A 113101-nucleotide genomic window follows, 5' to 3' on the forward strand; every position below is an offset into this window, starting at 1 on the left:
GCCTCCGGGAGTCCCAGGAAGAGTTCCAGGGCCGCCTGTTGAGTCAGCGCCATGAGCTCGGTCCGCCGGTCGCCGGTCCGCGCCGCGAGCCCGGCGGCGCGGACGGCATGGCCGTGGGCTCGTGGCGCGGAGCCGCCCACCATCCACTCGCGCCAGCTCATCCGGTAGTGCAACTGGGCCAGCAGTCCGGGATCGCCGGCGGCGTCGCGTACCGCCTCCGGGAAGACGTCCGCGATCTCGGCCATCGCCTGCCCGCACGAGTCGATGACCACGTTCCAGGCGCGTACCCGGTCGGCCGGCCGGTCGGCGTCGCCCAGTGCCTCGTGCGCCAACTGCCTGGCGAAGCCGAGGTCTCCGGCCTCGATGCCGTCCTCCGCGGCGGTGAGCCTGCGGTCGATGTCGGCGTGTTCCTGTCCGGCGGGGGTGTACTCGGCGGCCAGGCGACCGAGTCTCGCCGCGGTTCCGGGAGCGCCTCGGCGGCGGGCCGCGGAGGCGGCGGCGGAGAGCCGGGCCGCCACGACCGGATCGGGGCCCGCCGTGAGCCACGCGATGTGGTGGGCGCGCTCGACCGCGTCGTCGGACGCGTCCGCCAGTGCGCGGTGCGCGTCCACCAGACGTTCGTACGGGGTCTCGGCCTGGAGCACCATCGGCGTCAGCGGATCCTGGAACCTGATGGCTCCGTGGTCCGACGCCGACAGGATGCGGATGATGCCGCCCCGTACGCAGGCGTCCAGGTCGGCCGCGACGTGGTGGCGGCCCGCGCGCCGCATCAGTTCCACCGTGGGGCGTACGGCGGCGCCCGCCAGGACCAGCGTCTGCCGGGCACGGGCGGGGAGGGTGTCGAGCCGGTCGAGGACGGGCCGGCGCAGGGTGTCGGGGACGGGGAGCGGTTCGGCGGAGCCGGGCAGGTCCGCGCCCTCCACCCGGACGCGCTCGTCGAGCGTGGAGCTGAGCTCCAGTGCCGTGCGGGGGTTGCCGCCGCTTGCCCGGTGCAGCCGAGCGACGAGCGGGCGGGGCCAGGAGGGGTGGTCGTGCCGTTCCAGAAGCTCGGCGACCTCATGGGCTGTCATGGGCGGGACACACACCCGGCGGACCGGCTGCCCGCACAGCTCCCGTACGGAGCCGTCGGACGAGGGGCCGGACCCGTCCCCCGTGCGCAGTGTGGCGAGCACCGAGAGACCGGGATCGGCGCGGCGCGCAAGGTATTTGAGGATCTCCGCGGTCGGGTGGTCGAGCCACTGTGCGTCGTCGACGACCAGCAGCAGCGGACCGGCGTCGCCGAGCAGGGCGAGGACCCTGCGGACGGCGATCCGCAGGACGAGCGCGTCGCGCCCGGCGACCGGTCCGGTCGCCCCGCTGCGCAACAGAGCTGCTTCGAGTACGGCTCTTTCGTGGGCGGCCAGTGCGGCGAGGGTGTCGTCGCGGACGCCGGTCAGTAGGTCGATGAGTCCGAGGTAGGGGCTGTCCTGTTCGTCCGGGGAGGGCGAACAGCGCAGTACTTGGTGGCCGTGGGCGCCCAGTTCCGCGGTCAGTTGAGCCACCACTGTGGACCTGCCGATGCCCTGGGGGCCGGTGAGGAGAACACCGCCTCCGCGCGCCAGGTGAGCCCGTACGGTGTCGCAGAGGGCGTTGCGTTCGACACCGGGCGGCAGGGTGGTCGGCTCGGTCATCGCCAGCCCTTCCGGACACAGCCTCGTTCATGCCTCAGTCATCGATCATGAACCTGCCATTCATCGTGCCGCGCCGAATGTAGGACTGCCCTCGGTGAAAGGTCAAGACCAATTGAAGATCTGGCCGGGCCGGCCGCCCACATGCGGACCGGGCCGCCGGTCAGAAGACCAACGGCCCGGCCGCGCAAGGGAGTTGATGCCCTCCAGTATGTGGACTCAGCAGGCGCCCGCGTCCTTCCAGACGGCCCAGGAGCCGGGCGCGCCCGGCTCGGCGCCGGTCGAGTACCACTGCGAGGACCACTTGTGACCGTTGTGCGAGACCTGGTCGCCCGGCACGTAGCTGCTGGACGCGCTCCAGGCCGGGATGTTGCCGCAGCCCCCCGGCGGGTTGCCGCCGGTGATGGTCCAGGTGAAGGAGGCCGTGCCGGTGGCGTTGTCGGTGTTCTTCGCCGCGACGGTCACGGACGAGGTGCCGGCGGTGGTCGGAGTTCCCGTGATGAGGCCGGTGGAGGAGTTGATCGAAAGGCCCGCGGGCAGGCCGGTCGCACTGTAGGTGAGCGTCTCGCCACCGGGGTCGCTCGCCTGGATCTGCAAGGAGACGGCAGTGCCGACGGTGCCGTTCTGGTTGCCCGGGTTGGTCACCGACGGCGACCCCGGCTGACCGTTGCAACTGCCGGGTACGGGGTCGGCACCGGTGACGCTGACGGCAGCCCAGGCGGCGTCGACCGTGTTGTACTCGGTGCAGTGCGTGCCGTAGAGGTCGGCGGCGGCACGCAGCGAGTCGATGCGAGCCTGGTGGTAGTTCTCGCCGCTGTTGGCGTAGGAGGCAAGGGCCTTGTACCAGATCTTGGCGGCCTTGTCGTTGCCGAGTCCGGTGACCGTGGAGTTGTTGCAGGTGGGGCTGTTGCCGTAGCCGTGGTCGCCGCTGCCGACGGCCGCGAGGAAGAACCAGTGGTTCAGCGGGCCCATCGAGTAGTGCGGGTCCAGGCTGCCGTTGTTGCTGTCCCAGCAGTTGGGCGAGCGGCCGTCGAGGGACGGGTTGTACATGTAACGCAGCGGCCGGCCGTCGCCGTTGATGTTGATGAGTTCACCCATGGTGTAGTCGGGTGTGTCGACCGGGTTGTTGGCGTAGAACTCGACCATCGTGCCGAAGATGTCGCTGGTGCCCTCGTTCATGCCGCCGGTCTCGCCGGTCTCGTCCCAGCCGGTGAGGGCGCCGCTCACGCCGTGGCTCATCTCGTGCCCCGCGACGTCGAGTTCGACCAGCGGCCGCGCGTTGCTCTGGCCGTCGCCGTAGGTCATCTGGGTGCCGTCCCAGAAGGCGTTCACGTACGCGTTGCCGTAGTGCGTCCGTGACGGTACGCCGCGGCCGTCGCCGAAGATGCCATTGCGGCCCTGGACGTTCTTGTAGTAGTCGAATGTCTCCGCCGCGCCGTAGTGGGCGTCGGCGCCGGCGGACGCGGGGTCGCTGGTGGCGCCGTTGCCGAAGGTGCCGTTGGAGCTGGTGAAGACCGAACCGGTGCCGCTGGTGGCGTGGTTGAGGTTGGTCGTGTAGCCGTTGCCGTGCGACGGGTCCGTCATCGAGTAGCCGCTGCCGCTCTGGGTGACGTCGAGGGCGACCCTGCCGCTGTAGATCGACTGCCCGGTCCCGGCGACCGTCGGTGCGGCGGCCCGAGCCGCCGCACCGACCTTCGAGGCGGTGGCGTGCGCGGCCCCCTCGGCCGCGAACGTGCTCACCTCGTCATTGGTCCGTACGACCTTGCCGGTACGGGCGTCCACCAGAACGTGCAGGCGGCTGGGAGTCCGGTCCGGGCGGGTGCCGCTGACGACGGTTTCCCAGACCAGGGTCGCGCCGGTGCCCGCCAACTGCACCGCCAGGTGCGAAGCGGAGACCGAGTCGACGTGCCCCCTGAATGCGGCTGTCGACACCTGCGCGGCGCGGGAGGCGGCCAGTCGGGGCTCGGTGGAGACCGCCCCGGAGGCCCCCGAACCGGTGGCCAGCGATGCGTACGTGCCGTCCTTCTTCAGGTGCACGATGACGTCGCCGCCGTACGCGGGCAGCCCTTTGTACGTGCGGTCGAAGCGGACGGCGGCGGAGCCGTCCCTGTCGACCACCAGGTTCCGGACCGAGAAGGCGTCTCCGTCGGCCTTGTGGGCGGCGCCCGGGTGGCTCGCGAGCGCCTTCTGCGCGGCGTCAACTACGCGGCTGCGCACGGCGGGTGCCGGATCGGCCGTGTAGGGGGCCGGGGCGAAGGCGCCGGGGCCGGCCGGAGAGGGGGGTGGCGTCGGCGTCGCCGTGGCGGCGGGCAGGGCGATGGCGGACGCGGACACGCAGGCCAGCGCGACCGTCAAGAGCCTCGCGGCTCTTCGTATCTCCATGGGAGTGGGGGTTCCTTTCGCTTCGGGCACGGGAGCGTCCGCCGCTGGTACGCAGGGCCGTTGGGGAGGCGGTGGACACATGCGGGTGTGCTGACGGCGCCGCCCGTGGCTGGAGCCGCGCTGACGCACGAGTGTCCGCAACGGGGGTGGCGGCGGCCAGGCACTGCGGCGAGTGAGAGGGGTTTCCCTATCCGGGGAGAGCGGGGTCTTGCCGCGACGGCACTGATCGGGTGGCCCTCGGAGCGTCCCCAGATCTGGACGAGCTCATCGAGGGACGCGAGCCGGCGGGAGCCCCTGCCGCGCCTGGACGGGCCAAGGATCAGCCTCGGCGGCGGGCGCGAGGACCCTTTCTTCAGCGATGCCGAACGGGCCGCCCTTGCCCTGGCGGAGGCCTCTGCCCGCCAGGCCGACAGCACCGACGCCGTCCCGGACGCGATCTGGGACGACGTCGCCGATCACTACGACGAGAGGGAACTCGCCGGGGTCATCACGATGATCGGTCTCACGAAGCTGTCCAACACCCTCAACGCACCACTCGCCAAGTCGCCGGTTCCGCTTGGTAGTTGGGAGCTCGCGGCGAGACGCGGGCCTGGGCCTACCTGGACGCGAAGCCGCTGCGCCCGGCGGCGCGCGTCGTCATCGTGGGCGACAGCATCAGGCGCTGTCCCGGCACCTCAACGCCCTCAACGCCCTCAACGGCTGAGCTGACGGGGGCTGGGGGTGCGTACCCCGCATGGCGTTGCGGGCCGGTGCGTCACAGGAGGCCGCCGAGCGGCAGGACGCGTTCGGTGAGCCGGCCGCGGAGTCTTCCCTCGGTGGTGTCGGCTTCGGTCAGCCAGTCGGCGGCGACCAGGAGTTCGGCGTGCTCGGCGACCTGGGCGGGGAGCAGGCCGCAGAACGCGGCGACCTGGTCCAGGTCGAGTCCCCCGTCTTCAAGGCGTCCGAGCTGTCCGTCGGGACGGGTGTGGGCTGCGGTGTACAGGGCGAGGAGCCGGGTGGTGGCACCCAGCTTCTTCTTGCGGATCTTCCGGTCGCCCACCGCTTTCTGCGCCCAGCCGGAGATCCTTGAGCGAGTGGTCTTGCCGAAGGCGAACGGGCGTGGCCGATCGGGCAGCAGGGAGGGGACGGTGATGGCGGTGGGCTCCTCGGGCTGGGAGGCCAGCGCCTCGGTGACAGTTCCGGGCAGGCGCAACCAGTCGGCCGCGACGAGTTGGTCCAGTACGTGCTCCGCATCGCCTTGCAGCCAGCCGGTGACGTCCTGGCCGGTGACGTTCCCGGTGCCGGCGCGCGCGGCCCGCAGGGTGAGCATGAGCACCGCGAGGCGTACCTCGGCCTCTGGGTGCGGGGCGTGGGTTTGGACGTACTCCAGCACACAGCGGGCGTGTACGGCCTGATTCTGCGTCAGCAACCGCTCCACTGCCGGCCCGTCGCCGCTCCCCGTTCCGCCGACGATCCGGCCGGTGCGGTTGATGTGCGTCTCGCGGGTGGTCTGCGCGGCCTTCTCGGCGCGCTCCGCCTCGCTGCGCAGGGAGCCGTCGCCACTGACGTCGGCCCAGAGCGCGAACGCCCGGGCCTTGCGCTCGTGGAGCTCGGCGAGGAGGACGGCGTCGGGTTCGGTGCGCTGCTGATAGGCGCGGAACGCGTCGCCCAGCTCGATGAGTTCGATGCGCAGGACGTCGGGCTGAAGGTCATGCGGCACGGTGCGCTGCGCGATCTTCCCCCACTGCTTCCCTCTTCGGGGCGCCGTCACCTGTGAGGCGGCGCGGGCCCGGGGGACCGACGCCGCATCGGTGGCCGGGGAGGGCGGCGGGCCGTCGGTGGGGGAGGGGCGTTGGTCGGAGAACATTGCCGCCACACCGCCTCCCGCCGTGCTGTCGGCGGGCTCCCGCTCCACGGCCGGCTTACCCGCCGACTGGCCCGCCCCGGTGGGTGGTGGCGCGGTGTCCAGGGCGCGGCAGTCGGGGGTGGCGGCCGCGCAGCGCGCGCACATCTCCGCGATCCGCCACAGCCGCCCGGTACGGTCCACATACACCGTCAGGACCACCGGGCCCCCGCACCGCACCGACCCCGCGACCGGCCGCACCCCGCTCCTGCGCCCGGCGTCGGGATCGGGGGTGTGCCATGCGCAGTCGGCGGCCCGGCAGGCGCACCACGCCTCCGCGCGCGGCCCGCCGCCCGCGCGGATATGGGCCAGATGCATGTTGATGTGGCCGACCGCGGCCTTGCGTCCCGCGGCGGCGCCGTCGGGGAATCGCTGTTCGGCGCAGGCCGGGCGGGAGCAGGAAAGCTTCACCGTGCCGGCGGAAGGGCGGCCGTAGGGATCCAGGCGCACCGTCCACACTCGCCCCGCGACGCGCTCCTCCTGCCGTGCGTCGGCCGCCTCCACCGCCATGTGCGTACTCCCAGCGTTGCTCGATGCGTTGCCCCAGGTGGTCCCCATCATCGGGGATGGAGCCGAGCAACTCAGGGCGAAAGGGAGTTTCAGACCCGGCGTGTCTGCTCATGCCCGAACACCCGGCACCACCCTGCGAACCGTCTGGAGTCAGTGCCGCTGGGGCCCAGGAGGGTGGGGGCGTCGAGCAGTCCGGGGAACGCCATGTTCATGTCGGCGCTGGGCCGCACTTCACCCGTACGGGTGTGACGTCGTTCGAGGTCTCAGGATGCCCAGGTCCACAACCGGGCGTCGTGCGTCGTGCACCGAACATGGGGTTTCCGTATGGGTGATGCCGGCGGGATCACCGATGCGAGATGTTCCGGAGAGCGAGAGCCGCTCCACCTGCCGCCTCAGTACTCTGACTTCGCATGACCGAGATCGAGATCAGCGCAGACCTGGTCCGCGACCTGCTGCAGGAGCAGCATCCAGACCTTGCGGGGCTGGCCGTCCGCGAGGTGGCGGGCGGCTGGGGCAACCAAATGTGGCGCCTCGGAGACGAGTTGGCCGTGCGCATGCAGCGCATGGACCCCACCCCGGAGCTCCAGCTCAAGGAGCGGCGGTGGCTACCTGTGCTGGCCCCGCGCCTGCCGCTGCTGGTGCCGACCCCGGTGCGGTTCGGCGAACCGTCCGAGCGCTTCCCCAAGCACTGGACCGTGATGACGTGGGTCCCCGGCGAGCCGCTGGACCACGGCTCGATCAGCCGCGGCGACCACGCGGCCGACACGCTGGCGGGCTTCCTCCGGGCGCTCCACGTGGAGGCGCCCGCCGAGGCGCCGATCAGCTCGGACTTCGGCGCTCACCCCAAGAAGTGCACAGACGGCTTCGACCACTTCTTCCACGCCGTCGTCCCCGACGACCTCGCCGACGACGTCCGGGCCGTCTGGGACGACGCCGTCGCGGCGCCCGAATGGGAGGGCCCGCCGCTCTGGGTGCACGGCGACCTCCATCCCGCGAACGTCGTCGTCTCGGACGGAACGCTCTCGGGCATAGTCGACTTCGGTGCCCTGTTCGCAGGCGATCCGGCGTGGGACCTCGCCGCCGCATGGGTGCTGCTGCCCGCGGGCACGGCCTCACGGTTCTTCGACGTGTACGCGCATGCGGACCAGGCGGCGATCCGGCGCGCCCGTGGGCTGGCCGCGATGAAGAGCCTCTTCCTGATGCTCATGGGGCAGAACGGAGATCGGGGCCTTCCCGGTGGCAAGCCGAACTGGGGACCTGCGGGCCGGGCGGCACTTGATCGTGTTCTGAAGGGTGTTTGATGCGGGAATGGCGGCCCCACACGTGAACCCCCGGCCTCCCGGGCGGGGCCTTCCGTCGCTACCCCGAGCCCAGCCTTGGGGACCCGTGCCCGCGGTCGTACGTCCCCTGCGTCCCGCGGGGTCCTCGTTGGGGACACGGATGACCCCGCGGGCGTTGGCGTGTGTGTCGCTGTGGCGTTACGACACCGGCGTCGGCCGCTCCGGTGCCAGCGAGTTGCCCGCCGGGATGTGTCCGCAGTCGGACGGGGCCGGCCTGCCGGCGAACCGGTCCGAGAGCCAGCCGATCGCTCCGGGTGCCCAGGCCGCGGCCACGGGGACGTGGCTGAGCAGGTTGTACTGGTGGAAGGCGATCGAGTCGTTGCCTGTGGCGCAGTACTGCCGGGCGAGGGCGCGGACGTCCCCCGCGACCATGACCCCGTCACCCCTTCCGATGCCCGGCGGGTTGCCGAAGGTCCCCTCGACGACGCCTCCGTTGCCCTGCGCGATGAATCCGGGAACGGTCGGGGTGGCGGCCGAACCCAGGTTGATCTTGTTGACCGCTTCGACGAACGCGGTCACCGAGTTCGGGTCGGCGTACTGCGGCTTCGCCAGCTTCTTCCAGGTCAACCCGGGGTAGTGGCCCAGTGCGTCGAGGAGCGAGCCGTGCTCCAGGTCGCCGTACACCTGTTGCCCGTAACTGTTCAGATACTGCTTCAGGTCGATGCCGTACGACCGGGCGACCCCGATGATCGCCATGGGGATGACGCCGGACCACACGACGGAGCCGTCCACGTACTTGAGGTTGTGCGCCGGATCCACGAGCAGGCCGCCCTCGGCGAAGCCCACCAGCCTCTTGTTGACGTCGGGCGCGTACGCCGGTGCGAGCGCCGCCGCCCAGTTGGTCGCGATGGCGCCGCCCGAGTAGCCCATCAAGCCGACCCTGGTGTCGGCGTTCATGCCGGTCCCGGCCTCGGGGTCGGTCGCGGCCCGGATCGAGTCCAGCGTGTTGGTCGCGTACTCCGGGCCGGCCGCGAAGTCGGCGGTCTGCCCTTCGGTGTCCGGGATGACGACGTTGTAGCCCTGCGCCAGCAGGGGCGCCAGGAAGAGGTTCTCGGCGTTCGCGATGACTCCGCCCAGGGTGACGTCACCGGCGATGGCGCGGGAGGGGCCGTCCTTGGGGTTGAGGGAGTCGTAGAACGACTGGTAGGACACCGCTTTGCTGCTGTCGCCCTTGACGCTGCGCACCACTGTCGTCACGTTCGCGGCCGGGTGGCCCTGAGCGTCGCGGGTGCGGTAGAGCAGCTGGACCGCCTTGACCGGAGTGGGTAACCCCACGATGTGGTACTGCAGCGTCCGCTTCTTCAGCACGGTGCCGGGTGCGTACGAGGACAACGGTGTGCTGCTGTCGTAGGTGTAGAACGGGTCGCTCTTCCCGGCCGTGGACGGCGTGGCGGCGGCGGCCGTGGCCGCCGGAACGGCGGTGGCGGCCAGCGCCGTGGCGATTGCCGTCGCCAGCACCCGTGTGGCGTGTCTGAACATGGTTCCCCCGTGGATCGTGAAGTGAGTGGCAGGAGTGACCCCAGGAAAGTTACCTATAGGTAACTGCACTGTATAGAGCCGCGACGAGGACTTTTTTCGCTGCGGGCCAGGTACCTGCCGGACCCACACCCTGCCCTCGTCCATGCCACTGCTGATCCTCGCGCCGAGCACACCCCCAGGCGCTCGCGCAGCCGTGTCCGGCGGCCGGTTCGCCCAGCCTGCCCAGTCGTTCGGGGGCCGGGGTCAGGCGGGTTGGGCAGTCCGCATGAGGTGCTGGAAGGCTGTCATGCAGGGCAGGCAATGGTGGTCGGTCTGCGCGTTCTCGTCGGCTTCGAGGGGCTGGCCGCACAACGTGGTTCGCTGGTGTTGGACGACGACGTGCCACACCGGTCGATTGCCGTTGACGGCCGTGCCGACGTGCATTTCGTACATGGCAGTCCTCCTTACCGTGGACAGCACTCCACCCCACCATGGCTCCGGGGCCGGCGCCCTCCTATGTGGCGTTCGGGTGAATCCGGCGACATGACACCACCGACGCGACCCGGCCCGGCGCCTGCCGCGCCTCCGCCTGGAGCGGCCCCTGGCGAGGGCGACGACCTCACCGGGTACCGCCCCCGACCGCAGTGGGCCGATCAGGTGGAGACGGCGGCGTTCCGCCCCGTTGCCGCCGTGGTGGGGCAGACGTCGTACGGGGGTGGCGGATCGTCCGCGTGCCTGGAAAATGACGGGAGATGTGTGTCCGTGGCGGATGTCGAGGCGATCGGTGGGCGCCAGGGGGGTTCTGCCGCCGATTTCTGGTTCGTGCTGGGGGCAGGTCTGGAAGGGCGGGAATTGACCAGCCGCCTCGCGGAGGCATTCCGCTCGGAGTTCGGTGACCGCTGTGCCGTGGTGCGCAGCAAGGATCTTCTGATGGCTGTGCGGGGCGGCCGGCCGGCGCTGTCCGACCTGGACGGGTGCGAACTGGCCGCGCCGAAGGTCGCGTATGCGCGGGTGTGGACGCCCGCGGTGCGCACGGACCGGGAGATCACGCTGCTGCGGCACCTGGAGGCGATGGGAACCCTCCTGCTGAACCCGGTGGATGCGGTGCTGGCGTGTCTGAACAAGTTCTGGCACCTGCAACAGCTCGCAGTGGCCGGCCTTCCGGTGCCCGACACCTGGACGTACGCCGATGCGCCGCTGGCGGACGCGATCCGTGCGGGGGCGCCGCAGCCGTGCGTCGTGAAGGCCGTGCGCGGCCATCGCGGCGAGCAGGTGTTCCTCGCTCCCCACAGGGCGATGCTCCAAGGCATCCAGGGCAGTCTCAGCCAGGACGGCCCCTACCTGTTCCAGGAGTACCTGGAGTACTCGTACGGGCGCGACCTGCGGGTGATCGTGGTCGACGGCCGTGCGGTGGCGGCGCAGGTCCGTACCGCGCCGGACGGCGAGTTCCGGTCCAATCTGGCGCTGGGCGGGACCGCGCGTGTGTGTACGGGCCGCTACCCGCAGGGCGAGGCGCTTGCCGCGCGGGCCGCGGAGGTCCTGGGCCTGCGCGTGGCCGGGGTCGATCTGCTCTTCGCGCCGGGTGGTGGCTTCACCCTGTGCGAGGTCAACGCCAATGTCGGCTGGCGCGCCGCGATGCCGGGTGTCACCCCCGCGATCGTGGCGGCCTGCCGGAGCCGCCTGGGCGCGGCGGCCCAGGAGGTGCCCGCCGCCTGGTGAACACCGATGCTGCGCCGGCCAGGAGACGGACCCTGCCCCTGCGGTCCCGCACGTCGCGGCGCTGGCCCCTCCTGAAGAGTCCCAACTTCCGGCTCTTCGCCCTCGGCCAGACGGCCTCCAATACCGGGACGTGGCTGCAGAAGGTGGCCCAGGACTGGTTGGCCCTGGAGTTGTCACACGGCGACGGGACCGTGCTCGGCATCACCACGGCCCTGCAGTTTCTGCCCCTGCTGATCCTGGGTCCGTATGGCGGCGCCGTCGTGGACCGGCATTCAAGGCGGCGGACCTTGGCGGTCACCCAGGCGGTGATGGGAGTCGTCGCGCTGGCTCCCGCCGCCCTGGTGATGACGGGCACGGTCAGCCTGGGCGCCCTCTACGTCCTGGCCCTGACGTTCGGGCTGACCATGGTCGTCGAGAAGCCGGCCCTGCAGGCCTTCATCGCGGAATCCGTCGCCCCGGGCCAGCTGGTCAGCGCCCTGGCCTTCAACAGTGCGGTCCTCAACCTCGCGCGCATGGCGGGCCCCGCGCTGGCCGGCCCCCTCATCGTGCTGTTCGGCCCGGCACCCGCCTTCGTCGCCAACGCCCTCTCGTACCTGGTGGTGATCGTCTGCCTGGTCCGCATGGACCCCCGGTCCCTGAACCCGGCCCCGCCCGCGGCACGTGCGGCCCGTCAGGTGCGGGCAGGGCTGCGTTACGTGAGCGACCACCCCGATCTCGCGCGGACGCTGGGTCTCGTCGCGGTCGTCGCCGCGTTCGGCATGAACTTCCAGATCACCACCGCCCTCATGGCCACGCACGTCTACCGGGCCCCGGCCGCCGCCTTCGGACTCGGCAACGCGGCACTCGCCGCGGGTTCCGTGCTCGGCTCCCTGCTCGCCGTCCGCTACCAGCGGCCCAGCGGTGACCACATGGCGGGCGCGGCAGCCGTCTTCGGTGTCCTCGAAGTGGCGAGCAGCCTGATGCCAGGTCACCTGGCCTTCCTGATGATGCTCATCCCGACCGGCACCGCTCTGCTCGTGTTCCTGACCGCCGCCAAGGCCCGGCTCCAGCTCGGCGTCAGCGACGACATACGAGGCCGGGTGATGGGTCTCTACATGCTGGCCTCCCTCGGCACCACACCCCTGGTCGCTCCGTGCATCGGATGGCTCGCCCACGTGGCTGGTCCCCGGGCCGCACTGGTTCTGGGCGGAGCCGTCTCCGCTGCCGCGGCCGTCACCGTCAGCCTGCTCCAGCGGCGGCCATCGGCCCTCGCCGGCGGCCGGCCCGCCGTCACCGCACCTGGACGGTGACCGTGCCGGTGACGCACCGCCACTCGGCATGACGGGGACGCGGGGGAGCGCTCGTTCATCGCGCCCGGCCTGGTTGTCCCGATGGGGGGGCGGGATGGTGCGGGGAGGCGGCATGATGGGACGTCAGTGACCGTTCGGTGCAAGGGAGTTGACGTGATTCACGCGGACTGTTCCAACCCGTTGAACCGTCGTGGACTGCTCGCCGCGGCAGGGGCGGTGGCCGCAGGAGGCGCGGCGGCGAGCCTGGTCGGCCCGCCGGCTTCGGCGGCTGCCGCGGATACCGGCGCGGCGACGGGGGAGTGGACACGGTTCGGGCCGGTGACGGTCCGCCAGGGCGACACCCGGTACGAAAGCCTGCTGCGCGGCAACAACTTCCGCTTCGTGGGGCAGCCGGACGAGATCCGTGTCGTCGGCTCGACCGAGCAGGTGGTGCGCGCCGTAGCCAATGCCGTACGGGCCGGGCGCAGGGTGGCGGTGCGCAGCGGCGGACACTGCTTCGAGAACTTCACCGCCGACCCGGGCGTGCGGATGCTCCTCGACCTCTCTCCCATGGACGCCGTCGGCTACGACGCGGCGCGGGGCGCGTTCGCGGTGCAGCCGGGTGCCACGCTCGGGCACGTCTACCGGACGCTGTTCAAGGGCTGGGGCGTGACCGTCCCCGCCGGCGGCTGCCCGGAGGTGGGAGCGGGCGGGCACTTCGCCGGTGGCGGATACGGGCCGCTGTCACGCCGGTACGGATCCGTGGTGGACCACCTCTACGGTGTGGAGGTGGTGGTGGTCGACCAGGAGGGCACCGCCCGCGCCGTGGTCGCGACGCGGGAGCCCGACGACCCGCACCGCGATCTGTTCTGGGCGCACACCGGTGGAGGCGGAGGGAACTTCGGGGTGGTCACCCGGTACTGGCTGCGCTCCCCCGGCGCACGCGGGAGCGACCCGTCCCGGCTCCTGCCCGCCGCACCGCGCGAGCAGTTGGCGTACCTGGTCACCTGGGCCTGGGACGACCGGATGACCCAACAGGCCTTCACCAGGCTGCTGCACAACTTCGGAACCTGGCACGAACGCAACAGCGCGCCCGGTTCGCCGTACGCCGGCCTGTACGCGATCCTCATCCCGAAGCACCGCGACGCGGGCGGCTTCCTGATGACCGTGCAGATCGACGCGGACATCCCGGGCGCCCGCGACCTCGTGGCCGAGTTCGTGAAAGCGGTGACCGCGGACACCGGACTCGCGGGCCACGAGACCTGGCTGTCGATGCCGTGGCTGCACCCGACCACCTGGCCGGGCACCGGCGAGCCCGGCAACGTCGGCACCCGCCGCTACAAGATCAAGGCGGCCTACCTGCGCCGCTCGCTCTCCGACACGCAACTCGGGGCCGTCTACCGGAACTTGAACAACAGCTCGGGCACGGCGGGCGGTGGGATGCTGCTCATCGGGTACGGGGGCCAGGTCCGCGCCGTACCGGACGACGCCACAGCTGTCGCCCAGCGCGATGTGATCATGAAGGCGGTCTACCAGACGATCTGGTCCGACGAGCGCGACGACGCCACCAACCTCGCCTGGGTCCGCGACTTCTACCGGGACGTGTACGCGGACACCGGTGGCGTCCCGGTGCCCGGCGCGGTCAGCGACGGCTCGTACATCAACTACCCGGACACCGACCTGGCCGACCCCGAGTGGAACACCTCCGGCGTTCCGTGGCACACCCTCTACTACAAGGACAACTACCCGCGCCTGCAACAGGTCAAGGCCCGTTGGGACCCGCGCGACGTCTTCCACCACGCGCTGTCGATCCGACCGTCCACCTGACGGACGACACCGTCGGTGCGGGGCGTTGCCCGGCCTGCTGGGGAGGGCCCGACCCGAGTGTGTCGCGGGGGTTTTGGGGATGGCCACATCCGCGGCAGGTACCGGTGGTGTTGGGGCGCCAGTCGTCGGGATAGAAGCCCCGGCAGGCGCAGGTGCTGTCCTCGCTGCCGCAGTGGCCCTCCAGATGGACCGTCCACAAGTGGCCACACCGGCACCTGGCCACACGATCGTCGCTCATGTCCTGGCCGACCGCTTCAGCCGCCGTTGGTGTCGGCCGTGCGCATGCTGCTGACCGCCTCACTGATGCTGTCGCGGTACAGCCCCAGCTTGGGGTGTTGCACTACGGTGGCTCCCTCGTTCATCGGGAAGTTGTGCGTGTCGGCGTTCGGGAAGCGCTTGTCCGCAAGGACGTTGATCTCGTCGAAGCCCCCGTTGCTGCCCTTGGCCCCGTTGGGATCGGTGTCGAGTACCGCATAGACGGTGCGTCCCGCGTGGACGGGCACGGCGGGGGCGCCACCCAGCCCGCCGGGCACCTGCGGGTGGATGTCATGGGAGCGGTCCGCGGCGTTCTTCGAGCCCAGGTCGACCACGGGGTAGTACGAGGAGAGGCCACAGGCGGCCTTGCCGTGATTGGCCACGGCGATGACGTACTGGTCCGGATTCGAGTCGAGCTCCTTCACGCTGATGGCGAGCTGCCCGGCTGTGCACAGGTGCTTGTAGGCGTATGAGTCGCTGGTGGCGTCCTTGCCGCTCGTCCCTGTGCCGGCGGTCCCACCGGAGTTGCTCGCGGCGGACGATCCGCTTCCGCCGCTGCCCTTGGCGGCGCCGGAGCCACCGGATCCGGGCGTGGCCGTGGCGGTGCCAGGGCTCGCGGCGGCGCTGGAAGGGCTGGTGGCTCCGCTGTCCGAGCCGCCCCCGCAGCCGGTCAGGGCCAGCGTCGCACCGGCGGCGACGAGAACGAGCGGGATCGTACGACGAACAGTCATGCTGGCTTCTCCGTTTCGGTCTGTATGTGATCCACCGGACATCGGCACACCTGGCCAGACTCCGTGCGGTGCGCGGTTATCCCCGCACACCTCTGTACATGGGACGCAGGGAATGGGGGTTGCCCCACGCGATGTCACAACTGCCAAGACAGGTCGGTGACTTGAACCGCACACTCCGGATACCGCGGACACCGCAGGTACCACTCCGCGCCATCGAGGGCAGCGGCTCCCCGTGGCGATCCGCCGTGTCCGCCCTGTTCCTCCTCGCCGCCGGGACGGCACTGACATCAAGGAGGCATGCCCCCGAGGGAGCGGCGTTCCGCCCGTGATGCGAGGACGGGGGAGCCGCTGTTCGATGCCGCTCGCCGGGCGGGTAGCGTCGGACGCATGGATTCGCCGCTCATGGGGCTCGTGGTGCTCACCGTGTTCACGCTCGCCGCGTTCGTCACCGGGCGGGGCGCGGTGCGGGTGATGCGCCGTGCGCGGCGGTGCTGGTACGTAGCGGTGCCTCCGCTCGTCACCGCCGCCTCCGGATACGGCGTGGCCTGGCTGCTGTGGCCCTCCTACTTCGTCGGGCCCGTCGTGCTCCTGTGGTGGTCCTGCGCGTTCTTCGGAAACATCGCGGGATGGTTCTGCCCGGCGCGCGGGCAGCACGCCTGAACCTCGCCCTCCTCGCAGATGAGGAGAGCGTGGTGGACGCCGGGACGGTCGCGGTCACGGAGGCGCACGAGTGTGCCGTCGCTACGATCGAAGCGGACCCGCGCAACAAGACGCTGGTCCTGGCCGAGGGCGCCGATCCGGAGCCCGGTGCGGTGGACGTCGTGCACCCCACGCGCCGAATGGCCAAGATCCGTAACAGAACCCCCGTGGTCTCGCCCGCGCAGTCACTCCAGGCAGAGGTAAGTCCATGTCACACCTTCGCGGCCGTGCGGGTCTTCCCGCTCTGCGTGATGGACGGCCTTGAGCCCGTGCTCGCCGGCCAGGGCGATGGTCTCCGCCGCGGAGACCGCGAACATGCGTCGTCCCGTGGGGACAGGGCCGTGGCGGAGCGAGAGGAGCATCCGGCCGCCGTCGTCGAGCAGCCGGACCAGGCCCGCCATGGCCGATGGCCGCTCCTGTTCGTCCAGGTGCATCCAGACGGCGGTGAGCATGATCAGGCCGAACCGGCGGCCCTGCCTGCTCAGCCCCGCCAGAGCGGGCAGTGCGTCATCGGTCCACTCGATCTTCTTGCCGGCGTGGATGTCCTGGCCCAGCGTACGGAGTTCGGCGGTCGGCTCGGCTGCGACGACATGGTGACCCAGGGCCGCGAGCGCCGCCGCGTCGCGGCCGCTGCCGGCGCCGACGTCCAGGACGGCGACGGGCCGGGTGGGCAGCAGGTGCAGAACTTCTCGGTGCACCTCGTTGAACGTCACGCTCTCGTACTGCTTGACGAGCGATGCGGCCGCCTCGCCGTATCCGGCGGTGCTGGTCATGGCGTGCAGCCGTCGGCTGGACATGTCATCGGTCATGAGACGGCACTCTAGAGCCCCGGGCGCCGACGCCTGGCGGGCGAGAGGGCCGAAGGGGCGTCGGGAGTACGTGCCGGACGGGGACGTGGCTCGTATCAAGGGGAGAGCCGCCCGGATTTGGCGCGCGACCCTGGTGTCAGGGTCGGCCCGTGTTGGCATCATGCGTCGATATGCCGGAGTCGCGCCCGGGCCACGACAGGGGGAACGCATGGTTGAGGTGACGGTCTTCAGGACCGACGGCCTTCCGGAGCCGGACCGCTTCGACGCCTGGTGTGCCATGGTCGCCCGGGCTCTGGTGGTGACCCGGCTCGCCACCGACCACAGCCGAGCCTTCCACGGGGTGGCTCACCATGTGAGCCTCGGGCACGTCCGTGTCTCGGTCCTGGAGTATTCCGGCATCCGCAGCCGTCGCTCGCCGGCGCTGGTCCGCGCCTGCGACCCCGAACTGCTTCAACTCGGCGTGACGCGCTCCGGCCGTCAGTCGCTCGCCCAAGGGCGCGGCGCCGCGTCCACGGGCGGCGCCGAACTGCTGCTCTCCGACACGTCGCAGCCGTACGAGGCCGAGGTGGCCCCCGACGGTGACCACGCCAGGTCACTGCTCGTCCAAGTGCCGAGGAACTCCCTCACCGTGCCACGGGCCAAGGTCTCCGCACTCATCGCCCGGCCGCTCCCCGCGGCCGACGGGCTGGGCGCACTCCTGGTTCAGACGCTGGCCCGCGCCGAGGCCGACGCGGCCCACTATCGTCCCCAGGACACACATCGGCTCGGAGCGGTCGCGGCGCAGCTCGTCGACGCCTTCCTCGCGCACCACCTCGACCTGGCCGATCCGCCGGAGAGCCGTCCGCAGGCGCTGCTCACAGCCATCAACGCCTTCATAGACCGCCATCTGGCCGACCCGGGCCTCTCGCCGGGGCCGATCGCCGCCGCGCACCACATCTCCGTCCGCTACCTCCACCGCCTCTTCGCTTCCGAAGGCACCACGGTCGGATCCACGGTGCGCGGACGCCGCCTGGAGCGCTGCCGCCTCGAACTCGCCGACCCGCGCCTCCTCGCCCGTCCGGTCCGTGCGATCGGCGCCCGCTGGGGCTATGCCAATCCGGCCGACTTCAACCGCGCCTTCCGCGCCGCGTACGGGATGCCGCCGGGGGAGTACCGGAGGCGTGCATTCCCTTCCTCCGTACGGTAGTTGGGCTTTCGGCGGCCATGTCGGTTCCGCCTCGAACCGGCAGGTCTGGTGGGATCGCCCGGCCGCCCCGACACCCGCACGCGATTTTCGCCCCCGACGGGGAGGGCGTGCGCGTGACGGGTAGTCGGGTCCGGTGAGTCAGATCATCAGCAGTAGCCGTGTGTGCGCCACGAGCTTCCGGTTCACGCTGGTGCTCTGCACGAAGATGGTGAAGTCGTCGTTGTGGTCCGGCTTGACGCGGGCTTCCGCGTCCGGCAGGCCCAGCAGGGCTCGGGCCTCGGGACCCGTGTATATCCGGTCGGTCTTCTTCTCCAGCACCGCGATCTGCTTCTGCGCCTGGATCTTCTCCGACTTGCTCAGCTGGTAGAACGCACAACCGGTCCGGTAGGTGTGCCCGCATTCGACGACCCAGTCCCGGATCGCCGCGTCACGAGCCACCGGAATGAGCTGGTACTCCGACGGATCCACCGGGGTGAGACCGGCCGCCTTGATGGTGTCCTTGTTGACCGCCTCCGCTCCCGTCGAGAACACGGCCCGCGACCCCCGGATGCCCTGGGCGCGGCCCACCATGAAGTTCTCGGTGGCCTGCCGGATGACCTGCCCGGCCTCCTCCAGGCCCTGGGTGCTCGTGGCGTCCCAGATGGCGATGTTGTCCTTGGGGAAGCCGCACTGCATGGCCTCGCGCTTGCCCATCTGGTCCGGCACGAGGACGGCCAGCGTCCAGTTGTCCTCCTGCGTCCGGATCATCTCGGACACGGCCTTGACCAGTTCACGCGGATCCTTGGTCGGGGCATCAGGGACGCGATGGCTTGCGTTCTCCTGGCCGTCGGTCAGTACGAACGTCAGGAAGCTGTGGTCGCCGTACAGTTGAGCCGTCTGCGCCAGCTCCCGCTGCGACTTCAGCGCGGCGGCCAGCAGAGCCGTCATCCCACCGACCCGGTACAGCTGCTTCAGCGAAGGCATTCGCAGCACGTCCTTGTCGTAGATGACGCACTCCACCTTGTCCGCGAAGACGTACACCGTCACCCGGGTTTCCTGGTCCAGTTCCCCCGACCGACGGGCAAGGTACGCGATCTGCTGGTCGGCGACTTCGACGACCTTGTGACTCAGGTGAGACATGGACGAACTGGCGTCCAACACAAGAGCAACGTGATTGATGTAGTTCTGGCTTCCGGACATGGCAGCTCCCCCTCGTTCCCGCGTTCCGAACTCGATGGACCTACCGTCTCACCCACCACTGACAATCGACCTCGGCTCCCAGGCTCGACGGCCCGCCCGTCCCCGGGTGCCCTCGCACCCTGACCGTGCGCCCGCCGTGCCGTCGTGCACGGGTGTCCCGAGTCCGGAGTCGGGAGCCCGGCATCGTCGAGGTCGACCGCGCTGCGCAATGCGGTCGACCAGACGTCCAGAGGAAGATCAACCAGTCCTGAACTGCCACTTGCTGGCAACCCTGTCGTTCTTCTCGCACCACGCCGTGGAGCCGCGGCGGTCGCCCAGCCAGCGCCAGGCGCCTTGGTGCTCGCCGCCTCGCCTACAGGTGATGGTCGCCCGGTAGCTCGCCGGGCCGCGGCCGTCACACCAACCCGAGAACCTGGTGGTGTTCTGCTCCCACACGGTGCACTTCGGTGAGGCAGTCGGAGCAGTGGCCGCGTCCGCGTAAGCGGCCGGTGCCACAGCCGCGCCTCCCCCGACCAGCACCGCGGTCATCGCGAACGGGATCATACGGGTGTGTAGTCGCACGGACTCTCCTTGTGTGAGATGTGAGATGTGCCTGAGATGTGCGATGCGTTGACGTTGATGAGCGCCTCGACCGGACGGCGCACATGTCTGCATGCGCGGAAGAGCCTTGCAGCAATGCGTACGCGGCGCCTTCGCGCGGAGCGACAGGACGTTGGCCGCGAGCGCCGTCTTCCACGCCGTGGCCGCCTTCCACCGGCACTGCGCAGCCGGAGTCTTCGTACAACTCGGTCGGATACACCGGCCGCTGGCCGGGTTCGCTCACCGCTGGGTGCGGCGGAAGTCTCCAGGCGTGCGGCCCGTCTCGCGGGTGAAGAACTTGCCGAAGTTGGTGGGCTCGCTGAAACCGAGCGTGCGGCTGATCTCGGCGACGGGCAGGTCGCTGTGGGCGAGCAGCCGCTGCGCCTGCAACGTGACGCGGGCGTCGGCGAGTTGCTTGGCGCTGCGGCCGGTGGCGGCCAGGCACGCGCGTGTCAGGGTCCGAGGGGCGTAGCCGAGCCGCGCGGCGTAGTCCTCGACGGAGCGGGTGGTGGCGAAGGAGCGTTCAAGCTCGCGCCGGAAGGCGAGGTAGACCTCGGCGCCTGGTGTGGCCGGGGCGGGGCGTCCCGCCGGGTCCCCGAGGCGTGAGACGCGGATCAGCAGTGCACCGAGGAGTTGGCGCAGCAGCACTCCGGTCAGCTCGACGTGGTTGTCGGCGGGCACTGTTGTGCCCCGGGTCCGCTCACCTCGCAGGTCCCGGTATTCGGCGTGCATCTCGGACACGGCGCGATCGAAGGCGTCGAACTCGTCGGGCTGTAGCCGCCATGCGACGGGACCGAATCCGTCGAGCGCCTCGCGCGTCGCGGGCAGGGGTGGCGGGAAGTCGGCGGTGAACAGCAGCAGGACGGCGTCGAGGTTCGCGGGGCGGCCGTTCGCGCTGGAGGGCAGACGCTGCACCTGGCCCGGCCGTAGATGCAGCAGCGTGCCGCGTGCACAGGGGTGCATGACGAAATCGACCATCGCGGTGCCCTTGCCACCGCGCACGAGCAGGATCTGGTGGAAGTCGAGGCGGCTCGTCCGTCGGGCGACCGAGCTCTTCAAGCGCGCCTTCAGTTCATCGAAGGTCAGCACTTCGATGCCGGTGTGCAACGGGTCGGGGTTGTCGTAGGCGATCTCGATGACGTCGTACTGTCCACTTTCGACCATCTCAAGTCCTGACCCTACCTCGTTCGGCTGACTGCTTCGGGGCATCGTGGAGTCACGGCCGAACGGAGACCGCCACAGCGGGCACCGAGTCGAAGAGCCGTGACCATCACCCCTTCGTGAAGTAAGGATCTTCCCTATGTCTCCTGTTGTCACCGACCCCGCGAAGCTGCCGATCGTCTTCCAGGACGCTCTGAACGCGGGCGATGTCGAGGGCGTGCTTGCCCTGTTCGCCCCGGGGGCGGGCATGCGCACGGCGGCCGGCGAGCACATCACCGGCGCCGAAGCGCTGCGTGTCGAGATCGGGGGAACCGTCGCGGCCCACGGCCAGTTGACGAACGTTCCGCGGCACACACTGGTCGGCGCGGAAACCGCCCTCCTGGTCACCGACTGGACCCTGGAGATCGACGGCCCCGGCGGCGAACGGATCGCCCCGACCGGCACCACCGCCAACATCGCCCGCCGCGACACCGACGGCGGCTGGCGCTTCACTCTCCTCAACCCGCTCGGGACCGCCTGAGCCCACGCCGTACGGCATGACGTGACGGGAGCGGCGTGGCGTCATGCCGGACGTCGTCAGCGGTGAAGTCGCTTGCGCGGGTGGGGAATTGACTGCTGGTCTCCCGCCGCCGATCGGCCACATGCTCACGGTCCTGCTTCTTGAGGCGGCGGGCGGACGACGGCGGCGGGATCGTCGAAGGTGGCTGGAGGCGCCTCAGAACCGCCGGTCAGAACCTCCGGTCAGAACCTCCGGTCAGAACCTCCGGGCCGATTCCTGCGCGTGGGCCATGCGCCGCAGGCTCAGCAGCACAGGTTCGTACAGCACCGTGAGGGCGACGGCCGCCTCGATCTGCTCGGTCGGGGTCGGCTGCTCCTCGACCATGTCCAGGTCGGTGACGGCCAGTTGCGCGGCCAACCGCCCGTACGGCAGCAACTGCTCGGTGCCGCAGGGGTAGCCGAGCCGGACGAGGGCGGCGACCGAGTCGACGAGCCGTCGGTGGGCGGGGTCGAGCAGGTCGAGGCCGGGGCCGCACGACCAGCCAAGCCGCTCCAGCAGCGCTTCTACCGAGCGGCGGGCGGTCTCCACCGCGGGGTCGTCCTCGGCGGGCCCCTCGGCGCAGGGCAGCGCCCGGGTCGCCGCGCCGAGGCGCAGGTGGTGGTCCAGCGACTCGTCCCCTGGGTGCGGCCTGGGGAGTCGAGCCCGTGGGCCGGCGCGGAGAGCGGGCGGCGCAGCGCCTGGCGAACGGGGTTTCCCAGAAGCGGAGTTGACGGAACCCCGCTCGCTGCGCCGCGAAGGCCGGGGCGCACATCCGTACACCCGCCGCGTCCGTCGCCCGTCTGGCTGCCTGTAATGGTGCGGCGGGCGTGCTGCGCGTCGTTCAGCGCGTGCCTGTGAGGACCCGGCCGGACCAGATGTCGATCACCACCTGGTGGTGCTTGCGGTGTGTCGCCGCTGCGCCGGCGGCGTAGTTGTTGTCGACCTGCGCCGCCTCGGCCGCGTCAGGCGTGGCGTTCGCGCAGGACGTACCGGGGCCGTGGCCGGACATGAGTTCCGAGCACGGGCCGCTGTAGTGGTCGGGCAGCCCGAGGATGTGCCCGGTCTCGTGCGCCGCGATCCGGGTCGCGTCGTAGCCCTCGTCCACCGCTTGCCGGCCCAACTGCACATCACCGCTGCCACCGGGAAAGACCGGCCCCAACGTGGCTTGCGGCCAGCCGCTGGTCGCCTCGTAGACGTAGTCGGCCGATCCGGGAGTGCTCGCCGGTTCCAAGCGCACGTTGTGCACCGCGTCGTTCCAGTTCTGAACGGCCTGCTTGACCGACTCGGCCCACGGGCCGGCCGCGCCGGCGTCGTAGGTCAGGGTGACCACCGCTGAGGGCGCGCGCGGCGCGGAGTCCGCCGAAGCGACGCCGATCGTGGTGCTCAGCAAGGCCGGGACGAGTGCCGTCAGGACGGCTGTTCGCTTGCTCATGAGACCGCTGCGCCTCCTTGAGTCCCAGAGTCTGTGTCTGAACTCCGTCCGGATCAGGCACACGCTCTCAGCTGCTGCCCGCAGTGAACATGTTTATCGCGGACATGACAATATCTACGGCGGTGCTCGGGTTCCGTAGCCGTCAAGTTGGCGCAAAATGCTGGGAGTTGACGGTACTCGCCATAGGTGCCGGGTGTCGGTGCCGGATCAGGGTCTCCAGAATCAACAGCACCTCGCTCGAACGCCGTCAGCCGTGTCCGCCGCGGGCAAGGGCGGTACGGGCGGCCTCGGCCCAGTGCGGGGCGCCCGTGCGCTCGGCGATGGCGAGCGCGTGGCGGTGGTGCGCGGCCGCCTGTTCGGGCCGGCCCAGGCAGCGGGCGAGCTCGCCGAGGTAATGGGACACCGGGCCGAGGGTCACCACGCCGCTGCCCGCACCGGCCAGGCAGTCGGCGGCGGGCAGGAGTTCCTCGTAGACCGACGCGGCCATCTCGCGGTCGTCGAGGGACACGGCCAAAATGGCGGCGAGGCCGAGGCGGGCTTCCAGCAGGTAGTCGCGGGGCAGCTCCCGCGCGGCCGAGGTGACGGCGCGCGCCTGTGCGGTGTGGCCCTCGGCCAGCAGCATCAGAGCCTTGCCGCGGGCGTAGTTGGAGCCCCAGCGCCGGTACTGCTCGTCGGCCTCTCCGGCCAGGTCGAGCAGCGTGCCGTTCTGGATGTAGAGGCAGAAGACGGCGAAGTGCAGCAGATCGCGTTCGATGCCCCACATCCAGGACTCGCCGAGCCGTTCGGTGGTCCGGCGGTAGGCGGTGTCGGCGTCCGCGAACCGGCCCGCGATCGACATCCGCATCGCGCGGTACCAGCCGAGCAGCGTTCCCGGCAACGGCAGGTCGTAGCGATGGGCCAACCGCTCGACCGCGTCGGCGTGTTCATCGGCCGTCTCCGGCTCGGCGAGCGCGGCATGTGCCTGGGCGAGGATCACATGGCCCAGCACCTCGACGGCGGCCAGCTCGTGACGGAGCCCGAGAGTCAGCAGCTCGCGGCCGATGGCGAGGCGTTCGCAGGCGAGCCCCGCGCGATGATAGGCGTGCGCGTGCCGGGCGTTGAGGGCCTGCGCGAGGAGGTCCGGCCGGTCCAGGCCGCGAGCGAGGGCCTCGGCCTGGTGCGCGGCCTGCCGGCCCCGGTCGTCCTGGGTGCCGTCGAGTTCCAGGGCCAGCGTGGTGAGCACGCGGCAGCGCGACTCCTCGGCGTGCGGGGGCAGCAGGCGCAGGACGCGCTCGGCCGCGGCCACGACCTGCTCGTCCTTGGCCGCGTAACGGCGGTTGGTCCAGATGGTCGGTACGTCGAAAGCGGAGAGCAGGTCCGCGGTGAGCGCGGGGTCGCCGAGTTTCTCGGCGTCGGCGATGGCCGCGTTGCGCCGCTCGCGGGCGGTGACCACGTCACCGGCCAGGGCGAGCGCCCTGATCGTGCCCATGATGAGGCCGAGGCGGGTCCGTTCGTCGTGGACTTGCGAGCGGTCGTGGGCCGTCACCGCCTCCTGCCACAGCCGGGCCGCCTCACGGTGGGCGAACCGCCATGCGGCCTGTTCCGCGGCCGCCCTCGCATACCGTGCGGCGCGCGGGGCGCTCGCCCGGTCACCGGCTGCCAGGAAGTGGTAGGCCAGCAGGCTCACTTCGGTGGGGCGCAGCCGCTGGATCTCGGTGCCGGCCCGGGCGTGCCAGCGCGCGCGGCGCAGTTGTGGAACCTCCTCGTAGAGGGCGTCGCGCACCAGGATATGTACGAAGCGCACCTGGTCGGGGCCGTCCTCGACGAGGAGTCCCGCGGCCAGAGCCGCCTCGACGGCGGTGGCCACGGTCTCCGGGTCGCTGTCGGTCATGGCGGCCAGGACGTCCAGGTCGACTTCGCGGCCGAGTACGGTGGCCTGCCGCAGTAGGGCCTGGGCGGTCTCGGGCAGCCGGGCCAGGCGCTGGCGGACCACCGCGTGTACCCCGGTGGGCACTTGCGAGAGGGCGTCCTCGGCGCCCGCCGCGCTGATCAGCCGCGCGGTCTCGCACACGAAGAACGCGTTGCCCCCGGTCCGCTCGGCGATCGCCCGTACCGTCGCCTCGTCCAGTTCGGGCGCCCCGGACCACAGGAGCTCGGCCACGGCCGTCTCGGACAGTCCCGCCAGTTCGACGCGGACCGGGGCGTAGCGGGCGAGTTGGCCCAGCGCGTCGCGCAGCCCGGGTGACTCCTCGTGGGGCCGGAGCGTCGTCACGACCATGATGGGCGCCCCGGCGGCGCCGTCGACGAGGTGGGCCAGCAGGTCCAGGGTCTCCTCGTCGGCCCGATGCAGGTCCTCGATGACGATGAGCAGAGGGGCCGTACGGGCCGTGGCGGTGAGGTGGTTGACGACGGCGTGACGCATCCGGAAACGCCCGCCCGTCGCGTCGTGGGGGGTGTGCGCGGACGCGTCCTCCAGCAGCGGGGCCAGCACCCGGGCCGATTCGGGGGGCGGCTCGTGTCCTGCGTCCGCGAGTTCGGTCAGAAGCTCGGTCCACGGCCACGCGGCCGGTGCGCCGCCGCTCTCCGGGCAGCGCCCCCGCACACAGGTCCAGCCCCGCTCGGCGAGCCCGGCGCCGACCTGCTCGACCAGCCTGGTCTTGCCAACCCCGGGCTCGCCGGTGACCAGGGCCAGGGTCAGCCGCCCGGCGGCGGTCGCTTCCGCGGTCGCCTCAAGGCGGGCCAGTTCGTCCGCGCGCCCCACGAACGGCGAGGCGGCCGGGAGGGCGACCGAGGGGGTGAGCCGCGCGACGGGCCGGGCGGCGGGGGCCGGTTCCAGGCGGGGTGCCTGGGCGAGGACGTCGGCCTCCAGGCGGCGCAGTTCCGCACCGGGCTCCACTCCGAGGTCGTCCATGAGCACGCGCCTGACGCGGCGAAGCGCCGCGAGCGAGTCACCCTGGCGCCCGGCCTGGTAGAGGGCGAGTGCGAGCAGCCGCCAACTCTCCTCGCGCAGCGGGTGGTCGAGGACCTGCGCTTCGAGGTCGGGCAGCGGTTCGGCGGCACGGCCGAGCGTGAGCAGGGCCTGGGCCCGCTGCTCCACCGCCCGTGCGCGGAGCTCTTCGAGCCGGACCGCCTCCCGTGCGGCCCAGCGCGCGGTGGCGAACTCGGCGTAGGCGGGTCCGCGCCACAGCGCCAGCGCGTGGTCGAGCCGCTGCAGCACTGCCTTCGGGGGAGTGCCGCTCGCGCGGGTCGCCCGCACCGCCGCCTCGAAACGCCAGGCGTCCACCGCTTCTTCGGGTACGCGCAGGGCGTAGCCGGTGGGGGCGGATATCAGCAGCCGCGGCGGTGTGCGCGGGGGCCGGTCCGGCTCCAGCGCCTTGCGCAGCCCGAAGACGACGGTCCGCAGGACGCCCGTGGCGCGCAGCGGCGGCACCCCGTCCCAGAGTCCGTCGATGAGGCTCTCGACGGACACCACTTGACCCTGCGCGGCCAGCAGCCGTGCGAGCATCATGCGGCGCTGAGGTCCCTGCACTTCGACGGGGCCGCCGTTCCCCGCCACTTCCAAGGGCCCGAGCACCCTGAACGTGAGCATTGAACAGCCCCCTCCTGCCCCCGCGGCAAATCAGCGCACCATGCGTATGCGCCTGACAACCCTGCCACGAGGCGGCCACGGGGTCTCATACCAACTGGAAGGTATGGGCTCGGTGGACGCGCTGTCAGATCCGCGATCACCCGCACCATCCGAGCCCTCACGCAGGAATCCCCGTCGCAGCTGGACGCGCAGGTCCGTACCCGGGACGCGCAGGTCCGCCCCGGGTACGTGCGCGCCCTCAGCCAGGGGAGCCGCTGGGGCGGCGGCTTTTACACCGTGGTCACCAGCTGAGCCGGGCCGCCACCGGCAGGTGGTCGCTGCCGGTGGCCGGGAGCACCCACGAGCTCGTCGGCTTCACGCCGCGGACCAGGATCTGGTCGATCCGCGCGATCGGGAACCTCGCCGGCCAACTGAAGCCGAAGCCGTCACCGGCCGCGTCCTGGGCCGAGTTGAGCTGCGAGGAGATGCCGGCGAACGCGCGGTCGTCCGTGGTTCCGTTCAGGTCGCCGAGCAGCACCACCCGGTCGTTCCGCTCGGAGGCGACGGCCTCGCCGAGCGCCTGCGCGCCGCGGTCCCGGCTCGCCGTCCAGAAGCCGTTCCTGGGAAACACGCGTACGGACCCCAGGTGAGCCACGTATACGGCGAGGGGCCCCTGGTCCGTGGCCACCGTGGTGCGCAGCGCCCGGTCGTAGGCCATCTTGACGTCGACCGGCTTGGTGTCCCCCAGCGGTCCGTAGTCCATCTTGATGTCGACCCGCTGGGTGTCCGACAGCGGCAGCCTGCTCCACACCCCGACCGTGCCCACCACCGCGTGGTACGGGTACGCCTTCGCCAGTTCCTTCTCGTACAGCGGCTTGGCCTGCTGGGTGATCTCCTCCAGGGCCAGTACGTCCGCCTTGGAGGCGGCCAGGTCGCGGGCGGTGCCGGCCGGGTCGGTGTTGTCGGCGTCGACGTTGTGGGTGGCCACGGTGAGGTCGCCGCCAGGGCGGGACTTGTCGATGAGCAGCCCGCCGAAGAGGCTCAGCCACACCGTGACGGGCAGCAGCAGCGCGGCCACCGCTGAGGCGGAGCGGCGCCACAGCGCCCCGGCCAGCAGCACCGGGACGAACAGGCCGAACCAGGGCAGGAAGGTCTCCACCAGGCTGCCGAGGCCTCCGCGGTCCGTGATGTGGGCGTGCAGCAGCATGAGCAGGCCCAGGAGCAGCGCCAGAGTCGCGAGGACAAGGCCGCGCTTCCAGAGTCCCGGCCGGGCGGCGACCCCGAGGGCCCGGCGGATGCGCGGACGCAGGTTCCCGAAGCCGGTGGCTGGGCGGCCGGCGCCTTCCTTTGCGGTCTCCGCCGTGTCCACCTGCGTCATCGTCTGTCCTCGCTCACTGCTGGTCACTGTTGCGTCCTTGGGTCCTGGGCGGGGTCGGCATGCATGCGCGGGCAGCGACGATCGGTCGATGGGGGCCCGGTTCGCAGTGCAAGGGCTGGTTGAAGAGAGTCACGCCGCCAGACCCACGACAGGGAGCCCGCGCATCCGGCGGCTCGGTGTTCTTGCTGATGGCGGGCGGGGTCCGAGGCATGCCGTCAGTCAAGACAAGGAGCTGTTGCCGCCACGTATGCCGTTTTCGATACGCCGGCGATATGCGCCGACTCGTAGCCTTGACGACATGCGTGTGCTGATCGTCGAGGACGAACCCTATTTGGCGGAGGCCATCCGCGACGGCCTGCGCCTGGAAGCGATCGCGGCCGACATCGCAGGTGACGGCGACACCGCTCTGGAACTGCTCGGCATCAACAGCTACGACATCGCCGTCCTCGACCGGGACATCCCCGGGCCGTCCGGCGACGAGATCGCCCGACGCATCGTCGCCTGCGGCAGCGGCATGCCGATCCTCATGCTCACCGCGGCCGACCGTCTCGACGACAAGGCCTCCGGCTTCGAACTCGGCGCCGACGACTACCTCACGAAACCCTTCGAACTCCGAGAACTCGCGCTCAGGCTCAGAGCACTGGACCGCAGACGCGGCCACAGCCGGCCCCCCGTGCAAGAGATCGCGGGTCTGCGTCTCGACCCGTTCCGCAGAGAGGTCTACCGCGACGGCCGCTACGTGGCGCTGACCAGGAAGCAGTTCGCCGTCCTCGAAGTCCTCGTCGCTGCCGAAGGCGGTGTCGTCAGCGCCGAGGAACTCCTGGAACGCGCGTGGGACGAGAACGCCGACCCGTTCACCAATGCCGTACGCATCACCGTCTCGGCACTGCGCAAGCGCCTCGGCGAACCCTGGATCATCGCCACCGTGGCCGGCGTCGGCTACCGCATCGACACGCAACCGGAGGCCGGACACGGGGGAGGCAGGTGTGGATAGGCGGCCCGGATTGAGCGTTCGCCTCAAACTCACCCTCAGCTACGCCGGATTCCTCATGGTCGCCGGCTTCCTGCTGCTCGGCGCGGTGTGGGTATTCCTCCTGCGCTACGTCCCCGAGCGTGCGCTCATCGTCCCCGGTTCCACCGGCACCCTCACCGGTGATGTCTTTCCCGTCCGGTCCAACCTCCTGCGCGTTTTCGCTCCGAGGGCAGCCGCCGTGCTGGCAATCCTGCTCGTGTTCGGCCTCGTGGGAGGGTGGATCCTCGCCGGCCGGATGCTCGCCCCGCTGACCCGGATCGCGGACGCCACCCGCATGGCCACCAACGGATCGCTCTCCCACCGGATCCGGCTACCGGGCCGCAAGGACGAGTTCCGCGAACTCGCCGACGCCTTCGACGCGATGCTCACACGGCTCGAAGCGCACGTCGCCGAACAACAGAGATTCGCCGCCAACGCCTCTCACGAGTTGCGCACCCCGCTGGCGATCTCGAAAGCGCTTCTCGACGTGGCCCGCAGCGATCCGAACCACGACACCGGCGAACTCGTCGACCGCCTCCACGCCGTCAACACCCGCGCGATCGACCTCACCGAGGCACTGCTCCTGCTCAGCCGCGCCGACCAGCGGTCCTTCACCCGAGCACACGTCGACCTGTCCCTCATCGCGGAAGAGGCCGCCGAAACCCTCCTCCCCCTCGCGGAAAAGCACGGCGTCACCATCGAGACCACCGGCGACGTCACACCCACGCTCGGATCGCCGGCGCTCCTGCTGCAACTGACCACGAACCTCGTACACAACGCGATCGTCCACAACCTGTCCGAACACGGCACCGTGTGGGTCCGAACCAGCGCCCGCCCCGAGACGGTGGTGCTCACCGTCGAGAACACCGGTGAGCAGCTCACCCCGGAGCTGGTCTCGACACTCACCGAACCGTTCCAGCGCGGCACCGAACGCATCCACACCGACCACGCGGGCGTCGGCCTCGGCCTGGCCATCGTCGAAACCATCACCCGGGCACACGACGGCACACTCACCCTCACCCCGCGCTCCGCCGGCGGAGCCCGCGTCACCGTGGAACTACCCGCGACAGCCCCGCCAACCGACCGGTGACTCATCAGGGAACCGATACGCGGCTCACGCGATAGATCTGCGAACGGCGGGAGCCGGCGATCCGCTCACCGACCTCCGTGCCGACATCGGGGCGCTAGCGCGCGGCGAGCCGCTCCAGCAGGGTGGCGCTGCGGGCGAGCAACTCCCGCTCCTCATCGGTGAGTTCGGCCTCGATGGCCTGCGCGAGCCAACCGGCTCTACGCCCGCGCTCCGCTTCGAGCGCGGCCCGGCCCGCCTCCGACAGCTCGACCAGCGACTTGCGGCCGTCCGTGGGGTGTGCCCGGCGCGTGATCAGGTCCTGTTCCATGAGCAGCCCCACCGCCCGGGCCATCGACTGGGGACGTACGCGCTGATCGGCGGCGAGGTCGCTGGTGGTCATGGCGCCATTGCGGTCGAGCGCACCGAGCACGGCGGCCTGACCCAGCGGGATGCGGTCCTCGTGTTTGACGCGGCGGGTGAGCTTCCCCATCGCGGTGCGCAGTTCGGTGGCGATGGCGGCGGCTTCCGAGGTGGGCATAGGGCACTTTACCCCGTTGGTCAGCAAAGCTGCGCACCTGACCTGCGCAGCAATGCTGTACAGCAAAACTGAGCAGCATTGCTGTATGGTTTGGCTTGTCGGGCTCAGCGCCAGCGCTGTCGCAGCCAGGGCCACGGCATACGACAACGGGAAGGAACTCCCATGTCCGCAAAGGCAGTTGGACCCGCAGAAATCACCGACGCCGCCATTGAGACCGTCACCGCCCGCCGGATCATCGACAGCCGGGGCAACCCGACGGTCGAGGTCGACGTCGTCCTGGCGGACGGCTCCCTGGGGCGTGCGGCGGTCCCCTCCGGCGCCTCCACCGGCGCTCGGGAGGCCGTGGAACTGCGCGACGGGGACTCCGCGCGCTGGCACGGCAAGGGCGTCGACCGCGCGGTGGCTCACGTCAACGGGGAGATCGCGGCGTCCGTGCGCGGCCGGGATGCGGCGGACCAGGCGGGCCTTGACGCCGCGCTGATCGCCCTCGACGGCACCGCCACGAAGTCCCGGCTCGGCGCCAACGCGATCCTCGGCGTCTCCCTCGCCGCCGCCAAGGCCGCAGCGGCGGCTCACCGTCAGCCCCTCTACCGCTACCTCGGCGGCGCCGACGCCCACCTCCTGCCGCTGCCGATGATGAACATCGTCAACGGCGGCGCCCACGCGGACAATCCGCTGGACTTCCAGGAGTTCATGATCGCGCCGGTGGGCGCGGACACCTTCGCCGAAGCCGTCCGCATGGGCAGCGAGGTCTTCCACACCCTGCGCCGCGATCTGCTGGCCGCCGGGCACTCCACGGGCGTCGGTGACGAGGGTGGCTTCGCGCCCGCGCTGCGCACCGCCGAGGAGGCGCTCGACTTCGTGATGACCGCCATCGAGCGCACCGGCTACCGCCCCGGCACGGACATCGGCCTGGTCATGGACCCGGCGTCGTCGGAGTTCTTCCGCGACGGGGCGTACGACTACGTGGGCGAGGGGGTGCGCCGCACCCCCTCCGAGCATGCCGAGTACTTGGCCAAGCTCATCGACGCCTACCCGGTCGTCTCCATCGAGGACCCGATGGCGGAGAACGACCTGGACGGCTGGCGCGAGCTGACCGCCCGGGTCGGCGACCGCTGCCAGCTCACCGGCGACGACGTGTTCTGCACCAACGAGACGCTGCTGCGCGAGGGCATCCGCACCGGCGTCGGCAACTCGGTCCTGGTCAAGGTCAACCAGATCGGCACCCTGACCGAGGCGCTGACCGCCGTGGCCACGGCCCACCGGGCGGGCTGGACGGCCGTCATGTCGCACCGCTCGGGCGAGACGGAGGACACCACCATCGCGGATCTGGCGGTGGCGACCGGCTGCGGCCAGATCAAGACCGGCTCCCTCTCCCGCTCCGACCGCACGGCGAAGTACAACCAACTGATCCGAATCGAGGAGGAGTTGGGCGACTCGGCGCGCTTCGCGGGCCGCTCCGCACTGCGTCGGGCGTGAACAGCAGGCAGAGCTAGAGACCACGCGGGCCCCTCGATCACGATCTGGGGGCCCGCCGGCGTGCCGGGAGGCGACCTGTGAGGCGGGGCGCAGTCGGTCGGCGTCAGGTGAGGGAGCGCAGGTGGTCGCGCAGGCCCGCGCCGTACGCGGTGGGGGTGCCGTCGTAGCCGGTGATCAAAGAGGGGCCCGATGAGCAGTCCCAGGTGTTCCAGGTCCAGCCCAGGTAGGAGATCCCCCGGTCGTCGAACCACTTCATGGCCCGGTCGACGAAGGAGTGGGCGCAGGTGTTCTCGCCGATCTCGCCCGCGACCATCGGGACCTTGGTGGCGACGGGCGCGAGGGTGGCATCCCAACAGGCCTCGCCGGCACAGGAGTTGAAGTTGTAGCCGTGGTAGGCGGCGGCCAGGTTGCCCGCCGGATCGGTGGGAGCGCGGGCGGTCCACTGGCTCAGGTCGTTGGCGTAGGCGATGCCGCCCGCGAGGATGAGATTGCGTGCTCCGGCGCCCCGTACGGCATCGACCAGATCCTGCATCCCGGCGACCTCATAGCCGATGCCGGGGCAGCTCCCGCCGTCCCGCCAGCAGGCCCACGCCTGATCGGTGGTGGAGGTGGCGCGGTCCGGATACGGCTCGTTGAACAGGTCGAACGCGACGGCCGCATCGCTCTTGAAGGCGGTGGCGACCGACGTCCAGAACGCGGGCGCGTACTGAGCGTCGGGCATCGGCTTCTGGCAGCTCGCGTGGAGGTCGGAACAGCCGGACGAGTTGCCGGTGTACTGGCCGTACGACCAGTGGAGTTCGACGATCGGCGTCATGCCGTGGGACTCGACGCGGTGTACGAGGTCCTGGACGGCGGCGATGTACTTGGCGCCCGCATAGGCGGGGTCGATGTTGGCGAGTCCCAGCCAGCATTCCTCGTTGAGGGGGATGCGGACGGCGGTGGCGTGCCAGTCGGCGATGGCCGCGACCGACGCGTCGTCGACCGGGCCGTCGAAGAAGCCACGACCCTGTACACACATGAACTCGCCGCCGGAGCGGTTGACGCCGAGCAGCCGCCGGGTCGCACCGGCCGCGTCGACGAGCTTGTTGCCCGACGCGCGGAGCACGGGTGCGCCGGTGCCGGGAGTGGAGGGGGTGGGGGACGGGCCGGGACCGCCCGTGGTGCCGCACGGGATTCCGTTGAGGGTGATCTTGGTGGGAGGAGTGTTGGTGGCGGACCGGGACGCCAGGAATCCGGCGGTGACGCTCGCTCCTGTGGCGAGCGAACCGTTCCAGCTCTCGTTGGACGCGGTGACCGCGGTGCCGGACTGGGACCATGCGGCATTCCAGCCCTGGGTCACCTTCTGGCCGTCGGCGAAGTCGAAGCCGAGACTCCACCGCGTCAGCGCGGAACCGTTGTTGGTGAGGGTGACGGAGCCCTGGAAGCCGCCGTCCCACTCCTTCACGGCGCTGTACGTCACCGAGCAGGAGGGCTCGGCTCCGGAGGCGGTGACGAGGGGGACGACCGCGGCGCTCGCGAGGACGAGTGCGGCGGCGGTGAGCGATACGGCCAAGCGCGGGGGGTGTCTCATGAGCGGATCCTTCACGGTCGGAATGTTGAGGGTGTTCAACGTTCGACGGATGGAAGCGCTCCCACTGGTGAGACGACACGGTAGAGGCTCAACTGGCCCGGAGCAACAGTGAGTTGGGTTCAACTCCCTTTGAAATACGGGGGATTGGGTGTCCCCGCGCGTCGAACGTCTTCGACTGCGCAAGCATCTTGACCCTCACACCGCTCAACTCCATGATGGGAGCGCTCCCACTGGTTCAAGGCTTGTGCATGACCCCACGCCCCGTCCGAGCCGCCAAGGAGGCTCGGACGTGCCACCAGGAAAGCAAGAACGCCGAGCGGCCCCGGGGACCTGGGAGGCGTCGGCAGCGGTGTGGCCGACGACGAAGAGCGAGAGCGTGTCGTACCGCTGTGGACGGCCGCCCGGACCTCAACTACGCGGAGGGCACCCGCAAAGCGGCCAGTACCGGCAGATGATCCGTGGCTGCCCGGAGGTCCCGCTCCGAGAGGGTGGGGAGCCCCATCGGCACCCCGCACCCCAGCACCTCCACGCCCTCCGTTGCGAAGACCACGTCGATCCGCTGGAGCGGATCGCCGAGCCGGGTGGTGTGTTCCCGCCCCCACGGCTTGGTGGCCCAGCCGTCCTGGAGGGTGCCCGCGAGCAGGCCGAAGGTACGGCCGTCGGGCCGGTCGTTGAGGTCACCCGCGGCGACGGCGTACGGCACGTCAAGGGCGGACAGCCGGTCGAGGAGCAGCCGGCCCTGCTCGTAGCGCTCCTTGTCGTTGACGCTCAGGTGACAGCTGAGCACCCCGAGCCTGACCCGGCCGAACCGCAGTACCGCGGTCGCGAAGCCACGCTGGTGCAGGCCGGGAGTCCGGGGCAGCAGTACGTCCTCGGTGCGCTCCACATGGGCGCGGAGCGAGCAGAGGATCATGGGCCCGGAAGCGGTGGCGCCGCCCGAGACGTACACAAGCTCGGAGGTGCGGGCGAGGCGGGCGGCGGCTTTGCGCCATCGGAAGAACCGCGGGGCTTCCTGAACGCAGACGATGTCGGGCCGGCAGCCCCGGATCACCCGGGCCAGGGCGGCGACATCGTCGCGCATCGAGCGGATGTTGTAACTGAGCACGCGTACGACCACGGAGCCGTCGGGCTCCGTCGCCGAGTCGGGCAAATCCTGCACGCTTCCCCTTTCCACGCTTCGCCTTCCCTTCGCGCGGCGCGACGCGAGACGGCGGTGTCCGCCGATTCCGAGCCCACGTGAAGGGGCTTGGCACCGCCGGAACGCACCGTAGCGGTCCATCTCCGCTGCCGCAGAGCCGAGTATCCCTACGTTGTGACTCAGTACCTGAGCACCTGAGTACATGAGTTGAGTACGAACGCTCAGGTCCGCTCCCGGCCGCGCGGCGGACGCTGGGTCCATGACAACACCATCCTCCGTCTGCCCGCCGCCCCTGCCGTCGACGCCTCCGCTCCCATCCGGTCAGAGGCGCACCCGGCGAGCCTGGATCGCCTGCGGTGTCGGCGTGCTGATTCTGGTGGTTCTCGCCGTGGCGGCGCAGTGGTGGCTGACCCGGGACGATGACAGCTCCCCGCTGGCCGGGCGGCCGCGTGTGACGGATGCGGCGGCGGGTCTCTCGTACGCCGTACCCGAGGGCTGGAAGCGCAACGACGACAAGGACCTGATCAAGGCCTTCACTTCCTCGATCGCCACGGAGGGGCACGACGACCACGGCGGGGCCGTTGTGCTCGCCGGGCGGGGCAGGCCGGTCGAGGAGTCCGTGCTGCGGCAACGGACGGAGGCAGCGGCGCGGTCCAACGCGGAGTTCTTCTACCCGGACGGCAGGTCGACGGTGGAGGAGTCCAGGGCTACGACGGTGAGCGGCCGTCCCGCGTACACGGTGGTGCTGAGCGTGCGCGACGACAGTGGGAGGGCGGGTCGGATGCGTCTCACCATCGTCGTGGAGAGCAGCGACCAGTCGGCCTTCCTCCTCGGCATCACCCAGTCACCTGAACCGACCGACACCCGCGAGGTCGACGCGGTCCTGGCCAGCGTCAGGGGGCGGTAGCGGTCGGGGCGCGGCCCGGGGCCGGCTGCGAGGGGTGTGAGGCGGGGGGTGTGCCTGTGCTTGGGCACCCCGTGGCCAGGATCTGGACCGGGCGGCCGGCTCGGCGCCCGGTCCTGGTGGCTGGCCCGTGCCGCTACAAGGGGCTGATAGCCCTGTAATCGTTCGGGCCGCGCCGACAACGCGGACCCCCTCGGCGACGAGCTGCCGGGTGATCGCGAGGCCGACACCTCGGCTCGCCCCGGTGACGACAGCCGTCTTGCCGACGAGGTTGAGTTCCATGACAGACTCCTTGCAGATTCTTGAATCACAGGTACAAAATCAATGCGAAAAAAATTGAGCCGCCAGTCGAGTCGGCCGTCAGTCGGGATGGCCGTCAGTCGAGACGGCCGTCGATGGAGACAGCTGACTACAGCGACGCCATTGCGGCGTCCACGACCCGTCTCAGTTGCGCGGCGTCCTCGGCGGTCTTGGCCAGGACTCGCATGCCGATCACCGTCGCGAGCAACCAGGCGGCCAGCGCCGCAGCGTCGCGTCCGCCGTCGATCTCGCCCGCCCGCTGGCCTTCCTCGATGGTTGCCCGGAACGCGCTCTCCGTACGTGCGAACATCTTGCGCACGGTGCCGGCCGTCCCGGCGTCCGAGGGGGCCAGCTCGGTGGCGGTGTTGACCGCCATGCAGCCGCGTCGGTCCTGGTCGCCCAGGTCGAGCTCGACCAGGGCCTCCAGTGCGCCCCGCAGCCGGTCCTTCGCTGAACCGGGATGGTCGAGGAGATCCTCCAGCCAGGCGGCCTGTGAGTCGCGGTAGCGTGCCAGCGCCCGTTCGAACAATGCGTGCTTACTGCCGAACGTGTTGTACAGACTGCCCTTGCCGATGCCGATCTCGTCCACGAGGTCCTGAGGTGTCGTCGCCGCGTACCCCTTGCGCCAGAACACGCCCATCGCGCGCTGCACCGCCACGTCCGGATCGAACTGCTTCGGCCTGCCCATGCCGTTACCGTAACACCGTTTTTGACTTCGGGGTCAAATATGCGTCGCTTCTCGGAACCCGGGCTCGACGCGGCTTCCCGGCCCTTCCTCATCGGCCATCGGCCGCCGACCGTCGGCCTCCGGCGGCACGGGCTCGGCCTGGCCCAAGCCATGCGGCGGGTGTGGGCCCGTGCGGGATGGGCAGGGGTGGGAGGTGGGCTGACGCAGGCGCGGTGGGGCAGATATGCCGGATGTCGTGTATCGGAGGGTATGCGGCTAGGTGGAGTGTTGCGGCTGTCGGACCGTTCACCAGCCATTTGCCGAGGTCGGTTAGTGTGCATGGCTGAATGACACGAATGGGGGCGTAGTACACGGAGGACAGGGCTGTGTCGGACGAAGGGCGGCTGGTCACCGGGCGGTACCGGCTGGTCGAGCGCATCGGCCGCGGCGGTATGGGCACGGTGTGGCGGGCCGAGGACGAGGTGCTCGCCCGTCAGGTCGCACTCAAGCAGCTCCATCCGCAGCCGCACCTGTCCGACCACGAGGTCGCCACGCTGTACGAGCGCAGCCGCCGCGAGGCGCGCAGCGCCGCCCGCGTCGTCCATCCCAATGTGGTCGTCGTGCACGACGTCGTCGAGGACGACGGGCGGCCGTGCATCGTCATGGAGTACGTCGCCGCGCCCACTCTCGGTGACGCCCTCAAGGGCGGAAACACCCTGCCGCCCGAGGAAGCGGCCCGTATCGGCCTCGGGATGGTCGCCGCCGTCCGGGCCGCGCACGCCGCCGGTGTCCTGCACCGCGACATCAAGCCCGGCAACGTCCTGCTCGGGGCCGACGGCCGGGTGGTCCTGACCGACTTCGGCATCGCCCGCACCGCCGGCACCTCCACGCTTACACAGACCGGCGAGATGGTCGGCTCCATCGACTTCATGGCCCCGGAGCGGATCCGCGGCAGGCAGCCCGGCCCCGCCTCCGACCTGTGGTCGCTGGGCGCGACGCTGTACCAGGCGGTCGAGGGGAGGCCGCCGTACCGCCGGGACACCGCCATGGAGACGGCGTACGCGATCGCAGTGGACCCGCTGGAGCCGATGCGGCAGGCCGGCCCGCTGGAACCGCTCATCGGGCTCCTCCTCTCGAAGGACCCCGAGGACCGGCCCACGGCGGAGGAGACGGAACGCGCGCTGCTGGCCACCTGGTCCGGCGGCCCGACCGCCACGCAGCCGACCGCCACCCACGACGGGCCCGACGACAACCCGGACACGGCAGGGACGTCCCCGACGCGGCCGATCCCGCCTGCGCCGCCGGAACGGGGCGGCCGGGGCCGGAAACGAGGCCGCCGCCTCCTCGTGGCTGCGGCGATCGCCCTGGTCGCAGCCACCGCGGCCGGCGCGCTCTACGTGTCGTCGCAGCGCGGCAACGCTGATCTCGACGGGCGGAAGCCCAGCACCACACCCAGCCCGTCGGCCACGCCCTCGCCCATACCCGACGGCTACCGGCTGGTACGCGACGAGCAGCTCGGCGTCTCCTTCCCCATACCGGACGACTGGAAGCCGAAGCCGAAGACGGGTGCGGGCGGCGAGGTCACCTACACCGACCCGGCCGGCCTGGCCGGCATCACCATCGGCATGGTGGACCCGGCCGGCTCGCACCCCGTCGAACACTTCAAGGACATCGAGACGAACACCCAGGCCAACTACGCCACGTACCGCAGGCTGCGGATGCAGAAGACCACGTTCAAGGGCAAGCCGGCCGCGGTGTGGGAATTCACCTTCCAAGGTCGCGCCCGTACCTTCCACGCCATCGACCTCGGATACGGCACGGCGGGCGGCCGGGAGTACGACATCTACCTGTCGGCGCCGGACGCTCAGTGGGCCACCTACCGTCCCGTCTTCGACGCCGTGAAGGACGGGTTCACCGACTGACCCCCCTCCGAAGCAGATCGGTGTCGCGGGGTGGGTGACTCATGGGGCACGGCATCGAGGCGGTCGGTGTCATAGGCGAGGTGGGAAACCACCAGGACCGAACAGCCACTCTCCCGCAGCGATTTGGCGAGGTCCCAGAACCTCGGATACGTCTCCCAGTCGAAACCCCGGTAGGGCTCGTCGAGGAGCAGCAGCCGAGGGTTGTGCATGAGTGCGGGGGTGAGGCGTCGATCTCCTGCCGGGGCTCGACGGTGAGCAGGATGCGCCTGGCTTCGCGGTCTTCGAAGAGCCGCTGGGGGCCGTGCGCGAATGTAGGGGTGCCGAAGAACGCGCAGGGCGCGTACGCCACTTTCTTGCCGATCTGATGCGGCGTGCGGATGGCCCACACGTCCCGCGCGGCATCGCGTCCGGAGGTCTTGAATCATTCACTGATCGTGAACTCGTCGACGCTACGCCAGTCGACCACCGGCAGCATGTCGGCCGTCAGTTTCGCCTTACGAAAACCCATCTCTCACCCCTCCGTGCTCGTGCTCCCCTACCGTAACTACACCGAACCGGCAGGCAGCGAGGGGGCGCCGCCATTCCGCCACCAGGCCGCCGCCGTGCAACTCACGTTCACGGTGGAGGTCGCGTCGCGTCGACGAGCTCCGAGTTTCCAGTTCGGCATCCTCATCGAAAACGCCAGCCTCGCTGAGCTGTTGAGCGCGAACTGTGTGATTGTCGAGATGGCGCGACTCTCGTTCCGCAGAACGGTCGCGGCTCGCCCTGATCCATTCGCAGGGGCGAAATTCGGCGTGTCACTGACGAGTTGGGTCATATTCCGCATTAGTTTTCGTGGTCGTACGAAGTCGATCAACTTCTGGTCGCTTCCGTTCGACCTACCGGAGATGAAATTGCGCAAGCTTCGTAAGGCCGCCGTTGTGATCGCTGTCCTGGGCAGCGTTGGCCTCCTCGGCGCGGGCACCGCGGACGCCCATGGTGGGAGCCGGGGCGGGACGAACTCCTTCTCCGGCAATGGGGAAGACGGCAGGAAGGGTGACGTTTTCAACGTCTCCCAGGGCACCCAATGCCGGTCGCACGACCTGAACATCGACGTCCTCGGCGCGGTCGGCGTCCTCAACGGCGTACTGGGGGGTGCGCTCAACGGCGAGGGCAGCGCGGGCGCACAGCAGAACAAGCTGGGCTCCAGCATGGGTTGCAACAACGCCGCCTTCGAGAAGTAAGGACTGGCGGTCCCGGTGCCGAGCCGCTGTCTCGGCACCGGGACCCATCGAGTACTCGCTCTGTGGCGAGGCAGCGTGGCTGGAACTGTATCGGCTGCGCACCTATCTAGCTGCCTGCCTACCGTCCCCGCTCCCTCCGGCCGAGCATGACCGGCGGCCGGGCGGCCGGGTTGCGGCCATGGACCACCGCACTGGTGATGCAGGGGCTCAAGCACCGGCACATCCCGCCGGATCGGGGCGGGCGCCTACCTGCGGGTACGCAGCGGTGGCCTCGGCTTCGTCGTTCTGGACGACGACCCGGGCAACCCGGTGGTCATCGTCGGCTGTGAAGCCGCCCTCATCAAACCCCTCACATCGGCGAAGACGCGGGTCAACATGCTCATCGCGTCCGTCCGCGAGGTCTGCGAGCATGCCTTCGCGGCCGCGCCCGCGCGATGCCTCCGCATCTGCGGCGAACCAGCGTCATCATCCGCTGTCGCAAGGACACCGGGATGCCGCCCGGGGGCGACGCCATCCGCTGCCCCAGCCACGTTCTGCACGCCGAGCCGAACGCCCTGGTACCCCAACTCGCCTTTCCTTGCAGGGGATCGAAGCATCCCCCGCGCCGAGCCTCGGCGGAGTCGCACAGGACTGAGCCGGGCCAGCGGGGGAGTCGTCGGCGGCAGGCCGTCACGACGGCGGAGCCCAGGCCGAGGTGGCCGGCCCAGGCGCCGACGAGGAGCAGAGCAGTGCACCATCGCAGGCTGAGCCGCGTTTCTCGCCGCCCCCTCTGCGGCCGGATCGACCGTGTTCCCGAACCATCGGCGTGAGGTAATCGCACGCCGATACACGGGAGTTGTATGTCGAGAGGGCCGTCGTCACGCAAGCCGGGGCCACAGGCAAGCCGGGATAACCGGCAAGGATTGGACAACAGGGCCTCCGGGGTATTCGATGGCACCGCAACCCCGAGCCACCAAGAGGCCGTGCTCTCATGCATCCACCCGACCGAGATCGCCCAGCCGAGATCACTTGACCAGGGATCCTGTGCGATCAGTACCGTCCCTATGGCCGCCCATAGGAATACGGCGTATTAAGAGTCAACCTCAGTCGGATACAGGCGCCGTGTTGTACTCAAGGCGGCCTGTGCTCAAGGCGGCTGGGGCCACGGCGCGGGTGCTGCGAGCAAAGCGTGCCTGGATTGGTCGTTCGTACCGCCGGTGGACCAGTAGAGCCACCGCTTGCGCCGCCACCATCAGCCCTGCTGCAAACAGGAAGCCGTTCAGTACCGCGAACCGGTGATTGACGCCGACGGCCTGCCGGGCGGACATGAACAAGGGAAAGTGAACGATGTACAGCGCATACGAAGCTTCCCCCAGCGCGACCACGGCCGGCCGGGCGAGTAACCGGCTCCGGCCTTGGACATCGCGTACCGTCAGCCCGGCAATGATCAAGGAGAAGGGCACGGCATAGCTGGCTCCGAGGCAATATGTCAGAGGAAGGAATGGAGTTGCGGCGAGTACCGTCGCCAAGGCTCCGATACGGGTCGGCGCGTTCAACTGTGACCAGGCGCCCTCCTGGACGAGGCGCGCAGTGACGATTCCGAGCAAGAACTCCGTCAACCGCACGGGCGGGAAGACGTAGGCGAACCAGAGCGTGTTCAGGCCGAGTGGCCAGCCCGGGAGCGTTCGTCCGCCGAGCCCCATCGCCAGTGCGGGGAAGGTGAGGATCGCACAGGAAAGAGCCAGCCACGCGCGACGCAGCCCGGTCCGGGTCAAGCGGCGGACGACAGGAATCAGTACCGGGAAGAGCAGGTAGAAGAAGGCCTCGCAACAAACAGACCAGGACGGGTCGTTGAAGCCGTTGAATGCTTCCGGAACGGGCACCCAGACCTTCATCAGGAGCAACTCTGCTGCCCCGCCCAGCACGGTTGCGCTGCCATCGACCGCCATGGGGCTGGGGGCGGTCGCGACCACGAAGAAGATCGCGCCCAGAACCCACCCCAGCGCATGGTTGGGGTAAATCTTCCAAAAGCGGCGTCGCCAGAAGGCTTGGGCTCGTTCCCCCGGCCGGTACGACCAGGCAAGTACGAAGCCCGAGAGGACAAAGAACCCGGATACCGCGGAGGTGGCAAGGGGCGCCGCTGCGACGGAAAGCACGGCCTGCAGTCTTTCGCTGAAGAGTGCCGAACCCGACAAGGCATGGGCCATGAGGACACAGGCCGCCAGGAGGAAGCGCAAGCCGGTCAGTGACGGAAGTTTCTCAGAGCCGGTAGGGGACAGCATGAGACCGCGTCTCCTTCGCCCCGGGGCGGGATTTGATACCCAGTGAGCATTTGCTCCCGGAGGAAGGCGTTCAAATTCTCCCGCCGGCGCTGGAGTTACCCCGTTGGTCCCCTATCCTGGCGCACTCGACTTACATAACGCCTTGGTTGAGTATCGACGGCGCGCCTCATCACCCATGAGGGTGACCGCCGCCGGAGCCTTGCGCCGACTCGGACCTGGGTGGCGCACGGGCCGCAGCGTCGGCATGACGATCACAGTGAACGGCGATGGCCTACCAGCCGCGCGGGCACTGACCCCGGCCGTCCCGGCCGCCCTGCGGTACCTGGTCCGCGACGCGCTCGCACCATGGAAGGCGGAGTGTTCTGCGGGTCAGCGTGGATCTGCCTGTCCACGCTGACCCGCAACGGCGGCGCGCTGCGGCGGCAGTGATTGCAGGGCTCGCGCGGGACTTCGACGGCACAGGGCGGGCGCCGGTCCGGGGCGCGTCGGTGGTCAGTGGGTGCGGAACTCCTCGGCGGCCAGCAGCGCGGTGTCGGGGTCGTCGGAGAACAGGCCGTCGATGCCGGTCGCGAAGAGCGCCTCGAAGTACGCGAGCGAGTTGCCGTAGTCACCCGGGTTCGTGCCGACGCGGAAGTCCAACGGCAGGAAGCTGTTCTCGTTCCGCACGGTGTACGGGGTGAGGAACAGTCCCGCGGCGTGCGCGTCGCGGACGAGGGCGGTGGGCTTGCCGAGTCTGCCCTTGTCGTCCTGCGCGATGATCTGCGGCAGCCAGGGGCCGATGCCCTGGGCGAAGCCGGCGATCCACTTGAGCCCCTCGGGCTTGAGGAGGTCGGCGGTGGTGCGGGGGTCGCCCGACTCGATGAAGTCGGCGGGCTTGACGGACGGCTCGTCGACCAGGACCACCTTCGGGCACTCCACACCCAGTTCGCTGAGCCGCTGAAGGCTGCTGGGTTCGAAGGACTGCAGGAGGTTCGGGGCGTGCGCGGTGTGCCGGCCGTAGCGGCGCAGCAGCTTGGCGAGCGGCTCCTCGACGCCCAGGCCCAACTTGCGGAAGTAGGTGGGATGCTTGGTCTCGGGGAAGATCCATACGGAACGGCCGCGGCGGCGCCCCTCGCGCTCGGCCCACTGGAGGACCTCTTCGAAAGTGGGTACTTCCCAGCGGCCGTTGTACAGGGTGTTGTGCTGACGAACGTCGGGGATGCGCTCGTTGGCGCGCAGGGTCTTCAGCTCGCTGAGGGTGAAGTCCTCGGTGAACCACCCGGTGATCTTCTTGCCGTCCACGGTCTTGGTGGTCTTGCGGCCCGCGAACTCGTGGTGGTCGGCGACATCGGTGGTGGCGGAGATGTCGGGCTCGTGCCGGCAGACCAGGTGCCCGTCCTTGGTGGGGACGAGGTCACCCGCCTCGATGACGTCCGCGCCCATGTCCAGGGCGAGTTGGTAGGAGCCGAAGGTGTGCTCCGGGCGGTATCCGCTGGCGCCCCGGTGACCGATGACGAACGGCACGGGCAGGTCCGCGGGCCGCCCGGCGGGCGTCCGCCGGTGCTCCGGGGCCGCCGTACCGGCTGCGCTCGCCGGGCCCGCACTGGCGAACACCGCCGCTCCGGCGCCGAGGGCCGCGGCGCCCAGTACCGTCCGCCGCCCTGGCTCCTGCCGCTTCTCCATACCGTGCTCCTCGCTGTGCGTTGTCTTGCCATGTCCGGTGGGGCCGGACTTTTCGTGCCCATCCAACGTACGTAAGGCCGGTGTACGTAACCGGTGTACGTAAGAGGTGTCCCGAGACGTGTTCCGAGACTTGCCCCGAAAGGTGTCTTGAGCACGTCATCCGGATGCCCTCCCCGATCGTATGCACGAGCGGGCACCGGCGAGACGGGCGGGGTGGGTTGTGACCTCGGTCGAGAGGATCGCGCATCCGCGGTTCAAAACGGCTGATCACCGCGCATGAGCGGGCTGAAGTCGACGTCCAGGTGCGGGTCGTACACCTCGGGCTCAGGGTCGAGTTCGTGCGGCAGCCGCCCACTCGGCCTCGGCACGGCTCGGCGCCATGGACAGGGAGCCCCGGGCGGCGCACTGTGTGCGGATCAGCGGGCGATCGAGATCGCGAAGGGTGCGAATCCGCTGGACCGCATCACATGCGGTACGAACAGTATCGCGGCCTCCGTGGCGCGGGCGGTCTGGATCCCGCCGAGATCAGTGATCCACTCCTTGCGCCAGCCGAGGTCGGTGAGCAGGTCACGGACGGTCTGCTTGGCCTGCGGGTCCTCGCCGGAGAGGAAGGCGTCGGGTGCCTGGGCGAGCGTGGCCGGCGCGGTCATCACGGGGAAGAGCATGGTGTTGAGTGTCTTGACGACGCGCGTTTCGGGGAGCGCTTCCTGGAGTTGTTCGGCGAGGCTTGAGCCGGGGTAGATCAGGTCGCCGGGCAGTCCGTCCGGTCCGTCGACGGTGGCGTTGGACACATCGATGAGGATCTTGTCGCGCAGTTCCCCGCGCAGGGCGACGAGCCGGTCCAGCGAGCCGGCGCCCGGGGTGGCGTTGATGACGATCCGGGCTGTCCGGGCAGCGTCCGCGGCGGCGCCCGGCGCGCGGTCCGCCACGGTCACCTCATGTCCCGCCCGTATGAGGGCTGTGGCCAGGTTGCCGCCGACGCGGCCGTTTCCGAGAACTGCGATCGTGGTCATGATGATGTGGTCCTTCTCGTGGGTGCGGGTGGGGTGGTGCGCGGTCAGCGTGAGAGCGTGGTGACGGCCTCGGCGTGGACGCCGGGCGCGGCGGCCAGGAAGCTCTCGCTCTGCGGGGTCCAGGGGCGGCCCTCGGCGTCGGAGATCCGTCCGCCGGCCTCGGTGACGAGCAGCGCCCCGGGCAGCAGGTCCGCGCGGGCGCCGGAGAACTGCCAGAAGGCATCGATCCGGCCGGCGGCCACGTTGGTCAGGTGGAGGGTCGCGGGCACGGCGGTGCGGACGACGAGCGCGTCGAAAAGCATCGCGGTGATCGAGGAACCGACGCGCCTCACGACCTTCTCGTCCTCGTCCGGCCGGGCCTGGCTGGTGGCCACGATGCCCAGGCCGAGGTCCGCGGTGGGGGAGACGTGCAGCGGCCGGCCGTCGAGGTGGGCGCCCGCGCCGGTGAGCGCGGTGTAGGTCTCGCCGGTCAACGGCAGGTGGACCGCGGTGAGCACCGGCTGGTTGTCGCGTACGAGGGTGGCGGTCACCGCCCATTCGGGCAGGGCGTGCAGGTGATTGACGTTGCCTTCGGCCGGATCCACGACCCACCATTCGCCGGGCGGCAGCGCCCCGCCGTCCAGCTCGTCCTCCACCCACCCGGCGTCCGGGCGCAGTTGCGTGAGGCGGGGGCGCAGGATGTCGAGGGCCGTGTCGTCGTTGACGGCGAGCGCGCGCATTAGCTCTTCGCGGGTCTGGTAGCGGACCACGTCGCCGAAGCGCTCACGCAGCGCCGAACCGGCCGCGCGCACCGCGATCGCGGTCTGGTCGAGCAGGTCCGCGTCGGAGGCGGCGACGTCAGGGGTCTGAGGCGTTTCGGACATGGTGAACTCCCGCGTGAGGAAGGGGTGATGAGGCTGGTCGAGCCAAGCTGTGCGTTCCGTCTTGCGCTCTCCTCTCGAAGGTAAGCCACCCCTTCGTTAACTTCAAATGCATGTAAAGCACGGCTAGGATTACTCACATGCAATTGGATTTGAACCTGCTCACCGCGCTCGACGCGCTCCTTGAGGAGGGAAGTGTGGCCGGGGCCGCCGCGCGCCTGCACGTCACTGCCCCCGCGATGAGCCGGAGTCTGGGCCGAATCCGGCGTACGACCGGGGATCAGATCCTGGTGCGCACCGGCCGCACGATGACCCCGACGCCGTATGCGATCGCCGTCCGGGAACAGGTGCACGAGCTGCTGCACCAGGTCCAGGGGGTGCTGGCACCGAGCCGTGAACTCGATCTCGCAACGTTGGAGCGCACTTTCACACTCCGCTGGCACGATTCCCTGGTCGCCTTGAGCGGCCCCGCGCTGCTCGCGGCCGTGCGCGGACCGGCGCCGGGCGTGCGATTGCGCTTTGTCGCGGAATCGAGCGTCGACACCCCCGAGTTGCGGCGCGCCGAGGTCGACCTGGAGGCGAACGCCAACCCCCCGAGCGCACCGGACATACGTGCCGAGAACGTGGGCGAGACCCCCCTCGTCATCGTCGTGAGGCAGGGGCACCCCCTCACCCGCGTCCGGACCGTCACCGCGAAGCGGTACGCCGCCGCCGAGCACGTCAACGTCTCGCGACGTGGAAACCTCGGCAACGGCCTCGACGACGCCCTCGCGCGGCTCGGCCTCACCCGCCGCGTGGTGGCGACCGCGCCCACGGAAGCGGCCGCGCTGGAGTTCGCGCGCGACTCCGATCTCCTGATCAGCGTCCCCGAAGCCACCACGCGGTCAGCGGTCGCCGACCTCGGCCTGGTCGTGCTCCCCCTCCCGCTCGAACTGCCGTCGGCACCGATATACCTGTCGTGGCATCAGCGCTACGACACCGACCACGCCCACGCCTGGCTGCGTGGGCTGGCGCGAACCGCGCTAGCCGCGTGCGGAGCGTCGTAGCCGGTGCCGTCCGGCGGCTTCACCCATACGTCCACGCGACCACCTTGATGCCGCACGGCCGGCCGGAAACCGGGATCTGTTGTGCTGCCGGGCACGAACTCATGCGCGCGGCGTGATCGAAGACCACACGCCGAACCACTGCTCGGCGCCGTACGCCTCGAATCGCTGAGGGCCACCGAGGTAAGTACCCACCTCTGGCGAGGAGTTCAGCTCGATGTCGAGCCCACTCGCGTTATGAGCCCACTCGCTCCTCCACCAGCTGCTCCTCGATCAGATCCGCGGCGCGGCGGGTGCCGCCCTCGGCGCGCACCTCGGCCCACAGCCATGCCGAACTGGCGGCGACCTGCGGATCGCCGATGAGTTCCATCAGGGCCGTACGCAGTGCCGCCGCCGTGACGTTCGCGGTGTCGATCCGGCGGGCAACGCCCAGTTCGACCAGCCGGTCGGCGTAGAAGCACTGCTCGGGGCCGTGCGGCACCGCGATCACCGGCACGCCTGCGTACAGGCACTCACTGCTGGTGCCGATGCCGGTGTGCGTGACACAGGCGTCCGCCTGCTCAAGGATCGGCAGCGGTGCTGTCCACGGCCGCACTTCGAAGTTGGGAGGAATACGTTCCCCCAGCTCGGCCGGGTCGCTGCCACTGCCGATCTGGAGCACCACACGCCAGTCCGGAAGATCCGCGAAGGCCGCGACGCACTGCTGGTAGAGCTCCTGCGGCCCGGGGTAAACCGAGCCGAACAGCGACACCAGCAGCACCTTCTCCGCACCGGCCGGCCGTGTCCAGCCGCCCTGCTCCTCGCCGACGCCGAAGCACGGGCCGACGAACGACACCGCATCGGCGTCGACCCGGTCCGCATACGGCTGCATGGCTCGCGGGATCATGGCCAGCGCCCGCGGCGGCCGACCCGTGAACTCTTCCACGTTCGTGGTCACCGCACCGCACCGGTCCAGCCAAGCAGCGAACCGTGCCCGGTAGGCGGGACCTCCGGGCAGCCCGGCAAACGCCGCCCCGACCTCCTCCTGGGCTCCCTCCCACGCCACGTGCGTCGGCGACAGCTGGACGATGTCGCGGCCCTGCGCCTCGGCCAGCGCGCGGGCCGCGTACGCGCCGATGTCGTAGAGATAGAGGTCGGCCGGGGCGTCGTCGTACGCGGCGTGCAGCTGTGGCAGTACGGCCATCGCTTCGTCGAGGAAGAGGGAGGCGGCGGCGATCGGGTCCTGCGGCCAGTCGCTGTCGGCGACCGGCAGCGTGGAGGTCAAGCGGACCATCTCGGCACCGGTGTCCTTGATCAGATCGGCCACGTGGTCGGCGTTGGCGTACGTCACGCGATGGCCGCGGGCCACCAGCTCACGGATGATCTCCAGGCTGGGCAGCACATGGCCGACCATAGGCGTGCCGATCATGGCGATATGGGCAGGACGGGGCATGTCGGGACTTCCTTAGATTGAGGCCTACGGTAGGGAAACGCTGAGGGGTGCAACTGGGCAACGCGGCAGTGCGCAACAGAGCAACGAAGCGCGCGGCGCCTGGGACACTCCTGCGCGAGCGGGGCGCAAACGGCATGGTGCGCACTACGGCGCTCGCGACGTCGCCCTAGTGCGGAACCTGGCCTTGAGCCGGGCGCGAGCTCCTGAGGGCGCCGTTTTCAAGCGCACGGCAAGGCCGGAATTAGCCATTCCGTCCAAGGTCGGTGATCATTCGGTCCGCAGGCCTGAAGTTCCTTACTGCGGGCCTGTATTACGTTCATGCTGCCGCGCTTGTCAGGCACCTTCAGGGGGAACCGTGCCCGCTCAACCCACCACAAACACGTCTAGAAACATGCAGGGCGCGCGGAGCGCGTCAAACGCAGGAGGAGCTCCCGCCGATGAGCGCCCGATGCCGCCGGCCCGGTCCGGGGGCGCCGCCGCGGTCGGCTGGGTCCTCACCATCGCCCTCAATGTGGTTGCTCCGATCCTCACGTACAACACACTCCACGACCACGGCTGGAGCGAGTTCACCGCGCTCCTGGCGGGGAGTGCCTGGCCGGTGCTCGACAGTGTCTTCCACCTCGTGTGGCGCCGCCGTCTCGACGAGTTCGCCATCGTCACCATGGTGTTCCTGGTGATCACGGCCGTGGTGTCGCTCGTGGGGGCGCACTCGGCCCGAGCCCTGCTGCTCAAGGACTCCGCCGTCACGGGGCTGTTCGGGCTCCTGTGTCTGGCGACGCTGCTGGCTCCACGCCCGCTGATGTTCTACTTCGGCCGCAAGTTCGCGACCGACGGCACAGCCGCGGGCGCCGCCTGGTGGAACGGCCTGTGGCAGTTCGAAGGATTCCGTAAGACCGTCATCACCATGACAACGGTCTGGGGTGTGGCCTACTGCCTGGAGGCCGTGACCCGGATCGGGCTCGCGTACGCGCTGAGTACGGACACCATGGTGACCCTCAGCCCGTTCATGATCTACGGCGTTCTCGGCGCCCTCGTCGTGTGGACCACCCTGTACGGCAAGCGGTCGCGCCGCAGAGGTGAGCAGCTCGCCGCCGCGGCCGCTGTCCAGAGCTGACCGGCCGCGCCCAGCCACCATCGCGCCCAGTCACCATGGTGGGCGCGGGAAGCCGTAAGAGCCTGTGTCTGAAACCCGTCCGGATCAGACGCAGGCTCTCGGCGTCCGACCGCCAACGTCCCCCCGTTCAGGGGCCGATCTGGCGCTTCTCGCGCAGTTCACCGAACAGGCTCGGACAGGCCTGTACGAAGTGCTCGGCGCTGGATTTCAGGGGTGGGCGCTCACTCCGTGGTCGTGGGGGTAAAGGCGGGCGAGCGGTTCCAGTTCCCATTGCCCCAATTGCCGCCCCCGAGGGGACCCACCTGGTTGGAACCCCCGCCGCTGCCAACGGTCTGGGTGATGATGCCGTGGGGTTCGCCGTCGGCGGCGGCTGTTGCCGCAGTGGCCAGGACGGTGACAGTAGCCAGGGCAACAGCGGTGAAAGTGGAATGTACTCGCATAGAGCTCTCCTATGGGTGGATACGGGACACTCTTCCCGGCCGCCTGGCATCCATACCGTCAGGAATCACATGTACACGGATGGGTGATGGCGTCCCCGGGGCGGCTGTGAACGACCCGGCGCCCATCGCGACTTGGGCGACGAGTTCCGGCGGCGTATCGCCCACCAGCGCGTAGTCCTCTGACGTGTGTCCGGTGTGCCCGCACTACTGGAGCCGGACCCCTCTCCTCGCCAGATAGGTGACCGGATTAATGTCCGACCCGTACCCGCGCCGGGCCCGGATCTCCAGGTGAAGGTGGGGTCCTGTCGCGCGGCCGGTTGCTCCACTGTTGCCGAGCCGATTGCCGGTGCCGATGCGGGCGCCTTGGCGTACGGCGATGTGGGAGAGGTGCCCGTACACCGCGTAGTGGCCGTCCGGCAGGCGCACCGTCACCGCGTTGCCGTACGCCCCGGACCAGCGCGCGAGGACCACTGTGCCCGCGCCGACGGCGTACACCGGGGTTCCCTTCGGCACGGCGAGGTCGATGCCGGTGTGGTGGCCGCCGAGCCAGTCACCGCGGACTCCGTAGCGCGCGGTCACGCGGTAGCGCCGGCGGAGCGGCAGGGCGAACTGGCGTGGAGGCCCTTCCGGGGCGAGGACGCGGGCGTCCGGGACCTCTGCGTCCGCCTCGGCGAGCGCCGCCTCGAAGTCCTCGTCGAAGTCGGCGTCGCAGCAGCCGTCTGGCTCCGCGACGGCGTGCGCCATGGGTCCTGCCGCGGTGAAGGCGCCGCCGGCCAGGACGGCTGCCGCGATGCTGAGTACGTCACGTCGTGTGCTGCCCGCTTGGCGCGGGCTCTCTATGTCGTAGCCCATGCCCGACAGCCCAACCGCGATGAGCCCGGTGCGCACGCCTGACTGCGCCGCATGGCGTAACGCCCTCACCACGGCATTCGGCCGTCGGAGTACACCCGTGTGCCCCGGGGGACACCTTCATCTACTCGCCCAACCTGCATGGCCGCTATGCAACGTGCCGATCTGCTAAGGCAGTTGACAGCCTGGGCACCGCACGCTGCCCCGGGTCCCGCCCGCCTGCTGCGCCGTGTTTGTGGCGGGGCCGACCGCTCTGGCGACGGCTCGACGGATGCGCAGGGTGCCGCAGAGCACCCGGCAGCGGCGACCGGCCCGTACGGAGTGAGGCGCTTCCGCCGCAGTGGGCGGAGCCGTCCGGACGACGGCGACGCCGAGGGCAGGCCGGATGATGGCTGCCCGATCTCCCCGTGATCCGACGTGGGTCGGTGGGGGCCGGTCGGTCAGTGCGCCAGCGGGCGGGAGTGTCTGCCCGAGGCCTCGTCGATCTCGGTATGTGCCTTCTGCAACAGCTGCGACGCGAGATCCATGAGCGCACGTGCACCCGCGATCTCTTCTCCGACCCGTAGCTGATCCGGGTCGGCGGGGTGGCGCATGGCGTAGCCACGTGCCTTGATCTCGGAGCCGTCGGCAAGCCTGATCAGGGCCACCGCGCCGGTGCGGTTCCCCTGTTCGGAGAACTCCAGCTCCACATGCCATCCGACGAGCGTGGACATGGCACACCACCTCCAGGCGCCCCCCTGCTGTCTCCAGCATGCGCTCCCGGCGATTCAAGTACGACCGGAGCCGCGGCCACCCCTGTCCGCCGAGGACGAGGCGCCTGCTGTCCAACCGGAACAAGCCGGAACAAGCCGGAACAAGCCGGAACAAGCCGGAACAAGCCGGAACAAGCCGGAACGATTGGAAAGCTGAGACGGCCCGATGGGCGGCTGGTGGCCCGGGCCGCTCGCCCCTCAGTCGAACGCGGAGAACGAGCCCTCTTCCCTGTTTCTCTGGGCACGACGCACCTCGCTCCAGTCCAGTGCCTGTCGCGCCTCGTGCTGAGTCTGCTCGGCCACCGTCCGGGTCTCGGTCAGGACGTCGCCGCGTTCGCGGACCAGGCGCTGGTAGATCGGTGGATGGGATGTCTCCGTGGGGTTCATGAGGCTTGATCTTTCCCGTTCGCCGTGGATCTGTCAGCCGGCGGGCCCGTTTCGTCCTGTGACGTCGGACTCAGCCGGCCGGGGTCTGTCACCGACCGGCTTGGCTCAAGCGTGGTGGCGGGGAGTGTGGGTGGAGGAGCCGGGGTTCCGCGCCTGTCCCGGGGCCCGGCCCCTGCCCCCCTGTTCACTGCCGGACCGGCGGCGGTGGCAGTGCCCTCGCCGCCGGCCGAGGAAGACGCCAGGCGCAGCACCCCTCACGGTCCTGCCGGTAGGGGACGGCGGTGAAGCCTTGGGAGAGCGCAGGCCGCCGCGAGTGAGAATGGGCCCCAGGGTGAGGGCGACGGCCTTCCCGGTCAGCCTCCGTGCACGGTGAGCCGGTAGCCCTCGGGGCCGGTGAAGGAGAACGTCGGCCCGAACGGGCTGTCCTGGAGCGGGGTGACGCCCTGAGTGCCGGCCGCGAGGAGCTGCTCGCGCAGCGCCGGGGCGTCGGTGCTGCGCAGCCACAGCGCCACACCGAGACCGGGACGTGCGACGGCGTCCAGATCGACGTCGGGCAGCGGCTCACGCACGGCGAACGGGATCGGGGTGGTGGCGAAGACGACCGCGTGGGCCGGCCCATTGGGGTCCCGGCGCAGTCCGAGCTTCTCCTCGAAGAACGCGGCCGCAGCCGGTACGTCCCTCACCTGCAGGGCGACGAAATCGGGGCCTTCGACGGTGGCGGTCATGGTGACTCCAGAGGATGGTCGCAACAACTTGTATGTCAGAGCTTTGACATAAGAGAAGGTAGACGTCACTTCCGTGTGTGTCAAAATGCTGACATGGAAGATCGTGCGTCAGTGTCTGCGCCCCATCCAGCGAAAGACATCACCGAACATGTGGGATACCGCCTCAAGAAGGCTTCGGCTGCCTTGCGCGGCGCCATGGACAAGGCTCTGCGCGAGCATGACCTCACCGTCCCGCAGTACTCCTGCCTGGAACTCCTCGATGAACAGCCCGGCCTGTCCAACGCCGACCTCGCCCGGGGCACCTTCGTCACCCGACAATCGGCCAACGTCGTTCTGCGCGGTCTCAAGGACGCCGGCCTGATCACCCAGGCCACCAGCACCGACCACGGCCGGGCCCTGCCCATCCACCTCACCGCGGCCGGGCAGCGGCGTCTGCGCGCCGCCCGCGGCGTCGTCTACGCCATCGAACAACGCATGATCCAGAACATCCCCGCGCGGCGGATGACGGCGCTCCTGGCCGACCTCGACACGATGACCGAGGCCCTCGGCGGATGACCGCCCCCCGGCCCTCACGGACCGTCCTTTTGGGCGACCCGTCGCCTGGGCGCGGCGAGGACCGCAACATCGTCTGGGCCTCGGGGCAGCTACCCCGAGGCCCGCACATCAGCGCCGTCTCACAGGGCGAGCCGGGGGCGTTGAGCGCGGCACGGCTGTCGGGGCGGGCGGGTCCTGGGTGGCTGCTCGATGGTCACCCAGGACAGCCGTGGCTACGGGCGGAGCACGATCTTGCCGTGGGTGTGCCGCCGTTCCAGCTCGCGGAACGCGTCTCGCACCCGTTCCAGCGGGTAGGTTCGGGCGATCGGCACCTCCAACTGCCCGCGCGCGGCGAGCCGGGCGAGTTCGCCGAGCACGACCGCGCACGCCGCCGATCCTTCTCCGTAGGTCCGCGCACCGACCCTGGCCGCGGCCTGCCAATCGCTGATGGTGTTGATCCGCTCGGGCCACACGCCCAGCTCCACGGCCAGATCCACGTAGCCGTCACCGAACGTGTCGATGAACGCGTCGACGTTGCCGCCGGAAGCCTGCCGGATCCGATCGGCCACGCCGTCCCCGTACTCGACCGGGACGACACCGCGCTCCTTCAACCAGGCGTGGTTCAGCTCGCTCGCCAGCCCGATCACCGTGGCGCCACGCCGCCGCGCGAGCTGCACGGCAAGAGACCCGACGCCGCCCGCCGCGCCGGACACGACCACGGTGTCGGCCGGTTGGGGGTCCACCGCGAACACGGTGGCGTATGCGGTCGTGCCCGCCACGTACAACGACCCTGCCACGTCCCAGGACAGCCCCGCTGGGCGGGAAACCAGGTTCACGTCGTCGACCACGACGAACTCCGCATGGCTCGCCCTGTTATGGGTGAAGCCCAAGACCTCATCGCCCACCGCGAAGCCGCGCACCCGCGAACCGACCTCCACCACGACGCCGGCCAGATCGCTGCCCTGCCCGGAGGGGAACGTCGCCGGCCAGCGTTCGTGCAGCGCGCCCGTGCGGATGTTCACCTCGCCGGGCTGGATCCCGGCCGCGCGGACCTCGACCAGCACCTGCGCGGCGCCGGGCACCGGCCGCTCCACCTCTTCCACCCGCAGCACATCGATCCCGCCGTACTCGTGGAACCGCACAGCCTTCATCACGTGATCACCGCACTTCGTCGTTCGGAGTCGTTCGGACAGACCTTGGGCGGCCACGCGCCGGACGACGAAGCCTCGACCGTGACATCGCGTTCAACGATCAGGAACGCATGTGTCTTCCCAGAAACACCGCCGACGCCCTAGCCGTGTTCGTCGTCCAGTCCGTCGCGATCGCGTTGTGTGCCGCCGCTTCACGGTCGGGATCGACGTGGGGGACTGACGCCGGGAGTGGGCTCCGGCTGGAAGGGCTACTCAGTGGAGTTCGTGGAGAGTGGATGCTGAGCCGATGGGCTTGCGGACCTCGGCGCGTACTTTGGCGGTCAGTTCGGCGGCCCCGTTGACATCTACGTCGGCGGTTTTCTGCCCGGCTGATGCGGGGCTGACGACCCCGAGACTTGCCACGGTGTTGCTGTCGCCCCAGGCGCACATCGGGAAGGTGACGCTGAGTACGCCCTGCGACTTGGTCAGCACCTGGCAGAAGATCTTGACGTCCGAGCCCGCGGGGGTGACGTCCCTGGGTGGCGTCACGATGGTGACGCCGTCGACTCCCCTCGCGCCCCGCAGCATGCTGCCGCGCTGCCGTTCCGGTGCCTTCACCCTGCCGTAGATGCCGGACAGGACTATTGATGTGCCGTCACCCTTGGCTCCCGAGTACTGGCCCGCGGCCGACTGGGGGTCGCGGATCTCCGCCTGCGAGGCACCCTTGAGGCTCTCCCTGCCGCGCTCGGACATGTCCTGTGCCAGTGTGTACTGGCCGTTCAGGAGCGTGGCCGGCACGTCGAGTCGGTACTCGGCTTCGGGGAAGCCGCTGGCCACCCCAGCGAGCCTGCTCGCGGCGAATCCCAGACCGCCAAGTACCACCAGCACGACCGCGATGACGCCGATCACCAGACCGGCCCGGCTCTTGCGCGGCGCAGGCGGCCCCATCGGCGGCATTCCCCAGCCCTGCTGCTGCCCGAACGGCTGCTGAGGGAACCCCTGTTGGGGGTACTGCTGCTGCGGCCAGGACTGCTGCGCACCGTACCCGTAGGGGCCGGGTGCCGGCGCTCCGGGCGGCGGGGTGCCGTACGGGCCTTGGGGCTGCGGAGCGTAGGGACCTGACTGAGGTGACGGAGGTGGCATGGTCATGTACCTGACGCTACTTCACCTCGACGACGGTGCGACGGCCGGCTGACCTGCGCGTGGCCCCCCATGACATTTGTCCCGCGGGAGTCGGGATTCTTCGCTCTGCCGCGGGCCCTGCCCCGGACGGGAGCATCAGTGATGTCGGCAAGGGGTCGGCGGATATTCGGAAGACGTGAGGGGAACGCCATGAGTGCCACGGTTGTGATGGAGAAGCCGGTTCAGATCAACACCGAGGTCGAGGCCCCGGTCCAGGCCGAGGGAGTGGGCCTCAAGGGTCTGCCGAACTGGTACTTCCCGCTGGTGGGGCTCTTCGCGGGGATCTTCGACATCGCCCGCGCTTACCCGGTTCTGTATGCGCTGATTCCGGTGGTTGCGATCGTGCAGATCGTGCTGGCGTTCACGGTCCTGCGGGCCCGGATCCGCTACATGAAGGCGCTGTGGAAGAACAAGCGGACCCGGTTCCTGGCGATCGGTCTCCTGGCCGTCCGGTTTGTCATCCGGTACGGGCTCGGTGTCGCCGGTCTGGCGCTGGGCGCGGCGACCGGGCAGCTCACGCTCGGCATCGTGATGGCGGTCATCGGTACGGCGATGGCGTGGGGCGACCAGTGGCTGATCCTCCGCACCCTCAAGCACGCCCAGAATCACGGCGCTTGACGGGTAGTCAGGTCGTTCGACAACCCCTCGTCCGCGAACTCGACAGGGCCCTTGCCGCATACAGCGGCACGGGCCCTTCGCGTCTGCATCGGCGGGTCCGGTAGGGAAAGGCGCGACCCGGACGCGCTCCGGTGCTGAGTCCAGGGCCTTGGAGCCGAGACGGCCGCGAGCGCGGCGCCTGTCTTGCCGCGCTGAGTGACGAAGGCGTCGGACCCGAGTCGGCGGTGATCCCGTGAAGCTCGTCGGTCTCGGACCATGCCCGGGCGGCTTCGGCCAAGTCGTCATGCGAGGCGGAGGCCAGGGCTTCCGGCAGGGTGCAGCTCCGACGGCGATACGCCGCACGCCCTGGGCGTCCGGTTGAAGCCAGGGTCGTCACTACTGCCGCCGAAACCCGCAACGCCCTGGCCATCCAACGTCGTCCGGATCTTCAGTGAAGCGCCCATGTCTCACATGCCCGGCAGGCGCCGAGGCGTGCGGCACCAGGTAGCTTCTTCGTCAACATCCGCTCCCCAGCAGGGGATCCGTGCCTACGGCAGCAGCGGCCACTACGGCGTGTCCAGGGCTGTGTTCGTCCACGTGGCACGCAGCGCCTTCTTGTCCACCTTGCCGACCTTGGTTGTCGGCAGCTGGTCCAGCAACACCGTCCTCCGGGGCGTGTACAGCTCTCCCAGCTCGGCGGTCACCGCCGCGCCGACCGCGTCCGGGTCGACGTCAGCGGCCTCGGCCGTGGCCAGGAAGATCTGTACGGCCTCCCCGTACTCATCGTCCGGCACGCCCAGTGCCGCCGCGTTGCGCACGCCGGGGAGTGTGAGCAGGAAGTCCTCCAGGACCCGGGAGTAGACGTTGTCGCTGGTGCTGCCGGTGACAATGATGTCCTTGGCCCGGTCGACGAGATAGAGGTACCCCTCGGCGTCGAGATAGCCAAGGTCGCCGGTACGCAGCCAGCCGTGGTGCAGCGCCGCCGCGGTACGCTCCGGGTCCTCGTAGTAGCCGAGCATCACCGTCTCGCCCCGGACACACACCTCACCGACCTGCCGCACGGGCAGCGCCACCGTACTGTCCTCGCCACGGATTTCGATCTCGGTGTCGGATATCGCGCGACCGCAGCTGCGCCAGAGCTCGGGCCGCCGGGCTGCCTGCGAGGCGAGGTCCTCCGCACCGAACGCGGCGATACCGAGCGCCTCCGACTGCCCGTAGCCCTGGCTGAGCACCGGCCCGAAGACCTCGACCGTCTGCTGCAGTCGACTGGGCGACGAGGCCGCGCCGCCGACGACGATCCGCCGCAGAGCGGGGAGGGCGCCCGGCACACACTCCGGGTGGTCGAGAAGCGCGTACAGCATCGGCGGTACGAACATGGTGGCGGTGATCCGCTCCTCGCGCAGCACCGCGAGGGCCGCACCTGCCTCGAACTCGGGCAGCACGACGAGGGCGGCCCCTGTCAACAGAGCCTGGATCGAGGTGAGGTGGCCGCTGCCGTGAGTCAGCAGCGTGGCGGCGAGTACCCGGTCCGTGCCCGGGTTCAGGGTCGGGAAGAGCGTGGGGCGGACGTCCTGCGGGGTGTCCTGCGCCCAGTCCACCAGCATGTTGTAGAGCCGGTGGCTGTGCGCGGCGAGTTTTGGACGGCCCAGGGTGCCGCCGGTGTAGAGGACGGTGACGGCCTCATCCGCGGCCGGGGCGGGCACGCCGTCGGGGCGTACCGCCGGGCACTCGGCCGCCAGGGCCAGCAGGTCCTGGCAGTCCTGCTCGCAGGGGCCGAGGCTGAGCAGCATGGGGGCGTGGACGCTGCGTCCGGCCGCGTCGGCGGCCCGCTGCGCGAAGAGCGGGTCGGTGACCACGGCGCGCGCCCGGGACTGCTCGACCAGCGCGGCGAGTTCGCCGGGCCCCGGCTCTGGCGGCAGGAACACGACACGGCAGCCGATGAGATGGACCGCGAGCTGCACCAGGACGGAGTCCACACGATTGGCCAGGAACAACCCCACTCCGTCACCGGGTGCGAGCCCCTGCCGGCGCAGCGCCTGCCCCAGCCGGAACAGCCGCCGCCGGGCTTCGACCCGGGTCAGCCGCTGCGCACCCTGGACGAGCGTCTCGGCGTCCTCGTCCTTGTGCCAGTGCTCCAGGATGTGGTCCACGTACGTCCGGGGCGAGGATGTTTCCTGTGTGTTAACGATCATGGACACATGCAAACATACCGCTCGGGATCCGTAACCTCACAGGGGGGAACTTCGGCCATCAGCCGGCGGAGTACCATGCCCGTCCTTGATGAGCCTTCGTATTCGCGACTCAGTTGAGTGTCTGAGAGCGCACAGTGAACGCCCTTCATGGCGAGCCATCTCAGTTTCGTGGTCTTTGCTCGGGCGAGCCGTTGCGTAGTCCGCGGCTGCTCATACCTGGTCCGCCTCGTCTGTCGTGTGGGGAAGCAAGGGGAACAATCGGGTGATGAGCGCCACCGGTCGGGCGCCGTCAGGGCGGGCCAGGGGGCGTTGTTCGCGGTGCTGGTAGGGAGCCAGGGCCCGTCGCACGGTCTCCGCGACCCGGCTCATCTCTTCGGGCGTCAGGTAGGCCACGGCGCTGAAGGCTTCAGCGTGGCGCCATTCGGCCGGGGCTTGGTCCCGTTGGGCGAGCCAGCGCTGCCAGCTCTCGTCCTCAAGCCCTCGGGCCAGGTCGCCGAACTGCTCCTCCGCGGGTGCGGCGGTGGAGGGGGTGCGCTGGCTCAGACGCCATGGACGTGCGCGCCCTCCGCGGTGAGGGGCTTCTTCGATGTGCCCATGGCGTGCGAGCTGGCGAAGGTGAAACGAGCAGAGCCCAGAGCTGTAGCCCAGTCGGGCGGCGGCTTCGGTCGCTGTGACGGTGCCGACTTCCGCCAGCAGGTCCAGCAGGGCGGTGCGGACGTCGTGCTCACGCAGTTCGTCGCCCGTGTCCCGTGTCCGATCGGGCTGGGGGTTGAGGTCATCTTCAGTCACTTTGCAAAGTCTGCTACTTTGCAAAGCGCTTGGCAAGTGGTGCTTGCCGGGGGTATCGGGGCCGCGGCGCCGTCCGCGGCCACGTGTGTGACGTCCGTAGGAATCCGTAGGAAGAGGAGACAGCGATGTCCGTTCGATGCGACCGGTCCCGTCCCATAGACCGGCGAATCCGTGTGCAAGGCCAACCCGTCGACTCGTATCCGGCGTTGCCGGAGGAGGCGGAACGGGGTTCGGTGCGGCGGGTAACGGTGGTGGGTGAGGAGGTCCTGAGCCGACCGTGTCGCGAGGTGACCGAGTTCGGGACTCCAGAGCTGTCAGCGTTAATCGACGACATGTTCCTGACGATGTATGTGGCCGACGGTGCAGGCCTGGCGGCCAATCAGGTAGGCGTCGATCTGCGGCTGTTCGTATATGACTGCCCGGACGACTACGGGATCCGGCATGTCGGCCACATCATCAACCCCGTCCTGGACCTGCCCGATCCGGGCAGCCGCCGACTCGTCGACGAATTCGAGGGCTGCTTGTCCGTGCCCGGTGCCGCTATGACCGTTCCCCGTACCGATCGTGCCGTCGCTCGCGGGCTCGACAAGGACGGCAACCCTCTCGTCATCGAGGGGACGGGCTACTTCGCCCGGTGTCTGCAGCACGAGACCGATCACCTCTTCGGCCACACGTATCTTGACCGACTCTCCAAACGGGACCGCAAGGACGCCTATCGGCAGATGGAGGACCGCCGGGAGGACGTCTTCGCACAACGCGCGATCAAGGCTGCCAGTTTGGGCCGGTGAGCCGGGATCGCCCAGGACTTGCCCTGCGCCAGCAAAGCCCCGGGCGCGACCTTCGACAGTGTCATGGCTTCTCCGGGGGCACGGTCGTGCCGGGCCCGGAGGCGGCGGCCATCTTGCAGGGCTGCCAAGAAGACATCTGTCACCTGTGGACCGTTGTCCGGGTGACTTGTCGAACAACTTCTCTCCGGTGCCGGGCCCTTGGGGCGAGGCTTTCGGTTCCGCTCCGTGGGCAGAGTCCTGAGGCCCGTGCGGCCGCACCGGAGTGGGCGCCGCACTTCCCTCGTCGCAACAGACGACTGTGTCAACCGGAGGTCATCATCGGTACGTCACGAATCAGCAGGCGCCTCGGCATGGCCGGTGCGGTACTGATGGCGGTGGCAGTTGTCGCGTCCCCGGCGGGGGCCGGTGCGGCGATGGCGGGGACGGGGTGTTTCGACCGGGCGAGAGAGCCCTACACCTCGCAGGTCGACAGCCATCTGCACTTCCGCCCGTTCGGAGGGCAGGCGATTCCGTTCGAGGAACTCACCGGGTATCTGCACAAGAGCGGTGTCCGGCACGCGAGCATGTACGGCATTGGGCAGATGCTGCCGGTGAACTCCAACTGCACGTACTACCTGGACTGCCCCGGAACTCCCGTGGTGCCGAGCATGAAGAACGACTTCGCCAACGCTGAGAATTATGTGGCGACGAAGCCGAAGGACCCCGAACTCGCTGTTTCCATGACGTTTATGGACCTGAACCGTCCGGAGACCGTCCCACCCGGAATCGCCCTCTACGACAAGGAGTTCCCGGGGGTGTTCCGATGGGCGGGGGAGGTGAATCTCGTCAAGCAGGCGCTGTTCCCCAACCACCACACGCCCGCGACGAGTGAGAACATCAAGAAGTGGGCGCCGTTCATGAAGGTGCTGCGGGACCGCGGGATTCCGATCACCATCCACTCGGATCTCGGGAGCGATACGGACCAGACGAAATATCTCCATCTGATGGAGGAGACCCTCCGGCTGTATCCGCGGAACAAGATCGTGTGGGCGCACATGGGTCTGTCCAAGGAGCTCACCACCATGGACCCGGACCGGCACATCGGCATCATGAAGAGACTCCTGGACGAGCACCCCCATCTCACGCTGGACCTCAGCTGGCGGGTGCTGGAAGACAGCTACTTCAGTAAGCCGGGAGTCAGGCAGAAGTACGCCGCGTTCTTCGACCGGTATTCGACCAGGGCCATTCCCGGGACCGACTTCGTGGCCTCGCGAAACAAGGACTACCACGTCTACGAGCAAGAGCTCGAAGTCACCAGTCGGATCAACAAGGCACTGGGCGACCGGGCGTTCCGTGACATCGCGCTCGGGGAGAACTACTACCGCCTGCTCGGCCTGAAGGAGAGCGCGCCTGAGGTGTGCGGGGCGGTGTGACGCGGCGCGGGCAGCCGGGCGACCTGCCCTGGGTGGACTGGAGTTGAATGCCACGGGCGGAAGGCGATGAGATGGAAGCCTTCCGCCCGTGGCGGCTGCGCTCTTGGGTGTGAGTGCTGGTCAGCAGGTGGAGTCACCCACGCTGTAGGTCACTCGTCTCCGCGTCGGCAGGCCCGCACCCCGAACGCGGTCACTGCGGATCAGGCGGGTCAGCGCCGCAGGGTGAGGACGCCCGGCCGGTACGGCAGTTGGTCGTAGGGGCCGCTCGCGGTGGGGGACTTGCCCTGGTAGAGGAACTGCAGGTTGCAGGGGTCGATGGTCATGGTCTGGTCGGGGTTGTTGCGGACCAGGTCACCGTGGCTGATGTCGTTGGTCCAGGTGGCACCGCTGTTGGCCTTGCCCGCGAAGGGGTTGCTCTCACTGGCGGCCTGCGGGGTCCACGTACCGTTCAGGCTTGAGGCCGTGAACGAGCGGAAGTAGCGCTGCTCATTGGCACCCCGAGCCTCAACGATCATGAGGTACTGGTTCTGGCCCTGGACCTTGTAGACCTGCGGCGCCTCGAACAGGTTCTTCACCGTGTCGCTCATGACCGTCGTGTACGACGAGCCGAAGCTGCCGGGGAAGTTCCCGATCGGCATGGTCGACTTATAGATCTTGCCGTTGTCACCGGCGAAGAAAAGGTACATGTTCTGGTCGTCGGCGATCAGCGTCTGGTCGATCGGGGCGGCGCCCGGAATGCCGCCGGTGAACAGCGGATGCGGCGCGGACCAGCCGTTGGGATTGGTCGGGTCGCTCGACGTGCGGTAGATGAAGGGCCACGCACCCCACTGGTACGCCAGCACCCAGATCTTCTTGGGCGCGAAGTAGAACAGCGTGGGCGCCACCGTGGCCTGGCTCATCCCGGTCTGGCGGGCCGAAGCCATGTCCGGCCAGTTGGTGAAGGGACTGAACATCATCGAGCCGTACGACTTTCCCGACACGTTCGACGCGTAGACCAGGTGCTTGCCGTTGTACGTCACGGTGGTGAAGTCCTTCACCGAGGTCCACCCGTTCGCCGGCTGCGCCAGGGCGCCCGTCGAGGTCCACCGGTACGTCGACGGAAGAGCACATGTGCTGCCCGTCGGCGCGGGCTGCGTCGGGGTCGAAGTCCCGGACGGGCCGGTCCACTTCTGGTTGCTGCCGGACCAGCAGGAGTACAGCTGGATCTTGGTGCCGTTGGTGGTGGCCGCGCCGACGGCGTCGAGGCACAGCCCGGACTGGACGCCGGCGATCGTGCCGTTGGTGTTGATGTTCCACTGCTGGTCGGCGCCGCCGTTGCAGTCCTCGATGACCACCGCGGTGCCGTTGCTGGTGCCCTTGCCCTTGGCGGCCAGACACTTGTCGCCGTAGACCATCAGCTGCTTGCCGGAGGTGTGGGTCCAGCGCTGGTTGGTCTGTCCGTTGCAGTCCCACAGCTGCGCCTGGGTGCCGTTGACGGTGCTGGAGCCGTTGACGTCGAGACAACGACCGGAGGGGACGCCCTTGATCTCTCCGCCGGCAGCGGTCCCGCCGGTGGTGTTACCGCTCCCGCCGGAGGCGGCCCTGAGGGCGTTCATGACGGCGGTGTAGGCGGGCTTGGGGTTGCCGTTGTTGTCGAACAGCAGGGGGCTCTCGCTGCTGCGCCAGGAGTCGCGGTCACGGATGCCCCATACCGTGATGCCGGTGCACCGGCCCACGGCCAGGCAGGCGTTGACCGCGTTGGCGTAGTGGGTGGAGGACGCTCCTGCGATGTCCAGCTCGGTGATCTGGACGTCGACGCCCAGGGCGGCGAAGTTGGACAAGGTGGTCTGGAAGCTGGACGGAGGGCCGCCGGCGCCGAAGTGGCTCTGGAACCCGACGCAGTCGATCGGCACGCCGCGGGACTTGAAGTCCTTGACCATCCTGTAGACGCCCTGGGTCTTGGCGTCGGTCCAGTTCTCGATGTTGTAGTCGTTGTAGCAGAGCTTGGCCGCGGGGTCGGCGGTCCGGGCGGTGCGGAACGCCTCCTCGATGAAGCCGTTGCCCAGCACGTTCTGGAACACCGAGCTGCGGTGCCGGCCGCTGCCGTCGTCGGCGAACGCCTCGTTGACCACGTCCCAGGCGTAGATCTTGCCCTTGTAGTGGGTCATCTCGGTGGTGATGTGGTTGTTCATCACGCTGCGCAGGGTGTTCGCGTCGCCAATTGAGCCGGCCCAGCCGGGCAGTTGGGAGTGCCAGACCAGGGTGTGCCCGCGCATACGCTGGCCGTGCGCCTGGGCGTGGTTGACGATCTGGTCGGCCGGGCCGAAGTTGAACTTGCCGCGGGACGGCTCGGTGGCGTCCCACTTCATCTCGTTCTCCGGGGTGATCGTGTTGAATTCCCGGTCGAGAATCGTGGAGTACGTCGAGTCGCCGAGCCTGCCGGCGGCCACAGCGGTGCCGAAGTACCTGCCCGAGGGGGCCGCCTGCGTACCCAGGTTCGCGGCTCCTGCGGAGCCGGGGAGGAGCGTGACGACACCGGCCACCAGTGCCGCGGCCGACAGTCCTATCGTCAATGTCCGGCGACGCCGGCCGAGCCGGTGCAGGCCCTTCATGATTCTCCTCGGAGGTCGCGGGTCGCCCTGGTTGCCGTGATCGTGCGCGCATCGGCCGGTACGGTCTGATCCGCCGCGGGGTGGGTGCGGTGCAGGACGTGGCGCCGTTCCTGCGTACCGGTGGCCCGGAGTTGGTGGGTGTGTCGGCTCATTGGAGGGGCTTTCTTCAGTGAGTACGTCGATCGGGGAAGTCGGGGACCCTGCCGCGCCGGCACGTCATGGTGAGCGGCGGGAAGGGCACCCCACAGAGTGGAGGCCTCCGAACTCGCGCTCTCGTAACAGAAATGTCGCGCCGTCCGGACGATTGGTCGGTGATGCATCTCGCAGGCAAAAAGCGTTATGCCGAACCCCGCGGCCTGGTCGTCCCCGCGGAAAGGGAGCGCCGCCCTGATCCGTGGTGAAGGTGTGTGGAGTCGTATCGCCTACCAGTCGGTGTTCCGCCGGGCCGGGCGGGCGATTCCCGGAGTGCCTGGCCCTACGAGGCTCGGTTTCCCACGCTCAAGCGGCGGTTCTCAAACCCAGGCCCTGCGCACGAAGAAGGAAGCCTGGCCGGCGAAGGCCCGAGTGCCGTCGGAGCCGTCGAGCCAGATGCCACCGTCGCGGTGGCGCAGGACCGACCCGGGATAGTTGTGCGCGTGCAGGGTTACCGACCCCGCGGCCGCCCCGGGGCGCGGACAGAAGGTGGCGTCTTCGCGGAACAGTTCGCTGCCGTCGTTCGTGCTGAGCCGTAGCCGCAGGTCACGATGGCGCAGATAGCGGCCGTCGGCGGCGCGGAAGGTGACACACCGTGTGTCGGCCAGCCCTCCGACGACCGTGAAGGTGACCCGCTGCCGCGTCTGCTGGCCGCTGGACGCGGAGACTGAGCCGAGCGTCGCGAAGTCGCCGGCATACGTGAGGTACAGGGCGGGGGCGTCAACGGACTCCAGTGACTGTGCGCCCAGCGGAACAGTGCCTGCGGCGGGCGGCGGACTCACCGGGGGCGGTTCGGCCGACGTGGTGCGCGACGGGATCGGCGTGGGATGGCCGACCGTGGGAGCGGCGGTGACGCCGGGCTCCCGATGCGCCGGTTCGGGCCAGGCCGCGTAGGTGGCGGTCCCGGCGATGAGCACCGCGCCGGTGGCGAGGCCCACCAGCTGCTGAGCGGTCACCGCGTGGATTTTGCCGATCAGAGAGCCGTGCAGAGCGCTTCCCCCCGCCGCTGTGCCGGCGGCGGCGTGTGCCGTGGCCAGCCCGGCGGCGCTCGCGGCCGTACCCGACAGCAGGCCCTTGGCGGCCAAAGCGGCGATGAGTCCGGCCGGGACGGCCAGCGGCGCGAGGCTGAAGAGGAGGAGTTCGGCCGGAACCCGTTTCGTCGTCGCCGTGCAGACCGGGCATGCGCGGGTGTGTCGCGCGATCCGCTTGCGCCAGACCGAGGTGCGCCGACCGTCCCAGCCGACGACGGTCTCGTCCAACCGCGGGCAGCGCGGGTCGGTCTCCAGCGCGGCGACGATCGTCCGGGTCAGTTCCAACTGCTCGCGCATGCGTTGCAGGCGTACTCCGACGTGGGCGACCGTGAGCCCCGTCGCGGCGGCGACGTCGTCACGGCTCAGCAGACCGGCGCGTTCCTGCCACCACAACGACAGCAGTACCCGATGGTCCGGGTCGAGCCACTGAGTGGCTTCGACGACCTGACGGCGCTCGTCCGACATGTGCAGACGCAGGATCGTCAGGTTCTCGGGTTCGGCGCCGGCGTCCGGTATCTCGCTTGCCTCGTCGATGAGCGCGGTCCGGTCGGCGAAGGTGCGTTGCCGGTGCCAGTGCGTATTGATCTGGCGGAGCGTGATCGACACCAGCCAGGACCGGAAGCTCTCCGGGGCACGCAGGGCAGGCAGGTCGCGCACCGCGCGCAGCAGGGTTTCCTGGACGACGTCGTCGACGTCGGCGTGCCCGCTCAGCGCTCGCCCGACGATGTTGTAGAGCAACGGCAGGTACGCGGCGATCAGTTCCTCGCGCGCCCGGGCGTCACCGGCCTGCGCCGCGACAACCAGCCCCGCGTGGTCCGCATCCATGAGCCCCATTCCCACCTCCCCAGGAGAGCGGTCCGCCGAGTACAGCGCCACACCATAGCCGGAACGGTTGGACCGACGCCGAGACCGCATCAGGTGGGGCTGCCCTGACGGAGGATCAGCGTCGAGCCGCACACTCGGCAGACTTTTTTGAGTGAACGGGCAACCTTTGCCGGCTCAGTGGCAACTGACGGGCGACCCGTAGGGCAAGGGCATGCGCGCTCACGCCCACGAGCCGCCCGATCCGACCGCCGCATGCCGCCGTGCACCGCTGATCCGAGCGCGTTGCGGTGAGCACGCCGAAGCAAGGAGTGGCCCCCATGAACGAGAAGGATTCCCCGGTGGACGGCAGCGGCCGACACGCCGGACCGGCTGGTGACCCGCGGCGTTCTCGGGGGCGCCACCGCCGGCGCCGGACGGTGTTGGGCCTGGTATTGGGGGCAACGGGTGTCCTCGGCCCGTATCTGCTGTTCGTGCAGGCCGACTCGGAGGCCGCCACGGTGGATCCCGACGCGTACTACGAGTTGGTGTCCGTCCGCAGTGACAAGCTGCTGGCCGTGCCGGGGGCGGACACGGCGGACGGCGCGTGGATACGGCAGGCGGGTCGCGTGACGGGCGCCGCGAGCCAGCAGTGGCGGCTGATCCCGGCAGGGGACGACTACTACGAGCTTGAGAACCGCAACAGCCACAAGGTCCTCGGAGTGCGGGGCACTTCCAAGGACTCCGCCGCCGCCGTCGAGCAGCAGACCGACCGCCGTTCCGCCGCCCAGCAATGGAAGATGGCCCACGTCGGGGACTCCGCCGTGAAGTTCGTCTCCCGCAGCAGCGGCATGGTGCTGGACATTTGGGGTGGCTCCGACGGCGAAGGGGCACCGCTCGTCCAGTACGCCGACCGGGGCAGCACCAACCAGCAGTGGAGACTGGTGAAGGCGTCCGGCCCAGGCGCGTACACCTGGCACAACGCGCAGATCGTCGGTGGCGGATTCGTCACCGGACTGGTCTTCAACCCCAGCCGCAAGGACCTGCTGTACGCGCGGACCGACATCGGGGGCGCGTACCGCTGGGACGCGACCGCCGCCCAGTGGACCTCCATGACCGACTGGATCGGTGGAACCGACTGGAACCTGCTGGGGACCGAGAGCGTGGCGACCGACCCCGTCGACCCGAACCGGGTGTACCTGGCGAGCGGCACCTACACCAACGACTGGGCGGGCAATGGCGCGATCCTCCGGTCCACCGACCAGGGGAAGACGTTCCAGCGCACCGATCTGCCGTTCAAACTGGGCGGGAACGAGGACGGCCGGTCCATGGGCGAGCGGCTCGTGGTGGACCCCTCCGACCACAGCAAGCTCTACCTGGGCACCCGCAAGAACGGGCTCTGGCGCAGCACCGACTACGGCGTGACGTGGAAGCAGGTCGCCGGCTTCCCCGTGAAGGACGGTGCGAGCAGCGGAGTCGGCCTCTCCTTCGTGACTTTCGGCCCGTCCGGCAGCCGGACGATCTACGTCGGAGTGGCCGACAAGACCACCTCGCTGTACCGCTCCACCGACGGCGGCAGCACCTGGCAGGCCGTGCCCGGCCAGCCGAAGGGCCAACTGCCGCAGCACGGTGTGCTGTCCGGCGACGGCCAGCTGTACCTGACGTACACCAATGCGCCGGGCCCCAACGGAGTGACGGCCGGCTCGGTGTGGAAGTACACGCCGTCCACCGGGAGCTGGAAGAACATCTCGCCGTCCAGCGGCGGTTACGGCTTCGCCGGCCTGGCGGTCGATCCGAAGCACCCGTCCACGGTCATGGTCACCACGCTGGACCGGTGGTGGCCCTCGGACGAGATCTACCGGTCGGCCGACGGCGGCGCCTCCTGGAAGGCGCTCGGCGCGACCTCGGTGCGGGACAACTCCGCGGCGCCCTATGTGGGCACCGGCATCGGCCACTGGATGGGTGCCTTGGCCATCGACCCCTTCGATTCCGGGCACGTGCTGTACGGCACCGGATCGGGGATGTGGGGCAGCAATGACGTGACGGCGGCGGACCACGGGCGTGCGACGCACTGGACCGTCCCGGGCAAGGGCCTGGAGGAGACCGCGACGCTCGGCCTGGTCAAGCCCCCCGGCCTTCCCCTGATCAGTGCGCTCGGCGATGTCGGCGGCTTCCGGCACGACGACCTCACCAAGGTGCCCGCCAAGGCGCTGTCCGGACCGCAGTTCACCAATACCACCGGTATCGACTTCGCCCAGTCGAAGCCGCGGTACATGGTGCGGGTCGGTCTCGGCGGCGCGCAGCACGGCGCCTATTCGACGGACGGCGGAGCGAACTGGGCAGCGTTCGCCGCGGCGCCGGTACCGGGCGCGGGAGGCGGTTCCGCGGCCGTCTCGGCGGACGGCGCCTGCGTGGTGTGGACGCCCGCGGGGCAGGCTCCCTTCTTCTCGACCGACCATGGCTCGACCTGGACGGCGGCCTCCGGTCTGCCCAAGGACGCGACCGTGGTGGCCGACCGCTCGGCGGCGAACACCTTCTACGCCTTCAGCGGCGGCACCCTGTATGCCAGCACCGACGGCGGGAAGCACTTCACGGCCCGGGTCACCGGCCTGGGCGGCGGGCAGCTCAAGGCGGTTCCGGGCATCGCCGGTGACCTGTGGATCGCCGGCGGGAACAACGGACTCCAGCACTCCACCAACGGGGGGAAGAGCTTCAGCAAGCTCGCCGGCGTGGAGCAGGCGACCGCCGTCGGCTTCGGCAAGCCGGCCCCCGGTGCCGGGTACCAGGCGCTCTACCTCAGCGGGAAGGTGAAGGGCGTCGCCGGGCTGTTCCGTTCCACCGACGGCGGCTCGGCCTGGGTCCGGATCAACGACGACCAGCACCAGTTCGGTGGCAACGCCATCAACGTCATCAGCGGCGACCCCGACGTGTACGGGCGCGTCTACCTGGGCGGCTACGGCCGTGGCGTGGTGTACGGCGACCTGTCCTGACCAACCCGGCGGCCGGGCCGGCTTCGGAGCAAGCCGGCCCGGTGCCGAAAAAAATCGGCGCCGGAGCGGAAACCTTTTCGTCTTCTGCGGCCACCAAGCAGTGCAACGTCGACTTGATCTACCGAATGGATGGGCATGAGGGCAACGACGCACGCCGTCCCGCGACCGTGGCACAGGCGCGGACTGGTCATGGGCATACCCTTCGCCCTCGTGGCGGTCAGCCTGCTGGCATGCCTGGCCGTCGCGCTCCTCCCCGGGGGCGGTGCCGACAGCGGGCCGCCCACCGCCGCGTCCACCGTGGCCTCCCGCACGAATGCGCCCGCCACCGCCGACACCCGGATCGATGCCATGCCCTCGGCGGCGCGGCCACAACCGACGAGCCCACCGCCCGCGTCTCCCACCGCGCCTGCCTCTCGCTCGGCCGGCAGCGGCACACACACGACCGCCACCCCGGCGTCCCGGGCAGGACGGATCAAACCCTCGGTGACCTATCAGGGCGTCGCGACCTCCTACGACGCGGGCGACGGCGCGGGCGCCTGCCTCTACGGCCCCTCCGGCGACGTCATGATCGCGGCCATGAACCACACCGACTACGAGTCGGCCAAGGCATGCGGGGCGTACGTGCTCGTCCGCGCCGCGAACGGGGCCAGCATCACGGTGCGGATCGTCAACGAGTGCCCGCTGCCCTGCGCACCCGGGCAGCTCGACCTCAGCCACGAGGCCTTCGCCAAGCTCGCCGACCTCTCGCGGGGCCGCCTGCCGATCACCTGGAACCTGGTCAGCCCCGGCACGCCGGGCACGATCTCCATCCGGTACAAGGCGGGGTCGACCAAGTGGTGGTGCGGGATCCAGGTGATCGGCCACCGCAACCCGGTGGCGACGCTGGAGGTCCGGACCACGAACGGCTGGCGGCGGCTCTCCCGCACCGACTACAACTACTTTCTCTCCCCCGACGGAAGCGGGTGCGGTGGGGCGATCAGAGTCACCGACATCTACGGGGAACAACTGACGATCGACGGGGTGGCGGTGCGGCCCGACGTCGCACAGCCGGCAGACGTCCAGTTCGCGCGGCATTGACCGCGCCGCCCGCCCGCTGGCCGTCGCAGGCCCGTTCAAGGGGCGACCACCATCCGGGCCCGGCCGATGAGGCCGCTACGCTCACGTCGGCTGAAAACGTTCACATCGCAGGGAGAGGGCGACCGAGGGAGATGCTCCTCGATGACACTTCTGCGGAGTTCCACGACTTCTTCGAACGCCACTACGCCGAACTCGCCCGGCTCGCCCACCTCTTGACCGGCGAGACGGACGCGGCCGACGACCTCGCCGCGGACGCGCTGGTCGCCCTGTGGCAACGCTGGGACCGGCTCCGCGCGGCCGACCACCCGCTCGCCTACGCCCGTGGGGTGGTCGCCAACATGGCTCGGGAACGGATCCGCAGCACGGTGCGCGAGCGGCGCCGGATCGCGCTCTTCTGGTCCCGCCATCCCGAGAAGGTGGACGGCCCGGACGTGGCGGCCGTACTGGACGTCCGCGCGGCGCTCGCCCGGCTGCCGTTCCGCAAGCGGGTGTGCGTGGTGCTGCGCCACGCTTTCGACCTGTCGGAGAAGGACACCGCGCTGGTCCTGGGCATATCGGTCGGTACGGTGAAGAGCCAGACCTCGAAGGGAATGGCCGAGCTGGAACGCGTACTCGACGTGTCAGCGGTCGGCACATCGGTGGCAGGGAGGAGGAATCGGTGAACGAGGACATCGGCCGACGGCTGCGTGACGCCGCCGAGGCCCACCAGCCAGACCGGGCGAGGATGCTCGCCCGCGTCGAACGCGGCTCGTCCCGCGCCACGGCCCATCGCCGCCCGCTGCGCGTCGTGAGGTACTGGCCCAAGGCAGTGCTCGCAGGACTCGCCGCGGCCGGGATTCTGGCGACCGGCGGTTTCGCCGTCGCCGGCATCGTCGGGAGCCGGCCCCCGTCGGACGCCCCCACCGCACCGTCCGAGCCTTCCCCCACGGGAGCCTCCCCGTCGACACCCCCCACAGCCAGTTCGCCCCCGAGGGCATCGACTCCCCCCGCCGGCCCGGCCCCCGCCACCCCCTCCCCGAGCGCCTCACGCCCGACCCCGTCGGCGAGCAGCCGGGTCCAGAGCGGGCCGCTGTGGTCGGCCGGCTCCGTCGACCCGCACAGCACCGTCTACTGGGCCCAGAGCGACGTCACCCTCAGGACCGCCCAACCGCTCACCGCCCTTACCGTGGAAGTCCGTATCGCGCAGACGGGCGGCGTACGGAACACCGGAACCTGGCGAACCCTGCCCAGCGACGACTTCACCGTCACCGTTCAGGAGGCCGGCGGGGCGCTGGTCTACCGCTGGGTCCTCAAGCCTGGCCGCACCGTGCCGACCGGGCAGCACGAATTCGCCGCGCAGTACAACCACGCCACCGGCCCGCGCAGTGCCGCGGACGACAACTACCGCATCGATGCGCAGAGTTCGGGCAGTGCGGCGGGGGTCTGGGGAGGGTTTGTCCGAGCGCAGTGAGGCTGTTGGCGCGTACCCCGTGCTCCTGGACGGGGTCGTCCGGCGGCGGGCAGACGGCGGCCGTGGGGGAGCGGTGGCCGACCCGGCCGCGGTCTCGCTGCCCGGTCAGGCGCGGTCGGGGCGCACCGCGCGGAGGATCTCCTCTACCTTCGCGCGCCGGTTCTCGTCCGTGAGGGTGCCGGAGTCCGTGACGCGTTCCTGCGAACCGGACTCGCCTCCGGCGAACCTGGCCTCCCCGCTGCCGAGGAGGCCGGCCGCGTGCTCTTCGCACTCCGCGGATCGCGTCGAGCTGGGCCCGCAGGGTGCGGCGGCGACGCCCGAAGCGGACCGGATCTGTTCGCGGACCTGTCAGCTTCCGTGAAGCCATGGTGACGGACTGCTCATAGCCACTGGGCGGCAGCGCACCTGATCGTGTCGCCCCCGGTCCCGGGAGCCCGTCCGGCTTCTTCACCGAGGGCTCCCCGACCACTGCTCCACCGCCTGAGGGCAGAAGGAGTTCAACCATGACGAACACTATGGGCACCAGCCTGCCGATCGTCATCGGTGTGGTGATCGCGAGCGTGTGCATCACCCAGGACAACTACGGCGACGCGGTGTTCGACATCGTCGTCTGCGGAATCGCCTCGCTGGTGCTCTACCGCAAGACCCGCGGCAAGTGGGAGGTTGGGTCCCTGACGACAGCCGACAACTTGCCCGTGTACGAGGTGCTCACATCACGCGAACACCTTTCCAACGGCGGTGTTGTTGAGTGGCGGGTCGGATGGGCAAGCTGGGGCGCGCTGATGGTGTGCGGCGCGGAAGTTCGCCGACCTGCTGGACGCTCCTGCGGCCGCCCAGCGGGCGAAAAAATGCCGGGGTCCCGGGGCTGGTCAGGCCTCGGGACCCCGGTGCATCTACGTCGGGTGCGGCGCATCTCCGCGCCCCGGCTACCCAGCTTCCCCGGCTCAGACCATGACGGGCCTGGTGGGCTGGTGTTCATTCCGGCGGCCGTGGCGGGTTCTGTGGAGGGAGACCCGTATGCGGGGTGTTGTATCAGAGGAGCTTCTGGGGGGCCTGGTACTGGTCGACGGGCGCGATGTTGCAGGCGGCCTTGGGGCCGCCGAGGGCGTGTCCGCCGATGCCCTCGCCTTCGGGCAGCGGTACCAGGCAGCGGCCGTCGACGTTGATGAGCGAGGCGCCGTAGGTGTTGAGGATGCCGCCCGCTCCGTCTCCGTCGGCGCCCGTGATGACGGTGTCGCCGTTGCGGGTTGAGAAGTCCGTGGCACCGTTGCCGCTCGCGGCGGTCCCGATACCGGCGCCAGTACCAGTACCAGTACCAGTACCAGTGCCGGGCACGGTGGCGCCGGTACCGGTGAGGTTGCCGGTGGTGCTGCTGACGGTGCTGGTGAGGCTTCCAGCGACGTTGCCGGCGCCGGCCAGGTTTCCGGTGGCGTTGCTGCCGGTGAGGCCGCTCACCGCGCCGCTGAGGCAGCCGCAGCCGGTACCGCTCGTGGTGGAGCCGTGCGTGAGAGGGGTGGAGAGGACGGTCTGGAGCTTGTTGGCCGGGGTCTTGGGGGCCGGGGGCGCCGTGGTTGCGGAGGCGGGCGCGGCGACTGCCATCGTTGCGGCGGTGGCGAAAGCCGCTCCGGCGAGAACCTGCTTGATCACGGTGGTGCTCCCAATTCGGTGGGTCAGTAAGGGGTGACGGGCTTGCCCTGGAGGAGTGGGGAACCTGTCACCCCTGGAACGAGGAAGGTGCACAACACGTCACAAAGTGCGCTCATTCAGACCAACCTGTCGTGGGGCCGACGCACCCGCTGCCCGTCGGCGGCTTCTGGGGGCCGCGGACGCTGCCATGAACGCGAAGGGTGCGGCTCTTGCTTGAGTGGCCGTGATCAGGATCAGGCAGCCTGCTCACGGCCACTCACGTAGAGCCGCACCCTGAAGCGAACGTTCTCCACGGCCACCCTGCATCGCCTGCCCAGCCCATCGCGAACCTTGTGGGCTGCGCGACCTGCTGTCCATTCGGCTTGTCGCGTCGGGATTCCCGGTCAGAGCCCTACGCCCCGAATCCTGCGTCGTAGTCCTGGCCGTCCACAACGATCTGTTCGGTGTGCGATGCGGAGCGACGGGGCCTGCTCGCAGGCCCCGGGTGTGCCCACAGCCCCCTGCGTGGCAGGGGGCTGTGGGCCAGACGCAGCTGTCGACCGTTGTCAGAGGAGCTTCTGCGGGGCCTGGTACTGGTCGACGGGCGCGATGTTGCACGCGGCCTTGGGGCCGCCGAGCAGGTGGCCGCCGATGCCCTCACCCTCGGGCAGCGGCACCGCGCAGCGGAGGTCGACGTTGGCGAGCGGGGCGCCATAGGTGTTGAGGATGCCGCCCGATTCCCCGGCGATGGTGGTGTTGCCGTTGCGGGTGCCGAAGTCCGAGGCACCCTGCGCCGAGGCTGGTGCGGCGACGGCCATCGTTGCGGCGGCGGCGAACACCGCTCCGGCGAGAACCTGCTTGATCACGATAATGCTCCCATTCGGTGGATCGGCGAGGGGTGACAGGCTCGTTCTGCGGGAAGCCCGCCGCCCCTTGGCGGTGTCCTGTGGATCACGGACAAGTCGCGGCGTCCGACACAGCAGTTCGCCCCGTTGCCGAACATCCCCATAGCTCCTTCCTCAAGCCCTCAAGAGCCAGAGGGGATCCCCATGAAGACGCTCCGGCGCTTGCGATGCACCGCACCGGGCGCCGCGGCCTGTCCGACCCTGATCCACCAGACACCCCAGGAACGAGGAGAGTGCACAAGACGTCACAAAGTGCGCTCATTTAGCCTAAAAATGACACAGTCGGGGAAAGCGGCTGGTGCGGCCTGCTGCCTTGTCCACCGGGGGCTCCCGGGGAGCCCGGGGCCTCCCGGGGCCGCGACCGGACCTCCGGACGTTGTGCATCTCCATCGGATCCAACGGCTCTACGCAGCCATGGTCACCCCGTTCCGCCCCTCCCGAGCACAGCGAGCCGCTCCGCGCTGAACTTGTCGCGCCGTGTCTTCTGCTGGACGGCCGGTCTGCACACCGGCCCCATTGCCATCTGGCCGCGCGCGGATGAAGCGTCGACCGAGTAGGACGCGCGGCGCCGGACCATCACGGCACTCACCTCCGGGGAAGCACACATGCCCCGATATCAACGCGCGTTGGGCGGCCTACTGGCACTTGTCGCGGTGGCCGGCGGCACGGCGTGCGCGCGGTCCGACGACCCTTCTGCGCGGCAGAACCCCGCGTACACCACCGCCGACCACCTCGGGCTCCTGCACCGGCTGACCACGCCATGCAGGACGGCGGTCCCGGTGCGCTGACCCCGCTCCAAGTTCGGCTGGGCGGCGCGGTGTTGACCAGCGGCGTCGCGGACTTGAAGAGTCACGCGCCGATGCGCGAGGACAGCCGATTCCGGATCGGCAGCATGACCAAGCCGTTCGTGGCGACCGCCCCCCGAACTTCGAGCCCGGCACCGACTGGTCCTACTCCAACACGGGCTGCCCGCTGGCCGGCATGCTCATCGAGCGGGTGACCGGCCATCCGTACGGCGACGAGATCCGCCGACGCGTCATCAAACCGCTCGGCCTGCGTCAGATGTCCGTCCCCGACGACGGCTCGGAGATCCGCGAGCCGCACCCGCGCGGCTACGTCCGGCCGGGCAAGGACGCGCCGCTCAAGGACATCACCGCGCTCGACCCCACGGTCGCGGGCCCGAGCGGCTCCATGATCTCCAGCGGCGCCGACTTCAACCGCTTCCTGGGCGCACTCCTGCGCGGCAAGCTGCTTGTCCCCGCCCAACCCCACGAGATGATGAGGACCCGTCCGACCGGAAACCCGGACGGCGGGGCCTACGGCCTCGGCCTGGAGAGCGACCCCCTGCCCTGCGGCGGCCTCGCCCGGGGGCACGACGGCGACATCCCCGGCCACCAGACCGCAGCCGCCGCCACGGTCGACGGAGGCAGGCCACGGCCATGGTGAACCTCTACCTGGGCGGCACGGACGCCCAGAACGACGACATGGCATCCGCCGTCCAGACGGCACTCTGCGACGGCCACACTTCGATCCGTCGCCAGGGCTGTCCCGCAACTGATCTTGATAGGAGGGTTGGTTGTCAGCGCTGGATCCCGGGGACAACTGGAGCGCTGCGTCGCCACGCTCGCGCCGTGCTCGCGGACGATCCGGTTTGGTCACGTGGTGTCCAAGGTGGCCAGAGTGCGACGGGTGGTGGGCGGATCCGTCCGGGAAAATGAGCGGCAGGGTCCCTCTGGGACGCGGTACGGTGCGCCGATGTCAGAGATCAAGAAGTTCCAAGTCACCTTTGACAGCGCAGAACCTGAGCGCCTCGCTCGTTTCTGGTGCGAGGTGTTGGGCTATGTCATACCGCCGCCGCCGGAGGGGTTCGCCACCTGGGAGGAATTCAACCGCACCCTGCCTCCTGAGAAGCAGGGTTCATGGTTCGCCTGCAGTGACCCCTCGGGCGTGGGCCCGCGCTTGTACTTCCAGCGCGTCCCCGAAGGCAAGGTCGTCAAGAATCGGGTGCATCTCGACGTCCGGGTCGGCACGGGGCTCGTGGGGGACGAGCGCCTCGCCACGCTCGAAGCTGAGTGCGCACGACTGGTCGCGCTCGGTGCGACCCACGTGCGAACGCTGTATGCCGATGAGGAAAACGAGTCGTGCATTCCAATGCTGGACATCGAGGGCAACGAATTCTGTATCGACTGAGCATTCTCCGGGCAGGGGAGGTGGGGAACCGCCCCTCCTGGGCCTCTCTGGTCCTCGCATGGGGCGGCACTTTCCCCGTGAGGGCGAGGTGGTGCAGCCGGGCGATGCCGGGTATGGCGGTGTGAACGCCGCCGTCGTTCAGACGGCATTCACAAAGGATCTTCCATGCCTTAACCCGCGCGAAGGCGTGCTCGACGCGAGCCCGGACCTTGCGGTGGGAGGTGCTGTGCTCCTCCTTCAAAGCCGGCAGTTGCTTCTAAGCCGGCAGTTCGGTCTGGCCGCGTTCACGGCGGTGCGGGATGAGCAGGGCGGTGCCCCGAGAGCCGCCGTCCGCGATGGCCGTGGCCCGGCTGACGGGCGGCCTTCGCACCGGAAAGTTCCCACGCCTTGCGATCGTTGCGGTTGCCTGTGAGCGGTCGGCCGACGGTGCTGATGAGTTAGAACCGTGTATCAATGTGAGGTCCCTCTCTGAACGGTCTGATCGGCCGGATACCGGGGCTTCAGGTGGTTGGTCGGTGGGAGAATCGGATCCGTGACGACCGGATTTGAGGACTTCGAGCTGACCATGGACGAGCTGCGCGTTGTCGCACGCTACGTTGTGGAGAGCGCTGAGGAAATTCTCCCTGTGTTCGAGGCCGGCAACCCCAGCGATCCCCGACCTCGTGCAGCCATCGACGCCGCACGGGAGTTCGTGAACGGCGCGAGAAGGACCAAGCTCCAGCGCATCACCTCCTTGGATGCTCACCGCGCGGCGAAGGAGGCGGCCACCGAATCGGAACGGCTCGCCGCGCGCGCCGCCGGCGACGCTGCCGCTGCGGCTTACCTTCATCCGATTGCGAAAGCCACCCAGGTAGGTCACATCTTGCGAGCCGCTGCAATCGCGGCGGTCGTGGGGGAATTGAACGCAGGCGGTGATTTCGCCGTCGGGCTCAAGCTGATCGAACAGGCTCGACAACGCGCCACACCGGTCTTGATCGATGTCCTCAATCGGTACCCTCTCGCACCGACTGGTAAAAGTCGTACTGCACAACTCATGACCATCCTGGACACATCCTTGCGCACGTCCCGCTGACGGAGACCATCCGCCACCGCCGCCATCCGCGGCACTTGTCGCGCACCTACTATCCACCCGCGCCCGCCTCTGACCTGGGCAGTCATCACACTTCCCGGCTGCTCAACCCGAGCCGCCCCAGAGAAATCGCGTTGCGCGACGCGGCAAACGACGGCTCCGTCGAGGGCGCCGTCTCGCGTGCCGGGGCGGCTGCCAGCATCCGCCGCGCGCTCTTCCGCACGATCTCGTCCAGCAGCGAAACGCCGCCTCGCGTCGAACCGTCCTCACCGACTACCGTCAGCGCCGGTCGTGCCCTCCCGCCTGGCGCTGAAAACGCTAGCCATACTCGATCCCCATTGATCCCTCGGGAAGTGCGCTCATACCATCAAGCCGATCAACAGGTCTCGATCCTTGCTCGATCCGGGACGGCTGTAGCTCCCCTGTATGGACCTCTGAGTCGGCGGGCTGCGATGTCGATGTCGGTGGCACTGCTACTTGAGTACTTAAAGGCCGTCGATCGAGTGCAATTGGGCGAACTCGTCGGCAAGCATGCCCATCATCACGAGGTCGTGGTGTCGGCCTGCGAGAAATACGTGATCGCGCAGGCGGCCTTCCTCGACGAATCCGAGCCGTCGTTGGAGCTCAAGTGATGCCTCGTTGTGGGCGAAGATCCGCGCTTCGCACTTGTGGTAGCGCCGCTCGGCGAACATGAAGCGCAAGACCAGTACCACGGCTTCTGCCGCATAGCCTTTGCGGCGGTGCTCAGCACCGATCGTGACGCCGTACTCGAACCAGCCCATCCGCGGGTCGGCGTGGTGCGAACCGACAGCACCGACGACTTCCCCTGTTTCCACGGCTTCGACTGCCAACCCGAAGCAGTCTCCATCGGGTTTGGAGGCGGCCTGTTCCTTCGCCCACCCACGGAAGCTCTCGGCGGATCGGGGCGGATTCAGCAGGTCCCCCAACCGCTCCTCGTCCTCGGTCAAGCGCATGAACGCCGTCCAGTCGTCGGGCTCGATACCACGTAGGCGTATCCGCTTTCCACTCCAGAATGAAGTCATCCCCTATTGGATCAAGGGCCGACGTCCCTTGTCCATGCTGTGTGGAGGGCAGTGCGAATCGGCCGGTGAGGGCGTATTCGAACCGGTCGCAGGCTGAACAGAGGAGTTGATGTATTGCTCCCCGGCGATCGCGAACACGCCGGTCACGCAGTGCAGGACGGCGTCCCTAATACGGCGCGTGTACCGGCTGAGGATCGTTGCGTCGTTCACCAGGGAGGCAGAGCCGAATGATTTCGGCGTGCCAGTCAAACCGTGCCAGTTACAGGAGCCACTCCGGTGCGTCGGGGGGCGGCTCGACATGCTCGCCAGGCGGTGAGCAGTGTTTCGGGACGGTCTGGCAGCCGCCTGCGCCGAGTCCGGCGCGGTCGGCTGGACTGCAGAGTGTGACCCCGGAACGCCGGCCGTCGGCGGCCCGGATCCAGTTGTGCACGTCTCGGAGGTGTTGACCCCGAGATCGGCGGCGACCACTTGATCGTCGCTCCCAGCCTCTTGGCCGTTGCTCCCTGGCTCGACTGGTACAACGCGACTGCGTCCACCTTGAACTCCGGCGCAGCGCGGTGGCCGGTGGTTGGTGTTCGGTGTTCGGTGTTCTTGAGCACGACCGAGAGCCGTTCAGCCCGTCAGCACAATTGCGACTGCCGGGGCGTCGGGAACAGTTGGTCAGGCCTGCGCCGTTGGAACGACCGAGGGACCGGTGCCGTACGGGCGGGGAAGGGAGACCGCAAGGTCGTCCGCCGCGACAGGCCCGCGCCCCTCGCGATCGCGGTATGCCCGCCGCGCACTCGGACCACGACGTATTTCTGCAGGAGGACTGTTTCATGTCTGACCGGCCCTTGACGCTCATGGCAGTGCACGCCCACCCCGACGACGAGGCCACCGGAACCGGAGGAGTCCTTGCGCGGTACGCGGCGGAAGGCATCCGCACGGTTCTCGTGACGTGTACCGACGGCGGTTGCGGTGACGGACCGGGGGGTATCAAGCCGGGCGATCCCGGGCACGATCCGGCGGCCGTCGCCTTGATGCGCCGTCAAGAACTAGAGGCGAGCTGTGACGTCCTGAAGGTCAGTGATCTGGAGATGCTGGACTATGCCGACTCCGGGATGACGGGCTGGCCGAGCAATGACGCCCCTGGATCCTTCTGGCAGACCCCTGTGGAGGAAGGCGCCGCACGGCTCGCGGAACTCATGCGGCACTACCGACCCGATGTGGTCGTCACCTATGACGAGAACGGCTTCTACGGCCACCCCGATCACATCCAGGCCCACCGCATCACGATGGCGGCGCTGGAGATGACCGCGCTGACACCGAAGGTGTACTGGACGACGATGCCCCGCTCGGGGATGCAGCGGTTCGGCGAGATCATGCGCGAGTTCCATCCGGACATGCCGGAGCCGGATCCTGCCGAGGCCGCCGCGATGGCCAAGATCGGCCTCCCCGACGATGAGATCACCACGTGGGTGGACACCACCGCATTCAGCGGTCAGAAGTTCGACGCGCTGGCCGCGCACGCCAGTCAGGGCGAGAACATCTTCTTCCTCAAGATGGGCAAGGAGAGGTTCGGCGAGTTGATGGGCATGGAGACCTTCGTACGTGTGCAGGACGCCACCGGCGCGGGGCTTCCCGAGAACGACCTCTTCGCCGGACTGCGCTGATCCGAGGCCGGGGGGCGAGGCCTTTGGCGCAGGGCGTGCACGATGCGGTCAAGTGCCGCGCGCAGCAGGGGCGTTGCCGTGCGCAGCGAAGCCTCCAGGGGGACTCCCTGGGTGGTTTCGCCGTGCATGGTGACGTTGTGGGTGCCATGGAGCGGCGGCGCATGGCGGGGCGGCTCTTCGCCGTCGACTTCGTCGAGACCGTCCCCCCTGCCGGGCAGCGCCGGTACGTCCTCGTCGCCATCGGACACGCCACCCGACGCGCCCGTCCCGGGTGCCACCGCGCGCCCGACCGCGGCCTGGGTCACCCAGATACGCTCTCATCAGGCAATCCCATCAGGCCGCCCCGCTTTAGGCGTTGGTTCGGCCCTGTCGGCTACGGTGCCGGCCCTGCAGACCTCGTTGGTGGTTTGCAGGCCTGGCATGCCGATTGACGACGGCGATGGCGGTGAAGGCCAGGGCGAGGCGCCTGGAGTGCGGCAAATCCGCGATCTCGGTCCCGCCAGGTGTGTCTGCCATGCCTACACACTCGCCTGTGCACACATCCCTGTGCACTGGAACGACATCCCTGTGCTCTGGAGCGCCCCGGCGTCCTGGGGGTGGGGTCACCCCCGTCTGCGGCTGCTGGAGTGACGACACGTCCAGGCCGATGGGGCACGGCCTCGAAACCTCGTTCTCCAGCCTCAGGCACGCCGAGCCGGAGGCCCGGGCCATCTCTTCCGGCTACCGGATGGGCCGATGTGAGGTGGCGTGGATGGAGCCGAGCAGGGTGAGGGCCTGGGCGCTCGGGCTGCCGGGTTCAGCCTGGTAGATGACAAGTTGCTGGCCCGGAGCGTCGCGTACGTCGAAGGCTTGGTAGGTGAGCGTCAGGGGCCCGACGTCCGGGTGGAGGAAGTGCTTGGCGTCCTGGGTCTTGCCACGCACGGCGTGGGTGTTCCACAGGCTGGTGAAGTCGGCGCTGTGCTCGGTCAGGGCGCGGAGGAGTTCGCGCAGCCGTGGGTTGTTCGCGTCGAGGCCGGCCGCCTGACGCAGGTGGCTCACGGTGGCCTGCGCCGTGCGACCCCATCGGGTGTAGAACTGTCGGCCTGCCGGGTCGAGGAAGGTCATGCGGGCCAGGTTGTCCATTTGCTCGAAAGGTGAATGCAGGGCCTCGGCCAGGGCGTTGCTCGCCAGGACGTCCAGGGTCCGGTTGATGACGAACGCCGGAGCGCCCGGGTAACCGTCCATCAGCTGGTGAAGGGCGGGACTGACCCGGTCCGTGGTGTGTGTGAACTGGTTGCTCGGCGCTGTCCCGGCCAGCCGGTGCAGGTGCGCGTGCGCGTCGGGGTCCAGTCGCAGGGCGCGGCCGAGCGCGTCGAGTACATGGGCCGAGGGATGTCGTTAGCGCCCCTGTTCCAGGCGGGTGTAGTAGTCCGCGTTCACCCCGGCCAGGACCGCGACCTCTTCACGGCGCAGTCCGGTGACCCTGCGCACGCCGTAGCTCGCCATGCCGACGTCCTGCGGTCGTAGGCCCGCCCTGCGTGCGCGTAGGAACTCTCCCAGGTGGTTGTCGGTCATGTCCTCAGGCTAGGGCGCAGGGGCGGCGCGTTGCCTGGGTGTGGTGCACCCGGGCAACACACGTCCTGGTCGGCGGCCTTCGGCCCGTCAAGACTCGATCGGGCAGGGCAGATCCGCACCCAAGGCAGAGGGGAGTCCGCCATGACAGGGAACACGGAGGAGAGCCATGCCGACGTGGTCGGCATGTGGGTGACCGCGGACGGTCACATCCGCCAGGAGCTGCGAAGGGACGGGCGATACGACGAGGCCCGCGGCAACCGGCGCAGCGCATACACGGGTCGCTACACCGTGTCCGGCAGCCACATCGACTACCTCGATGACACCGGGTTCCACGCGACGGGCGACATTCGCGACGGAGTGCTATACCACGAGCACCTCGTGCTCTACCGAGAGGGATAGCAGAGATGACAGACGCAGCCAAGGTCGTGGCAGTCACCGGAGCGAGCAGCGGGATCGGCGAGGCGACCGCCCGCCGACTCGCCGCGGACGGCCACCGGTTGCTCCTGGGAGCACGGCGCATCGATCGCCTCGATGCGCTGACCAAGGAGATCAACACCGCAGGGGGCACAGCGGCGTTTCAGCGGCTGGACGTCACGGACGCCGACGATGTCCAGGCCTTCGTGTCCGCGGCTCGCGAGCGCTACGGCCGAGTGGACGTGGTGGTCAACAACGCCGGGGTGATGCCTCTCTCGCCGCTGGAAGCGCTGAAGACCGACGAGTGGGACCGCATGATCGACGTCAATGTGCGGGGGGTGCTGCACGGTATCGCCGCCGCCCTGCCCGCGATGCGCGCTCAGGGCGGAGGGCACTTCGTGAACATCGCCTCCGTCGGCGCCTACGAGGTCTCTCCCACCGCCGCCGTCTACTGCGCCACCAAATTCGCCGTCCGCGCGATCTCCGAGGGGCTGCGCCAGGAGTCCCCCGGGAAGATCCGGGTCACCCTCGTCTCTCCGGGCGTGACCGAGTCCGAACTGGCCGACAGCATCTCCGACTCTGCCGCGAGGGAGGTCATGAAGACCTACCGGGCCGTGGCGCTACCCGCCTCTGCCATTGCGGAGGCCATTGCCTACGCCCTTTCCCAGCCTCCAGAGGTCGACGTCAACGAAATAGTCGTCCGTCCCGCGGTGGGCGCCCGATAGCCCGCGGTGCCGCCACGCGTGTCACATGGCGGCCCCGCGGCACTGAAGACCACGACGTCTTCCTCGGTACCCGGGGCGACCCGCCGAGCGGCGCCCGCGCGTCTCGCTCACGCACCGGCCGCGGTGCCCGGCGCGCCGACGGGGTCGGCGGCGAAGTGGCGCAGCGTGGGCTCCCTGTCGAAGAAGTGGTCGATCGCTTCGGCGAATCGGGGGGCCTGCTCGCTCTTGAAGAACTTCTCGGTGTGGTCCTCCAGCGTGGCCCAGCCGACGCGCAGCAGGTAGGCGCCTTCGGTCTCGACGTCGCGGTGGAGTTCGACGGAGTGGCAGCCCTCGGCCGACTCCAGGATGGGTGCGGCGGCGAGCAGCGCCTGTTCGAACTCCTCCTCCCGGCCGGGCGTGATGTACAGGTAGGCGTATTCGTAGATCATTTGGATCTCCCTTCGGGCGCGCTCAGCGCACGGTCCTGATGCGGGTGACGGTGACGGCCGCCAGCAGGCCGATCACCATGGTGAAGAGGTAGAGGGCGGGGTAGTTGCCCCCGGAGCCGATGGCCAGCAGCAAGGGGGCCAGGGCGGGGCCGATGGACTGGGGCAGGACGTCGGCGCTGTTGATGACGCCGAGGTCCTTGCCCACGTCGTCCGAGCTCGGCAGGACCTCGGTGGCCAGGGCCATGTCCACGGCGAAGTAGAACCCCGACCCGATGCCCAGCAGGGTCTGCGCGAGATACACCGGGGGCAGCGTGGTGGAGACGGCCAGCAGTACGAGGCCGGCGGCGAGGAACGCGGCGGCGGCGGTGACGAAGACCTTGCGCCGGTTCAGCCGGTCGGAGAGCCACCCGCACAGGGCCGCGGTCACGGCGCTGAGTGTGTAGTTGAGGGTCGTCAGCAGAGCGACGGTGACCGCCACCGAGCCATCGGCGATGCCGACGCGGGAGCCGAGGTAGTAGGCGAGGTACGGGACGGGAGCCACGGAGGCGAAGTAGGTCAGGAACCGGGTCAGCCAGACCCAGCCGAAGTCCGGATGGCTGCGCGGGTCGGTCCAGAAGCTGCCGAAGAACTCCTTCGCGGAGAACGGGCGCAGCTCCGCGGGCGCGGGGGAGTCCTTCAGCGGCAGCGCGAACAGAGAGACGCAGCCGATCGCCGCGGCGGCGGGCACGAGGAATCCGGCCGGGCCTGCGGAGAAGAGGGCCGCCGCCCCCATCCCCACGGGCACCGCCAGACGTTGACTGAAGCCCATCACGCCCGACACGGTGCCGCGCTGCGCGAGGGGAACGTGCTCGGGCACCGTGGCTGCCAGTGCGGCGATGGAGGCGTTGAAGCTCAGCTGCGCCAGACACCAACCGGCGGTGATCGCCGGGATCGAGGGCACCAGGACGACGACGGCCAGGCCGACGGCGCCGCCGAGCACCCCGCAGACCAGCCAGGGACGTCGGCGTCCCCAGCGGGAGGTGGTGCGGTCCGACAGACGCCCCGCGAGGGGGTTGGCGAACAGGGCGACGAGCGCCCCGAGTCCGGCCGCCACAGCGAGGCTGGTTTCCTTGTGCTCGGGGTCCACATCCTCGATGCGCAGGGCCAGGGTGACCAGCGCGACGGAGAGGACGGCGCTGTACAGGCCGAGGTAGGCGAGGCCGAGCCGGACCACGAAGGCGCGTGACACCCGTGGCCCGGTCTCGACGGTGGTGGGGGCGAGGCGGGTCATGGGGCGGTGGTCACCGTGCTTCGTGCGGGCCGCGCAGGCGGGCGAGGGATGCTTCGACGCTGTCCAGGAGGCTGTTCCACGCCTTCGAGAACGCGGCGACGCCCTGGTCCTCCAGGAGGCGGACGACCTCGTCGTAGTCGATCCCGAGTTCGGAGAGCGTGGCGAGTACGCGGGTGGCGTCCGCGTAGTTTCCGCGCACGGTGTCCCCGTGGATGTCGCCGTGGTCGGCGACGGCGTCCAGGGTCTGCGGGGGCAAGGTGTTGACGGTGCCAGCGGTGACCAGCTCGGAGACGTAGAGCGTGTCGGGGTAGGCCGGGTTCTTGGTGCTGGTGGAGGTCCACAGCAGGCGCTGGACGTTGGCTCCGGCGGCCTGGAGGGCCTGCCAGCGTGGGCGGCGCACGGTCTCCTCGTACACCTGGTGGGCACGCCTGGAGTTGGCGAGTCCGGTACGGCCGCGCAGTTCCAGCGCCTGCGGGGTGCCGATCTCCTCAAGGCGCCGGTCGGTTTCGGTGTCCATCCGGGAGACGAAGAAGGAGGCCACGGATTCGATGACGGAGAGGTCGCGTCCGTTGCGCAGGGCCTCTTCCAGTCCGGTCTGGTAGGCGTCGACCACCGCCCGGTACCGCTCGATCGAGAAGATGAGGGTGACGTTGACGCTGATGCCCTCGGCGATCGCCCGGCTGATGGCGGGGAGGCCGGCGGGCGTGGCCGGGATCTTGATGAGCAGGTTGGGCCGGTCGACCGTCCACCACAGGTGGCGGGCCTCGGCCACGGTGGCGTCGGTGTCGTGGGCGAGGCGCGGGTCGACCTCCAGGGAGACCCGTCCGTCATGGCTGTCGGTGCGCTGATACACGCTCCGCAGCACGTCGGCGGCCTCGCGTACGTCGGCCGTGGTCAGGGCGCGCACGGCCTCTTCGGCAGTGACACCTCGCAACGCCAGGTCGCGCAGGTCGTCGTCGTAGGCGGAGCCGGTACCACCGGCGATGGCCTGATGAAAGATGGACGGGTTGGTGGTGACGCCGACGACGTTCTGGTCGCGGACGACGGACGCGAGGCCGCCGGAGGCGATCCGCTTCCGGCTCAGGTCGTCCAGCCAGATGGACACGCCGTGTTCGGTCAGCTGCCGTAACGGATCGTTCATGGGGGGTATGGCTCCTCGTGTGCTCATGCCTTGACAGCGGCTCCGGCGTCCACGGGCAGCGTGGCGCCGGTGACGTAGCGGGCCTCGTCGGACGCCAGCCACAGCACCGCGTTGCTGATGTCGCCGCTCTCCACCCAGGGCACCGGGATGACGCTCAACTCGGCTGCAGCCGCGGCGAATTCCTCACGGGAGGGGTTCTCCACGTCCGGCAGCAGGAGGCGTCGACCGGTGATGTTCTGGACCATGTCGGTGTCCACGTTGCCCGGGTGGATGCTGTTCACGCGGATGTAGTACGGGGCCAGTTCGTTTGCCAGCGACCTCATGAGCCCCACGAGTCCGTGCTTGGACGCGGCGTAGTGGGACATGTTCGGCCGGCCGAGCGTGCCGGCGACGGAGTTGGTGAAGATGATGGATCCGCCGCGGCCGGCCTCGATCATGTGCGGGACCGCTGCCTTGATGGTGTGCCAGGCGCCGGTGAGGTTGACGTCGATCATGTCGTTCCACTGCTTCTCGGTCAGCTCCCAGGAGCGGCCGAGCGAGCCGATGCCGGCGTTCGCGCACACCACGTCGATGTGCCCGAACTCGTCGAGCCCGGCCTGGACCAGGGCCTCCATCTGGTCCAGCCTGCGCACGTCGGCACCGAAGGTGAGGATCTTGCCCCCTTCCTTCTCGACCAGGCTCCGTGTCTCCTGCAGGTCCTGGGAGGTCGCCAGGGAGTAGTGCGTGCTGCCGACCTCCTCGCAGATGTCCGACGCGATGATGTGCGCGCCCTCCTGAGCCAGCCGGACGGCGTGCGAACGGCCCTGGCCGCGCGCGGCTCCGGTGATCAGAACGACCTTTCCCTCTACCCGTCCCATGCTTGTGCCTTCCTCCTCGATAGCGTGCCGGGTGGTGTCGGTGCGGGGTGTTTCCGCGTGATCGCGCCGCCTCAGGCGCGTACGCCGACCGATCGTGCGCCGTCGGCGGCGCGAGCGCGCAGGGCGCGTACGGCGGCTCCGGGATCGTCACCGGCGTAGACGGCCGAGCCGGCGACGAAGGAGTCGGCACCGGCCTCGGCGCAGCGCGCGATGGTGGTTTCGTTGACGCCGCCGTCGACCTGGAGCCACAGCGGTATGTCACGGCCGCCGAAGCGGCACAGGTTGTCGATGAGGGCACGGGCCCGGCGGACCTTGTCGAGGGTGAACTCCAGGAACTTCTGGCTCCCGAAACCCGGCTCCACCGTCATGATCAGCAGGGTGTCGACCTCGGCCAACAGCCCCTCGTACGGCTGGAGGGAAGTCGCCGGGTTGAGGGCGAGCCCGGCCTGGGCACCTGCGGCACGGATGGCCCGAAGCGTCCGTACGGGCGAGTGGGTGGCCTCGGCGTGGATCGTGACGCTGCCGGCGCCGACCTCGGCGTAGCCGGTGGCCCAGCGGTCGGGGTCGGAGACACCCAGGTGTATGTCGAGGGGGAGCCGCGCGTTTTTAACGAGGGATTCCACCACTGGTAACCCGACTGTGAGGTTGGGCACGAAGTGGCTGTCCATGACGTCGACATGGAGAAAGTCGGCGTCATTGGCGACCGCGGCCGCCTCCTCGGCGAGACGGGTGAAGTCGGCGGCGAGAATACTGGGAGAAATCCTGGTGTTCATAAGGGAACTCCATCGATGGTGAGGGTAATTCCGTCCGGTTGCGTACGGCACTCGATGGACTTGACTCCGTCAGCGACCACATGGGCATTGCCCAGTTCGCTGACGTCATGCCGGAAACGCACGGCGACAACCGTCATACCGGCGTCCTTCGCGGCGTTGATACCGATGGGAGAATCGTCGATACCAACCACTGACGCGGGGTCGAAACCCAGCTTGGCGGCGCCGAGGAGGAATCCTTCCGGGTGGGGCTTGGGGTGGACCACGTTGTCCGCGCTGACGATCACGTCGGGTACCGGCAGGCCGGCGCTGCGCAGGCGGGCCTGCGCCACCTCGGTGTCGTTGGAGGTGACGATCCCCCACCGCTCGGCGGGCAGGGCGGCCAGCACCTCGGCCGCTCCGGGAAGGGCCACGACCTTGTCCACTCTGGCTCGTTCGGCCAGCCGGACCCGTTCGGCGTGTTCGTCGATCTCCTGCTGTGAAAGCCGCGGGAGAAGGGTGCGGATGATGTCGGCGCGTTTCTGTCCGTAGAAGGGGGCGAGGTCGAATGTGTCGCCCAGGCCGACGGAATCGGCCCACTCACCCCAGCAATCCTCGGCATCCCCGTACGAGTCGACCAGCGTTCCGTCGAGGTCGAAGAGGATGGCAGCGTGCAGTGCCATACATTGCCCTTCCGGCAGGTTCTTTCGGCTGGAATATGCAGCCTACAAGCGCCATTCCGTGCTGGCCGGGAGCGACGATCGCGTATAGGCCGTCCTGGCGGATCTCCGCCCCCGTCGCCCGCCTGCGAGGAAACCTGCCGGACACACGTACTGCCCCTATATGTCCGGTTCTGGAATGTCCAGAATTTATCGCACCTGTGCGCGCACCCCGAGGTGTGGGTGCGGAGAATAGCGCAGGACGGAAACCCGGAAAAATGGAATTCAAACCTGTGCGGCATATCGGGTTTCGCGCGCGGTGCTCCCGGCGTGCGCGATTTGATACTGCCGGTCGGGCCCGCGCACGGCTGCCTGTTCGACGGCGGCGGGCGCTTGCCGTCCGCCCTGTCATGGTGGCTGCAGGGTCCTCGGCTGAGGGCGCGGCCAGTTGTCGCGGGACATGTCGTGGGTGGCACAGGCCAATGCCAGTGAAACCAGATGCTTCGACGGGCATCGGTCGGGTAGCGTGCGGGCCATGTCGAGTCCTGAGTCAGACAAGGTGGGGGCTTTCCGTCACGCCGTCAGCCCCCTGAACCACTGAGTTCGTAGCCCCGTCGTCGCGCCGCTTTCTGTGGCGGGACAAGTGACAACTGGGGGCCGGCCGCGGTGACGAGATGACCTTCTCGTGCCTCTCCTCACCTCGGAGCCACTCGATGCCTCTCTCGCTGTACCTGCTTGCCATGGCGGTCTTCGCCATGGGCACCTCGGAGTTCATGCTCGCCGGCCTCTTGCCGGACATCGCCTCAGATCTTGACGTCACCGTCGGGACAGCAGGCGTCCTCACCTCGGCCTTCGCGATCGGCATGATCGTCGGCGCCCCGCTTGTCGCCGCCCTTGCCCGCAACTGGCCCAGGCGCTCCAGCCTTCTCGGGTTCATCCTCGCTTTCGCGGCGGCTCACGCCGTGGGCGCCATCACCACGAGCTTCCCCATCCTGTCCGCCACCCGAGTCGTCGCCGCGCTCGCGAACGCAGGGTTCCTTGCCGTTGCTCTGACGGCTGCCGCCGCGCTCGTCCCACCCGCCAGGAAGGGACGTGCGTTGGCCGTGCTGCTGTCAGGCACGACGGTGGCCACGATCGCCGGTGTCCCTGGTGGGTCGGTACTCGGCACGGTACTCGGCTGGCGAGCCACATTCTGGGCTGTCGCCGCCCTCTGTCTGCCTGCGGCTCTCGGCATTCTGAAGGGAATCCCAGCAGGACGTGATGAGGACGAGGCGACTGGCACGCCGGCGTTGCGAGCGGAGCTCGCCCAGCTCACAAGGCCGCCGTTGATCCTGGTGATGCTGCTCGGCACGCTGGTGAACGCGGCAACCTTCGCAAGCCTCACCTTCATCGCCCCCGTGGTGACCGACAGCGCCGGGCTGGGCGAGTTGTCGATCTCTGTCGCTCTGGTGCTCTTCGGTGCCGGTTCCTTTGTGGGCGTCACCGTCGCCGGCCGGCTGTCAGACCGGCGTCCCGGTCCGGTCATCGCGGTCGGTGGTCCGTTGCTGCTCATCGGCTGGCCGGCCCTGGCGATGCTGGCCAAGGAGCCGGTCGCCCTGTTCATCCTCGTCTTCGTGCAGGGCGCACTGTCGTTCGCGCTGGGCAGCACGCTGATTACGCGCGTCCTTTACGAGGCCGCGGGAGCCCCCACTATGGCTGGCTCGTATGCGACCGCCGCGCTCAACGTGGGCGCCGCCGTCGGCCCCGTCATCGCTGCGGCCACCCTCAGCACCGAAGCCGGGCACCTCGGGCCGTTCTGGGCGAGTGGACTCCTCGTCGCGGTCGCGCTGCTCATCGCGTTCCCCCTCCGCACGGTGATCGCGGTCGGCCGGAGCACCGAGGCGCTGCGGTGACACCTCCGAACGCCCCGTTGAACATCGAGGGTCGCCGACGGCTCATGGAGCGCTGCCGCACCCGTCCGATCCCGCACGGAAGCCCACCGGTGAGGACCCGGCGTCGTCGTCGGCGGTGATGTGCCAGCCAGGCGCTGTTGCCGCTGGATGAGACAGCGGCCCGCGCGATGACCGCCGGTATCCGGGAGGTCATCGGCGATGTCGTGCGGCCGGGCGGACATGGTGTGCGCCGTCGATCGCCGCGCCTCACACGGCACCGCCGTCTCGTGCCCGGTGCCCAGCCGAGTGGCTGGGCACCGCTGGTGAGTGCGAGCTGCCGTGCCTAGCAGCCGTGCCGGGTGGTCACCGGTGTCACTCGTCGGTGCACATGACGGTGTCCCGGGTGATCTGCACAGGTCGGGCGCCGGGGTCGCAGGTGCGGTAGATGTACCGGCCTTGGTCGCAGGTGTACAACCCGTTTCCTCCGACGGACATGGCTCCTTCCCGCTGACAGGACCCGAAGGGCGTCGGATGTGGTGTTGCGGTGCTCGGGCTGGACAGGGGGATGACGGCTGCGCCGGCCAGGAGCAGGGCGGTGACGATCGGGCGGACACGCATCGAGTTTCTCCCGTTCTCGTGGGGTGGGTGCCCGGTTTAACGCGTGTCTGACCCGCGGTGATCGCCGACGCACCGGGAGGACCTGCGGTCCCACTCAAAGGGCGGGTGTCGGGGACGGGCTTCGAGCGTGCTGACGGCGGTGCTGGTGGACAGAGGCGTGGCGCTGTGGCAGTGCTTCATGCGGGGGTACGGCAGTGGCGCGCCGCTCGTACCGCGCGCTGCTTGCCCTGGTCGAAGAGCTGACCGCTGCCGTGCTGAACGCCGCAGACTTGACCGGGTTCGGAGCGGTCGTGGCAGCGGCCATGGATGCGTTGAAGCCGACCTTCGCCACATCGGCGACGTAGCGACGCCCTTCGTCTTGCAGACCTCGATCGGGCTTCCCCGCGCCATGAAGTTGGCGAAGCTCATACCGGTGGAAAATCGAGCCCACGCCGACCACTCCGATGGAGCTGCCCGGTCTGCTCGCGGTCTCCAGACCGATGCGTGAGGCATCAACGCGGCCGGATGGTCCTGACCATTTGGATCAGACCGCGCCGGACTACTTCTTGCTGCCCTCGCTGCTCTCATCGTTTGCCTTGAAACACACGACGAACCATTTTCCGGAGCCTGACTGAGTGAGTGAGCCGGTCGTGCCCGGGACGTCGGAGCATGCGAGGGTGTCGACGACTGCGTTCTTGTCCATCTTGAGGACCTTGTAGTCGGCGTGTGGGTCAGTGCAGTCGAGCTTCTTGGTCTTCGCTTCCTTGTCCGTCCCGATGTTCTCAAAGCAGTCACCGGCTTTGAGCGTTGCGGACTGGTCCTTCGTGTCGTAAGGACCCAAGGCCCAGAACACCACCATGCCCGCGACGACAAGAACCAGACCGATGAGGATGAGGCGGTTGCGTCGTATCTGCGCCGGGGTGTATGAGGCGTTCAGGCCGTCCAACGGCGGTATTTGGGACACGGGTGGTTCCTCAGGCAGTGGGGGCAGTGCGAAGGCGATCATGAATCTAGCCCACCTGCCTGTACTCGCTGTTCGCCGGTGGCCCGGTGTGGTTCTCGGTGCCGGGGTCGCAGGACGTCAGGTCGTTGATGATGTGGGCGATGACCCATACGGCCCGGGCCAGCAAGGTGTCGCGGGGGCCCCTGAAGGCTGACCCCGCCCGCTGTGGCGGCGAGTTGCCGTCATTCGACGGTACTGTCCTCGGCGGACTGCGGGTGAACGCCTCCCTTATCGTCTCCTGCGGCACCGACACCGGCACCGGCACTCGACAGGAGGACGGAGGTCGCCGCCGCTCGGCCCCTGGCCGACCTCGCTGGCCGACCTTGCTGGGTGAGCAACGCTTGTTCAGCGAGGAGGCCAGGGCTGGCCCTGCTACACGGTTCCCATGGGCATGAACTTCGCGGAACGGTACGTCGCCGCAGGAGCACGGGTCGCAGATAAGAACGCGGCGCACTTGTACTCGCGGCTGCTCGACGCGTTGGCCTTCCCCCCCCGGCCACCAAGAAGGTTCCGCTATTCCCTGGCGCGAACTGGACCGCCCTGATGTGGCTCTAGCCCTGCCGATCAGCAGGCTTGATGAGTACATCCTCGCCATCTTCGAGCGCTAATCGCGAATTCCCTGCCGGCGGCGACCGTTACGAAGACTTCTTGCTGCCCACCGACAGCTTTTGCCGACCCATGGGAAACGCCCCTCGACCGCACCTGACACTCCACCTCACCGACAGTGGGCCAGACGAAACAGCCCGCACAACACGGGTCACGCACAACACGAGCCGCGCACAACACGGGCCACGCACAACACAGAGCACGCACAACACAGGACTTGAAGTCAACCCTCGGAGACTTCCGGTGACAGGCGCTCGCAGAACCGGGTCAGCGCTCCAGTCCCCCTAAACGCCCAGGTCGCCAAACCCGCCCGGACTCCCATGATTTGACGACCAATTCACCATCAAGCCACTCGAACTGAAAGCGCGGGGTTCAGTCGTCACAGCAGGTCAGGCGATGGTCAGACGTCCGACCGGCACCGGTCAAGTGAAGGGCTATGACCCAACTACCCGGGCAGCACACGGCGGTTGAACGGGCGGCCCTCGGAGGGAATGGTCAATGAGTGGTCAAGATCAGCCCATGCATTTCTGCTTACCGGATCGAGTACAGGTCAATTCCCGTCCAGCCGCGAGTAATGACCCACCAGGCATTTACCTGCTCTGGTCCTGATCTGTCCGTCCTGTTCATGTCCCCGTAACGAGTTGAGTGGAAGAAACCGGGGCCATACCGGTTGACCGGTTCTCGTCAAGTCTGCTTTGCTTCCGCCCGGCGAACGGTGCCACCACAGCCCGTGGTGACAGTTCGTTAGACAAATAGGGTTCGCGTTTCGGTTCGGGGCTTACTTCCCTGTCTGCGGAGAGAGCAATTCCCCGCGAAACGGCCACCGCACGCACTGGGGTACCCCCTGTGCGATTGCGGTACCGCTTTCCGCTGCTCTCTTCACGCGGATATTTCGGCGGGGTGGCGAGTCTCTGTTCGGGGCGTGAGCCGGTATGCCGTCCGCCGCTGTCCAGCCGAGCGGTCACGCCCGTCGACCGACGTGCGGTGACCGGTACGAGAGAGGCACCCCCACCCATGGGTATCCCCCATATATCAAGAGCCGCGCAGCGGACCGCCCTGACCGGGCTCGTCTCGCTCGCCTTCGCCACCACCGGCCTGGTCGCGGCCGGTTCGGCCCAGGCCACCGCGAGCACCGGCGCGTCGGCCTCGGCCACCCCGCATGTCAAGCGGCTCTGCTCGCAGCCCACCAAGCACCGGGTGATGGCCTGCAAGGCGCTCGCCCGCACCGACGTCGTCCAGCCGCACGCGCTCGCGGTCAACGCGGTCTCGCCGCTCGCCGTGCCGTCCGGCTACGGCCCGTCCGACCTGCTGAGTGCCTACAACCTGCCCGCGAACGGCGGTGCCGGTGCGACGATCGCCATCGTCGACGCCCAGGACGACCCCAACGCCGAGTCCGACCTGGCCGCCTACCGCAGCCAGTACGGCCTGCCCGCCTGCACCACGGCCAACGGGTGCTTCAGCAAGATCGACCAGAACGGCGGCACCAACTACCCGACCGCAGACGCCGGCTGGGCGGGCGAGATCTCCCTGGACCTTGACATGGTCTCCGCGATCGCCCCCAACGCCCACATCCTGCTGGTCGAGTCCAGCACGGCCAACATGAGCGACCTGGGCACCGCGGTCAACACCGCCGTCGCCCACGGAGCCAAGTACGTGTCCAACAGCTACGGCGGCTCCGAGGACTCCTCGGACCTCACCGCGGACAACCAGTACTTCAAGCACCCCGGTGTCGCGATCACCGTCTCGGCGGGCGACTCCGCGTACGGCGCCGAGTACCCGGCGGCCTCCCAGTACGTGACCTCGGTCGGCGGCACCGCTCTGAAGCGGGACTCCAGCGCCCGTGGCTGGTCCGAGTCGGTGTGGCACACCAACAGCACCGAGGGCACCGGCTCCGGCTGCTCGGCATACGACCCCAAGCCCAGCTGGCAGACCGACAGCGGATGCTCGAAGCGCGCCATCTCCGACGTGTCGGCCGTCGCCGACCCGGCCACCGGTGTCGCGGTGTACGACAGCTACCAGGCCAGCGGCTGGAACGTGTACGGCGGCACCAGCGCCTCCGCACCGATCATCGCCGGCGTCTACGCGCTGGCCGGCACGCCCGGCACCGGCGACTATCCGTCGAAGTACCCGTACGCGCACACCAGCGCGCTCAACGACGTCACCACGGGCAACAACGGAACCTGCTCGCCGAGCTACCTGTGCACCGCAGGCCCCGGCTACGACGGCCCGACCGGCCTCGGCACCCCGAACGGCACCACGGCCTTCGCCACCGGTGGGAGCACCGGCGGCGGCAGCGCGCTGACCAACGGCACCTTCGAGGCGGGCACCCTGAGCGGCTGGACCTCCGCCGGCTCCGCCACCGCCGGCTCCGCCGCCGCCCACACCGGCAGCTACGGCGCGCTGGTCGGCTCGTCCAGCCCGACCAACACCTCCTCCATCGCCCAGACCTTCACCGCGCCGACCGGCAGCTCCAAGGTCTCCTTCGCCTACGACGTGACCTGCCCCGACACCGTCACCTACGACTGGGCCACCGCCACGCTGAAGGACAACACGACCGGCGCCACCACGACGGTCCTGCCCAAGACCTGCACCAACGGCGCCGGTTGGAAGACCGCCTCCGGCTCCCTGACCGCGGGCCACAGCTACACCCTCACGCTCACCAGCAAGGACGATGACTACGTGGGTGACGAGACGTACACGTACTACGACGACGTGACCGTCTCCTGACGCCAGACTGACGTGTGACGTCACCGGCACGCATCCGGACCCCTCTGCCACCGAATGTGGGGGAGGGGTCCGTTGTCCGCAGCCCTCGCTTCGCCCCCCCGGCAGGTAAATCCCCTTGTGCACAGAGCCGACCAGTCAGGACAAGCGCCGGTGCGGTATCAGTAGCTGTCGTAGCTGGGCCTACCGTTCGTCCGGTAGACGCCGACGACGGTGCCGCCCTTCGTCGTCGAGACGCTGACCGGCTCCAGCGCAGTGGGGATCGATCCCTCGGCGAACAGCCGCTTACCGGTACCGATGATCACCGGATGGATGGTCAGCCGGTACTCGTCGACGAGGCCGTGCCGCATGAGGGTCTGGGCGAGGTCGCCGCTGCCGACGACGTTGATGTTGCCGCCGTCGGACGCCTTCAGCTCGCGTAGGGCATCGACGATGTCGCCCTCAAGGAGCGTGGAGTTCTGCCACTCGACGGACGTCAGGGTCCGGGACGCCACGTACTTGTGCATGTTGTTCATCCGACTGGTGAACGGGTTGCCGGGATCGGCGGTCGGCCAGTACGACGCGAAGATCTCGTACGTCTTGCGGCCGAGCAGCATCGCGTCGGAGTCCTCGTACCAGCCGGCGATGGTCGCGCCGACCTCGTCGTCGGACACCGGTTTCTGCCAGCCGCCGTGCTCGAAGCCGCTCTCGGCGTCCTCGTCCGGACCGCCCGGCGCCTGCATGACGCCGTCCAGCGTCAGGAACGTGCAAACAATGATCTCGCGCATGGTGCGCTCCCTTCGTCGATGGGTAGACGGCGCAACCGTCGGAAACTCATCGGCGGAACGTCCACGACGCCTGAGTGGGCGTTACGTCCGTTGGGTGTTCGTCTCACGTGGGTCGGGCTCGGTCCTTGGTGGGACGCGCCAGTCGATGATCTTCCGCGTGACGCCCGGTGGCTCCCGCACCGCAGCTAGACCGTCACTCCCAGCAGAGTGCGGAACGCCTCGGTGCCCCGTGGTGTCACCTTGACCGCGCGTCCGGAGCCGACCCGCCGTAGCCACTGCCGGTGCAATGCCGTGGCACACAAGGCCGCGCCCATCGCCCCTGCAAGATGCGGTCGGCGCTCCGTCCAGTCCAGGCAGTCCCGGACCAAGGGGCGCCTGGCGCCCGGCGGCTGCTCGTATTCCAGGGCTTCGGCCAGCCATGCCCGGCCTGCCGCGGTGACGGCGAGCCCGCAGTCGGTGGCAACCAGCCCTCGGGCGATCATCGCGTCTGCCAGGACCACGCCCAACCGCCCCGCCAGATGGTCGTAGCAGGTGCGGGCGCGGGCTTCGGCGCTGAGCCGCACCGATTCGCGCAGATTCTGCGGACGGGGAGTATCCGAGGCGTACGAGGCGAGGGTTTCGACGAGGGCGGCCGCCTCCGGGCCTGCCAGCCGAACGTAGCGGTGCCGGCCTTGGCGTTCCTCGGTCAGCACTCCACCCTCGATGAGGCGCGAAAGCTGCTCGCTGGCGGTGGAGGGGCGCACACCCGCATGCCGGGCGAGCTCGCCCGCTGTCCACGCACGTCCGTCCAGCAGTGCCTGGCAGAAGACGGCCCGGGTGCGGTCGGCGAACAGGGCGGCGGTCTCGGCGAGTGAAGGCATGCCGTCATGATGCCGCAGGCATGGTTCGGGCACCGCCGAACTGTTCTGCTCCTAGCGTCGGGGCCATGACACACACGATGCATGAATTCAACCGTCATAGGGACGTGCGTGCCGCGCTTGCCGACCCAGCGCTGGTCCCCGAGCTGCCGGCATCGGACGACGGTCCCGCGGGGGCGAGTGTCGCGTGGCTGCGGGCCACTGTGGCCAGGTTCAGTTCCGGTGAGTCGCACCGGCGGCGCAGAGCCCTCGTGGAGGCCGAACTCGCCCGGCTGGAGCCCGCCGCGCTGCGGCGGGCGGTAGCGGCCGGCACCGAGGGAGAGGTCCGGGTCCGGGTGGTCCGTGCCCTTGCCGCGGCCCTGGACATGCCGGAGCCCAAGATGGTGGCGGAGGCGGTGACCACTGTGGCGGAGACCTACTTCGGGGGCGCGGACCCGGCCGCGGACCGGGCCGTGGCCCGGCTGATGGCGCGGCTGGTTTCGGAGAACGCGGACCAGGCCGCCATGGAAGCCGCGGCCAACCGCATCGGGCTGCTGGTGCAGGCGTGCGCGGCCACGGCGGCACTGGTCGAGGCCGCGGCCGGAGGCGACGTACCGCTGGCCCGGGTGCTCCGGGAGACTCCACCCGTGCGAACCATGCGCCGCATCGCCGCCCGCGCCACCAACGTCGCCGGACAGGACATCGCCGAGGGCGATGTGGTGCTCTTGGATCTCGCAGCCGCGCAGAGTACGCATCCCGTGCCGCTCACTTTCGGCGCACCACCCCGGGTCTGCCCCGGCAGGGCGCACGCTCTCTCCTTGGCGGACGGCCTGCTCCGGCGTCCGCTGACCGCGTTCGCCCGCCTGCACCACCAGACCGCCCCGCTCCTGCTGCCCAACGCCTGGGACTACGCCAGTGCCGCCGCCCTGGTGGCACAGGGCTTTGATGCGATCGGCACTACCAGCCTGGGCGTGGCAGCGGGCCTCGGCCTGCCGGACGGAGCGGCCGCCACCGCGGAGGCGACGGTGGCGCTGGCCCGCCGACTCGGGCAGGGATCCTTCCTGTTCACCGTCGATGCCGAAGGCGGTTTCAGCGACGACCCGGAGGAAGTGGCCGAGCTGGCCCGAAGGCTGCACGACGCCGGCGCTGCGGGGATCAACCTTGAAGACGGCCGCTCGGATGGCACCCTCGCCCCCGTCGCGCTGCATGCCGAGAAGGTGGCTGCCGTCAAAGCCTCCGTACCCGCGCTCTTCGTGAACGCCCGCACTGACACCCACTGGCTCGGATGCCAGGAGGAGAAAACCGCAGAACGCCTCGCGGTCTACGAACAGGCCGGGGCGGACGGGGTGTTCGTGCCGGGTCTGTCGGATCCGGACGGGATCGCCGCCCTGACAGCAGCCCTCGTCGTACCGCTGAACATCCTCTACACACCGACCGGCCCGAACCTCACCGAACTGACCGCGCTGGGCGTGCGCAGGATCAGCCTCGGCTCGCTGCTCTACCGCAAAGCTCTGGCGGCGGCCGTGACCACCGCGACCGACATCCGCGACGGCCGGCCGACAGACCTCAGCGCCCCCTCCTACACCGAAGTGCAGGCGACTTCGGTACTCCGCGCAGTCGACTCCAGAACCTGACATCGGCGCCGCGCCGGAAGTCCGGAACCTCCGGGTTGCCGGGCGAGAACCGGCCCGGTCACCGCCGATTTGTTGTGCTCATCGCTGGTGGCGGAAGTCCCGGTACTGGACTGCCGCATAGCCCAGTGTGAAGGCCGTGGCCAGTGCCCCGGCCCAGAACCAGAACGAGGTCACCTCTGCGCTGCGCAGCGCATCGAGGTTGGCCACCGCGATGGCTGCCGCGAGAATTCCGGCCAGGTGCGCCTTGCGGCGCAGCGCCCGCTCCGTTCGGCGGGGGCCGGCGACAAGCCGGGCTGCACAGGTCTCCAGTGGACTCATCTCCCATGTGGGTGTGCACTCAGCGCTAACGACCCGACCTCGGCAAACCGGCATCCTGGGGCAACAGGGTGGAGGGCGCGGGCGAGCGCGTTGCCCTGGGGTACCCGGCCCGCGAACAACCACCTGTGTCCAGACCAATGACTTCTGACCTTCTGACCTTCAAAGGAGTATGACCGTGAGGAAGTTCGCGCGGAGCGCGGCAGCGGCCGGTATGGGATTCGCGCTGGCGGCGATGCTGTCGCCGGTGGCTCACGCCGCAAGCCAGGACCCGGCCTCCAAGGCGCAGGGGCAGATCTGGGTGCACGCCTTCGAGAATGCCCCGACCTACGAGGAGGCCACGACCCATTCCCCGAAGGTGGGCAGGGGCATACGGAAGGGCGAGAGCGCCCCGGTCATCTGCATGTCCACGACCGGGTGGTACAAGATCCCCGACGCGAGCCAGGATCCCGTCTGGGCCGAAGCGAACCACTTCGACTCCGTGGTCCACATGCCGAAGTGCTGACCTCCTGACCAGTGATGCCCTCGCGTCCCGTAGAGGACACGAGGGCACCACTGGTCAGGAGCGGCAGGCCGGCGCCGCGACCGTCGCGGCGGAGGGAATAGACCCTCTGTGGGCCTCGCTCTTATCCTTCGCTCCTCGCGCTCACCTTTTCCTGTTCGAAGGCGGGCGGCTCCTGAGGGGTGCGGCGCGGCAGGAAGACCAGGGCCACAACCGCTCCGACAGCGGCGACCCCGGCCGATGCGGTTGCGGTGACGTGCATGGCGTGGATGAACGCGTCGTTGGCGGGCTGGACCAGTGCCCTGCCCGCCGGCCCCAGTTTCTGCGCGACCGCCAGGGTGGTCTCGACCGACTCGCCCGCTGTGTGCCGCAGGTTCTCCGACAGGCCGGGGACTGCTGCGAGATGGTCGTCGATGCCGCTGTGGTAGACGGTGGACAGCAGTGAGCCCAGTACGGCGACCCCCAGCGCACCGCCGACCTGCCGGAAGGTGTTGTTGACCGCGGAGGCGGAACCCGCCTTCTCGCGCGGCAGCGACGACATGATCATGACGGTGGCGGGTGGCATCACATGTGCCATCGCCGTGCCCATCAGGAAGAACACCACCTCAAGTACCCAGATCGGGGTAGCAGTACCGAGGAGCAGGAAGCCGAGGAACGCGACCGCGTCCAGAGCCAAGCCGGCGGTGCACACGGCACGTGCGCCGAATCGGGCGACGACCAGGCGAGCCCTCGGCGCGAAGATGATTTGGGCGGCGGCGAGCGGGAGCATCAACAAGCCGGACTGCAGGGGGGAGTAGCCACGCACGCTCTGGGTGTAGAAGACGGTGAAGAAGGTCACGCCCACCAGCCCGAAGAAGACGAAGCCGATGGCGACCACGGAGGCGGAGAAGCGCCGGTCGCGGAAGTACGCGACGTTGAATGCCGGGTGGTCGCTTCGGTGCTCATGCAGCACCCAGCCGCCCAGAACGGCGACACCGGTGACGATCGCCATCCACGACGCGGGCGCGGTGAAGTCGGCGAGCTGGCCGCCCTTGATGATGCCGTACGCCAGCAGGACCAGGCCGATGACGGACAGCAGCACCCCGACCGGGTCGAGCCGGCCGGGGAGGGGGTCCTTGGAGTCCGGTACGAGCGCGGCCATCGCGACCACGCCGATCGTCACGATGGGCACGTTGACCAGGAACACCGATCCCCACCAGAAGTGCTGGAGCAGCAGCCCGCCGACGATCGGGCCGAGTGCGATACCGAAGCCGACCGTGCCGGTCCAGATGCCGATGGCCTTGGGTCGCTCGTCGCGGTCGAAGACGTTCGCGATGATTGCGAGGGTGCTGGGCATGACGAACGCGGCACCGAAGCCCATCAGAGCACGGAACGCGATCAGTTCGCCGGAGGAGTCGGAGATCGCGGAGAGCAGTGAGCCGGTGCCGAAGACCAGCATGCCGAAGATCAGGGTCTTCTTGCGTCCCACCCGGTCGCCGACAAGCCCAGAGGTGAACAGGAGCCCGGCGAAGACCAGCGTGTAGGCGTTGATCGCCCACTCCAGCTGACTCTGAGTGGCGCCCAGTCCAGTAGGGGGCGGCTGGGCGATGGTCTTCATCGCGACATTGAGGATCGAATTGTCGAGCACGACAACGATCAGACTGAAAAGCAGCACGGTCAGGATCAGCCAGCGGCGGGAATGCACCGCTTCGGGAATCTGTACGGCCGGAGACCGGGACTCGGGGGCAGACATGTTCCCACGCTAGAGTCACTCACCGTACAGAATCGGCGCTATATCGCCGCTATCCCCCGAATGGCGGATGAATCGGCTATTACTTGAGATTCCTCACTTCGCGCCCCGGTGTCCACCGGCTGGGGCCGCCCTCCAAAGCGCTGGTGGAACGGTATGCGGGCTTCGACGTGCGGGTTTCGACGGGCTGTCCTAGCGTGGAACGCGGCGCCGAACAGGACCCCGTCCTTGAGGAGCAGATCCATGGCCGTTCTGTACAAGTCGGCAATCGCGGTCCCCGATCACATCAGCGCCCTTGAGGACCCTCTCGAACTGGCGCGGAGGACGCACCATGACCATCCGCAACGTGATCTCGCACTCCGGCTGACCGAAATTACCGGAGTTCTCAAACGGAGCGTCGTCCAGCCTCTCGCAAGTGGAGTTGCGCCGTCCCGGAATAGACGCCCGCGGTGTCGTCTACCGAACGGAATCCAAGGCTCGTGTTCCGGGTGTTCCGGCAGCGGTGCGCCAGGCACGGGAACCTAGCGGGTGCCCGGGCACGCTGGAGCCACTCACCCCGGCCTTGCGCACGGTGGAGGAAGAACGCGACTGGTACGCCCGCGAGTTGGACTTCCACATCATCCACGCCGGCGGGCCACGCACCCTCGACAGTCTGAGCGGCTTCCTGGGCGCCCCAACTGAAGCCTTCCCGTTCAGCCGCGCCACGCTCAATGAGTACGACAACATCGCCGGCACCGTGGTGCTCGACGCACCGGCACGCCTGTGGGACGTCGGCCTTCGCGCACTCGCACGAGGGTTGCCGACCGGCTTCGGTCCCGGCATCACCGCCGAGATCCGCCTCGGCACCCGGCCCTTGGAGCAGGCAGTTCGAGTCCGCGTCCGCACCTAGCAGGAGGTACCCATCATGAGCAGTCAAACGGACGAGCCACCGGTCCGCTTCTGGAGCGTTGACGACGTCGAAGCCCTCGACTTCGACCCGGCGATGCGGGAGATGCTGGAAGACGGCGGACTCGCCCGCATCCGGATGCCGCACGGGGAAGGCGACGCGTGGGTGGCGACGAAGTACGAGGACGTCAGACTGGTCACCACCGACCCGCGGTTCAGCAGGGCGGAACTGGCCGGCCGCGATGTCACCCGGCTCGCCCCGCACTTCATCCCGCTCGACGACGCGGTGGGGTTCACCGACCCTCCGTACCACACCGGGCTGCGCAAGACGGTGGCGGCGATGTTCACCCGTCGGCGCATCGAGCAACTGCGACCGCGCGCCGAGAAGATCGCCGAGGACCTTCTGGACGCGATGGAACAGGCCGGGGCGCCGGCCAACGTGATGGAACACCTCAACACGCCCTTCTCGGTGGCCGGGATCAGCGAGCTGATGGGCGTGCCGCAGGAGGACTGGTCTCGCATCCTCGACTGGACCCTGCTGGTCATCTCGTCGCTGCACGGCCGCCGGCGCAGCGAGCAGGCCAAGGAGGAGATCGGCGCCTACTTCGACGCGCTGGCCACCCAGCGGATGGCGGAGCCCCGTGACGACGTGCTCAGTCATATGGCCGCCGCTGAGCGAGACGGCCAGCTCTCCCGGAAGGAGCTGGTGTCGTTCGCCGTGCTGATGGAGGTCAGCGGCATCAACTCGGTGCGGTTCAACAGCGCCAACATGGTCTACCTGCTGCTCACACACCCGGAGCACCATGCCAGGCTGCTGGCCGAGCCGGACCTGCTGCCGCAGGCGGTGGAGGAGCTGCTGCGCTACATCCCCCACCGCAACGCGGTGGGCATGGGCCGCATCGCCACCGAGGACGTGCAGGTCGGCGAGGTGACCATCCGGCGCGGCGATCCGGTCTACGCCTCGTACGTGGCGGCCAACCGCGACCCGGAGAAGTTCGACAACCCGCACAGCCTCGACTTCGACCGCTCCTTCAATCCACACCTGGCCTTCGGCAACGGACCGCACTACTGCGCCGGCCCCTGGCTGGCCCGGATGGAGATGCAGGTGATGCTCCGCGGACTGCTCGACCGCTTCCCCGACCTGCGGCTCGCCGTTGCGCCGAGTGAAATCCGCTGGCGGCGAGGCGAGCTGATCCGGGGTCCAGAAGCGATCCCGGTGACCTGGTGACGCAGAACGGAGGACCTCCCGATGAGCGATCCGACGACGCACACGATGGACGGCCTGGTGCTCCCGCCGGGCGCGGGACGAACCCTGGTGACCAGCGCCCAGGAGGTGACGATGAAGGTGACGGGCGCGCGCACCAAGGTGGGTTCCCTCTTCGAAGTGGTGGTGCCCCCAGGGTTCGACGTGGGAGCCCACGCCCACGCCAACAGCGAGGAGGTGTTCTACCTCCTCGAAGGCGAGCTGGAGGTGCTCGCCTTCGAGCCCCGGGAACGCACGCCGGACAACTGGCAGCTGTGGGAGTCCCGTTCCGGCGAGCGGCCGGCACGGGCCACCCCGGGCTCGGTGGTGCATGTGCCGCCCGGCTGTCCGCATGCCTTCGCCAACCGGACGGACCAGAATGCCAGGATGCTCGTACAGGCGGCTCCACCCCCGAACCACGAACGCTACTTCGAGGAGTTGCTGGAGATCCTGAACGCCGACGGGCCCCCGGACGAGGCGGCCGTATCCGCGCTGCGGGTGCGCTACGGAATCCAGCAACTGACGCCGCTGCGCACCAGGTTCAGCGGGCGGACGTGATCCGGTCCCGCTCTCCGGTGACGTCGTCACAGGTGTTGAAGACGGTGAGCCCGACATCTGTCCTCCGACCTCGGCCGGTCCGTCCGCGCGAGTAGTGCGGGCGGATACGGCCGGGGTCGGCGGAAACACCGGATCGAGAACGCGGCAGTAGGAGATGACAACGGTTCCGCCGGGTGCGGTGGTTCATATGCCCGACCCTATCGATGGGGTGGGCCGGCGCAATCCGGAGAGTGCAAACGGTCGTAACGGCACCTCTGCCGCCCCACCATCCAGCGACACCACCCCGGCGCCGGCGCACGTCGGCGCCGCCCCACCGACGGAAGGTACGGACCGGTGAAAGCGCTCGTCATCGAGGAGTTCGGCGGCCCAGAGGTGATCCACCTCGCGGAACTGGCTGATCCCGAACCTGGGCCCGGCGAGGTCCGGGTCCGGGTGTCGACGGTCGTGGTCGGCCGCACGAAGGACATCGCGACCCGGGCCGGACGCCCTCCTTTCGCGGGGCAGGTACCGGGATTCCCGCATGTACTCGGCAGTGAGCACGCCGGCGTGGTCGACGCCGTCGGTCCCGGCGCGGACCCGGCGCTGATCGGGAGGCGAGTAGCCGTCTCCGCGGTACTTTCATGCGGAAGCTGCCGCGCCTGCCGGGCCCTCCGTGAAGAGGCGTGCTCGTCGTTCGCTCTGATCGGCGTACACCGGCAGGGCAGCTACGCGCACTCGTGCGTGGCGCCGCAGACCAACGTCTCGCTGCTGCCGGATGACGTCCCCTTCACCCAGGCGGCGGCGCTGGCGGGCAACGGGCCCGTCGCCAGAGCACAACTTGACGCCGGTCTTGTCGGCCCGGGCAGCAACGTACTGGTGATCGGTGCGGCGGGGTCGCTCGGTGCGACCGCCGCATCGCTCGCCGGATTTCGCGGAGCCCATGTCATCGGTGTCGACCGGCTGGCCGTCAAACCGGGCTGCCTGGACGGCCTGCCCCTACGAGCGGCTCTCGACGGTGACGCGGAGGACCTCGCCGGCGCCATTCGCGAGGTGACAGGCGAGTGGGGCGTCGACTGCGTCATCGACAACCTCGGCATCCCGGCGGTCTGGCACAAGTACCGCGAAACGCTGGCTGACATGGGCAGGATCGTCGTGTCCGGAGCGATTTCCCACGAGCCGATACCCCTGCCGCTGCTGCCGTTCTACCTCCATTCCCAGTCACTCATCGGGGTCCGCACCGGCAACCGCACGGAGATCGCCGCCTTGTGGCGGGATGTGGCGGACGGCTTCCGCATCCCGGAGAGATTTGTGGATCCCATGCCGTGGGAATCCGTGGGTGACGCCCATCGTGCCGTCGAGGCGGGGGTCTCCCGCGGCCAGGCGGTGCTCGAAGTGGGGGACTGACCTCGCTGTTCCACTCGGGTACGGCTTGCTTCGGGGCGGCATCAGGTGTTCCTCCGAGCAGCACAGTGCCCAGGAGGCAGGGAGAGGCAGCCTTTGTCGGCCGAGTGGGCGAACGCGGGCGCGGGCGCACACATCTGGCCCCCGGACCGGGAACCAGTCATGCAGTCATGCAGTCACATAGGCGCAGGCGGGGGCGCTTACCCGGACGAAGAAGGTTCCCATGTCTGCCACCCGACGCGGGCGCACCGGCGCACCGTCAGTCCTGGGCGCGCTGGCCGCGCTCACCGCATCCGCCTTCGCCCTGACCGGTTGCGGTGCCGCCGACGGGCACCGCGCCGACGGCCACGCGGGAGCTCCGGAGCGCGCCCACTGCCCCCGGCTGCAACGCCCGATCGCCACGGCGGACGCCGACTGGCGAGCGGTCGCCAAGGCGCTGGGCCGCACCGGTGCGTTGCGGGAGAAGGTGGTCTACGGGGTCTCGCTGCCCCGCAGGGATCTGAAGGTCACCAGCCGGGGAGTGGACATCGGGTCGTCGCTCGCGCTCAACGGCGCGGCGGACTTCGCCCGGTACTGCGACGGCACCATGCTCATGGGCGACCTGGTGCTCACTGAGGACGAACTCCCCAAGGCCACCGAAGCCCTTCAGAAGGCGGGCTTCGAGCAGACCGCCCTCCACAAGCACCTGCCCGACCAGACGCCCCCCATCTGGTGGACGCACTATCAGGCCATGGGCGACCCGGTCACCCTCGCCCGCAAACTCAAGGCGGTTCTGGAAGTCAGCGGCGACCCCGTCGCGGTGCCGCCGCCGGAGAGCACCAAGCCCATCGACCTGGACACCGCCGAGATCGACGAGGCACTGGGCCGCAAGGGCATCGCCGAAGGCCGCACTTACAAGTTCTTCATCGGACGCGGCGAGACCGTCACCTCGCACGGCCATGTGCTGCCCGCACCCATCGGTGTCGACACGGTGATCAAGTTCCAGGCCCTGGGGGACGAGCGGGCCGCGGTCACCGGCGACATCGTGATGACCGCACACGAAGTGCAGAAGGTCATCCGGGCCCTGCACGAGGGCGGCTTCGAACTCGTCGAACTGCACAACCACATGCTGGACGACGAACCCCGCCTGTTCTACCTGCACTACTGGGGAATCGGGGACGGCGCCGAGCTGGCCAGGGGCCTGCGCCCGGCCCTGGACGCCACCAACCTGGCGCCGCCCGCCCCGGAGTCCTGAGAGCCTGTGTCTAAACCCCGCCCGGGCCCGCGGCGTCTGGCACACACACTCGCCGGTGCCCCTCCAGATGGCCGCGCAACGCGCGTGCCGCCAGGTCGCGTTCCTCGCCCAGGACGAACGCGGTGACACCGAGGGCGCGCCAGTGTGCGCGGCGTTCGGGGGTGGTGGCCATGGCGCAGAACGGCACTCCATGGCGGGCGCAGGCGGCCTGTACCGCGTGGACGGCATCGCGGACGAGCGGGTGGCGCAGCTGCCAGGGGACACCGTAGGACTGCGACAGGTCGGCGGGGCCCGGCAGGACCATGTCGATGCCGCCGCCGGCCAGGATGCTGTCGATCGCCGCCACCCCTTCGGCGTCCTCGATCAGCGCCACGACCATGACCTCGGCGTTGGCCTGTTTCATGTACGCGACGGGGTCGATCCGGCCGAAGCCCGGGCCGCGCCCGCCGTTGAGGGAGCGCATGCCCTCCGGCGCGTACCGTGCGGCCCGGATCGCGGTGTCGACATCGGCGCGGCCGCGCACATGGGGGACGACGATGCCCATCGCGCCGGCGTCGAGTGCACGCAGGACCGCCCCCGGGTCGCCTTCGGGCACGCGGACGAACGGGGTGAGACCGGTGGCCTCGGCGGCCCGGATCAGGTTCTCCAACTGCTGGGGATCGACGAGGAGATGCTCGGTGTCGAGCACCGCGAAGTCGTACCCGGCGCAGCCGATCATCTCGACCAGCGCGGGCTCCGGAATCGAGCAGAACAGTCCGTCCGCCTCCTCGCCCGCCGCGAGCTTCGCCTTGACGGCGTTGGGCCGCAGCATGTCAGCGGCCCCCGCCCACGTAGTGGAAGGAGGGGTGCGGGTGCATCAGGAAGTCATGGTGGGAGATGTTCCAGGCGTAGGCGCCGGTGAGCGCGAAGGCCACCCGGTCGCCCGCGCGCAGCCCGGCCGCCGGGACCTGGCGTGCCAACACGTCCTTGGGTGTGCACAGTTGGCCGGTCAGGGTGACCCGGTCCTGCCGGGCCGCAGGGCGGGGCCAGGGGTGCGGCCACGCTGCCACGGGCAGCACCGCGCACGGCTGGTCGTGTCCCTTCGTCGCCGGGGTGCGCAGATGGTGGGTGCCGCCGCGGACCACCGCGAACTCCTCACCGTGGCTGTCCTTCACATCGAGCACCTCGGTCGCGTACCAGCCGCAGTACGCGGTCAGAGCGCGGCCCGGCTCGATGCGGAGCGTCAACGACGGGTGGGCATCGGCGAGTTCACCGAGCCCCGCGCCGTAGGCGGCCCAGTCGAAGCGGCGCGACGGGTCGGCGTAGTCGACCGCCATGCCGCCGCCGACGTTCACCTCGGTGATGGGGACGCCGTGGCGAGCCGCCAGGTCCACCGCCCAGACCACCACCGACTCGGCCACCGCCAGCTGCTCCGAGGCTTCGAGGCCGCTGGCGAGATGTGCGTGTACGCCCCGTAGTTGGAGGTGGGGGCAGGTGCCGCCGGTGAGCAGCCGGACGGCCTCGTCGGCCTGCGCCGGGTCGAGTCCGAACGGCGTGGGGCGGCCTCCCATCGCGAGTGAGCTGTTCTCCAGCGAGCCGTCGGCCAAGGGGAGGTTGAAGCGGAGCAGGACCTGGACCGGCTCCTGACGGGGTGTGCGGGCGGCCAGTTCGACGAGCATCCGCAGTTCGTGGAGGCTCTCCACGTGGAAGCGCTGTACGCCGGTCTCCAGAGCGGCCGCGATCTCAGAGGGGGTCTTGCCCGGGCCGCCGAAGGCGAGCGGACGACCGGGAACCGCCTTGTGGACGTGGGTGAGTTCGCCTCCGGAGGAGACTTCGAAACCGTCGACGTACGGGGCGAGCGCGGTCAGGATCTCGGGATCCGGGTTGGCCTTCGCGGCGTAGTACAGCTCGACCCGGTCGGGCAGCGCGGCCCGTACCGCTTCCGCGTGGTCGCGCAGAGCCGTCAAGTCGTAGACGTAGCAGGGGAGTTCGGCGGGCGACAGGGCGAGGGCGAGGTCGTGGACGGCGGGGGTGGGAGTGTTCATCGGGCGTTCCAGGAGGTGTCGGCGCGGACGGCCGAGGACAGGACGTCCTCGGCGAGCGGCGAGGGCAGGCGGACATAGCCGGCCTCCCGGTCGGCCTTGCGCTCCCAGCGGGTGAGCAGGTTGGCCTTGGCGGGCAGCGGTACTCCCGCGAGCAGCGCGGCGAGCAGGGGCGGGCAGCCGTCGCGGTCGGCGAACTTCTCGATGGTGGAGCGCACGCGCGCCCACAGGGCGGGCTCGGACTGCGGGTGCAGGTCGGCGAGAGCGGCGAGCAGTTCGGCGATGTGGTTGACGAACAGGCAGTACACGACCCGGTCCCAGCCGCGCTGCGCGTCGTACGTCATCGGGGCGGCGACATCGGCGGGCAGGGAGGCGAGGGTCTCGGCGTGGTGCTCGGGCAGGAGCTTGGTGCCCTCCAGATCGCGGAAGAGGACCTGGGCGGGCATGCCGTCGCCGTCTACGCACACCATGACGTTCTGGAGGTGCGGTTCGAGCACCAGGCCGTGGTCGAAGTAGGCGGCGAGCACGGGCGGGACGAGCAGGTCGAGATAGGCCGCCCACCAGTCGAGCGCGGCCTGTGGGCCCGCCCCGTCGAGCAGGTGGGAGATGTGGCCGGGACCGGTCGGGTACTCGTCGGCGACCGCCGCGGCGAGCAGAGCGGTGGTCCCGGGCAACTGCCGCTGCGCCAGGCCTTCGCGGACGATTACGCCGAAGCCTTCGAGCAGGGCGAGGTCCGGGGCGCCGCCGGGGCCGGGCAGTGCGAGGCTGCGGTAGGCGGGTTCGCGGAGCATGGCGCTGCCGGGGAAACGGGTCTCCAGGTCGGTCAGTGCCGGTTCCAGCAGGCGGGTCAGGGCGACGGCGCCCGACAGTTCGTAACTGGCGTTCTTGCGCAGGCAGTTGGTGATGCGCACGTTCAGGCTGAACTTCAGGAACGTGTCGCCGTCGTACAGGGTGCGTACGGACGCGGTGGCCGCGAACGGCCGCGTGCCCGTACCGAGGTCGAGGATGTCGCCCCGGTCCAGAGCCGCGCGCAACGCGGGGTGCTCGTGCAGCAGCTCGTACTGCCAGGGGTGCACGGGCAGCAGCCGGTAACCGTCCGGAACGTCGGGGTGCAGCCGGTCCAACGGGGCGGCCGCGCCCGCCTGCGCGCGCTCTTCGGCGATCAGCTCCGCGCGGACGGCGAGATGGCGCAGGGGGAAGGCGGCCCCGGCCTCGGGGGCGTAGGAGGACCAGGAACCGGCGTCGCCGGTACGGGCCTTGGGGGTGGGGTGGAAGCGGTGGCCGAACAGGAGGGACTGTTCGGAGGCCAGGTATCGGTCGGCCTCGTCGGTGCGGCCGGTCCGGGCCGACAGCGCCGCGGAGACGCCCTGGTGGCTGGAGGTGATCTGCTCCAGGAACTCGTCGTTGCTCACACCCGTACGCAGCGAGAGCTCGGCGCGGGTGTGCTCGGCGAGCGCGCGCCAGCCGACCTCGGCCCACGCGCCGTCGCGCTGCTCGGTCACCGGGCCGGTGAAGCGGTGCGCGCCGAACAGGGAGGTCCGGCGCAGCGCGACCCTCAGCACCACACCGCGGCGGGGCAGCCGCAGCAGCAGATGGCCGTCGGCCACGGCGGTCTGGTGCTCGGGTCCCGACACTTCGCGCAGCAGACAGTTCAACAGAGTGTGCGCCACGGCCTCGTCGGCGGTGGGCAGCTCGCGAGGAGCGGAGGCGGTAAGAGGGGCGAGCGGGGCGGTGCCGGTCGGCAGCGACATCAACGGCTCCAGAGAGGAGAGGACGAGCGGCGGATCAGAGCGGGGAGGGCGACCAGGCAGGCCGCGAGAAGGGCGGCCGCGGTGCCGGTGATTACGGGCGCGGTGGGCCCGTACCAGGCGTTGCCCGCCGCGGCGGCGAGGCCCGCGGTCACCGCTCCGGCCTTGGAGAAGAATTCGAGGGAACCGAACATGCCGCTGGGCGCGCGGCCCTTGGCGCAGTCGGCGGCCAACAGGGACCGGCCGACCAGGCCGAGGGTGAGCCCGGCGCCGAGCAGCAGCCGTGCGGCGACGAAGGCGGCCGGCGACTCGGCCACACCGTGCCCGGCGAGGCCCAGCGCGATGCAGCCGAAGCCGACCGCGATGCCGAGCTTGGCCCGGCCCTGGAGGGCGGCGTGCACGGGTATCGCGGCCACCAGATAGCAGACGTGCGGCAGCGCGAACAGGACCGCGGCCAGCACCGGCCCGGTGCCCGGAAGCTGTTCCTTGACGAGGGAGATCAGATAGGGGAAGGAGATGACGGTCGAGAAGACGAAGCCGAATTCGAGGGCGTAGAGGGCCCGCAGAGGCACGGCCGGGGGAGCGGTGGGCTCCGGGGTGTCCCGCGCCTCGGTGCTCTTCGGTTCGGGTGCGGTGGCCTTCGGTTCGGGGAGCGTGGCCAGCAGCAGTGCGGCGCCGAGCGGAAGCACGGCGAGCAGCGCGTACTGGCGGTGCGGGGACAGCCAGGGCGACAGCGCGCCGACGAGGATCGGTGCGAGGACGAGGGCCGCCCGCGCGCTGCCCTGCATCAAGGTGAGGGCCTTGGACAGGGACGGGCCTTGGAGGGCGGCCGCCAGGTAGCCGTTGGACGCGGCGAACGTGCCGCCGAGGACACCCTGGAGGACCAGCGCCGCGGTGAACGTCGCCAGGGAGTCGGCCCACCCGGCGAGGAGGAAGGCGAGCGCGAGGCCCAACTGGGCGCGCAGCAGCAGCCGTTTGCGGCCGTAGCGGTCGGCGAGCCGGCCCCACAGCGGGGCGCCGAGCCCGCCGAAGACGGTGGGCACGACATACAGCAGACCGGCCCAGCGGGCGCCTTCGTCGCCGAGCTGCGGAAGGATCTCGGTGAGGTACGGCGGCAGGCCGAGTGCGGCGAACGACGCCACGAAGTAGCAGCCCGCGACGGCGTACACCTGGCGACGGCCGAAGCCGGCCGGGGCCGCCGGGGACTGGACCGCCTCGGCCGGTGCGGACGTGGGAGCGCTCATCGTGAACTCGCCGCCCGCACAAGGTAGTTGGGGCCATCGGTGTAGTGCTTGTTGATGTCGGCGGCGCCGGAGCGTTCCTTGCTGAGCAGCGTGCCGGCGGTGATCATCGCCTTGACGGGGAGGACCGGCGCGTCCAGTACGTGGGCACGCAGCACGGCGCCCGGCGAGCCGGGCCCGGTGCCGAGCCGTTCGACGGCTTCGGCGAGCCGGTCGCGTACGAGCCGCAGCAGCACGTCCAGCGGGGCGTGCCCGTGCTCGGCGAGGCCGAAGGCGTAGGCGCCCGCACACAGGTGCACGGTGATGGTGGTGAACAGGTCGGTCAGGGCCCGGTCCCCGTCGGCGATGATCCGCGGGTCGGTGAAGTCGTCCCGTCCCGGGGCATCGGCGCCGAGCCGCTCGCGCAGGCGGACCAGGTTCAGGCGCGGACCGTCGTTGTCCTTGAGAAGCAGTCGCAGCCGCGGTCCGTCCGTGCCCTCGTGGAACACCAGCGAGATGTTCTGCTGGTGGGACTCCAGCGCGATGCCGTACCCGAAGAGCGTGGTCTGCCAGTCGAAGAGGAGCGCGAGAACGGCGTCGAGCAGGGCGAGCGGGTCGCCGCCGTAGAACCGGTCGGCGAGGTGGCCGAGCACGAGACGGCCGCCGGGCGCCCGGCTGAGCAGCGCGGCCATGGGCACGACGGCGTCGGTGTCGAGCGCCGTGGGGTAGCCGCGGCACAGGACGGCGAGGAGCTCGTGACCGGCGTGGGCGTACACGCTCTCGTCGGCGAGCAGGACCGTCTCGGCGAACCGTTCCTCGCGCGAGATCACGCTCCCCAGCATCCGCTGGCTCACCGCGCCGTTGCGGAGCGTACGGGGCTTGATGGTGCGGCGGTTGCGCAGGCCCAGGGTGGCGGTGGCGAGCGGCACCTTGAGATGGAGCGCCGGGTCGTCGGCGAGGGCGACCGTGCGCATCGACAAGGTGGGGACGACATCGAGGTACGGGCTCTCGGAGAGCACGGCACTGTCGGTCAGGCCCTGTTCGCGCAGGGCCTCGCGCAACGGCGTACCGAGCGAGAGGGGGTGTACGGGAAGCGCGAGGTGGCTGTCGCCCAGGTGGCCGAGGCCGAGGTCGGCGGGGGTGGGCCAGTACGCGGGCAGGGCCTCGGGGCCGCCGGGCACCGTGACCGCCTCGCGGGGCAGCGCGAGCCAGCGCAGCGCGAAGCGGGGGTGGAACTCGGGTGCGTAGGAACGGAGTTGGGCCTCGTCGAGGCCGGAGCGGCCGCGCGCGGTCGGGTAGACGGGGTGGTCGAGACGGGCCGCGAGCGTGTCGTGGGCGAGGGTGGCCGCCAGGCCCGTCCAGTGTGCGGGGTCGGTGCCGTAGCGGGCGGTGAGGGAGGCGTCCACCTCGTCGCGGGTGACGGTGTGCAGCCGCATCGTGGCGAGGGTCTGGCGGCACTCCTTCGCGAAGTCGTCGAAGCCGCCGCGGTCGGCGGGGTCGGCGAGCGCACGCAGCGCGTCGACGATGTCCTGGACACCGGTCAGTTCGGTGCCGTCCGCCTCGCGGCGCAGCAGCGGCAGCCGGGCGGCCCGCGCGCACTGGAAGCCGTCGTCGGCCACCGGCAGCAGCAGCGCCCCTGCGGGATCGTCGGGGGCGAGCCGCAGCCACCGGCCGTCCGCCAGCTCGACGGGGGTGCCCGCGGTGCGCAGGCCGACGACGTCCTCCCGCAGCATGGCGCTGAGCACGCGCAGTGCCAGAGCCGCCTCGTCGGCGTCGACGGCTGTGGCGGCCGCCGAACGTGTTGTGGTGGGAGCGGTCGTCACGGGGTGAACTCCCATCGCTGGTCGGCGAGGAACCGCTCCACGGCCCGGTCCACGGCCGCCTGGTCGGTCCCGGTGGCCCGGAGAACGCCGACGTAGTCGCGGTTGGTGTGGTGCAGCTCGTGCCGCTCGCCGACCTCGCGCAGCGGGCGGTAGGCCAGGTGGACGCCGTCCACGGTCAGGTCGGCCGCGGCGGGGGCCTCGGTGAGGGTTCCGGCGCTCGTGGCGCAGAGATGGTCGATGCGAGCCCTGCCGTCGTCGCGGGCTCCGAGGTCGGCGGGGAGCGGCTCACCCAGGTGTGTACGCAGGATGTGCTCGAACAGGGGGACGTCCAGGAGCTGTTGGAGCATGAGGTCGCACTGGTCGCCGATCACCCGGTAGTTCACCTCGATGATCCGCGCCCGGCCCTCGTGCACCACGAACTCGGTGTGGCAGGCGCCGAACCCGACACCCAGGGCGTCCAGTTGGGCGAGCACCTGGGTGACGACCGGCTCCGGGTGCGCGGGCACGTAGGTGTGGCGCTCCTCGATGAAGTACGGGGGCGGGGAGAGCTGGGTGCGGAAGCCGCCGAGGACATGGCGGATCCGGCCGTCGCCGAGGGTCTCCAGGGTGTGCAGCTCCCCGGCGAGGTACTCCTCGACGACCAGGGCCGCTCGGGGGCGGCGCTGCTGTATCTCCTTGCAGCGCAGGACCAGTTCGTCGGGTGTGCCGGCCAGCACCACATCCTCGCTGGCGACGCCTTCGCGGGGCTTGACGACGCAGGGGAAGGGGACCATCGCGGCGAGCAGGTCCGTGGGGTCCTGGCCTGCGGCGAGCTCGGCCGACCAGACGGTGTCGGCGCCGGTGGCCGCGAGGTGGCGGCGCATCTCGGCCTTGTCCTTGGTGCGCAGCGCGGCGCGCCAGTCCTTGGCGGGGAGGCCGAAGTAGGCGGCGGCCAGGGCGGTCTGGGTCTGCAGGTGGTCGCTGTTGGTGAAGACCGCGTCGGCCCGGTGGTGGGTGGCGATCGTGGAGATCACGGCGCGGTGGTCGCGCACGTCGCAGGCGAGCACCTCGACGTCCGGGCTGCGCAGGCGGTGCGGCTCGGGCAGGTCGGTGAGGACGGTGACGTCCAGGCCCAGCCGGCGGGCGGCGGGCAGGAAGCCTTCGGTGACCGAGTCGGTCGGGTTGAGGGCGAGCAGATAGAGGCGCATGGGTGCGAACCCCTTCCGGACCGGGGTGGAGGCGGGGCGGGCCGGACGGGGCCCGCCCCGGGCAAAGGGGCTACTTGGCGGGGAGCTCGACGCCGGTGGCCTTGGCCACGTCGGCGAGCACGTGATGGGCGGCCTGGATGCCGATGCCGGACATCCATGTCTCGTCGGGGACGGTGAAGACCTTGCCGTTCTTGACGGCCTTGAGGTCCTTCCAGACCGGGTTGGAGATCACGTCCTGCTGCTTGGTCTTGGACGGCTCGTCGGCGGTGGTGA

At 69.6% G+C, this 113101-nt stretch carries 95 protein-coding genes and 4 pseudogenes (2 of these 99 cut by a window edge); 41 read left to right on the forward strand and 58 right to left on the reverse strand.

Features of this window, described 5'->3' with window-relative positions:
• The 3 genes from ACWC2B_RS20230 to ACWC2B_RS20240 all read right to left on the reverse strand — a co-directional run.
• A protein-coding gene (locus tag ACWC2B_RS20230; RefSeq protein WP_450718391.1) for an AAA family ATPase crosses the window boundary here: on the reverse strand, window positions 1–1670 show its 5' portion. 1162 nt of this gene lie to the left of the window's left edge; the window shows 1670 of its 2832 coding nt (coding positions 1–1670); it begins with the start codon at window positions 1668–1670; its stop codon lies off the left edge, out of view.
• 216 nt (window positions 1671–1886) lie between these two features.
• A complete protein-coding gene (locus ACWC2B_RS20235) occupies window positions 1887–4049 on the reverse strand; it encodes a M4 family metallopeptidase (RefSeq protein WP_450718393.1) in 2163 nt (720 codons plus the stop codon).
• 754 nt (window positions 4050–4803) lie between these two features.
• Window positions 4804–6441, reverse strand: coding sequence for a hypothetical protein (locus tag ACWC2B_RS20240; RefSeq protein WP_450718395.1), 1638 nt, complete (start codon window positions 6439–6441; stop codon window positions 4804–4806).
• Window positions 6442–6851: 410 nt separating this feature from the next.
• On the opposite strand from ACWC2B_RS20240, the gene ACWC2B_RS20245 reads away from it, so the two are divergent.
• Window positions 6852–7742 carry an aminoglycoside phosphotransferase family protein gene (locus ACWC2B_RS20245; protein ID WP_450718397.1) on the forward strand — a complete coding sequence of 297 codons (891 nt, stop codon included), beginning with the start codon at window positions 6852–6854 and terminating at the stop codon, window positions 7740–7742.
• 177 nt (window positions 7743–7919) lie between these two features.
• Here the strand turns inward: ACWC2B_RS20245 and ACWC2B_RS20250 are convergent, their stop codons facing one another.
• The gene (locus tag ACWC2B_RS20250; protein ID WP_450718399.1) at window positions 7920–9260 is read right to left on the reverse strand and encodes a lipase family protein; all 1341 of its coding nucleotides are present in this window, start codon (window positions 9258–9260) and stop codon (window positions 7920–7922) included.
• Between the two features lie 243 nt (window positions 9261–9503).
• Window positions 9504–9692: a hypothetical protein gene (locus ACWC2B_RS20255; protein ID WP_450718401.1), complete on the reverse strand. Its 189-nt coding sequence runs from the start codon at window positions 9690–9692 to the stop codon at window positions 9504–9506.
• Window positions 9693–10001: 309 nt separating this feature from the next.
• On the opposite strand from ACWC2B_RS20255, the gene ACWC2B_RS20260 reads away from it, so the two are divergent.
• The 3 genes from ACWC2B_RS20260 (at window position 10002) to ACWC2B_RS20270 (ending at window position 14053) form a co-directional block, all read left to right on the forward strand.
• Window positions 10002–10958 (forward strand): RimK family alpha-L-glutamate ligase, encoded by a 957-nt coding sequence (locus ACWC2B_RS20260; RefSeq protein WP_450718403.1) that lies wholly within the window; start codon window positions 10002–10004, stop codon window positions 10956–10958.
• Window positions 10955–12247 carry an MFS transporter gene (locus tag ACWC2B_RS20265; protein ID WP_450718405.1) on the forward strand — a complete coding sequence of 431 codons (1293 nt, stop codon included), beginning with the start codon at window positions 10955–10957 and terminating at the stop codon, window positions 12245–12247. Before ACWC2B_RS20260 ends, ACWC2B_RS20265 begins: the two co-directional genes overlap by 4 nt.
• A 153-nt stretch (window positions 12248–12400) precedes the next feature.
• A complete protein-coding gene (locus ACWC2B_RS20270) occupies window positions 12401–14053 on the forward strand; it encodes an FAD-dependent oxidoreductase (RefSeq protein WP_450718407.1) in 1653 nt (550 codons plus the stop codon).
• Window positions 14054–14307: 254 nt separating this feature from the next.
• Here the strand turns inward: ACWC2B_RS20270 and ACWC2B_RS20275 are convergent, their stop codons facing one another.
• Window positions 14308–15039 (reverse strand): DUF4232 domain-containing protein, encoded by a 732-nt coding sequence (locus ACWC2B_RS20275; RefSeq protein ID WP_450718409.1) that lies wholly within the window; start codon window positions 15037–15039, stop codon window positions 14308–14310.
• Between the two features lie 387 nt (window positions 15040–15426).
• Between ACWC2B_RS20275 and ACWC2B_RS20280 the strand changes: the two genes are divergently transcribed.
• Complete coding sequence (locus ACWC2B_RS20280; protein WP_450718411.1) at window positions 15427–15699, forward strand: hypothetical protein; 273 nt, start codon at window positions 15427–15429, stop codon at window positions 15697–15699.
• A gap of 224 nt (window positions 15700–15923) precedes the next feature.
• On the opposite strand, the gene ACWC2B_RS20285 is transcribed toward ACWC2B_RS20280, so the two are convergent.
• Window positions 15924–16547 (reverse strand): class I SAM-dependent methyltransferase, encoded by a 624-nt coding sequence (locus ACWC2B_RS20285; protein WP_450718413.1) that lies wholly within the window; start codon window positions 16545–16547, stop codon window positions 15924–15926.
• Between the two features lie 208 nt (window positions 16548–16755).
• Here ACWC2B_RS20285 and ACWC2B_RS20290 point away from each other — a divergent pair, with 208 nt between their 5' ends.
• On the forward strand, window positions 16756–17733 hold the full coding sequence (locus tag ACWC2B_RS20290; RefSeq protein WP_450718415.1) for an AraC-like ligand-binding domain-containing protein: 978 nt from the start codon (window positions 16756–16758) through the stop codon (window positions 17731–17733).
• Window positions 17734–17871: 138 nt separating this feature from the next.
• Here the strand turns inward: ACWC2B_RS20290 and ACWC2B_RS20295 are convergent, their stop codons facing one another.
• A complete protein-coding gene (locus tag ACWC2B_RS20295) occupies window positions 17872–18912 on the reverse strand; it encodes a vWA domain-containing protein (protein ID WP_450718417.1) in 1041 nt (346 codons plus the stop codon).
• Between the two features lie 819 nt (window positions 18913–19731).
• Window positions 19732–20655 carry a helix-turn-helix domain-containing protein gene (locus tag ACWC2B_RS20300; protein ID WP_450718419.1) on the reverse strand — a complete coding sequence of 308 codons (924 nt, stop codon included), beginning with the start codon at window positions 20653–20655 and terminating at the stop codon, window positions 19732–19734.
• A 136-nt stretch (window positions 20656–20791) separates the two neighbouring features.
• Between ACWC2B_RS20300 and ACWC2B_RS20305 the strand changes: the two genes are divergently transcribed.
• A complete protein-coding gene (locus ACWC2B_RS20305; protein WP_450718421.1) occupies window positions 20792–21172 on the forward strand; it encodes a YybH family protein in 381 nt (126 codons plus the stop codon).
• A gap of 234 nt (window positions 21173–21406) precedes the next feature.
• Here the strand turns inward: ACWC2B_RS20305 and ACWC2B_RS20310 are convergent, their stop codons facing one another.
• The 4 genes from ACWC2B_RS20310 to ACWC2B_RS20325 form a co-directional block, all read right to left on the reverse strand.
• Window positions 21407–21739 carry a hypothetical protein gene (locus ACWC2B_RS20310; protein WP_450718423.1) on the reverse strand — a complete coding sequence of 111 codons (333 nt, stop codon included), beginning with the start codon at window positions 21737–21739 and terminating at the stop codon, window positions 21407–21409.
• 292 nt (window positions 21740–22031) lie between these two features.
• On the reverse strand, window positions 22032–22622 hold the full coding sequence (locus tag ACWC2B_RS20315; protein ID WP_450718425.1) for a snapalysin family zinc-dependent metalloprotease: 591 nt from the start codon (window positions 22620–22622) through the stop codon (window positions 22032–22034).
• Window positions 22623–22869: 247 nt separating this feature from the next.
• Complete coding sequence (locus tag ACWC2B_RS20320; RefSeq protein WP_450718427.1) at window positions 22870–26190, reverse strand: BTAD domain-containing putative transcriptional regulator; 3321 nt, start codon at window positions 26188–26190, stop codon at window positions 22870–22872.
• Between the two features lie 280 nt (window positions 26191–26470).
• On the reverse strand, window positions 26471–27547 hold the full coding sequence (locus tag ACWC2B_RS20325; protein ID WP_450718429.1) for an endonuclease/exonuclease/phosphatase family protein: 1077 nt from the start codon (window positions 27545–27547) through the stop codon (window positions 26471–26473).
• 298 nt (window positions 27548–27845) lie between these two features.
• Here ACWC2B_RS20325 and ACWC2B_RS20330 point away from each other — a divergent pair, with 298 nt between their 5' ends.
• Both ACWC2B_RS20330 and ACWC2B_RS20335 read left to right on the forward strand, forming a co-directional pair.
• Window positions 27846–28541: a response regulator transcription factor gene (locus ACWC2B_RS20330; protein ID WP_450718431.1), complete on the forward strand. Its 696-nt coding sequence runs from the start codon at window positions 27846–27848 to the stop codon at window positions 28539–28541.
• Complete coding sequence (locus ACWC2B_RS20335; RefSeq protein WP_450718433.1) at window positions 28534–29649, forward strand: sensor histidine kinase; 1116 nt, start codon at window positions 28534–28536, stop codon at window positions 29647–29649. The genes ACWC2B_RS20330 and ACWC2B_RS20335 overlap by 8 nt, the downstream gene beginning before the upstream one ends.
• Window positions 29650–29743: 94 nt before the next feature.
• Here the strand turns inward: ACWC2B_RS20335 and ACWC2B_RS20340 are convergent, their stop codons facing one another.
• On the reverse strand, window positions 29744–30166 hold the full coding sequence (locus ACWC2B_RS20340) for a MarR family winged helix-turn-helix transcriptional regulator (RefSeq protein WP_450718435.1): 423 nt from the start codon (window positions 30164–30166) through the stop codon (window positions 29744–29746).
• Between the two features lie 162 nt (window positions 30167–30328).
• Between ACWC2B_RS20340 and eno the strand changes: the two genes are divergently transcribed.
• Window positions 30329–31645: a phosphopyruvate hydratase gene (gene eno / locus ACWC2B_RS20345; RefSeq protein ID WP_450718437.1), complete on the forward strand. Its 1317-nt coding sequence runs from the start codon at window positions 30329–30331 to the stop codon at window positions 31643–31645.
• 103 nt (window positions 31646–31748) lie between these two features.
• Here eno and ACWC2B_RS20350 read toward each other — a convergent pair whose 3' ends face one another.
• Both ACWC2B_RS20350 and ACWC2B_RS20355 read right to left on the reverse strand, forming a co-directional pair.
• Window positions 31749–33215 carry a cellulose binding domain-containing protein gene (locus ACWC2B_RS20350; RefSeq protein WP_450718439.1) on the reverse strand — a complete coding sequence of 489 codons (1467 nt, stop codon included), beginning with the start codon at window positions 33213–33215 and terminating at the stop codon, window positions 31749–31751.
• A gap of 412 nt (window positions 33216–33627) precedes the next feature.
• Window positions 33628–34374, reverse strand: coding sequence for an endonuclease/exonuclease/phosphatase family protein (locus tag ACWC2B_RS20355; RefSeq protein WP_450718441.1), 747 nt, complete (start codon window positions 34372–34374; stop codon window positions 33628–33630).
• 343 nt (window positions 34375–34717) lie between these two features.
• Between ACWC2B_RS20355 and ACWC2B_RS20360 the strand changes: the two genes are divergently transcribed.
• Window positions 34718–35260, forward strand: coding sequence for a hypothetical protein (locus ACWC2B_RS20360; protein ID WP_450718443.1), 543 nt, complete (start codon window positions 34718–34720; stop codon window positions 35258–35260).
• Between the two features lie 153 nt (window positions 35261–35413).
• Here ACWC2B_RS20360 and ACWC2B_RS20365 read toward each other — a convergent pair.
• Together ACWC2B_RS20365 and ACWC2B_RS20370 are read right to left on the reverse strand one after the other, a co-directional pair.
• Window positions 35414–35539, reverse strand: a pseudogene (locus tag ACWC2B_RS20365) (SDR family NAD(P)-dependent oxidoreductase); the annotation flags it as partial.
• Between the two features lie 127 nt (window positions 35540–35666).
• Window positions 35667–36245, reverse strand: coding sequence for a TetR/AcrR family transcriptional regulator (locus tag ACWC2B_RS20370; RefSeq protein WP_450718445.1), 579 nt, complete (start codon window positions 36243–36245; stop codon window positions 35667–35669).
• A 365-nt stretch (window positions 36246–36610) separates the two neighbouring features.
• Between ACWC2B_RS20370 and ACWC2B_RS20375 the strand changes: the two genes are divergently transcribed.
• Window positions 36611–38146: a serine/threonine-protein kinase gene (locus ACWC2B_RS20375; protein WP_450718447.1), complete on the forward strand. Its 1536-nt coding sequence runs from the start codon at window positions 36611–36613 to the stop codon at window positions 38144–38146.
• On the opposite strand, the pseudogene ACWC2B_RS20380 reads toward ACWC2B_RS20375, so the two are convergent.
• Window positions 38101–38370, reverse strand: a pseudogene (locus ACWC2B_RS20380) (hypothetical protein); the annotation flags it as partial. The gene ACWC2B_RS20375 and the pseudogene ACWC2B_RS20380 overlap by 46 nt on opposite strands.
• Window positions 38371–39039: 669 nt before the next feature.
• Between ACWC2B_RS20380 and ACWC2B_RS20385 the strand changes: the two are divergent.
• Entirely contained in the window at window positions 39040–39369 is a 330-nt protein-coding gene (locus tag ACWC2B_RS20385) for a hypothetical protein (RefSeq protein WP_450718623.1), read from the forward strand.
• A gap of 1082 nt (window positions 39370–40451) precedes the next feature.
• Here the strand turns inward: ACWC2B_RS20385 and ACWC2B_RS20390 are convergent.
• From ACWC2B_RS20390 to ACWC2B_RS20405, 4 genes are all read right to left on the reverse strand, one after another.
• Window positions 40452–41630: an acyltransferase family protein gene (locus ACWC2B_RS20390; protein WP_450718449.1), complete on the reverse strand. Its 1179-nt coding sequence runs from the start codon at window positions 41628–41630 to the stop codon at window positions 40452–40454.
• Between the two features lie 492 nt (window positions 41631–42122).
• Complete coding sequence (locus tag ACWC2B_RS20395; protein WP_450718451.1) at window positions 42123–43292, reverse strand: glycerophosphodiester phosphodiesterase; 1170 nt, start codon at window positions 43290–43292, stop codon at window positions 42123–42125.
• Window positions 43293–43708: 416 nt separating this feature from the next.
• The gene (locus tag ACWC2B_RS20400) at window positions 43709–44305 is read right to left on the reverse strand and encodes an NADPH-dependent F420 reductase (RefSeq protein WP_450718453.1); all 597 of its coding nucleotides are present in this window, start codon (window positions 44303–44305) and stop codon (window positions 43709–43711) included.
• A 44-nt stretch (window positions 44306–44349) separates the two neighbouring features.
• Window positions 44350–45168, reverse strand: coding sequence for a 3'(2'),5'-bisphosphate nucleotidase CysQ (locus ACWC2B_RS20405; RefSeq protein WP_450718455.1), 819 nt, complete (start codon window positions 45166–45168; stop codon window positions 44350–44352).
• Window positions 45169–45305: 137 nt separating this feature from the next.
• On the opposite strand from ACWC2B_RS20405, the gene ACWC2B_RS20410 reads away from it, so the two are divergent.
• A complete protein-coding gene (locus ACWC2B_RS20410; RefSeq protein WP_450718457.1) occupies window positions 45306–46211 on the forward strand; it encodes a LysR family transcriptional regulator in 906 nt (301 codons plus the stop codon).
• 232 nt (window positions 46212–46443) lie between these two features.
• On the opposite strand, the gene ACWC2B_RS20415 is transcribed toward ACWC2B_RS20410, so the two are convergent.
• Window positions 46444–47640: a macrolide family glycosyltransferase gene (locus tag ACWC2B_RS20415; protein ID WP_450718459.1), complete on the reverse strand. Its 1197-nt coding sequence runs from the start codon at window positions 47638–47640 to the stop codon at window positions 46444–46446.
• Window positions 47641–48088: 448 nt separating this feature from the next.
• Here ACWC2B_RS20415 and ACWC2B_RS20420 point away from each other — a divergent pair, with 448 nt between their 5' ends.
• Window positions 48089–48754: a VC0807 family protein gene (locus tag ACWC2B_RS20420; protein WP_450718461.1), complete on the forward strand. Its 666-nt coding sequence runs from the start codon at window positions 48089–48091 to the stop codon at window positions 48752–48754.
• A 644-nt stretch (window positions 48755–49398) separates the two neighbouring features.
• On the opposite strand, the gene ACWC2B_RS20425 is transcribed toward ACWC2B_RS20420, so the two are convergent.
• The 4 genes from ACWC2B_RS20425 to ACWC2B_RS20440 form a co-directional block, all read right to left on the reverse strand.
• Window positions 49399–50046, reverse strand: a complete 648-nt coding sequence (locus ACWC2B_RS20425; RefSeq protein WP_450718463.1) for a M23 family metallopeptidase — start codon at window positions 50044–50046, stop codon at window positions 49399–49401.
• 437 nt (window positions 50047–50483) lie between these two features.
• Window positions 50484–50756, reverse strand: coding sequence for a DUF1876 domain-containing protein (locus ACWC2B_RS20430; protein ID WP_450718465.1), 273 nt, complete (start codon window positions 50754–50756; stop codon window positions 50484–50486).
• Between the two features lie 237 nt (window positions 50757–50993).
• Window positions 50994–51182 carry a hypothetical protein gene (locus tag ACWC2B_RS20435; protein ID WP_450718467.1) on the reverse strand — a complete coding sequence of 63 codons (189 nt, stop codon included), beginning with the start codon at window positions 51180–51182 and terminating at the stop codon, window positions 50994–50996.
• A 353-nt stretch (window positions 51183–51535) separates the two neighbouring features.
• On the reverse strand, window positions 51536–51907 hold the full coding sequence (locus ACWC2B_RS20440) for a VOC family protein (RefSeq protein WP_450718469.1): 372 nt from the start codon (window positions 51905–51907) through the stop codon (window positions 51536–51538).
• Window positions 51908–52000: 93 nt separating this feature from the next.
• On the opposite strand from ACWC2B_RS20440, the gene ACWC2B_RS20445 reads away from it, so the two are divergent.
• On the forward strand, window positions 52001–52462 hold the full coding sequence (locus ACWC2B_RS20445; protein ID WP_450718471.1) for a MarR family winged helix-turn-helix transcriptional regulator: 462 nt from the start codon (window positions 52001–52003) through the stop codon (window positions 52460–52462).
• A gap of 212 nt (window positions 52463–52674) precedes the next feature.
• Here the strand turns inward: ACWC2B_RS20445 and ACWC2B_RS20450 are convergent, their stop codons facing one another.
• On the reverse strand, window positions 52675–53592 hold the full coding sequence (locus ACWC2B_RS20450) for an NADP-dependent oxidoreductase (protein WP_450718473.1): 918 nt from the start codon (window positions 53590–53592) through the stop codon (window positions 52675–52677).
• A 252-nt stretch (window positions 53593–53844) separates the two neighbouring features.
• Window positions 53845–54720, reverse strand: coding sequence for a hypothetical protein (locus ACWC2B_RS20455; protein WP_450718475.1), 876 nt, complete (start codon window positions 54718–54720; stop codon window positions 53845–53847).
• Between the two features lie 183 nt (window positions 54721–54903).
• Between ACWC2B_RS20455 and ACWC2B_RS20460 the strand changes: the two genes are divergently transcribed.
• Complete coding sequence (locus ACWC2B_RS20460; RefSeq protein ID WP_450718477.1) at window positions 54904–55371, forward strand: hypothetical protein; 468 nt, start codon at window positions 54904–54906, stop codon at window positions 55369–55371.
• A 545-nt stretch (window positions 55372–55916) separates the two neighbouring features.
• Here ACWC2B_RS20460 and ACWC2B_RS20465 read toward each other — a convergent pair.
• Window positions 55917–57542, reverse strand: coding sequence for a class I adenylate-forming enzyme family protein (locus ACWC2B_RS20465; RefSeq protein ID WP_450718479.1), 1626 nt, complete (start codon window positions 57540–57542; stop codon window positions 55917–55919).
• A gap of 210 nt (window positions 57543–57752) precedes the next feature.
• Window positions 57753–58331: a winged helix-turn-helix domain-containing protein gene (locus ACWC2B_RS20470; protein WP_450718481.1), complete on the reverse strand. Its 579-nt coding sequence runs from the start codon at window positions 58329–58331 to the stop codon at window positions 57753–57755.
• Between the two features lie 125 nt (window positions 58332–58456).
• Between ACWC2B_RS20470 and def the strand changes: the two genes are divergently transcribed.
• Together def and ACWC2B_RS20480 are read left to right on the forward strand one after the other, a co-directional pair.
• On the forward strand, window positions 58457–59119 hold the full coding sequence (gene def, locus ACWC2B_RS20475; protein ID WP_450718483.1) for a peptide deformylase: 663 nt from the start codon (window positions 58457–58459) through the stop codon (window positions 59117–59119).
• Between the two features lie 350 nt (window positions 59120–59469).
• Window positions 59470–60531: an amidohydrolase family protein gene (locus ACWC2B_RS20480; protein ID WP_450718485.1), complete on the forward strand. Its 1062-nt coding sequence runs from the start codon at window positions 59470–59472 to the stop codon at window positions 60529–60531.
• 209 nt (window positions 60532–60740) lie between these two features.
• On the opposite strand, the gene ACWC2B_RS20485 is transcribed toward ACWC2B_RS20480, so the two are convergent.
• Window positions 60741–63122 (reverse strand): non-reducing end alpha-L-arabinofuranosidase family hydrolase, encoded by a 2382-nt coding sequence (locus ACWC2B_RS20485; protein ID WP_450718487.1) that lies wholly within the window; start codon window positions 63120–63122, stop codon window positions 60741–60743.
• 512 nt (window positions 63123–63634) lie between these two features.
• Entirely contained in the window at window positions 63635–65179 is a 1545-nt protein-coding gene (locus tag ACWC2B_RS20490) for a sigma-70 family RNA polymerase sigma factor (protein ID WP_450718489.1), read from the reverse strand.
• Window positions 65180–65487: 308 nt separating this feature from the next.
• Between ACWC2B_RS20490 and ACWC2B_RS20495 the strand changes: the two genes are divergently transcribed.
• The 4 genes from ACWC2B_RS20495 to ACWC2B_RS20510 all read left to right on the forward strand — a co-directional run bounded on the left by ACWC2B_RS20495 (window position 65488) and on the right by ACWC2B_RS20510 (window position 70663).
• Window positions 65488–68136, forward strand: a complete 2649-nt coding sequence (locus tag ACWC2B_RS20495) for an RICIN domain-containing protein (RefSeq protein WP_450718491.1) — start codon at window positions 65488–65490, stop codon at window positions 68134–68136.
• 189 nt (window positions 68137–68325) lie between these two features.
• Window positions 68326–69213 carry an expansin EXLX1 family cellulose-binding protein gene (locus ACWC2B_RS20500; protein WP_450718493.1) on the forward strand — a complete coding sequence of 296 codons (888 nt, stop codon included), beginning with the start codon at window positions 68326–68328 and terminating at the stop codon, window positions 69211–69213.
• Between the two features lie 131 nt (window positions 69214–69344).
• On the forward strand, window positions 69345–69875 hold the full coding sequence (locus tag ACWC2B_RS20505) for a SigE family RNA polymerase sigma factor (protein WP_450718495.1): 531 nt from the start codon (window positions 69345–69347) through the stop codon (window positions 69873–69875).
• Window positions 69872–70663 carry a hypothetical protein gene (locus ACWC2B_RS20510; RefSeq protein WP_450718497.1) on the forward strand — a complete coding sequence of 264 codons (792 nt, stop codon included), beginning with the start codon at window positions 69872–69874 and terminating at the stop codon, window positions 70661–70663. Before ACWC2B_RS20505 ends, ACWC2B_RS20510 begins: the two co-directional genes overlap by 4 nt.
• A 1032-nt stretch (window positions 70664–71695) precedes the next feature.
• Here the strand turns inward: ACWC2B_RS20510 and ACWC2B_RS20515 are convergent.
• Both ACWC2B_RS20515 and ACWC2B_RS20520 read right to left on the reverse strand, forming a co-directional pair.
• On the reverse strand, window positions 71696–72310 hold the full coding sequence (locus tag ACWC2B_RS20515) for a hypothetical protein (RefSeq protein WP_450718499.1): 615 nt from the start codon (window positions 72308–72310) through the stop codon (window positions 71696–71698).
• 545 nt (window positions 72311–72855) lie between these two features.
• Complete coding sequence (locus ACWC2B_RS20520; protein ID WP_450718501.1) at window positions 72856–73155, reverse strand: hypothetical protein; 300 nt, start codon at window positions 73153–73155, stop codon at window positions 72856–72858.
• A gap of 644 nt (window positions 73156–73799) precedes the next feature.
• Between ACWC2B_RS20520 and ACWC2B_RS20525 the strand changes: the two genes are divergently transcribed.
• From ACWC2B_RS20525 to ACWC2B_RS20540, 4 genes are all read left to right on the forward strand, one after another.
• Window positions 73800–73982, forward strand: coding sequence for a hypothetical protein (locus ACWC2B_RS20525; protein ID WP_450718503.1), 183 nt, complete (start codon window positions 73800–73802; stop codon window positions 73980–73982).
• The gene (locus tag ACWC2B_RS20530; RefSeq protein WP_450718505.1) at window positions 73955–74194 is read left to right on the forward strand and encodes a serine hydrolase; all 240 of its coding nucleotides are present in this window, start codon (window positions 73955–73957) and stop codon (window positions 74192–74194) included. Before ACWC2B_RS20525 ends, ACWC2B_RS20530 begins: the two co-directional genes overlap by 28 nt.
• Window positions 74167–74640, forward strand: a complete 474-nt coding sequence (locus ACWC2B_RS20535; RefSeq protein ID WP_450718625.1) for a serine hydrolase domain-containing protein — start codon at window positions 74167–74169, stop codon at window positions 74638–74640. The genes ACWC2B_RS20530 and ACWC2B_RS20535 overlap by 28 nt, the downstream gene beginning before the upstream one ends.
• Window positions 74641–74949: 309 nt before the next feature.
• A complete protein-coding gene (locus ACWC2B_RS20540) occupies window positions 74950–75384 on the forward strand; it encodes a VOC family protein (protein WP_450718507.1) in 435 nt (144 codons plus the stop codon).
• A 73-nt stretch (window positions 75385–75457) separates the two neighbouring features.
• Here the strand turns inward: ACWC2B_RS20540 and ACWC2B_RS20545 are convergent.
• A pseudogene (locus tag ACWC2B_RS20545) lies at window positions 75458–75821 on the reverse strand (transposase family protein); the annotation flags it as partial.
• Between the two features lie 95 nt (window positions 75822–75916).
• Here ACWC2B_RS20545 and ACWC2B_RS20550 point away from each other — a divergent pair.
• Window positions 75917–76456, forward strand: coding sequence for a putative immunity protein (locus ACWC2B_RS20550; RefSeq protein ID WP_450718509.1), 540 nt, complete (start codon window positions 75917–75919; stop codon window positions 76454–76456).
• Window positions 76457–76938: 482 nt separating this feature from the next.
• On the opposite strand, the gene ACWC2B_RS20555 is transcribed toward ACWC2B_RS20550, so the two are convergent.
• Window positions 76939–77496, reverse strand: a complete 558-nt coding sequence (locus ACWC2B_RS20555) for a GNAT family N-acetyltransferase (RefSeq protein WP_450718511.1) — start codon at window positions 77494–77496, stop codon at window positions 76939–76941.
• A gap of 818 nt (window positions 77497–78314) precedes the next feature.
• Between ACWC2B_RS20555 and ACWC2B_RS20560 the strand changes: the two genes are divergently transcribed.
• Window positions 78315–79148 carry a PIG-L family deacetylase gene (locus ACWC2B_RS20560; RefSeq protein ID WP_450718513.1) on the forward strand — a complete coding sequence of 278 codons (834 nt, stop codon included), beginning with the start codon at window positions 78315–78317 and terminating at the stop codon, window positions 79146–79148.
• A gap of 720 nt (window positions 79149–79868) precedes the next feature.
• Here the strand turns inward: ACWC2B_RS20560 and ACWC2B_RS20565 are convergent.
• Window positions 79869–80702: pseudogene (locus tag ACWC2B_RS20565) on the reverse strand (helix-turn-helix transcriptional regulator).
• Between the two features lie 141 nt (window positions 80703–80843).
• Between ACWC2B_RS20565 and ACWC2B_RS20570 the strand changes: the two are divergent.
• Both ACWC2B_RS20570 and ACWC2B_RS20575 read left to right on the forward strand, forming a co-directional pair.
• Window positions 80844–81101 carry an Atu4866 domain-containing protein gene (locus tag ACWC2B_RS20570; RefSeq protein WP_450718515.1) on the forward strand — a complete coding sequence of 86 codons (258 nt, stop codon included), beginning with the start codon at window positions 80844–80846 and terminating at the stop codon, window positions 81099–81101.
• Between the two features lie 5 nt (window positions 81102–81106).
• The gene (locus tag ACWC2B_RS20575; RefSeq protein WP_450718517.1) at window positions 81107–81841 is read left to right on the forward strand and encodes an SDR family oxidoreductase; all 735 of its coding nucleotides are present in this window, start codon (window positions 81107–81109) and stop codon (window positions 81839–81841) included.
• Window positions 81842–81948: 107 nt separating this feature from the next.
• Here ACWC2B_RS20575 and ACWC2B_RS20580 read toward each other — a convergent pair whose 3' ends face one another.
• The 6 genes from ACWC2B_RS20580 to ACWC2B_RS20605 all read right to left on the reverse strand — a co-directional run bounded on the left by ACWC2B_RS20580 (window position 81949) and on the right by ACWC2B_RS20605 (window position 86969).
• Entirely contained in the window at window positions 81949–82269 is a 321-nt protein-coding gene (locus ACWC2B_RS20580) for an antibiotic biosynthesis monooxygenase family protein (RefSeq protein ID WP_450718519.1), read from the reverse strand.
• Between the two features lie 22 nt (window positions 82270–82291).
• Entirely contained in the window at window positions 82292–83539 is a 1248-nt protein-coding gene (locus ACWC2B_RS20585) for an MFS transporter (protein ID WP_450718521.1), read from the reverse strand.
• Window positions 83540–83549: 10 nt separating this feature from the next.
• Window positions 83550–84680: a transaldolase gene (gene tal / locus ACWC2B_RS20590; protein WP_450718523.1), complete on the reverse strand. Its 1131-nt coding sequence runs from the start codon at window positions 84678–84680 to the stop codon at window positions 83550–83552.
• Between the two features lie 23 nt (window positions 84681–84703).
• Entirely contained in the window at window positions 84704–85537 is an 834-nt protein-coding gene (locus ACWC2B_RS20595; RefSeq protein WP_450718525.1) for a mycofactocin-coupled SDR family oxidoreductase, read from the reverse strand.
• Window positions 85538–85608: 71 nt separating this feature from the next.
• Complete coding sequence (gene rpe, locus ACWC2B_RS20600; RefSeq protein WP_450718527.1) at window positions 85609–86310, reverse strand: ribulose-phosphate 3-epimerase; 702 nt, start codon at window positions 86308–86310, stop codon at window positions 85609–85611.
• Entirely contained in the window at window positions 86307–86969 is a 663-nt protein-coding gene (locus ACWC2B_RS20605) for an HAD family hydrolase (RefSeq protein WP_450718529.1), read from the reverse strand. The genes rpe and ACWC2B_RS20605 overlap by 4 nt, the downstream gene beginning before the upstream one ends.
• A gap of 689 nt (window positions 86970–87658) precedes the next feature.
• On the opposite strand from ACWC2B_RS20605, the gene ACWC2B_RS20610 reads away from it, so the two are divergent.
• Window positions 87659–88837, forward strand: a complete 1179-nt coding sequence (locus ACWC2B_RS20610) for a Cmx/CmrA family chloramphenicol efflux MFS transporter (protein ID WP_450718531.1) — start codon at window positions 87659–87661, stop codon at window positions 88835–88837.
• Between the two features lie 351 nt (window positions 88838–89188).
• Here the strand turns inward: ACWC2B_RS20610 and ACWC2B_RS20615 are convergent, their stop codons facing one another.
• Window positions 89189–89311, reverse strand: a complete 123-nt coding sequence (locus ACWC2B_RS20615) for a hypothetical protein (RefSeq protein ID WP_450718533.1) — start codon at window positions 89309–89311, stop codon at window positions 89189–89191.
• Window positions 89312–89628: 317 nt separating this feature from the next.
• Here ACWC2B_RS20615 and ACWC2B_RS20620 point away from each other — a divergent pair, with 317 nt between their 5' ends.
• The gene (locus ACWC2B_RS20620) at window positions 89629–89778 is read left to right on the forward strand and encodes a hypothetical protein (protein WP_450718535.1); all 150 of its coding nucleotides are present in this window, start codon (window positions 89629–89631) and stop codon (window positions 89776–89778) included.
• 194 nt (window positions 89779–89972) lie between these two features.
• On the opposite strand, the gene ACWC2B_RS20625 is transcribed toward ACWC2B_RS20620, so the two are convergent.
• Window positions 89973–90419, reverse strand: a complete 447-nt coding sequence (locus ACWC2B_RS20625) for an LppU/SCO3897 family protein (RefSeq protein WP_450718537.1) — start codon at window positions 90417–90419, stop codon at window positions 89973–89975.
• A 1617-nt stretch (window positions 90420–92036) separates the two neighbouring features.
• Between ACWC2B_RS20625 and ACWC2B_RS20630 the strand changes: the two genes are divergently transcribed.
• Window positions 92037–93749: a hypothetical protein gene (locus ACWC2B_RS20630; RefSeq protein WP_450718539.1), complete on the forward strand. Its 1713-nt coding sequence runs from the start codon at window positions 92037–92039 to the stop codon at window positions 93747–93749.
• A 158-nt stretch (window positions 93750–93907) separates the two neighbouring features.
• On the opposite strand, the gene ACWC2B_RS20635 is transcribed toward ACWC2B_RS20630, so the two are convergent.
• Together ACWC2B_RS20635 and ACWC2B_RS20640 are read right to left on the reverse strand one after the other, a co-directional pair.
• A complete protein-coding gene (locus ACWC2B_RS20635) occupies window positions 93908–94513 on the reverse strand; it encodes a dihydrofolate reductase family protein (protein WP_450718541.1) in 606 nt (201 codons plus the stop codon).
• Window positions 94514–94698: 185 nt separating this feature from the next.
• Complete coding sequence (locus ACWC2B_RS20640; protein ID WP_450718543.1) at window positions 94699–95373, reverse strand: ArsR/SmtB family transcription factor; 675 nt, start codon at window positions 95371–95373, stop codon at window positions 94699–94701.
• Window positions 95374–95438: 65 nt separating this feature from the next.
• Here ACWC2B_RS20640 and ACWC2B_RS20645 point away from each other — a divergent pair, with 65 nt between their 5' ends.
• Entirely contained in the window at window positions 95439–96983 is a 1545-nt protein-coding gene (locus ACWC2B_RS20645) for an isocitrate lyase/phosphoenolpyruvate mutase family protein (protein ID WP_450718545.1), read from the forward strand.
• 78 nt (window positions 96984–97061) lie between these two features.
• On the opposite strand, the gene ACWC2B_RS20650 is transcribed toward ACWC2B_RS20645, so the two are convergent.
• On the reverse strand, window positions 97062–97301 hold the full coding sequence (locus ACWC2B_RS20650; protein WP_450718547.1) for a hypothetical protein: 240 nt from the start codon (window positions 97299–97301) through the stop codon (window positions 97062–97064).
• Between the two features lie 175 nt (window positions 97302–97476).
• On the opposite strand from ACWC2B_RS20650, the gene ACWC2B_RS20655 reads away from it, so the two are divergent.
• A complete protein-coding gene (locus ACWC2B_RS20655; RefSeq protein ID WP_450718549.1) occupies window positions 97477–97803 on the forward strand; it encodes a hypothetical protein in 327 nt (108 codons plus the stop codon).
• Between the two features lie 121 nt (window positions 97804–97924).
• On the opposite strand, the gene ACWC2B_RS20660 is transcribed toward ACWC2B_RS20655, so the two are convergent.
• Complete coding sequence (locus ACWC2B_RS20660; RefSeq protein WP_450718551.1) at window positions 97925–99532, reverse strand: MFS transporter; 1608 nt, start codon at window positions 99530–99532, stop codon at window positions 97925–97927.
• 559 nt (window positions 99533–100091) lie between these two features.
• On the opposite strand from ACWC2B_RS20660, the gene ACWC2B_RS20665 reads away from it, so the two are divergent.
• The 5 genes from ACWC2B_RS20665 (at window position 100092) to ACWC2B_RS20685 (ending at window position 104829) form a co-directional block, all read left to right on the forward strand.
• Window positions 100092–100418, forward strand: coding sequence for a hypothetical protein (locus ACWC2B_RS20665; protein ID WP_450718553.1), 327 nt, complete (start codon window positions 100092–100094; stop codon window positions 100416–100418).
• 15 nt (window positions 100419–100433) lie between these two features.
• Window positions 100434–101642 (forward strand): cytochrome P450, encoded by a 1209-nt coding sequence (locus tag ACWC2B_RS20670; RefSeq protein ID WP_450718555.1) that lies wholly within the window; start codon window positions 100434–100436, stop codon window positions 101640–101642.
• 21 nt (window positions 101643–101663) lie between these two features.
• Window positions 101664–102215 (forward strand): cupin domain-containing protein, encoded by a 552-nt coding sequence (locus ACWC2B_RS20675; protein WP_450718557.1) that lies wholly within the window; start codon window positions 101664–101666, stop codon window positions 102213–102215.
• A 333-nt stretch (window positions 102216–102548) separates the two neighbouring features.
• Window positions 102549–103598 (forward strand): quinone oxidoreductase family protein, encoded by a 1050-nt coding sequence (locus tag ACWC2B_RS20680; RefSeq protein WP_450718559.1) that lies wholly within the window; start codon window positions 102549–102551, stop codon window positions 103596–103598.
• Window positions 103599–103818: 220 nt separating this feature from the next.
• A complete protein-coding gene (locus ACWC2B_RS20685; protein ID WP_450718561.1) occupies window positions 103819–104829 on the forward strand; it encodes a DUF1259 domain-containing protein in 1011 nt (336 codons plus the stop codon).
• A gap of 10 nt (window positions 104830–104839) precedes the next feature.
• On the opposite strand, the gene ACWC2B_RS20690 is transcribed toward ACWC2B_RS20685, so the two are convergent.
• The 7 genes from ACWC2B_RS20690 to ACWC2B_RS20720 all read right to left on the reverse strand — a co-directional run.
• A complete protein-coding gene (locus tag ACWC2B_RS20690; protein WP_450718563.1) occupies window positions 104840–105640 on the reverse strand; it encodes an HpcH/HpaI aldolase family protein in 801 nt (266 codons plus the stop codon).
• A gap of 1 nt (window position 105641) precedes the next feature.
• The gene (locus ACWC2B_RS20695; RefSeq protein ID WP_450718565.1) at window positions 105642–106853 is read right to left on the reverse strand and encodes a type III PLP-dependent enzyme; all 1212 of its coding nucleotides are present in this window, start codon (window positions 106851–106853) and stop codon (window positions 105642–105644) included.
• Complete coding sequence (locus tag ACWC2B_RS20700) at window positions 106850–108601, reverse strand: IucA/IucC family protein (protein ID WP_450718567.1); 1752 nt, start codon at window positions 108599–108601, stop codon at window positions 106850–106852. Before ACWC2B_RS20700 ends, ACWC2B_RS20695 begins: the two co-directional genes overlap by 4 nt.
• The gene (locus ACWC2B_RS20705) at window positions 108601–109842 is read right to left on the reverse strand and encodes an MFS transporter (protein ID WP_450718569.1); all 1242 of its coding nucleotides are present in this window, start codon (window positions 109840–109842) and stop codon (window positions 108601–108603) included. The genes ACWC2B_RS20700 and ACWC2B_RS20705 overlap by 1 nt, the downstream gene beginning before the upstream one ends.
• The gene (locus tag ACWC2B_RS20710) at window positions 109839–111656 is read right to left on the reverse strand and encodes an IucA/IucC family protein (RefSeq protein WP_450718571.1); all 1818 of its coding nucleotides are present in this window, start codon (window positions 111654–111656) and stop codon (window positions 109839–109841) included. The genes ACWC2B_RS20705 and ACWC2B_RS20710 overlap by 4 nt, the downstream gene beginning before the upstream one ends.
• On the reverse strand, window positions 111638–112828 hold the full coding sequence (locus ACWC2B_RS20715) for an ATP-grasp domain-containing protein (protein ID WP_450718573.1): 1191 nt from the start codon (window positions 112826–112828) through the stop codon (window positions 111638–111640). Before ACWC2B_RS20715 ends, ACWC2B_RS20710 begins: the two co-directional genes overlap by 19 nt.
• 70 nt (window positions 112829–112898) lie before the next feature.
• Window positions 112899–113101 carry the end of an ABC transporter substrate-binding protein gene (locus ACWC2B_RS20720; RefSeq protein ID WP_450718575.1) on the reverse strand. The gene runs 814 nt beyond the window's last position, so the window shows 203 of its 1017 coding nt (coding positions 815–1017); its start codon lies off the right edge, out of view; it ends in the stop codon at window positions 112899–112901.

The organism is Streptomyces sp. NPDC001415 (assembly GCF_053597395.1).

Excerpts from the sequence above, each read along its gene's own strand:
- ACWC2B_RS20325 (WP_450718429.1), bottom strand. The coding sequence starts at position 27,547 with ATGACGCAGGTGGACACGGCGGAGACCGCAAAGGAAGGCGCCGGCCGC.
- ACWC2B_RS20705 (WP_450718569.1), bottom strand. The coding sequence starts at position 109,842 with ATGAGCGCTCCCACGTCCGCACCGGCCGAGGCGGTCCAGTCCCCGGCG.
- ACWC2B_RS20650 (WP_450718547.1), bottom strand. The coding sequence starts at position 97,301 with ATGAGTCCACTGGAGACCTGTGCAGCCCGGCTTGTCGCCGGCCCCCGC.
- ACWC2B_RS20660 (WP_450718551.1), bottom strand. The coding sequence starts at position 99,532 with ATGTCTGCCCCCGAGTCCCGGTCTCCGGCCGTACAGATTCCCGAAGCG.
- rpe (WP_450718527.1), bottom strand. The coding sequence starts at position 86,310 with ATGAACACCAGGATTTCTCCCAGTATTCTCGCCGCCGACTTCACCCGT.
- ACWC2B_RS20685 (WP_450718561.1), top strand. The coding sequence starts at position 103,819 with ATGTCTGCCACCCGACGCGGGCGCACCGGCGCACCGTCAGTCCTGGGC.
- ACWC2B_RS20405 (WP_450718455.1), bottom strand. The coding sequence starts at position 45,168 with ATGTCCGAAACGCCTCAGACCCCTGACGTCGCCGCCTCCGACGCGGAC.
- ACWC2B_RS20315 (WP_450718425.1), bottom strand. The coding sequence starts at position 22,622 with ATGAGCAAGCGAACAGCCGTCCTGACGGCACTCGTCCCGGCCTTGCTG.
- eno (WP_450718437.1), top strand. The coding sequence starts at position 30,329 with ATGTCCGCAAAGGCAGTTGGACCCGCAGAAATCACCGACGCCGCCATT.
- ACWC2B_RS20645 (WP_450718545.1), top strand. The coding sequence starts at position 95,439 with ATGACACACACGATGCATGAATTCAACCGTCATAGGGACGTGCGTGCC.
- ACWC2B_RS20630 (WP_450718539.1), top strand. The coding sequence starts at position 92,037 with ATGGGTATCCCCCATATATCAAGAGCCGCGCAGCGGACCGCCCTGACC.
- ACWC2B_RS20605 (WP_450718529.1), bottom strand. The coding sequence starts at position 86,969 with ATGGCACTGCACGCTGCCATCCTCTTCGACCTCGACGGAACGCTGGTC.
- ACWC2B_RS20450 (WP_450718473.1), bottom strand. The coding sequence starts at position 53,592 with ATGAAGGCTGTGCGGTTCCACGAGTACGGCGGGATCGATGTGCTGCGG.
- ACWC2B_RS20480 (WP_450718485.1), top strand. The coding sequence starts at position 59,470 with ATGGCCGGTGCGGTACTGATGGCGGTGGCAGTTGTCGCGTCCCCGGCG.
- ACWC2B_RS20585 (WP_450718521.1), bottom strand. The coding sequence starts at position 83,539 with ATGACCCGCCTCGCCCCCACCACCGTCGAGACCGGGCCACGGGTGTCA.
- ACWC2B_RS20340 (WP_450718435.1), bottom strand. The coding sequence starts at position 30,166 with ATGCCCACCTCGGAAGCCGCCGCCATCGCCACCGAACTGCGCACCGCG.
- ACWC2B_RS20710 (WP_450718571.1), bottom strand. The coding sequence starts at position 111,656 with ATGGGAGTTCACCCCGTGACGACCGCTCCCACCACAACACGTTCGGCG.
- ACWC2B_RS20500 (WP_450718493.1), top strand. The coding sequence starts at position 68,326 with ATGGGCATACCCTTCGCCCTCGTGGCGGTCAGCCTGCTGGCATGCCTG.
- ACWC2B_RS20715 (WP_450718573.1), bottom strand. The coding sequence starts at position 112,828 with ATGCGCCTCTATCTGCTCGCCCTCAACCCGACCGACTCGGTCACCGAA.
- ACWC2B_RS20700 (WP_450718567.1), bottom strand. The coding sequence starts at position 108,601 with ATGTCGCTGCCGACCGGCACCGCCCCGCTCGCCCCTCTTACCGCCTCC.
- ACWC2B_RS20495 (WP_450718491.1), top strand. The coding sequence starts at position 65,488 with ATGAACGAGAAGGATTCCCCGGTGGACGGCAGCGGCCGACACGCCGGA.
- ACWC2B_RS20425 (WP_450718463.1), bottom strand. The coding sequence starts at position 50,046 with ATGGGCTACGACATAGAGAGCCCGCGCCAAGCGGGCAGCACACGACGT.
- ACWC2B_RS20640 (WP_450718543.1), bottom strand. The coding sequence starts at position 95,373 with ATGCCTTCACTCGCCGAGACCGCCGCCCTGTTCGCCGACCGCACCCGG.
- ACWC2B_RS20295 (WP_450718417.1), bottom strand. The coding sequence starts at position 18,912 with ATGTCCGGAAGCCAGAACTACATCAATCACGTTGCTCTTGTGTTGGAC.
- ACWC2B_RS20330 (WP_450718431.1), top strand. The coding sequence starts at position 27,846 with ATGCGTGTGCTGATCGTCGAGGACGAACCCTATTTGGCGGAGGCCATC.
- ACWC2B_RS20595 (WP_450718525.1), bottom strand. The coding sequence starts at position 85,537 with ATGGGACGGGTAGAGGGAAAGGTCGTTCTGATCACCGGAGCCGCGCGC.
- ACWC2B_RS20280 (WP_450718411.1), top strand. The coding sequence starts at position 15,427 with ATGGATTCGCCGCTCATGGGGCTCGTGGTGCTCACCGTGTTCACGCTC.
- ACWC2B_RS20670 (WP_450718555.1), top strand. The coding sequence starts at position 100,434 with ATGAGCAGTCAAACGGACGAGCCACCGGTCCGCTTCTGGAGCGTTGAC.
- ACWC2B_RS20690 (WP_450718563.1), bottom strand. The coding sequence starts at position 105,640 with ATGCTGCGGCCCAACGCCGTCAAGGCGAAGCTCGCGGCGGGCGAGGAG.
- ACWC2B_RS20250 (WP_450718399.1), bottom strand. The coding sequence starts at position 9,260 with ATGTTCAGACACGCCACACGGGTGCTGGCGACGGCAATCGCCACGGCG.
- ACWC2B_RS20435 (WP_450718467.1), bottom strand. The coding sequence starts at position 51,182 with ATGAACCCCACGGAGACATCCCATCCACCGATCTACCAGCGCCTGGTC.
- ACWC2B_RS20625 (WP_450718537.1), bottom strand. The coding sequence starts at position 90,419 with ATGATCGCCTTCGCACTGCCCCCACTGCCTGAGGAACCACCCGTGTCC.
- ACWC2B_RS20285 (WP_450718413.1), bottom strand. The coding sequence starts at position 16,547 with ATGACCGATGACATGTCCAGCCGACGGCTGCACGCCATGACCAGCACC.
- ACWC2B_RS20580 (WP_450718519.1), bottom strand. The coding sequence starts at position 82,269 with ATGATCTACGAATACGCCTACCTGTACATCACGCCCGGCCGGGAGGAG.
- ACWC2B_RS20465 (WP_450718479.1), bottom strand. The coding sequence starts at position 57,542 with ATGATCGTTAACACACAGGAAACATCCTCGCCCCGGACGTACGTGGAC.
- ACWC2B_RS20255 (WP_450718401.1), bottom strand. The coding sequence starts at position 9,692 with ATGTACGAAATGCACGTCGGCACGGCCGTCAACGGCAATCGACCGGTG.
- ACWC2B_RS20415 (WP_450718459.1), bottom strand. The coding sequence starts at position 47,640 with ATGCCCCGTCCTGCCCATATCGCCATGATCGGCACGCCTATGGTCGGC.
- ACWC2B_RS20555 (WP_450718511.1), bottom strand. The coding sequence starts at position 77,496 with ATGACTTCATTCTGGAGTGGAAAGCGGATACGCCTACGTGGTATCGAG.
- ACWC2B_RS20240 (WP_450718395.1), bottom strand. The coding sequence starts at position 6,441 with ATGGCGGTGGAGGCGGCCGACGCACGGCAGGAGGAGCGCGTCGCGGGG.
- ACWC2B_RS20300 (WP_450718419.1), bottom strand. The coding sequence starts at position 20,655 with ATGGTCGAAAGTGGACAGTACGACGTCATCGAGATCGCCTACGACAAC.
- ACWC2B_RS20615 (WP_450718533.1), bottom strand. The coding sequence starts at position 89,311 with ATGTCCGTCGGAGGAAACGGGTTGTACACCTGCGACCAAGGCCGGTAC.
- ACWC2B_RS20525 (WP_450718503.1), top strand. The coding sequence starts at position 73,800 with ATGCCCCGATATCAACGCGCGTTGGGCGGCCTACTGGCACTTGTCGCG.
- ACWC2B_RS20635 (WP_450718541.1), bottom strand. The coding sequence starts at position 94,513 with ATGCGCGAGATCATTGTTTGCACGTTCCTGACGCTGGACGGCGTCATG.
- ACWC2B_RS20575 (WP_450718517.1), top strand. The coding sequence starts at position 81,107 with ATGACAGACGCAGCCAAGGTCGTGGCAGTCACCGGAGCGAGCAGCGGG.
- tal (WP_450718523.1), bottom strand. The coding sequence starts at position 84,680 with ATGAACGATCCGTTACGGCAGCTGACCGAACACGGCGTGTCCATCTGG.
- ACWC2B_RS20675 (WP_450718557.1), top strand. The coding sequence starts at position 101,664 with ATGAGCGATCCGACGACGCACACGATGGACGGCCTGGTGCTCCCGCCG.
- ACWC2B_RS20290 (WP_450718415.1), top strand. The coding sequence starts at position 16,756 with ATGGTTGAGGTGACGGTCTTCAGGACCGACGGCCTTCCGGAGCCGGAC.
- ACWC2B_RS20390 (WP_450718449.1), bottom strand. The coding sequence starts at position 41,630 with ATGCTGTCCCCTACCGGCTCTGAGAAACTTCCGTCACTGACCGGCTTG.
- ACWC2B_RS20530 (WP_450718505.1), top strand. The coding sequence starts at position 73,955 with ATGCAGGACGGCGGTCCCGGTGCGCTGACCCCGCTCCAAGTTCGGCTG.
- ACWC2B_RS20695 (WP_450718565.1), bottom strand. The coding sequence starts at position 106,853 with ATGAACACTCCCACCCCCGCCGTCCACGACCTCGCCCTCGCCCTGTCG.
- ACWC2B_RS20305 (WP_450718421.1), top strand. The coding sequence starts at position 20,792 with ATGTCTCCTGTTGTCACCGACCCCGCGAAGCTGCCGATCGTCTTCCAG.
- ACWC2B_RS20410 (WP_450718457.1), top strand. The coding sequence starts at position 45,306 with ATGCAATTGGATTTGAACCTGCTCACCGCGCTCGACGCGCTCCTTGAG.
- ACWC2B_RS20395 (WP_450718451.1), bottom strand. The coding sequence starts at position 43,292 with ATGGAGAAGCGGCAGGAGCCAGGGCGGCGGACGGTACTGGGCGCCGCG.
- ACWC2B_RS20350 (WP_450718439.1), bottom strand. The coding sequence starts at position 33,215 with ATGAGACACCCCCCGCGCTTGGCCGTATCGCTCACCGCCGCCGCACTC.
- ACWC2B_RS20245 (WP_450718397.1), top strand. The coding sequence starts at position 6,852 with ATGACCGAGATCGAGATCAGCGCAGACCTGGTCCGCGACCTGCTGCAG.
- ACWC2B_RS20505 (WP_450718495.1), top strand. The coding sequence starts at position 69,345 with ATGCTCCTCGATGACACTTCTGCGGAGTTCCACGACTTCTTCGAACGC.
- ACWC2B_RS20570 (WP_450718515.1), top strand. The coding sequence starts at position 80,844 with ATGACAGGGAACACGGAGGAGAGCCATGCCGACGTGGTCGGCATGTGG.
- ACWC2B_RS20370 (WP_450718445.1), bottom strand. The coding sequence starts at position 36,245 with ATGGGCAGGCCGAAGCAGTTCGATCCGGACGTGGCGGTGCAGCGCGCG.
- ACWC2B_RS20455 (WP_450718475.1), bottom strand. The coding sequence starts at position 54,720 with ATGACCATGCCACCTCCGTCACCTCAGTCAGGTCCCTACGCTCCGCAG.
- ACWC2B_RS20485 (WP_450718487.1), bottom strand. The coding sequence starts at position 63,122 with ATGAAGGGCCTGCACCGGCTCGGCCGGCGTCGCCGGACATTGACGATA.
- ACWC2B_RS20560 (WP_450718513.1), top strand. The coding sequence starts at position 78,315 with ATGTCTGACCGGCCCTTGACGCTCATGGCAGTGCACGCCCACCCCGAC.
- ACWC2B_RS20275 (WP_450718409.1), bottom strand. The coding sequence starts at position 15,039 with ATGACTGTTCGTCGTACGATCCCGCTCGTTCTCGTCGCCGCCGGTGCG.
- ACWC2B_RS20400 (WP_450718453.1), bottom strand. The coding sequence starts at position 44,305 with ATGACCACGATCGCAGTTCTCGGAAACGGCCGCGTCGGCGGCAACCTG.
- ACWC2B_RS20235 (WP_450718393.1), bottom strand. The coding sequence starts at position 4,049 with ATGGAGATACGAAGAGCCGCGAGGCTCTTGACGGTCGCGCTGGCCTGC.
- ACWC2B_RS20460 (WP_450718477.1), top strand. The coding sequence starts at position 54,904 with ATGAGTGCCACGGTTGTGATGGAGAAGCCGGTTCAGATCAACACCGAG.
- ACWC2B_RS20445 (WP_450718471.1), top strand. The coding sequence starts at position 52,001 with ATGGAAGATCGTGCGTCAGTGTCTGCGCCCCATCCAGCGAAAGACATC.
- ACWC2B_RS20490 (WP_450718489.1), bottom strand. The coding sequence starts at position 65,179 with ATGGGGCTCATGGATGCGGACCACGCGGGGCTGGTTGTCGCGGCGCAG.
- ACWC2B_RS20440 (WP_450718469.1), bottom strand. The coding sequence starts at position 51,907 with ATGACCGCCACCGTCGAAGGCCCCGATTTCGTCGCCCTGCAGGTGAGG.
- def (WP_450718483.1), top strand. The coding sequence starts at position 58,457 with ATGTCCGTTCGATGCGACCGGTCCCGTCCCATAGACCGGCGAATCCGT.
- ACWC2B_RS20420 (WP_450718461.1), top strand. The coding sequence starts at position 48,089 with ATGCCGCCGGCCCGGTCCGGGGGCGCCGCCGCGGTCGGCTGGGTCCTC.
- ACWC2B_RS20430 (WP_450718465.1), bottom strand. The coding sequence starts at position 50,756 with ATGTCCACGCTCGTCGGATGGCATGTGGAGCTGGAGTTCTCCGAACAG.
- ACWC2B_RS20540 (WP_450718507.1), top strand. The coding sequence starts at position 74,950 with ATGTCAGAGATCAAGAAGTTCCAAGTCACCTTTGACAGCGCAGAACCT.
- ACWC2B_RS20320 (WP_450718427.1), bottom strand. The coding sequence starts at position 26,190 with ATGCTCACGTTCAGGGTGCTCGGGCCCTTGGAAGTGGCGGGGAACGGC.
- ACWC2B_RS20610 (WP_450718531.1), top strand. The coding sequence starts at position 87,659 with ATGCCTCTCTCGCTGTACCTGCTTGCCATGGCGGTCTTCGCCATGGGC.